Source organism: Kitasatospora sp. NPDC004669 (genome assembly GCF_040609455.1).
GTDB lineage: Bacteria > Actinomycetota > Actinomycetes > Streptomycetales > Streptomycetaceae > Kitasatospora.
Genome location: NZ_JBEXKB010000005.1, coordinates 122,556 through 229,734, shown reverse-complemented (window position 1 = coordinate 229,734; position 107,179 = coordinate 122,556). Strand labels below are relative to the sequence as shown.

96 protein-coding genes and 1 tRNA gene (1 of these 97 running past the window's edge) are annotated in these 107,179 nt (G+C 71.9%); 64 read left to right on the top strand and 33 right to left on the bottom strand.

The features are described 5' to 3' along the window. Positions 1–355: 355 nt before the first annotated feature. Positions 356–964: a hypothetical protein gene (locus ABZW30_RS07025; protein ID WP_355669989.1), complete on the bottom strand. Its 609-nt coding sequence runs from the start codon at positions 962–964 to the stop codon at positions 356–358. Between the two features lie 14 nt (positions 965–978). After that, on the bottom strand, positions 979–2,064 hold the full coding sequence (locus ABZW30_RS07020; protein ID WP_355669988.1) for an NlpC/P60 family protein: 1,086 nt from the start codon (positions 2,062–2,064) through the stop codon (positions 979–981). Positions 2,065–2,526: 462 nt separating this feature from the next. On the opposite strand from ABZW30_RS07020, the gene ABZW30_RS07015 reads away from it, so the two are divergent. Genes ABZW30_RS07015 through ABZW30_RS06980 form a run of 8 tightly spaced genes read left to right on the top strand, consistent with a single transcriptional unit; the run spans position 2,527 to position 11,946 of the window. Further along, complete coding sequence (locus ABZW30_RS07015) at positions 2,527–3,417, top strand: hypothetical protein (protein ID WP_355669987.1); 891 nt, start codon at positions 2,527–2,529, stop codon at positions 3,415–3,417. Next, the gene (locus ABZW30_RS07010) at positions 3,414–3,770 is read left to right on the top strand and encodes a hypothetical protein (RefSeq protein ID WP_355669986.1); all 357 of its coding nucleotides are present in this window, start codon (positions 3,414–3,416) and stop codon (positions 3,768–3,770) included. The genes ABZW30_RS07015 and ABZW30_RS07010 overlap by 4 nt, the downstream gene beginning before the upstream one ends. Then, complete coding sequence (locus tag ABZW30_RS07005; protein ID WP_355669985.1) at positions 3,770–4,552, top strand: hypothetical protein; 783 nt, start codon at positions 3,770–3,772, stop codon at positions 4,550–4,552. The genes ABZW30_RS07010 and ABZW30_RS07005 overlap by 1 nt, the downstream gene beginning before the upstream one ends. 43 nt (positions 4,553–4,595) lie before the next feature. Further along, positions 4,596–6,644, top strand: coding sequence for a hypothetical protein (locus tag ABZW30_RS07000; protein ID WP_355669984.1), 2,049 nt, complete (start codon positions 4,596–4,598; stop codon positions 6,642–6,644). Between the two features lie 3 nt (positions 6,645–6,647). Then, the gene (locus ABZW30_RS06995) at positions 6,648–8,180 is read left to right on the top strand and encodes an SCO6880 family protein (RefSeq protein WP_355669983.1); all 1,533 of its coding nucleotides are present in this window, start codon (positions 6,648–6,650) and stop codon (positions 8,178–8,180) included. Continuing rightward, positions 8,180–9,733 carry a type VI secretion protein gene (locus tag ABZW30_RS06990; protein WP_355669982.1) on the top strand — a complete coding sequence of 518 codons (1,554 nt, stop codon included), beginning with the start codon at positions 8,180–8,182 and terminating at the stop codon, positions 9,731–9,733. Before ABZW30_RS06995 ends, ABZW30_RS06990 begins: the two co-directional genes overlap by 1 nt. 1 nt (position 9,734) lies before the next feature. Then, a complete protein-coding gene (locus tag ABZW30_RS06985; protein ID WP_355669981.1) occupies positions 9,735–11,453 on the top strand; it encodes a type IV secretory system conjugative DNA transfer family protein in 1,719 nt (572 codons plus the stop codon). A 55-nt stretch (positions 11,454–11,508) separates the two neighbouring features. After that, on the top strand, positions 11,509–11,946 hold the full coding sequence (locus tag ABZW30_RS06980; protein ID WP_355669980.1) for a hypothetical protein: 438 nt from the start codon (positions 11,509–11,511) through the stop codon (positions 11,944–11,946). Positions 11,947–12,019: 73 nt separating this feature from the next. Here ABZW30_RS06980 and ABZW30_RS06975 read toward each other — a convergent pair whose 3' ends face one another. From ABZW30_RS06975 to ABZW30_RS06920, 12 genes are all read right to left on the bottom strand, one after another. Next, positions 12,020–14,071 carry a hypothetical protein gene (locus ABZW30_RS06975; protein ID WP_355669979.1) on the bottom strand — a complete coding sequence of 684 codons (2,052 nt, stop codon included), beginning with the start codon at positions 14,069–14,071 and terminating at the stop codon, positions 12,020–12,022. Next, positions 14,068–15,117 (bottom strand): nucleoside hydrolase, encoded by a 1,050-nt coding sequence (locus ABZW30_RS06970; RefSeq protein ID WP_355669978.1) that lies wholly within the window; start codon positions 15,115–15,117, stop codon positions 14,068–14,070. Before ABZW30_RS06970 ends, ABZW30_RS06975 begins: the two co-directional genes overlap by 4 nt. Before the next feature lie 224 nt (positions 15,118–15,341). Continuing rightward, on the bottom strand, positions 15,342–16,004 hold the full coding sequence (locus ABZW30_RS06965; RefSeq protein WP_355669977.1) for a hypothetical protein: 663 nt from the start codon (positions 16,002–16,004) through the stop codon (positions 15,342–15,344). A gap of 256 nt (positions 16,005–16,260) precedes the next feature. Next, positions 16,261–17,205, bottom strand: a complete 945-nt coding sequence (locus ABZW30_RS06960) for a bifunctional lytic transglycosylase/C40 family peptidase (protein WP_355669976.1) — start codon at positions 17,203–17,205, stop codon at positions 16,261–16,263. A gap of 13 nt (positions 17,206–17,218) precedes the next feature. Next, positions 17,219–18,178: a replication-relaxation family protein gene (locus ABZW30_RS06955; RefSeq protein WP_355669975.1), complete on the bottom strand. Its 960-nt coding sequence runs from the start codon at positions 18,176–18,178 to the stop codon at positions 17,219–17,221. A 6-nt stretch (positions 18,179–18,184) separates the two neighbouring features. After that, complete coding sequence (locus ABZW30_RS06950; protein ID WP_355669974.1) at positions 18,185–19,729, bottom strand: type IV secretion system DNA-binding domain-containing protein; 1,545 nt, start codon at positions 19,727–19,729, stop codon at positions 18,185–18,187. Beyond that, on the bottom strand, positions 19,684–20,598 hold the full coding sequence (locus ABZW30_RS06945) for a hypothetical protein (protein ID WP_355669973.1): 915 nt from the start codon (positions 20,596–20,598) through the stop codon (positions 19,684–19,686). The genes ABZW30_RS06950 and ABZW30_RS06945 overlap by 46 nt, the downstream gene beginning before the upstream one ends. Continuing rightward, positions 20,595–22,385 (bottom strand): DUF87 domain-containing protein, encoded by a 1,791-nt coding sequence (locus tag ABZW30_RS06940; RefSeq protein WP_355669972.1) that lies wholly within the window; start codon positions 22,383–22,385, stop codon positions 20,595–20,597. The genes ABZW30_RS06945 and ABZW30_RS06940 overlap by 4 nt, the downstream gene beginning before the upstream one ends. Further along, positions 22,382–23,347 (bottom strand): PrgI family protein, encoded by a 966-nt coding sequence (locus ABZW30_RS06935; protein WP_355669971.1) that lies wholly within the window; start codon positions 23,345–23,347, stop codon positions 22,382–22,384. Before ABZW30_RS06935 ends, ABZW30_RS06940 begins: the two co-directional genes overlap by 4 nt. 9 nt (positions 23,348–23,356) lie before the next feature. Continuing rightward, entirely contained in the window at positions 23,357–24,994 is a 1,638-nt protein-coding gene (locus ABZW30_RS06930) for a hypothetical protein (RefSeq protein WP_355669970.1), read from the bottom strand. 311 nt (positions 24,995–25,305) lie between these two features. After that, complete coding sequence (locus ABZW30_RS06925) at positions 25,306–25,671, bottom strand: pilin (protein ID WP_355669969.1); 366 nt, start codon at positions 25,669–25,671, stop codon at positions 25,306–25,308. A 257-nt stretch (positions 25,672–25,928) separates the two neighbouring features. Then, on the bottom strand, positions 25,929–26,723 hold the full coding sequence (locus tag ABZW30_RS06920) for a hypothetical protein (protein ID WP_355669968.1): 795 nt from the start codon (positions 26,721–26,723) through the stop codon (positions 25,929–25,931). A 414-nt stretch (positions 26,724–27,137) separates the two neighbouring features. Between ABZW30_RS06920 and ABZW30_RS06915 the strand changes: the two genes are divergently transcribed. The 4 genes from ABZW30_RS06915 to ABZW30_RS06900 all read left to right on the top strand — a co-directional run bounded on the left by ABZW30_RS06915 (position 27,138) and on the right by ABZW30_RS06900 (position 31,217). Beyond that, positions 27,138–27,911, top strand: coding sequence for a hypothetical protein (locus tag ABZW30_RS06915; protein WP_355669967.1), 774 nt, complete (start codon positions 27,138–27,140; stop codon positions 27,909–27,911). Between the two features lie 47 nt (positions 27,912–27,958). Then, positions 27,959–28,933, top strand: a complete 975-nt coding sequence (locus ABZW30_RS06910; protein ID WP_355669966.1) for a DNA methyltransferase — start codon at positions 27,959–27,961, stop codon at positions 28,931–28,933. Positions 28,934–29,518: 585 nt separating this feature from the next. Continuing rightward, positions 29,519–29,956 carry a recombinase family protein gene (locus ABZW30_RS06905; RefSeq protein ID WP_355669965.1) on the top strand — a complete coding sequence of 146 codons (438 nt, stop codon included), beginning with the start codon at positions 29,519–29,521 and terminating at the stop codon, positions 29,954–29,956. A gap of 91 nt (positions 29,957–30,047) precedes the next feature. Beyond that, positions 30,048–31,217 carry a recombinase family protein gene (locus tag ABZW30_RS06900; protein ID WP_355669964.1) on the top strand — a complete coding sequence of 390 codons (1,170 nt, stop codon included), beginning with the start codon at positions 30,048–30,050 and terminating at the stop codon, positions 31,215–31,217. Here the strand turns inward: ABZW30_RS06900 and ABZW30_RS06895 are convergent. Then, positions 31,199–31,283: transfer RNA gene (locus tag ABZW30_RS06895), tRNA-Leu, on the bottom strand. The two genes, ABZW30_RS06900 and ABZW30_RS06895, sit on opposite strands and share 19 nt — an antisense overlap. Before the next feature lie 291 nt (positions 31,284–31,574). Between ABZW30_RS06895 and ABZW30_RS06890 the strand changes: the two genes are divergently transcribed. The 3 genes from ABZW30_RS06890 (at position 31,575) to ABZW30_RS06880 (ending at position 34,648) form a co-directional block, all read left to right on the top strand. Beyond that, the gene (locus ABZW30_RS06890; protein ID WP_355669963.1) at positions 31,575–32,906 is read left to right on the top strand and encodes a M20/M25/M40 family metallo-hydrolase; all 1,332 of its coding nucleotides are present in this window, start codon (positions 31,575–31,577) and stop codon (positions 32,904–32,906) included. Between the two features lie 248 nt (positions 32,907–33,154). Next, positions 33,155–33,400, top strand: a complete 246-nt coding sequence (locus ABZW30_RS06885; protein ID WP_355669962.1) for a chaplin — start codon at positions 33,155–33,157, stop codon at positions 33,398–33,400. A gap of 291 nt (positions 33,401–33,691) precedes the next feature. Further along, positions 33,692–34,648 (top strand): chaplin family protein, encoded by a 957-nt coding sequence (locus tag ABZW30_RS06880; protein WP_355669961.1) that lies wholly within the window; start codon positions 33,692–33,694, stop codon positions 34,646–34,648. 131 nt (positions 34,649–34,779) lie between these two features. Here ABZW30_RS06880 and ABZW30_RS06875 read toward each other — a convergent pair whose 3' ends face one another. Next, positions 34,780–34,989 carry a DUF5703 family protein gene (locus ABZW30_RS06875; RefSeq protein ID WP_355669960.1) on the bottom strand — a complete coding sequence of 70 codons (210 nt, stop codon included), beginning with the start codon at positions 34,987–34,989 and terminating at the stop codon, positions 34,780–34,782. A 362-nt stretch (positions 34,990–35,351) separates the two neighbouring features. On the opposite strand from ABZW30_RS06875, the gene ABZW30_RS06870 reads away from it, so the two are divergent. Further along, positions 35,352–35,951 (top strand): hypothetical protein, encoded by a 600-nt coding sequence (locus ABZW30_RS06870; RefSeq protein ID WP_355669959.1) that lies wholly within the window; start codon positions 35,352–35,354, stop codon positions 35,949–35,951. Positions 35,952–36,016: 65 nt separating this feature from the next. Here ABZW30_RS06870 and ABZW30_RS06865 read toward each other — a convergent pair whose 3' ends face one another. Continuing rightward, positions 36,017–38,185, bottom strand: a complete 2,169-nt coding sequence (locus tag ABZW30_RS06865; RefSeq protein ID WP_355669958.1) for a helix-hairpin-helix domain-containing protein — start codon at positions 38,183–38,185, stop codon at positions 36,017–36,019. Between the two features lie 59 nt (positions 38,186–38,244). Then, complete coding sequence (locus ABZW30_RS06860; protein WP_355669957.1) at positions 38,245–39,225, bottom strand: aldo/keto reductase; 981 nt, start codon at positions 39,223–39,225, stop codon at positions 38,245–38,247. Positions 39,226–39,606: 381 nt separating this feature from the next. Between ABZW30_RS06860 and ABZW30_RS06855 the strand changes: the two genes are divergently transcribed. From ABZW30_RS06855 to mshC, 5 genes are all read left to right on the top strand, one after another. Then, positions 39,607–40,653 (top strand): LLM class F420-dependent oxidoreductase, encoded by a 1,047-nt coding sequence (locus tag ABZW30_RS06855; protein WP_355669956.1) that lies wholly within the window; start codon positions 39,607–39,609, stop codon positions 40,651–40,653. 246 nt (positions 40,654–40,899) lie between these two features. Next, the gene (locus ABZW30_RS06850; RefSeq protein WP_355669955.1) at positions 40,900–41,592 is read left to right on the top strand and encodes a histidine phosphatase family protein; all 693 of its coding nucleotides are present in this window, start codon (positions 40,900–40,902) and stop codon (positions 41,590–41,592) included. A 225-nt stretch (positions 41,593–41,817) separates the two neighbouring features. Continuing rightward, positions 41,818–42,384, top strand: coding sequence for a DUF3090 domain-containing protein (locus ABZW30_RS06845; RefSeq protein ID WP_355670002.1), 567 nt, complete (start codon positions 41,818–41,820; stop codon positions 42,382–42,384). Between the two features lie 56 nt (positions 42,385–42,440). Further along, entirely contained in the window at positions 42,441–43,226 is a 786-nt protein-coding gene (locus ABZW30_RS06840) for an SCO1664 family protein (RefSeq protein ID WP_355670001.1), read from the top strand. A gap of 315 nt (positions 43,227–43,541) precedes the next feature. Further along, positions 43,542–44,771 carry a cysteine--1-D-myo-inosityl 2-amino-2-deoxy-alpha-D-glucopyranoside ligase gene (gene mshC, locus ABZW30_RS06835; protein WP_355669954.1) on the top strand — a complete coding sequence of 410 codons (1,230 nt, stop codon included), beginning with the start codon at positions 43,542–43,544 and terminating at the stop codon, positions 44,769–44,771. Positions 44,772–44,851: 80 nt separating this feature from the next. Here the strand turns inward: mshC and ABZW30_RS06830 are convergent, their stop codons facing one another. After that, a complete protein-coding gene (locus ABZW30_RS06830) occupies positions 44,852–45,805 on the bottom strand; it encodes a PAC2 family protein (protein ID WP_355669953.1) in 954 nt (317 codons plus the stop codon). Positions 45,806–46,160: 355 nt separating this feature from the next. On the opposite strand from ABZW30_RS06830, the gene ABZW30_RS06825 reads away from it, so the two are divergent. Next, positions 46,161–46,676, top strand: coding sequence for an SRPBCC family protein (locus tag ABZW30_RS06825; RefSeq protein WP_355669952.1), 516 nt, complete (start codon positions 46,161–46,163; stop codon positions 46,674–46,676). A 14-nt stretch (positions 46,677–46,690) separates the two neighbouring features. Here the strand turns inward: ABZW30_RS06825 and ABZW30_RS06820 are convergent, their stop codons facing one another. Continuing rightward, on the bottom strand, positions 46,691–47,785 hold the full coding sequence (locus ABZW30_RS06820; protein WP_355669951.1) for a hypothetical protein: 1,095 nt from the start codon (positions 47,783–47,785) through the stop codon (positions 46,691–46,693). A 142-nt stretch (positions 47,786–47,927) separates the two neighbouring features. On the opposite strand from ABZW30_RS06820, the gene metH reads away from it, so the two are divergent. The 3 genes from metH (at position 47,928) to ABZW30_RS06805 (ending at position 54,169) form a co-directional block, all read left to right on the top strand. Next, positions 47,928–51,437 carry a methionine synthase gene (gene metH, locus ABZW30_RS06815; RefSeq protein WP_355669950.1) on the top strand — a complete coding sequence of 1,170 codons (3,510 nt, stop codon included), beginning with the start codon at positions 47,928–47,930 and terminating at the stop codon, positions 51,435–51,437. A gap of 154 nt (positions 51,438–51,591) precedes the next feature. After that, positions 51,592–52,296 carry an HAD family phosphatase gene (locus tag ABZW30_RS06810; protein WP_355669949.1) on the top strand — a complete coding sequence of 235 codons (705 nt, stop codon included), beginning with the start codon at positions 51,592–51,594 and terminating at the stop codon, positions 52,294–52,296. A 253-nt stretch (positions 52,297–52,549) separates the two neighbouring features. Further along, a complete protein-coding gene (locus ABZW30_RS06805; RefSeq protein WP_355669948.1) occupies positions 52,550–54,169 on the top strand; it encodes an ABC transporter substrate-binding protein in 1,620 nt (539 codons plus the stop codon). Between the two features lie 81 nt (positions 54,170–54,250). Here the strand turns inward: ABZW30_RS06805 and ABZW30_RS06800 are convergent, their stop codons facing one another. Both ABZW30_RS06800 and ABZW30_RS06795 read right to left on the bottom strand, forming a co-directional pair. Next, positions 54,251–54,922, bottom strand: coding sequence for a response regulator transcription factor (locus ABZW30_RS06800; RefSeq protein ID WP_350523854.1), 672 nt, complete (start codon positions 54,920–54,922; stop codon positions 54,251–54,253). Then, the gene (locus ABZW30_RS06795; protein ID WP_355669947.1) at positions 54,922–55,830 is read right to left on the bottom strand and encodes a RecB family exonuclease; all 909 of its coding nucleotides are present in this window, start codon (positions 55,828–55,830) and stop codon (positions 54,922–54,924) included. The genes ABZW30_RS06800 and ABZW30_RS06795 overlap by 1 nt, the downstream gene beginning before the upstream one ends. A 201-nt stretch (positions 55,831–56,031) precedes the next feature. Here ABZW30_RS06795 and ABZW30_RS06790 point away from each other — a divergent pair, with 201 nt between their 5' ends. From ABZW30_RS06790 to ABZW30_RS06780, 3 genes are all read left to right on the top strand, one after another. After that, the gene (locus ABZW30_RS06790) at positions 56,032–57,243 is read left to right on the top strand and encodes a site-2 protease family protein (protein ID WP_355669946.1); all 1,212 of its coding nucleotides are present in this window, start codon (positions 56,032–56,034) and stop codon (positions 57,241–57,243) included. A gap of 58 nt (positions 57,244–57,301) precedes the next feature. Beyond that, positions 57,302–58,261, top strand: coding sequence for a tRNA (adenine-N1)-methyltransferase (locus ABZW30_RS06785; RefSeq protein ID WP_355669945.1), 960 nt, complete (start codon positions 57,302–57,304; stop codon positions 58,259–58,261). Between the two features lie 116 nt (positions 58,262–58,377). After that, a complete protein-coding gene (locus ABZW30_RS06780; RefSeq protein WP_355669944.1) occupies positions 58,378–59,040 on the top strand; it encodes a hypothetical protein in 663 nt (220 codons plus the stop codon). A 26-nt stretch (positions 59,041–59,066) separates the two neighbouring features. On the opposite strand, the gene ABZW30_RS06775 is transcribed toward ABZW30_RS06780, so the two are convergent. Continuing rightward, the gene (locus ABZW30_RS06775) at positions 59,067–59,369 is read right to left on the bottom strand and encodes a ferredoxin (protein WP_355669943.1); all 303 of its coding nucleotides are present in this window, start codon (positions 59,367–59,369) and stop codon (positions 59,067–59,069) included. 285 nt (positions 59,370–59,654) lie between these two features. Between ABZW30_RS06775 and arc the strand changes: the two genes are divergently transcribed. The 26 genes from arc to ABZW30_RS06645 all read left to right on the top strand — a co-directional run bounded on the left by arc (position 59,655) and on the right by ABZW30_RS06645 (position 84,617). Next, positions 59,655–61,421 carry a proteasome ATPase gene (gene arc, locus ABZW30_RS06770; RefSeq protein ID WP_355669942.1) on the top strand — a complete coding sequence of 589 codons (1,767 nt, stop codon included), beginning with the start codon at positions 59,655–59,657 and terminating at the stop codon, positions 61,419–61,421. Between the two features lie 228 nt (positions 61,422–61,649). Continuing rightward, complete coding sequence (gene dop / locus ABZW30_RS06765) at positions 61,650–63,161, top strand: depupylase/deamidase Dop (protein ID WP_355669941.1); 1,512 nt, start codon at positions 61,650–61,652, stop codon at positions 63,159–63,161. A gap of 183 nt (positions 63,162–63,344) precedes the next feature. Further along, on the top strand, positions 63,345–63,563 hold the full coding sequence (locus ABZW30_RS06760; RefSeq protein WP_355669940.1) for a ubiquitin-like protein Pup: 219 nt from the start codon (positions 63,345–63,347) through the stop codon (positions 63,561–63,563). 161 nt (positions 63,564–63,724) lie between these two features. Then, complete coding sequence (gene prcB, locus ABZW30_RS06755; protein ID WP_355669939.1) at positions 63,725–64,567, top strand: proteasome subunit beta; 843 nt, start codon at positions 63,725–63,727, stop codon at positions 64,565–64,567. A gap of 31 nt (positions 64,568–64,598) precedes the next feature. Further along, complete coding sequence (prcA, locus tag ABZW30_RS06750; protein WP_355669938.1) at positions 64,599–65,360, top strand: proteasome subunit alpha; 762 nt, start codon at positions 64,599–64,601, stop codon at positions 65,358–65,360. 305 nt (positions 65,361–65,665) lie between these two features. Next, positions 65,666–67,027: a Pup--protein ligase gene (gene pafA / locus ABZW30_RS06745; protein WP_355669937.1), complete on the top strand. Its 1,362-nt coding sequence runs from the start codon at positions 65,666–65,668 to the stop codon at positions 67,025–67,027. Between the two features lie 141 nt (positions 67,028–67,168). Next, positions 67,169–68,158, top strand: a complete 990-nt coding sequence (locus tag ABZW30_RS06740; protein WP_355669936.1) for an FKBP-type peptidyl-prolyl cis-trans isomerase — start codon at positions 67,169–67,171, stop codon at positions 68,156–68,158. A 275-nt stretch (positions 68,159–68,433) separates the two neighbouring features. Beyond that, a complete protein-coding gene (locus ABZW30_RS06735; protein WP_355669935.1) occupies positions 68,434–69,750 on the top strand; it encodes an FKBP-type peptidyl-prolyl cis-trans isomerase in 1,317 nt (438 codons plus the stop codon). A gap of 160 nt (positions 69,751–69,910) precedes the next feature. Continuing rightward, positions 69,911–70,294: an FKBP-type peptidyl-prolyl cis-trans isomerase gene (locus tag ABZW30_RS06730; protein WP_355669934.1), complete on the top strand. Its 384-nt coding sequence runs from the start codon at positions 69,911–69,913 to the stop codon at positions 70,292–70,294. A 200-nt stretch (positions 70,295–70,494) separates the two neighbouring features. Further along, a complete protein-coding gene (locus tag ABZW30_RS06725; RefSeq protein WP_355669933.1) occupies positions 70,495–71,475 on the top strand; it encodes a WYL domain-containing protein in 981 nt (326 codons plus the stop codon). Beyond that, the gene (locus tag ABZW30_RS06720; protein ID WP_355669932.1) at positions 71,472–72,428 is read left to right on the top strand and encodes a WYL domain-containing protein; all 957 of its coding nucleotides are present in this window, start codon (positions 71,472–71,474) and stop codon (positions 72,426–72,428) included. The genes ABZW30_RS06725 and ABZW30_RS06720 overlap by 4 nt, the downstream gene beginning before the upstream one ends. A gap of 3 nt (positions 72,429–72,431) precedes the next feature. Then, positions 72,432–72,662: a hypothetical protein gene (locus ABZW30_RS06715; protein WP_355669931.1), complete on the top strand. Its 231-nt coding sequence runs from the start codon at positions 72,432–72,434 to the stop codon at positions 72,660–72,662. 27 nt (positions 72,663–72,689) lie between these two features. Beyond that, positions 72,690–72,866 (top strand): hypothetical protein, encoded by a 177-nt coding sequence (locus tag ABZW30_RS06710; protein ID WP_355669930.1) that lies wholly within the window; start codon positions 72,690–72,692, stop codon positions 72,864–72,866. 191 nt (positions 72,867–73,057) lie between these two features. Further along, positions 73,058–73,348 carry a Sec-independent protein translocase subunit TatA gene (tatA, locus tag ABZW30_RS06705; RefSeq protein WP_355669929.1) on the top strand — a complete coding sequence of 97 codons (291 nt, stop codon included), beginning with the start codon at positions 73,058–73,060 and terminating at the stop codon, positions 73,346–73,348. Between the two features lie 76 nt (positions 73,349–73,424). Further along, a complete protein-coding gene (tatC, locus tag ABZW30_RS06700) occupies positions 73,425–74,366 on the top strand; it encodes a twin-arginine translocase subunit TatC (RefSeq protein WP_355669928.1) in 942 nt (313 codons plus the stop codon). A 125-nt stretch (positions 74,367–74,491) separates the two neighbouring features. Further along, positions 74,492–75,652: an FAD-dependent oxidoreductase gene (locus ABZW30_RS06695; protein WP_355669927.1), complete on the top strand. Its 1,161-nt coding sequence runs from the start codon at positions 74,492–74,494 to the stop codon at positions 75,650–75,652. A 17-nt stretch (positions 75,653–75,669) separates the two neighbouring features. Continuing rightward, positions 75,670–75,993 (top strand): (2Fe-2S)-binding protein, encoded by a 324-nt coding sequence (locus tag ABZW30_RS06690; protein WP_355669926.1) that lies wholly within the window; start codon positions 75,670–75,672, stop codon positions 75,991–75,993. Beyond that, positions 75,974–77,389: an NAD(P)/FAD-dependent oxidoreductase gene (locus tag ABZW30_RS06685; protein WP_355669925.1), complete on the top strand. Its 1,416-nt coding sequence runs from the start codon at positions 75,974–75,976 to the stop codon at positions 77,387–77,389. Before ABZW30_RS06690 ends, ABZW30_RS06685 begins: the two co-directional genes overlap by 20 nt. A gap of 55 nt (positions 77,390–77,444) precedes the next feature. Continuing rightward, complete coding sequence (locus ABZW30_RS06680) at positions 77,445–78,380, top strand: dihydrodipicolinate synthase family protein (protein ID WP_355669924.1); 936 nt, start codon at positions 77,445–77,447, stop codon at positions 78,378–78,380. 71 nt (positions 78,381–78,451) lie between these two features. Continuing rightward, complete coding sequence (locus ABZW30_RS06675) at positions 78,452–79,456, top strand: proline racemase family protein (protein ID WP_355669923.1); 1,005 nt, start codon at positions 78,452–78,454, stop codon at positions 79,454–79,456. Between the two features lie 29 nt (positions 79,457–79,485). After that, positions 79,486–80,844 carry an aldehyde dehydrogenase family protein gene (locus tag ABZW30_RS06670; protein ID WP_355670000.1) on the top strand — a complete coding sequence of 453 codons (1,359 nt, stop codon included), beginning with the start codon at positions 79,486–79,488 and terminating at the stop codon, positions 80,842–80,844. Beyond that, on the top strand, positions 80,844–81,872 hold the full coding sequence (locus ABZW30_RS06665) for a proline racemase family protein (protein ID WP_355669922.1): 1,029 nt from the start codon (positions 80,844–80,846) through the stop codon (positions 81,870–81,872). Before ABZW30_RS06670 ends, ABZW30_RS06665 begins: the two co-directional genes overlap by 1 nt. After that, positions 81,869–82,813, top strand: a complete 945-nt coding sequence (locus ABZW30_RS06660) for an ornithine cyclodeaminase family protein (RefSeq protein WP_355669921.1) — start codon at positions 81,869–81,871, stop codon at positions 82,811–82,813. Before ABZW30_RS06665 ends, ABZW30_RS06660 begins: the two co-directional genes overlap by 4 nt. 198 nt (positions 82,814–83,011) lie before the next feature. Further along, positions 83,012–83,722, top strand: coding sequence for a GntR family transcriptional regulator (locus tag ABZW30_RS06655; protein WP_355669920.1), 711 nt, complete (start codon positions 83,012–83,014; stop codon positions 83,720–83,722). A 100-nt stretch (positions 83,723–83,822) separates the two neighbouring features. Next, positions 83,823–84,419 carry a Uma2 family endonuclease gene (locus tag ABZW30_RS06650; protein WP_355669919.1) on the top strand — a complete coding sequence of 199 codons (597 nt, stop codon included), beginning with the start codon at positions 83,823–83,825 and terminating at the stop codon, positions 84,417–84,419. A 30-nt stretch (positions 84,420–84,449) separates the two neighbouring features. Beyond that, the gene (locus ABZW30_RS06645) at positions 84,450–84,617 is read left to right on the top strand and encodes a hypothetical protein (RefSeq protein ID WP_355669918.1); all 168 of its coding nucleotides are present in this window, start codon (positions 84,450–84,452) and stop codon (positions 84,615–84,617) included. 14 nt (positions 84,618–84,631) lie between these two features. Here the strand turns inward: ABZW30_RS06645 and ABZW30_RS06640 are convergent, their stop codons facing one another. After that, entirely contained in the window at positions 84,632–85,315 is a 684-nt protein-coding gene (locus tag ABZW30_RS06640; RefSeq protein ID WP_355669917.1) for an ABC transporter ATP-binding protein, read from the bottom strand. After that, positions 85,312–86,388, bottom strand: a complete 1,077-nt coding sequence (locus ABZW30_RS06635; RefSeq protein ID WP_355669999.1) for an ABC transporter permease — start codon at positions 86,386–86,388, stop codon at positions 85,312–85,314. The genes ABZW30_RS06640 and ABZW30_RS06635 overlap by 4 nt, the downstream gene beginning before the upstream one ends. A 165-nt stretch (positions 86,389–86,553) precedes the next feature. Between ABZW30_RS06635 and ABZW30_RS06630 the strand changes: the two genes are divergently transcribed. From ABZW30_RS06630 to ABZW30_RS06620, 3 genes are all read left to right on the top strand, one after another. Then, entirely contained in the window at positions 86,554–87,762 is a 1,209-nt protein-coding gene (locus ABZW30_RS06630) for a sensor histidine kinase (protein WP_355669916.1), read from the top strand. Further along, positions 87,759–88,385, top strand: coding sequence for a response regulator transcription factor (locus ABZW30_RS06625; protein ID WP_355669915.1), 627 nt, complete (start codon positions 87,759–87,761; stop codon positions 88,383–88,385). Before ABZW30_RS06630 ends, ABZW30_RS06625 begins: the two co-directional genes overlap by 4 nt. 74 nt (positions 88,386–88,459) lie before the next feature. Then, positions 88,460–89,485 carry a nitronate monooxygenase gene (locus ABZW30_RS06620; protein WP_355669914.1) on the top strand — a complete coding sequence of 342 codons (1,026 nt, stop codon included), beginning with the start codon at positions 88,460–88,462 and terminating at the stop codon, positions 89,483–89,485. Positions 89,486–89,492: 7 nt separating this feature from the next. Here ABZW30_RS06620 and ABZW30_RS06615 read toward each other — a convergent pair whose 3' ends face one another. Continuing rightward, entirely contained in the window at positions 89,493–90,944 is a 1,452-nt protein-coding gene (locus tag ABZW30_RS06615; protein ID WP_355669913.1) for an aminopeptidase P family protein, read from the bottom strand. A 154-nt stretch (positions 90,945–91,098) separates the two neighbouring features. Here ABZW30_RS06615 and ABZW30_RS06610 point away from each other — a divergent pair, with 154 nt between their 5' ends. The 5 genes from ABZW30_RS06610 (at position 91,099) to ABZW30_RS06590 (ending at position 96,925) form a co-directional block, all read left to right on the top strand. Then, positions 91,099–92,850, top strand: a complete 1,752-nt coding sequence (locus ABZW30_RS06610) for an ABC transporter substrate-binding protein (RefSeq protein WP_355669912.1) — start codon at positions 91,099–91,101, stop codon at positions 92,848–92,850. A gap of 220 nt (positions 92,851–93,070) precedes the next feature. Beyond that, positions 93,071–93,949, top strand: coding sequence for an ABC transporter permease (locus ABZW30_RS06605; protein WP_355669998.1), 879 nt, complete (start codon positions 93,071–93,073; stop codon positions 93,947–93,949). After that, positions 93,946–94,932, top strand: coding sequence for an ABC transporter permease (locus ABZW30_RS06600; protein ID WP_355669911.1), 987 nt, complete (start codon positions 93,946–93,948; stop codon positions 94,930–94,932). Before ABZW30_RS06605 ends, ABZW30_RS06600 begins: the two co-directional genes overlap by 4 nt. Then, positions 94,932–95,933, top strand: a complete 1,002-nt coding sequence (locus ABZW30_RS06595; protein ID WP_355669910.1) for an ABC transporter ATP-binding protein — start codon at positions 94,932–94,934, stop codon at positions 95,931–95,933. The genes ABZW30_RS06600 and ABZW30_RS06595 overlap by 1 nt, the downstream gene beginning before the upstream one ends. Next, on the top strand, positions 95,930–96,925 hold the full coding sequence (locus ABZW30_RS06590) for an oligopeptide/dipeptide ABC transporter ATP-binding protein (RefSeq protein WP_355669909.1): 996 nt from the start codon (positions 95,930–95,932) through the stop codon (positions 96,923–96,925). Before ABZW30_RS06595 ends, ABZW30_RS06590 begins: the two co-directional genes overlap by 4 nt. Before the next feature lie 105 nt (positions 96,926–97,030). On the opposite strand, the gene soxR is transcribed toward ABZW30_RS06590, so the two are convergent. From soxR to ABZW30_RS06575, 3 genes are all read right to left on the bottom strand, one after another. Next, on the bottom strand, positions 97,031–97,489 hold the full coding sequence (gene soxR / locus ABZW30_RS06585; protein WP_355669908.1) for a redox-sensitive transcriptional activator SoxR: 459 nt from the start codon (positions 97,487–97,489) through the stop codon (positions 97,031–97,033). A 486-nt stretch (positions 97,490–97,975) separates the two neighbouring features. Then, the gene (locus ABZW30_RS06580) at positions 97,976–98,353 is read right to left on the bottom strand and encodes a YrdB family protein (RefSeq protein ID WP_355669907.1); all 378 of its coding nucleotides are present in this window, start codon (positions 98,351–98,353) and stop codon (positions 97,976–97,978) included. Positions 98,354–98,439: 86 nt separating this feature from the next. Then, positions 98,440–100,506, bottom strand: a complete 2,067-nt coding sequence (locus tag ABZW30_RS06575) for a prolyl oligopeptidase family serine peptidase (protein ID WP_355669906.1) — start codon at positions 100,504–100,506, stop codon at positions 98,440–98,442. A gap of 84 nt (positions 100,507–100,590) precedes the next feature. On the opposite strand from ABZW30_RS06575, the gene ABZW30_RS06570 reads away from it, so the two are divergent. Then, positions 100,591–101,763, top strand: coding sequence for an aminotransferase class V-fold PLP-dependent enzyme (locus ABZW30_RS06570; RefSeq protein ID WP_355669905.1), 1,173 nt, complete (start codon positions 100,591–100,593; stop codon positions 101,761–101,763). Here ABZW30_RS06570 and ABZW30_RS06565 read toward each other — a convergent pair. Then, positions 101,753–102,136 carry a metalloregulator ArsR/SmtB family transcription factor gene (locus tag ABZW30_RS06565; RefSeq protein WP_355669904.1) on the bottom strand — a complete coding sequence of 128 codons (384 nt, stop codon included), beginning with the start codon at positions 102,134–102,136 and terminating at the stop codon, positions 101,753–101,755. The genes ABZW30_RS06570 and ABZW30_RS06565 overlap by 11 nt on opposite strands. Positions 102,137–102,165: 29 nt before the next feature. Next, complete coding sequence (locus tag ABZW30_RS06560) at positions 102,166–102,540, bottom strand: hypothetical protein (RefSeq protein ID WP_355669903.1); 375 nt, start codon at positions 102,538–102,540, stop codon at positions 102,166–102,168. Between the two features lie 256 nt (positions 102,541–102,796). Between ABZW30_RS06560 and ABZW30_RS06555 the strand changes: the two genes are divergently transcribed. Further along, the gene (locus ABZW30_RS06555) at positions 102,797–105,652 is read left to right on the top strand and encodes a DEAD/DEAH box helicase (RefSeq protein ID WP_355669997.1); all 2,856 of its coding nucleotides are present in this window, start codon (positions 102,797–102,799) and stop codon (positions 105,650–105,652) included. 54 nt (positions 105,653–105,706) lie between these two features. Here the strand turns inward: ABZW30_RS06555 and ABZW30_RS06550 are convergent, their stop codons facing one another. Beyond that, complete coding sequence (locus ABZW30_RS06550; protein WP_355669902.1) at positions 105,707–106,648, bottom strand: 5'-3' exonuclease H3TH domain-containing protein; 942 nt, start codon at positions 106,646–106,648, stop codon at positions 105,707–105,709. A 29-nt stretch (positions 106,649–106,677) separates the two neighbouring features. Next, positions 106,678–107,179, bottom strand: the 3' portion of a protein-coding gene (locus ABZW30_RS06545) for a cation diffusion facilitator family transporter (RefSeq protein WP_355669901.1). Its footprint extends 554 nt past the window's final position; 502 of the gene's 1,056 nt are visible here — the last part of the coding sequence; its start codon lies off the right edge, out of view; its stop codon occupies positions 106,678–106,680.

Below are 107,179 nucleotides of genomic sequence, written 5' to 3'. Positions count from 1 at the left end.
GCATGGCCTGTAGGTCCATGGACTGACCATCACCCCAACGGCCATGGTCAGTCAGCTACTTGGCCGAATAGGTCGAGAATCATGACCGAGCCCTGCTCAAGGTGTCAGACATGAGGGGGCCTCCAGGCTCCGAAGAGAACGGACATGGGGTCCCCGGCCGGGGATGGGCAGCGTCGCTGCCCGGCCCGCGCAGTGCGCAGCCGCGTCGTTCGGGCCAGCTCCATGGAGGCTTGGTTGCGCGCCTGAAGTCAAGGACTCCACGATGGTCAAATCACCGAGGATTATGGGCATTTGCCATCGTGCAACTGAACCGCGGACTGTTCTTTGTCCGGTCGGCTGAGGCGGGATGGGGCCATCATTGGGTGTCAATGCAGTGCGCTTCGAGGTAGGCCTGCACTTCCTTGGTGGGTTTGGCCCCGGGCCCGGCAATGGCGGTGAGCATGGGCAGTATCTCGCGGGCGACTGCTGCGCGTTCGGCCGGATCCGGAATGTCCCGCCAGTCGGCCAGCGTGTGCTTGGCGCTGGCTCGGGCTCGGGGGTCGCTCACGCCTGAGGCGACGACGTGGAGGCCTGCCGTGTGGAGGTGCCAGCGGGCGGCCTCCGTGTGGTGTCCCTGGCGGCGGGCGATCAGGCCGCGCAGCTCGCGCACGCTGGCAATATTGGAGTCGGCGGGACCGAGTGCGGCGGTGACGTTCTGGTCGAACAGCCCGGCGTCCTGGGCCGCAAGCGCGAGTTCGGCATCGGTGCACGGGCGGTTGAGGCACGTGGCCAGCTCGGCGAAGCGGCGGGCGAAGTCGTCCGCCGACGAGTTGCCCGGCAGGCTCGCCCGGGCTGCCGCGAACACCGCCGGCTCCTCGTAGCCCAGGGCTTCCTCGTCGTCCGCCCAACCGCTCTCGTCCGCGACGGCCCAGAAGTCAGGCGTCACGGTGCCCCACGGGCGGGCCGGCTGGTCCTCGTGCAGCATCAATACCTCCTGGCTCACCACTGCACCACGCGTACAACATGGGTGATCCGTGTGATCGCCGATGTGCTGTTGCGCCAGCCGCTATAGGCGACCGTGCGGGTCTGGACGCCGGTTCGGGGCGCCTCGACGATCCAGCCATTGCCGACGTACATGGCGACGTGGCCGGGGGAGTCGTCGCTGCCGTCGACGCCGGCATTGAACACCAGATCGCCCGGTTTGACCTCGTCGATGCCCACCCTGGTGCCGATCTTGACCTGCTCGAACGTCGTCCGGGGGATGGTCACTCCGGCGTGTGCGTAGGCCTGCTGCATCAGGCTCGAGCAGTCGCAGCGGCCCTGAGTGTTGTTGCCGAGCGGATCGGTGCAGTCGCCGCCCCACTGGTACCAGCCTCCGCGCTGGGCGAGGGCCCAGGCCACGGCGGTCTTGACCTGCTGGGGGGTGTCGGCGGGCAGTTGGTAGTCCGGGGGAAGCTCGATGGGCACGGTGTCGTCGGCCTGGGTAAACCGGCGGACGTCCGCCATGATCTTTTTGACATAGTCGTACGTCTGGCCCTTCGCAAACGACGCCGGCGGCACCCCTCGGAACTCGTCGACCCTTCCCCAGCCAGCGTTGTAGCCGGCCAGCGCGAGCTCGACCGCGCTGCCGTTGTAGTCCGGGTGCTGCTTGGCGGTCTTGAGTAGGCTGCACATGAAGCGCCCCTGGGCCGCGATGGCATCTCTCGGCTCCCAGACGCTCCCGCCGTTGCCCCATGAAGCCCAGGTCTCCGGGGTGAACTGAGCAATCCCCTGTGCCTGGCCGCTGTTCGCACGGGGGTCGAACGCGGACTCAGCGTTGATCTGGGCGGCCAGTACGCCCGCGCTCAGCCCTTGGTCGCAGTTCGCGGCCGCGTCCTTGATGAACCCCGCGTACTGCTCCGGCACTCCGCCCGGGCCGACGCGCAGGGTGCCGGACGACACCACCGGCGCGACCCCGCCTCCGACAGTGGTGGTGCCCTTGTCGTCCTCAGCGATCGAGATGAACATGACCAGCCCGACCCCCAGCGCGAGCGGGCTCACCGCGACCGCCCCCACGACGGCCACCAGCCCAGCTTTGATGCGCACTCAGACCCCCCTCAGGTCAGAACTCTGCGCGGCGCGGCATGAATGCCCGCCAACAGCCCGGCCGCAAAGCCGGATTCGCCATTCTCACATTGCCGTGCGACACCCCTGTGGCGCGCATCACTGCTGGTGGGAACCCTGCCGCCCATAGGGGTCGTGCCAACTGGCGCATTCCGGCGTCAAACGAATGCACCCTCCCACTGCCCGGGCCGGATGTCACACATGTGATGGATGATCAGGGGATAATCCCCCGGGACATCTGTTCGTCGTCGATATTAGACTGCGCCCGACACGGACGGTGACGGGGGCATGACGGGACCGGCGACCCCCATCCAAGGGGGTGATCACCTGGGCTGTCATGAGTACACGTACTCATGACAGCCCAGGTGGCGGCTCGGGAACCTGGTCACTCGACACGGCGAAACTCGGGGGAACGGTGTGGCACGCAGAACTACTGTCCCGGCGGTGGAACTGCCCCTCCACAGCCGGCTCGTCGTCCCTGTCCTGGCCGCTACGGGCGGCAGCGGGCGGTCCACGGTGGCAGGACTGCTGGGCGCCGCGCTGGCCCGGGCCGCTCCCAGCGTGGTGCTGGACCTCGCCCCGCGCCTGGCCTCACCGTGGCCGGGCTGGACGCGGGAGGCCGGCGCCGGTCTGGCGTCGGTCCCGCCAGACCAGCCGCTGAGCCGCCGCCAGGTCCAGGCCGCGACAGCCCGTATCCCCGGCCTGGGCGGCTCGTCCCTGCAGGTCCTGACCGACCAGCGGGAGTGGAGCGCGCCGCCGCTGCGACTGCCTGACGCCCCGGCTGCCTGGTACCAGCTGGCCGCGATCGGCTGCTGGCAGGCGGTGGTTGCGGACACCTGCCACCCGATGGCGCACGACCTCGTGGCCTCCCGCGCCGCCGGGCGGTCCGGGCTGACCGCCGCCTGGTGCGCGCTGCCGGTGAGCGTGCCGGTGGTGTGCGCCGCCGCCACCGGCTCCGGGATGGCAGCCCTGCAGACCGCGCTGTCAGCGGCCGCCGCCGAGGGGCTGCCGCTGGAACGCATTGTGGTCGCCCTGGTGGCCACCGGGGACGGCCGCGCCCCGGCCCCGGTACGGGCAGGCGAAACGATGCTCGCGCCGCGGGTCGCGGCCGTCGTCCGCGTGCCCTACGACCCGGACCTGCGAGCACACGGCCTGCGCGACGCTTCCCGGCTCAGCACCCGTTCCGTACAGGCCGCCGAGCAGCTCGTCCAGGCCGTCGTCACCTCCGCCCGCGAAAGCTGGGGCGACCCGCTGCCAGCGGCCGCGCAACCTGCCCCGGCCGTCTCTCGAACCCCGTCCCACGTACACCCGACAGAGAAGGTGCTCCTGCCGTGAGCCAGATCCTGCACGTCGTCAACGCCCTGCTGGGCGACCCGCACACCCACATCCTCGCGCAAGACCCGCCGACGCCGAACCCGACGAACCCGATCCCGTCGTTCAAGCCCGAGCTTCCCGCGAACGTCACCAAGCCGACCAGCACGATCCTGGGCTGGGTGGCCGGCGGAGGCCTGGCGCTCGCCGTCCTCGGCGGACTGCTGGGCTGGGCCGCCGTCGCCATCGGCGAGAACAGCGAGCGGGGCGGCATGGCCGCGCGCGGCAAAAAGGCCATCATCATGAGTCTGATCGCGGGCATCGGCATCGCCTGCACCAGCGGGCTCGTGTTCGCCGCGTACTCCATGGCGGGCTGATGCTGGACCGACACGACCGCGCCGCCCGCGGGGCACGCCTGCGCCTGATCGCCATCGGGGTGGTGACCGCTGCCGCCGTCGCCGCCGGCAGCGTCGCGCTCGTCAACGGCCTGTCCGACGACGGCAAGAACACGACGCCGAACGCGGCCCCGGCCTCGACCGCCCCGGTGAGCCCGGGGCCGGTGTCGTCGCCGAGCCCGTCGGCGACCAGGACGCTGACCCCGAACACGGCCAAGCCTGCGCACCTGCCCAAGCCGACCGGACAGAAGGACGGCGCCTCGATCGGGTTCCCGCGCTACGGCTACGGGCCGATGGCTGCCGCGGTCTACCACCTGGACGAGCTGTCGATGCTGGACGACGACATGGTCCGTCGTCAGCTCACCGTCATCACGGCCAAGGGTAGCGAGGACTCCATCGACAAGGCCGTCAGCGAGGTACGCAAGCTCCGCGAACAGGTGGGCCTGCCGCCGTCCGGCGGCACCCCGGCCGGGCTGACGATCACCACGAACGTGGACGCCGCACAGGCCTGGGCACTCAACGACGACGGCTCCGTGATCACCGTGTGGATGCACTACAGCCGCACCGCCACGCTGCCCAAGGGCGGCCCGGACGACAACCCGCTCAAGGACCAGCTGGCCAACATGATCCTGCAGTGGGAAGACGGCGACTGGAAGATCACCGCGGATCCCAAGTGGGTGGCCAAGAAGGGCGATCCGATGCCCTACAACCCCGACTCGCCGGTGTCTGCGAAGGACGGATGGCTGGTGGTGATCCGTGACTAACCGCCAACTCCTCCGCCTGCTCACCGTCCTGCTCGCCGCGCTGATGTCGTTCGGGGTGGCGGCTGTCCCGGCCGCGGTGGGCGACACCCCGACCAGCGAAGAAAAGGCTCACGCCCCCAACGGTCCGCCGGACAAACCCGATCCGGAGTGGCTCAAGCAGTGGAACGACCGCTCCGAGGGCAACTTGGGCAAAGACACGAACGGCCACTGGTGCATGCTGCCCGAGGCCAACAACTGCACCTTTTACAAACAGCCCGAGACCCATGACAAGTGCGAGGAAACCCAGGAAAAGTGTGACGACCCGAAGGTCACTGAGGAACGCAAGAAGCGGGAACTCGCGGCGCTCGCGGAGTGGGAGAAGATCACAGACCACAGCGCGTACGGCTACCAGAAGATGGACGCCGCCCTCAAGAAGTGCATCGAGGGGGGCCAGCTCTTCAACGACTGCAAGCAGCTGAACGCCCAGCTGATGGTGCCGAACGGCGGGCCGGTGGACTGGGTCGAGGGCAAGATCAGCAAGATGGCCTCCGACGCGCTGAAGGAGGCCGCCGGCACCATCGGCGAGGGCGTGGTGTGGCTGTTGCAGAATTTCGCGGACAGCTTCAACGACGCCTCCACGATTGACCTCAGCAAGGTCGGCATCGACAAGGTCACCGGCATCATGACCGCGTTGTCGTTGCTGGTGGCCATGTTCCTCGCCCTCGTTCAGTTCGGGAAAGTGGCAGTGAGCCAGCAGGGCGCCCCGCTGGCGACGGTCCTCAAGGGCCTAGGCAAATACGCGTTGGTGCTGGGCGTCTACGCGGGCGCCGCACAGGTGGCCCTGGACTGGATCGACCAGGTGTCAATCTGGATCATCAACCTCTCGTTCAAGGGCGGCGGAGACGGGAAGGCGGATGCCGCGGCCGCGATGAAGACGCAGCTCGGCACGCTGTTCTCCGGGCTGGTGGCCAGCGGCGGGACCAGTACGGCTCTCATCTCCGGGGGCGGTGTGATGAGCCAGGCAATCGGCGTCATCATCGTGCTCGGCATCCTGTCGATCCTGGTGATCGGCGCGCTGTGGATCGAGATGTTCCTGCGGCAGGCCGGAATCATGGTCCTCATGGCGACCATGCCGATCGCCCTGGCCGGCCAGCTCAGCGACGAGACCCAGGAATGGTGGCCCAAGGCCCGGCGCGCGTTCACGGCCATCGCGTTCTCGAAACTGGCGATCGTGACGTGCTTCGCGATCGGCTTCAACTCCATGGGCGACTCCCAGGGCGTCAAGAACGTCATCGTCGGCCTGATCGTCTTCCTCCTTGCCGCGTTCGCCTGGCCGGTGCTGGCCCGCTTCCTGACGATGGTGGAAGCCGGCGGCGGCAACTCCGTGGCCGCAGGCATGGTCTCCTCGATCGGCTCCAGCGTCGGCGCGATGTTCGGCGGCTTCGCCGGCGGAAGCCTCGCCGCAGCCGGGGCCGGGGCCGTCGGCGGAGGGTCCGGCTACACCAAGGCCCTGGAGCAGGAAACCAGTCCGGCCGCACCCGACGGCGCCTCGGGCGAGATCACCCCGATCGGCGCGGGCGCCGGTAAGCGGTTCTGGAAGGGCGACCCGAACCGCTCCACCAAGTCGAAGCTGGGCGGGGCCATCGGGACAGGCCTGCAGCTCGCCGCTGCCGGTGCCAGCACGCTGGAAGGCGCGGCGGCCAACACGGCCGCGAACGCTGGCCTCGGCGCACCCGGGGGCGGCCACTCCACCGTGATCCCGCCCCGCACAGGCGGCTCCGCGCCGTCCGCCACTGGTTCGAACGGTGAGAGCGGCGACGCGGCCCCCGAGCAGCCGAGCCCAGTCGCGGGCTCGCCGGAGGCCGAGGTACCGGCACAAGCCGCGTCGAGCGGCCCGGTTCCCCACCCCGCTCCGGAGGCCGCCGCCGCGCAGGCGGCCGGCGGCCTGGTCCTCCCCGCCGTCCCCACCCAAGGGGCCGCCGCACCGCCGAGCGCCTCCGGCACCGACACCCCACCCTTTGGAACGCCCGTGTGGATGCCGGAACACGGCGCCCTGCCGTGGCGGGCTCCGCAGAGCCCCGCTCCGCAGCCGCCGACACCCGAGGGGAGCTGACCCATGTCCCTGTCCCACAGTGAGCCGGACACCTACAGCGGGTGGCAGCGTGAGAAGTCCGGATTCATCGGCGAGCTGTCCGGTGTCGGCTTCGCACTGATGGCCGCAGCCTCGGTCGTCGCCCTGGTCCCGGTCTACGCACACAGCTGGTCATCTGCCCTGGTGGCGCTGCCTCTGGCCGGCGTCCTGCTGCTGCTCGCCTACGGCCGGGTGATGGGCCTGGCCGCGGAGGAATGGGTGCTGCTGGCCGTCCGGCACCAGCTGGCGGTCGCCACCAAGCGAAATCTGTTCTACAGCGGGGTGTTCGCCCCCGCCGACAAGGAGGGAAACCAGCCGATGGACCTGCCCGGCGTGCTGGCGCGCCTGCGCATCCTCAACGCGCCCGACGGCCAGGGCGGCACGCTCGGCGTCGTCCACAACCCGATCGACAACACGTACACCCTCATCGCGAGGGTGACGTTCCCGGGCCTGGCCCTGGTCGACACCGATCGGCAGAACGCCCGGGTCCGCCAGTGGGCGGCGTTCCTGCGCGGCCAGTGCAAGGAAGACGGCGCGGTCGTCCGCATCCAGGTGCACCAGCGCTCGCTCCCGGACGACGGCGAGGCGCTGCGGTCGTGGACCGTACGGCACACCGCGCAGGACGCCCCGCAGGCCGCTGTGCAGGCGCTCGGCGAGCTGATGGTCTCCGCCGGTCCGGCCGCCACGATCCGCGAGACGTACCTGTCGGTGACGCTGTCGTCGACCCGCGCGCGCCTGGCCGTGCGTGGGGCCGGCGGCGGCCAGGTCGGCGCGGCCGCCGTCCTGGTGCGCGAGTTCCACGCCATGCACGGCTCGCTCAGCAGCGCCGGCCTGCAGGTGGTGGAGCTCCTCGACCCGCGCCGGGTGGCCGCCACGATCCGCACCGCGTACGACCCGGAGGCGCAGCAGATGCTGGCGGCCCGAGGCGCGGCCGCCGAGGATGCCTCGTACAAGGGCACGCTTCCCGGTGTCGACCCGGCACTGGCCGGTCCGGCTGCCGCCGAGTACACGTGGGGGCTGTACCGGCACGACGGGGCGTGGACGGTCACCTACCAGGTGCGGAACTTCCCGCAGTCCGAGGTGTACGCGACGTTCCTGCAGCCGCTGCTGCGGCCCAGGACGAACGCACGGCGCTCGATGTCGCTGGTGTACGAGCCGATCGGTCCGGCGCGGGCACGCAAGGAGCTGAGCAAGGAGAAGACGAAGCGTCAGGCGGCACGGTCGCTGCGGGCGAAGACGGGCCGGTCGGAGTCGGAGGACGAGCGACGCGAGTCCGAGATCGCCCGGGCGCAGGACATCGCACGCGCCTCCGGCCAGGGCGTCGTACGCATGGTCGCGCTGATCGCCGTCACGGTCACCGACCTGGAGGAGCTGGAGACGGCCTGCGCCGAACTGCAGGCGGACGCGAGCGACGCAGGGCTGGAGCTGCGGCGCTGCTGGGGCGCGCAGGACGAGGCGTTCGCCGCGGCCGCGCTGCCGCTCGGTATGGGCCTGCCGCCGCGAAGGATGGCGATCTGATGGGATTGCCGTTCCTGCGCCGCGAGCGCAGCGACACCTCGCTCGAGTCCACCCGGGTCGCCGACCTGTTCGACCCCTCCGAGCCACTGCCCGCGCAGCGTCAGCCCAGCGCCCGGGAGCTGCGGCGGGCGAGGCTGCTGGAGGACCCTGCGACGGCGATGCGGATCGCCCCGAAGAAGGGGTGGCACCAGCCGTACGCGGGCCGGGCCGCCTCGCGCGCCAAAGCCGAGGTGTTCCGCGCGGACACCGGCCGGGCAAGCGGCATCTACCCGTTCCTGCACGCCGCCTCGCTGCCGCCGGTAGGCGCCTACATCGGCTTCAACACGCTCACGATGCAGGCGTTCTCGGCGCATCCGAGCGTGTGGGTGCAGGAGGGGCTGGCCACCAACCCCAACGTGATCCTCACCGGCATCCCCGGCTCGGGGAAGTCGGCGCACGTCAAGGCGCTGTGCTTCCGGCTGATGGCGTTCGGGCACCGCACGCTCATCGCCGGCGACGTCAAGGGCGAGTACGCGGCCCTGTGCCGGCACCTCGGCACCGAACCCGTGCGGCTCGGCCCCGGGCTGTCCGGCCGCCTCAACCCGCTGGACGCCGGTCCGCTCGGCCAGGACCTGCACCTGATCAAAGACGACGCCGAGCTGACGGCGCGGCTGACCGAGATCCACCGCCGCCGTCTGACGCTGTGCAAGGCCCTGCTGGAGCTCCAGCTCAAGCGGGTGCTGCAACCGCAGGAGGAGGAGTGCCTGGACGTCGCCGTACGAGAGGTCACGGGCGCGCTGGCCGGCGCGGGACACACCCGCCTCGACACCCCGACCCTGCCGCTCGTCTACCAGGTCCTCAAGGACCCCACCGAGGCCATGGCCCGAGAGCTGCGGGTACGCGGGAACGACGTGCAGACCGCACGCGAGCAGATGGCCAGCATCCGCTCCGCCCTCGGCAGCATGATCTCCGGCCACCTGGGCGGCCTGTTCGACGAGAAGACCTCCGTGTCGCTGGACTGGGACGCGCCCATCCAGTCCGTCGACATCTCCGCGCTGCAGCAGTACGGCGACGAGGTGGTCGCGATGGTGCTGACCTGCGTCTCCTCCTGGGCGCAGTCCGCCATCGACCGGCCGGGACGTCCGTGGATCATCGTGCGCGACGAGCTGTGGCGGCAGATGCAGTCCGGCGGGTCGTCGATGGTGCGCAAGATCGACGCCGACCTACGTCTGTCCCGGGCAACCGGCACGATCCAGCTCCTCGCCACCCACCGACTTTCGGACTTCGAGGCGGTCGGCGCGGCGGGCAGCGAGGCGGTGGCGATCGCCAAGGACCTGATCGCCTCGTGCGAGACCCGGATCCAACTCGCCCAGGACACCAAGCCGTTGAACCTCACCCGTGAGGCGATCGGTCTGACCGACGCCGAGTGTGACCTGATCGGCTCCTGGGGCGCCGGGCAGCGCGGGCGGGCGCTGTGGAAGGTCGGCAGGGGCGGCGGCTCGCACGCCGTGCAGCTACTGCTGTCGCGCACCGAGCGGGAGTTGTTCGAGACCGACGAGAAGATGGTGATCTGAGGTGGCCTCCGACAACCGGGTGGACGACAGCACGTTCCTGTTCGGACTCGCCGCCGGGGCGGTCATCTCGCTGGGCGCGGTGTCGCTCGCGGCCGGCGCCCTGGCGGGCCTGCTGTCCGGGGACGGCATGCCGAAGATGACCGCGTCCGTGCCCGAGACGTTGCTGCTGTCCGTCGCGCAGGGGCCGGCCTCCGTCTACCAGCCGACCCCGCCCGCCTGGCTGTTCTACACCGTCTTCGGCCTTCTGGTCGTGCTGCTGGCCGTCCTTGCCGTGATGGTCGTGCGGCGCCTCGGCCGTCGCCGTCGTCGTTCGCTGGCGGGCGGGGCGACGTGGGGCGGGGCCAAGGTCGAGAAGGAGATGGCCCTGCCCGAATCCCCGGCCGAGCGCGCGGACCGCATCACCGCCGGGCGGGGGCGGGAGACCCGGAAGATCGTCGGCGTCATCGAGCGCAGCGCGAGCGCGATCGCGTTCGGTCCGCCCGGATCCGCGAAGACCTCCGGCCTGCTGTCCCCGAACGCGGCCGAGTGGCAGGGCCCGGCGCTGGTGACGACGACCAAGGCCTCCGACCTGGAGGAGATCTACGCGGCCCGCAGCCACATCGGCCCGGTGTGGGTGATCGCCCCGGCGGGGCTGCCGGCCGGGCCGTGGCTGACCGCGCACTGGTCGCCGGTGGACTACGCCGTCGACGACGAGGCGGCGGAGCGCATGGCCGAGTGGATGGCCGACGCGAGCCAGAAGACGTACGACCCGAAGGCCGAGCCGTGGCTGATCCAGGCGCGCGCCATCGTGGCCGGACTGCTGCTGGCCTCCCGGACGTCCAAGGGCGGCATCAAGTCGTTCCGGCGCTGGCTCACCCAGGGCGAGGCGGCGGTCGACCACGTACGCGCGATCCTGGAGGAGGACCACCCGGAAGCGGCACTGGACTATGCCCAGCCCTGGACGACACTGCACGACGACGGCAAGGGGTCCGTGCAGTTCACCCTGAACGTCCTGGCGGCGACGTACCGCAGCACGGGCATCCGCGAGGCCGCCGAACGGACCGACTTCAGCGCCGAGGAACTGCTGGAGCGCAACGGCACGCTCGTACTGATCGCGGCCCCCTCGCAGGCCGACCGGTTCGCGCCGTACTTCACGTCGCTGATCGCCGCGGTCCTCCACGCCGCCGAGGTCCGGTACGAGAAGCTCGGCCGACACCCTGACCGCTCGCTCGGCCTGTTCATCGACGAGGCCGGCAACTTCCTGCGCTACCCGAAGCTGCCCAACGTGCTCACCACCGGCCGCGGCATGGGCATCACCGTTCTGAGCATCTGGCACGACTACTCGCAGCTCGCCGGCCGGATGGGCCGAGAAGGCGCCAAGACCATCATCTCGGCGAGCACGCTGCGGCTGCTGCTGCCAGGCATGGCCGACGACGAGACGATGCGCTACATGTCGTTCCTGTTCGGCCGGGAACTCGTGGAGAGGACCAGCCACACCACCGGCACCGGCCGCGACTCCAGCTCGACCAACGTCGTCGAGTCGGACCTGTTGCCCGTCCACCAGCTGCGCGAGATCCCCGAACACACCGCGATCGCGCTGTACTTCAACCGGCCGCCGATCCGCGTCCGCATGCGCCTGACCTGGCGCGACCCGGACGTCAAGGCGTGGCTGGCCCGGCCCCCCGCGGTGCCGCCTGTCGACGCGTTGTCGTACCAGGTCCGGGAGGCCACCGATGTATGACCCCGCCACCGGAAGCACCGCGCCCCCGCCGCCGAGGCGGTGGGTGTGGTCCGCGATGACGCCCGCAGACCGGCAGCAGCGCCTCGTCGAACTGGCCGCGTGGGTGGACTGGCTGATCTCCAATCACCACCTGCACCGCAAGATCCCCCGCTGCTGGTACCGCGATGGCCACGAGCCCGTCCTGGAAATCCTGACGGGCCTCTACCTCGGCTGGGTCCGCACCTACTGCGGCGACCCCACCCGGACGGGCACCTTCGGCGAACTCGCCTGGATCAAGGAGCTCCACTCCGTCACCCCGTACCTCGCCGCCCCGGCCTGTGAGGAGGGGCATCAGGATCGGCCGCCGCGGAAGAAGCCGACCGGCGAGGCACTGTCCGACTGGCTCGACGACGACCCGGGCTGGATCGCCGCCGCCCTGTACCACCCGGCCGAGGCCGAGGCCAACCGCCTGGCCGCCGCGGACGCGATGAAAGCAGGCGGCTGGCCCTCCTGAGTTCGACAGATGCGCCTCGCCGCCATCGGTGCTTCCGGTGGGGGCGAGGCGCATCCGTGTTCGCGCAACCGTCCTATCGCGACGGCCCGCTCCGGCCCTGGCCGCGGTCCTGCACCGGCCCGAACTGCTGGACCTGCTGCTGCGGAACCGCCGCCCGCTGGGCCGCCTGCACCCGCTGGGCATCCTCGGCGAGGCGCTGAGCTGGAGGTTGGGCAGCGCGCCTGCCCAGCTCCTGCCGGATCTGACCCGTCGCGATATCCAGGCCGGCTGCTCGCTCGTGCGCGGCCTGCGCCTCCGACTGTGCCGCCGCCAGTCCCCGCTCACGCGCCGAGGTGGCACGCGCCAGCACCTCCGCCGGATGGCCGCCGGACTGCTGCCAAGCCGCCAGTACCACGTCATGCTCGGCGGGATCTCCAGCCGCCCGGGCACTCACCTCCAACTGCTCCCGGGCAGCGTCGAGGTGCTGCTCACCGCTCCGCGTGGCCACGCGAAGGTCCGCCAACTGCTGCTCGAGGACGTCACGCTCGGCACCACGAACAGCGGGCCTCCCGAACCCGCCCCGCTCCGCCAATCGCCCCTCCACCACGTCAGCCTGCTGGCGAGTCCGTTCGACGTCACCAGCCAGCCGCTCCACGAGGGCGCCATCCGCCCGGCTCTGCAGGATGGCATCCACCCGCTCGGCCCGGGCAGCTACACGCTGCTCGACCTCGCCGCCTGGCGCGAGGGAGGTCGCGATCTCGTCGGCCCGTCCTTCGGTGTTCGCTGCCTGGCTTCGGGCGGTCTCCGCTTCCCGGGCGGTGTGGGCGAGCAGCGCGGTGAGGTCGGCGTCCGGCACGTCCCCGTAGCGAAGCCGCTGCGCGTCACCCGCCTCCGCCTGCACCGCCGGGCTCGCAGCCGACCTGTTGTCGGCCGACGGTTGGGTGGTCGCGTGGACGAACTCGGCTCGACTCGCCCGGTCGGGGAACTGTTCCATCCGGGACCAGGTGCGGGCGGCCTGCTCCTCCGAAATCCCCTGCCCGGCGAGATGGTCCTGCAGCTTGCTGTAGACCGGGTGATCGACTCGGCGCACCACGCTGTCGAGCACGGTCTTCAGCTGCGGGTCGACGTCAGAGCTTCGCTCGACCCACTGCCGGACGGCTTCGGTGAACCGCAACCTCTCCTGCATCCGCTCGGCCAGCCAGCTTGCATCCGCCGGGCCGAGGGCGGCGCGTTCGGCGGCGGCGTCGTACACGGCCCGCAGCGCCGCAGCCTTGATCGCCTCGCGTGTCAACGGGTCCCTGAACCGTTCCGGGACCAATATCGGATTGAAGCCACGGAGGACGTCCGGAACGTCCCGCTGACGCCGCTGCTGGGGACCGTCGGCCGCCATACTTCGCGGGGTGTCCAGCGGGCTGTTCAGGGTGTGCTCGATGACGTTGACGGGCTCCTTGCTGGCGAAGGTCCATCCTGGGGTGGGGTGGAGGTCGTTAAAGGGATACCCCTTGCCCTCGCCGGTCTGCTCGGCCCTCAGATGGACGACATATCCGATCTTCCGATCGGGGCGTGGATCGTCCGGTGCGGCCCCGAAGAAGGCGTAGCGGCCCTCGAAGTCCGTTTTCGGGTAGGCAGCAGACAGAAGCTCCTGCACCGTCCCTTTGAAGCTGCTGTCAACCAGGGTCAGTCGGCTGCCGGGCTTGTCCACGGGGACGCCTTGGCGCCGGAGGTACGTGGTCAGGTTGCGGTGAGCTCCCGAGATGCTCTCCGACGCGACCCGGTCCCGTGTTCCCCGGAATCCTTCGATCTCGGGGAAGCTTCTTCCGCTGTTGTGCTCGAGATCCTGGAGCGCGGCCTCCGCAACGACGCGCGAGAGCACGACCTCACGGCAGCTTTTGGCGAAGAAGTCCGGGTCAAGGGCCCGTGTTGCGGCGGCGAAGCTGTGTCCATCCCGTCCCAGGAAGACGATGACCCGGCCCTGGTCGGCGTCCGCCCTGAGATCGGGAAGCATCTCGGCTGCGATGGACGTAATGAACGGTCCGTGAAAACGGCGGAAGACGTCATACGCCTCCGTGACGGCTTCTCGTCCAGCAGGCGTTAACTGGTATCCGTCCAGGAGCGCGGAGAGGGTCGGATACTCCTGCTCTATCAACTCCGCTCACTTTCCGGACGAGCGGCTGCCGACGTCGGCTGGCCTGTCAGGGTCCTGGTCAGCCATGCCATGAAGGCGTCATAGTCAGCCTCGAAGCTCCACCGCAGCCGGACGCCGTCGTCGCTGGCGGTGGTCCGTCCGATGTCGTCCATCGCGATGCCGATGTCGTCGGAGTCGACGAAGGGGAGGTTGAGGGCGGCCGAGAGGGTGAGCGCGTCGTGCTGCATGCTGCCGGGGTGGAAACGGCTGAACCACGCGTCCAGGTGTGCCGCGAGGAGCCCGGCCCATCGCGGCGCATCGGAAGAGGCCAGCCACGAGTACAGGGGGCTCTGCTGCGTGACCTCGATCCGGGGCGTGAACGTGACCTCGGATGCGATGAACTCGGGCGTGGTCAGGTGTCCGACGGCGACTGCCGCAAGCACATCGCGGGCAGCCGGCACGTCCAGCCGGACGTTGTGCTCGGCGCGCTCGGGGTTGCGGTAGCGCAGGGCTCCGCCCATCTGGGTCACCCTCAGGCGTGAGGCCGCCTCAGGTGCCGCGGCGAGAACGTGCGCGAGGTTCGACAGCGGTGCCATCCCGACCCACCTCACCGGCCCGTCGGTGGAGGTCAGGACCTCGCGGACGGCGGCGACGATGTCGGCGCTCTGGGCCGGCACGTCCTGCGGAATGAGGTGCTCCACCACGAAGTACGGCGTGTCGGAAAGCTCGGCGCCAGCCACCGTCACCACGTCGGAGCGACCCATCAGGTCCAGGAGATGACGCGCGAAGCGTGCGCGACGGCCCTTGGACTCGTCCCCGGTGATGACGAGCTTCAGATCCGACGTGCACCGTGCGGCAGCAGCGACGGCCAGGGCGTCATCGGCATCCCCGCCGATGTCGGTGTCGATGATGAGCGGCGCGTTGCGAAGATCCTCCGGCCAGGAGGCCGAACGCATGTCATCCGCCATCATCCCGAACACACCGCCGGGATCTGCCTTGCCCAGCGCCATGATGGCTTCCCAGTGCCGGCGCAGGTCGTCCCACGTATCTTCGGAGTTGTCCCCCACGTCATCCCCCTTTGCTCGTTCAGTAACGGTCGTCAGGACCTCTGAAGATCCATCGTAATGGGGCTGTTGACCACGCTTCGAAGGACAGACATCGCGCTCGCGCCCGGCAGGCTCGGGTGTCCCCGGCACCGTCCGTGAAGTCCTGTCTTCGATCCCGATCGTAAAGTAGCGTCGGGGCCTGACAGTTGCAGTCAGAGGGTGTGCAGCGGATGCCGATCACCAGATCAGTGCCTGACCCCCTGGGCGTTTCTCGGGTGTCCAGGGGAATCTGAACCTTTGTCCATTGCAGTCCAGACCTTGCGGACGAATGCGGGGCTGCGGTGGGCCCGCCGGGCAGTCTCCCGCTGACTGAGGCCGTCGAGGCGGCCTTGGACAATGCGGGCCCGGGCTTCCTGTGCATCGCTCGGAGGAACGGTATCGGTAAGGAGGCTCGGGGCGCAGGTGTGCACTTGGCTTCTGGTGTGCATTTCAGGCTGGCCGACGGTATCGGTAACGGAATCGGTCAGGTCGGAGGTGTGCGGGTGTCCGCCAGGCAGGGCTGAGCAACTGTCAGGAAAACTCGGAGGAGTTCGGCTGAGGCTGACGAGTTGACGGCGCCAGGCAGGGCCGGCTTCCCCGAGCACCAGGAGTAGGACAGGGGCGATGAGGTGGACCAGGACGCCGACCGGGTCTCCGGCGAGGGCGGCGTCTCCGATGTTGACGAAGACGGAGAACGCGCCGGTGAGCCAGCGGAAGGCGGTGGGCCAGGCGCCTCCGTCGGAGCCGAAGCGGGCGAGCGTGGCGTCGGCCTGGAGAGCCATGACGAAGGCAGCGTCGATGGCACCCGCAAGCGTCCAGCCCGACCAGGGCCGAGGGGTGTGCGCACCGATGAAGTGGGCGCCGGTCATGGCGGAGAAGGTGCACACCGCACCGATGAGCACCCAGGTACCCGTGGTGAGCACTCTGCCGGTGCGACGAAGTTCGGCGTGGGTGGGCGGGGTGGTCGGGAGGGTGCTGGGCACGAGTCCTGTACTCCTGGGAGTTCGGTCGCAGGTTGAGCGGGTCGGTCTCGTCCGGGTGCGCACCACGGGCGCCCACCGTCTGTGGCCCGATCACAGATGGAGACTGCGGCCGGGCACGGTAAGCGGGTGTGCGCCGTGGTGTTCACCAGGCCGGCCTTGTTGCGCCGACGAAGGTGAGGCCAAGCGGCCTATAGATGGCTTCGCGGACGGGGATGCCTGTGCGGGGTGCTTCGACCATCTGGTCGCCTCCGACATAGAGCCCGACGTGGGTGATGTCCGTGGTGGAGGTGCCGTAGAAGACGAGGTCGCCAGGGAGTAGGGCGCTTCCGGGTGGGAGTTTGGTGGTGGCGTTGTACTGGTCCTGGGCGACGCGGGGGATGGGGATGCTGGCGGCGGCGTAGGCCGCCTGGGTGAGGCCGGAACAGTCGTAGCCGTGGCCATCGGTTCCGGTACCGCCCCATTCGTACGGGGTGCCGATCTTTGAGCGGGCGAAGACGACGGCGGTGGCTGCGGCCCGGTTGGGGGCGGCGAGGATGAGCGGGTCGGCACCGGCGTACTCGCGGGCCTGGGCGAGGACCTTGTCGACGTACCAGTCGGCGTGGTTGTAGGCGAAGACAGCGGCATGGATGTCGCTGCCGTTGCGCGCGCCGTTGGCGCAGAGCAGACGGGCGGCGGCGTGTACGGCGTCGACTGGGTCCCAGGGGGTGGCCGGGACGGCACCTCCGGGCGGGACGGGTTCGGCGTACTGGGCGAAGGTGCTGGGGAGGAACTGCATCGGGCCGACGGCCCCGGCGGTGGACGTCTGGTTCGCCGCGCGGCCGTGGTCGGTCTCGATCTTGCCAATGGCGGCGAGGATGCTCCAGGGCAGTCCGGAGCAGGTGAGCGCGGCTTGCTGGTAGAGGGGCGCCATGCCGGGCGGAATGTCGGCTAGAGCGTTGCTGCTGGGCGGTCCGTCGTCGGTGAGGAGATCGAGGAGGCCGCCGGTGGCGGCGGACAGGGTGGCCCCAACGGCGGCGATGAGGACCATGAACGCGGCAAGGCAGCCCGCGGCAGCTGCGGTGGTCGCGCGGGCCGCCGCGGACTCCATAGGTGCCGTCCGTTCAGGCGCGGGCCGGGTGGCCGGGTGGTAGCGGGTGGGGTGGCGGGACGACCGGACGATTGGTCACGTGGACGGTTCCGGTGGCGGCAAGCGCGGACATAGCGGGTCGGCGGTCGGCAGGCCAGCCGTCGGGCAGCTCGGCGAGGTGCAGGCGGCGCGAGATGGCGCTGACGGGCAGCCAGACCGGTCCGGCCGGGGTGGTGGTCTGGTCGCGGCTGAAGGTGGCGGCGGCCAGGTAGTCGAGGGCGGCGTGGCCGGCGAGGCGTTTGTGGAGGTTGGCCTCGCGGCGCTGGCTGTGGAGCGTGAACAGGACGAGCGGGCGGCTGCGGGTGGCGATGGCGAGTTCGGCGTAGTCGTCGAGCTTCGCGGCGAGGCGGGTGAGGGGCTCCGTGCCGGTGTCGTGTTCGAGGAAGAAGGAGATCTCCCCGCCCGGGGCCGTCCAGGTGGCATAGGCGTCGGGCTGGGCGAGGTCGCCCCACTGCTCGCGGCAGCGGCGCTCGGACCACCAGGCGCTCAAGTACCCGGTGGGGACGGAGCCCTGGACGAGTCGGGAGAGGAACGTGGTGACCCCGAGGTCGTGGGTGAGCGTGGGGGAGAAGGCGGTGCGGGTGCAGCGGTCGGGGTGCCATCCGAGCGCGGCCGGGGTGGTCGCGTGGCGGGCGGCGAGAAGGGCAGCGCCAGTGGGGCCGAGAGTGTGGTGGGCCGGGGAGGAGCCGACGGGCAGCTGGGGGCGGAACGAGGTGAGCAGGCCGAGGCCGGTGAGGGTGGCAAGGCGCCGGTTGGCCGAGCGGCGGGAGGTGTAGGAGAGATCGGTGATGTGGGTGGTGGTCAGAACGGAGTGCTCCAGCAGCAACTCCAGCAGCCACAGGTCGCGGGCCGTCAGACGGGAGGCGAGGGCGTAAAGCGGTGGCTGGCGGCGGGCGGTGCGGGGACGGGTGTCAGGCACAAGGGAGCGGGGCATGGGGCCTCACTTTCGAGTGGCGGGGCCGAACGTGGCGCGGGATGAGCGGCGGACTTCGGTGGCGCGACCAGGGATGCTGGGCGGCAGCGGGGTCGTGCGGAGGGTGAAGGCGGGGGCATCGGCAGAGCGGGCGACGAGGCGGGCGGCGGCCTGGTAGGCAGCGAGGTGGGAGAGGTCATGGGCGGTGAGGTTGGGGCGCATGTGGCGTTCCAGGTCCCGGGCGTCCTCGGGGGAGGCGTTGAAGACGACCTTGGACCGGGCGTTGGCGGAGATGCCTTCGCGCAGGTCGTGCGGGAGCTGGGCGAGATGCTGGTGGGCGAGGACGAAGCCGAGGCGGTAGCCGCGGGCCTCGGCGAGCATGTCCTCCAGCGGGTAGGGCAGAGTGAGGAAGTTGTGGCACTCGTCCATGTAGAGAGCGGCGTCGCGGCGGGTGTCCTCGGGACGGCCGGCGCGGCTGGTCGCGGCCTGCCACGTCTTGGCAACGGTGAAGGAGCCGAGGAGGCGGGCGGTCTCCTCGCCGAGGACGCCCTTCGGCAGCCGGACGAGGGCAATGCCGCCGTTGAGCACGCTGTCGAGGTCGAAGGTGGAGGGCCCTCCGGCAATGGTGTTCTGGACGAACGGGCGGAGCAGGAACGCACGGAGCTTGTTCATGAGCGGTCCGATGGCGGCTGCCCGTGAGGGCTCGGACAACTGCTCGTACCAATGCCAGAAGCCGCGCAGTACCTTGTCGTTGATGCCGTGGGTGACGCGGCGGCGATAGACCGTGTCGGTGAGCAGGGGCGGGATGTCGGCGAGCGTGACCGTGCCTCGGGTGGTCTTGCTGGTCATGAGGGTGAGGCAGGCGGCGCGCATGACGTCGTCGGTGCGCGGGCCCCAGAAGGCGGCGAAGATCCGCCGGAAGATGCCGACGAGGTTGTCGACGACGACATCCGCGTCCGCTCCCTCCAGGACGTTGAGGCGGGGCGGCAGGCCGTGATCACCGGGGTCGATGAGCACGGTGCGGCCGAGCGCCGACTCCGGCAGGCGGTCGAGCAGGTCGAGGACGAGGTCGCCCTTCGGGTCGATCACCAGCGCGCCTCGCCCGGCCTGTGCGTCGTCGAGGATCATGTTCGCCATCAGGGTGGACTTGCCGGAGCCGGTCGCGCCGATGATGTGGACGTGGTGGCGGCCGTCTGCCACGGACAGGCCGACCGGCCGGGTGGGGCCGGTGTCGGCGGTGCCGAGCGGCTTGACCGACGGGCCGGGCACGGGGATCGCGGTGGTGGGCTGCACGGAGTGCGCGCCGGCGCGCTCGACGCCGGGGGCCGCGGGGTCGGTGGGCAGGTGGGCGACTGCGGCGAGTTCGGTGACGGACAGGAGGTCGCCCCGCAGAGGGAAGTGCCGCTCGTCCGTCGTCTCAGCGGGCCGGCGGAGGCGGTGACGGGCGTACCAGTTGCGGCCGGAGTACACCGCGAACGCCGACGCCACAGCATGCGCCCGGCTGCGGGCCCGCGTGCGGGCGGTGTTCAGGGCTGAGCGCTGGGCGGCCTTGTCGCCGTCCGGGGTGTCCATGATGGGCACCGTGACGCAGTAGCGGACGCAGGTCTCCCACTGGGGACCCGCCGCCTTTGCGAGCGCGGTGCGCAGCTCGCCGCTCTGCTCGGGGTCCCGGGGCGGGGTGTGGTGCGCGACGGCTGATGGGTGAGTAGGTCGAAGAGCCGTCCCGTACGGCTGGGGTGTCCGGAACCGGTGCGCAGGCGCTGGAGCCGGCGCTTGGCCCGGCGGATGCGGGCACCAGTGGCGGGCCGGGCGAGAACGCTGACGGTGATCTCGTCGCCGGTCTCCGCGCGGAGGCCTGCGCCGAGCAGGGCGCGCAGCGGGTCGGCGGCGTGGTCGGTCTTCAGCGGGAGGACCTCCGGCCGGGCGAGTCGCAGCCGGCCGCCGGTGGAGTACTGGGTGCCCTTGGCGAGGCGGGGACCGGGGTATTCGAGCCTGGTGTGGGCGCCGGGCCAGGTAGCTTCGACCGCGCGCCGCAGCAGGATCTGCGGCACTGAGGTCGGTGCCCAGAGGCGGATGCGCAGTCCGTCGGTGGTGAACCGGTATTCGAAGGCGAGGTGTGGCTGGCCCTTTCCGACTCTCCGCCACCACGGCCGCAGCAGGCCGACGAGGTGGCTCCACAGCGCGTCGGCTGAAGTCGGCTCGATGGTCGGCGGGACCAGGATCGCCAGCACGGTGCCCCCGGCGGTCAGCCGGCTCTGCCGCGCACGGTGGACCCGCACTCTGGTCGTCTGCCAAGCCACGGCTGCCGCTGCCGCCGTCACGGCGAGCAACGGCCAGCTGGTAGCGATGGTGGACCAGACCGCCTCGGTGGCGTCGTGCCACCAGCTGTACGGATCGATGAGAAACGGGGCCAGTGGGCTGCCCGGTTGCTGGCCGCTCACCGCTGTTCCTGAGTGCCGCGGGCCTGGTGAGGGTCGGGGATTTCGGCGGGGTTGGTGGTGATCAGCCTGTGCTCGGTTGAGGAGGCCGTGGTGGTGAAGGCGGCGCGCTGGCCGGGGCCGGCGCAGAGCAGGGCTTGGCCCTGGAGGGCGGCGAGGAGGTAGGCGGCCTCGCCGGCAGACAGGCGGAAGGCTTCGGCGACTGCGTCGATGGCCTGTGGTGCTTGGCGGAGCAGGATCTGGGTGGCGGCGTTCGCCACGATCGCCTTGCCCAGGTCGGTGGCCAGCAGATCGGCGGTGTCCTGGGTGATGACGGACAGGCCTGCCCAGTGCTTGCGCGAGGATTTGGCCATGCGATAGAGGAACTGGGCGCCGTGCTCGTCGCGCATCAGCAGCCAGGCCTCGTCGACGATGATCAGCCTCGGTCGTCGATCGCCTGGATCCGTGACGACCCGCCAGATGGCGTCGAGCGTGAGCATGGTGGCTGCGGCTTTCAGCTCCTCGGGAACGTCCCGCAGCGAGTACACGGTCAGATGGCTGCGACCGGTGTGCGTGGTGCGGCCGTCGAAGAGCCTGCGGTGGCTGCCAGTCGCGTACGGTGCGAGGCGCTCGGCGAGCCGCTTCGCCGCCGGATCCTCCGTGTCGGCGAGGGTCTGGGCGAGGTCGGACAGCAGCGGTGCCGGGCGCGTGTGCGTTCGCGGATCCGAGGTGATCCCGGCGCGGCGGTACGTCGCGAGGATCGCCGTGTCCATCAGCGCTTTGTCTGCGCTGTCGAGTGCCTCGCCGAGCAGGACGGCGAGGAAGCTGTGCAGGAACAGTGCTCGGCGCGTCAGGCCGTCACCCGTGCCGGGATCCGCGTCGGCGAGGTCGAGTGGGTTGATTCGTACACCGTCGGCACCGAGGCGGACTGTGGTGCCGCCGACGGCTTCGGCGAGGCGGGTGTACTCGTCCTCCGGGTCGATGACGAAGACCTGCACGCCTTGGTAGAGCAGCCGCAGTGCTTCGAGCTTGGCGAGATAGGACTTGCCGGCCCCGGACCGCGCGAGCGTCACCGAGTTGTGGTTGTCCTGCGCGAACCGGTCCCACAGCACCAGACCGGACGCGGCGGCGTTCAGCCCGAACAGAACCGGTCCGACCCCCGACCCCGCAGGCGAGCTGGTCCCGCCGGAGGGAAGATCGGGTGAGGCGAAGGGGAAACACGCCGCGAGGGCAGCCGTGTCGAATGTGCGCTTCGTGGCCAGCTGGTCCACGCAGAGCGGCAGGCAGGTCGTCCAGCCCTCAAGTGCTCGCCAGGTCGCCGTGTGGCAGCGCAGCAGCATCGACTCGGCGATTGCCCGCACCGCGGACAACTCGTCCGCGAGCTGCTCCCGCGTGGTGGCATAGATCGTGAGGTAGAGGCCGAGGCGGAAGAGCTTGCCTTCGCCCCGCGCAACGCGCCAGGCGAGCTCGGCGGCATCCTGCGCAGCGGCCTCCGTCTCCGGGTCCTCCAAGCGTCCCCGCTGGTAGCTGGTCCGGCGCTCGGCCTCCAGCCGAGCACGCTGCTTGCGCAGCCGCTGGCCCGCGATCGCCGGAGGCAAGGGTTCGATGTGCAGGCTGACGTCGAGCCGGCCCGGGTAGGTCAGCAGCGGCTCCAGCCAGCCCGGTCCTACCTCGGCCGGGTAGCCGGTGACGATCAGCGTGGTGGCGAGCAGGTCGCCGACCGCCAGGACGCGGGGCTCAATCTGGATGCTGTCCGGTCCCAGGCCGAGTCCGGTCGGCTCGTCGGCGCGGAGGTCATATCGGCGCTTCACCAGGCACTCCCTTCCTCGGCATAGGTGACGGGCATGTCCGGGAGTGCGGGGTTCGGGTGGAGCGGGGTGTCCGGCGCAGTGGCGGCAGCCAGCTGCGCGAACGCCTCGTTCCCGGTCAGCACCCGTACCGGGATCTCCGCTACGGCCAGCAGGCCGGCGGTCTCCTCGGCGCGGCGCAAGGACCGCAGGGCTGCTGGGCGGTCGAGGCCCGTCTCACGGTGTGCGAGCAGCACCTGGCGGGTCAGCAGATCCTGTTCGGCAGCCAGGTCCGCGAGGAAAGCAGCGTGCTCAAGGCACGCAACCTCCAGGAGCGGGTGCGGAAGTTCCCCGGCAGAACGTTCCAGAGCCGCCACGGCTGCTCCGGTCTCCAGCCGCTGGGTACGGACCAGGATCTGAACCGGCCCGGTGAGCGCGTTCAGCCAGCGGGCGAACGCGGACAGGAGCGCCTGCTGCTCGCCGCCCGTGCGTAGAGCGAAGTTGACGGTGCCTGCCCGGCTGAGCGCAACACGCCCGGCACCGGCAACGTCCAGCACCCCGTTCTCGCCGACTGCAGCGACCGGCAGAGCGAGCCTGGCGGCGCGTGCCGGAGCCTGCTCGCCCAGTACGAGGTCCTGCCAAGGCATCGACGCGGCGTCCGGAGCGGAGTGAGGGGCGAGTCGGCGAGGCGTTCGGCGGTGGCGCCATGCGGCCAGTAGCCACCGGTCCAGCGGAAGATGGTCGCGTCGCGTGAGGACGGTGAGCGTTGCAGCTGTGGCGATAGGCAGGGCGCCAGCGAGGTAGAAGAAGGGCGGCAGCACGTGCCTGAATGCTCGGTAGCCGAGCCACAGCACGATTGCGACTGCAGCCAGCTGAAGGGCCTGGCGCGCGGTGAGCGGGCCAAGGACGGTGTCCTCTCTGTCCACGTCGGCAGGGATCTTGACGAGCGAGGGCCAATCGCCTTCGTCGCGGGAGTACTTGCTCACTCTTGAGGTTCAGCTCCTTCCCGGGCGGCGGCTGTTGCCGCCGTTGTCGTCGAGCGGTGGGCGAAGCGGTGCCGGGCGGGGGATCGGCGGCGGGAGATCGGCTCGGGCGGGTCGCAGGTTGGCCGCCGACGAGGACGGGTGAGTGGATGGCGGGGTGCTGGGAGCCGGAGGAGGAGTGCTGGGTGAAGGGCCGGACTGTTTGCCGTGCGGACCGCCTGATCCCATTGGCGCGCGGCCCCCACCCGCTCCGCCGGTCCCGCTGCCAGGCGCCTGGGGGCCATGAGCCGGCCCGATCGCGGCCCCTGCCGTGCCGGACTGCGCGGTGTTCGGCGGGCGGGAGGCCGTCTTGTACGGGGTGCCCCACTGGTGCTGCGGGACCGAGCCCGAGCCGCCGCTGCCTCCGCCAGTCGGCGATGAGCCGGGAGTAGAGGGCCTGGAAGCAGAGGGGCCGGAGCCCGATCCTGGCGACGAGGGAGCGCCCCCGCCCGGGGCACGTCCGGCGGTGCGACCACCAGGTCCTGCCCCGGGAGGTCCACCTCTCGGTCCGCCAGGGCGACGAGGACCGGTGGGTCCCGTCGGACCGCCGGGCGGCCGACCTCCTGCTGGGCCGCCGCCCGGGCCTCCTGCGCGGGAGCGGCCCGTGCGGGGGACACTGCGGGCCGTGGAAGTGGCTGTCCTGGTGGCGCTTCGAGCAGCGCGGAGCTTGCCGGCTAGCTGGGCACCGAACGCGTACGGACCCATGGGCATCCCGAGGGCGCCAAGAGCGATCTTGCGCACCGTACGCAGGCCCCCGATCCTCAGGCCTCCTCCGCCTGTGACCGTTCGCGTTGGCGTGGTGACGATGCGACGGATCCAACTGGGGATCTTGATCAGGAGGTAGAGCGTGCAGCACAGCAGCATCAGGTTGATCAGCGCGGCGGAGTCCGGGACGGGCACGAGCCCGTAGTTGCCCGGGTCCAGGAGGGCCTTGACGCAGACGAGGAAGACGATCGCCTGCGCGATCTCGGTGCCGAGGCAGCCAAGGTAGGCACGCCACCACAGCCGGGCGATGCCGTCGCTGAGCGGGTGCGCGTGGCAGGCGAGCATCAATGGGGCCGCGACCGTCAGCACAATCGTGGCGGCGGTGCGCACCAGTGCGGTGATCAGCAGCGCCGAGCCGAGTACGGCGACGGCGAGTGTGAACACCAGCAGGTACAGCGGCGAGGTCGGAGAAGAGATCTGGGCGAGGAGCAGCCCGATGAGCGTGCCTGCGACGTCCTCGGCTGTGATGCCTTCGCCGAAGACGGCCGCCGCGACCGCGTTCGCCACGCTGAGGGTGGTGGAGCAGATCGTCAGTGACAGGTTTGAGGCAGCGATGCCCAGCAGCAGTCGTGGGATGACGTCCTGCGCTCCCCAGCGCTGCTGGACACTGCCGTGGGTCATGGTGGTGATCCCGGCGGCGAGGACGAACAGCCCGTACACGCCGAGTGAGATCAGTCGCATGGTCTCCCACAGCTCGCGCACCCGTGGTTGCTCGGCCGGGTTGGGCGTGGTGAGCAGGGCTCGGACCAGGGAGTTGAGCAGCGGGGTGACGAACGGCCGGATCAGGTCGGCCAGCCAGTGCGTGATCGCCTGGCGGATCTGGCCGGGGATGTCCCAGAACGACACCGATTTCCCGCCCTCGCTGCCGTGCTCGGGCGGAGGCGTGGGCGAGGGCCCTGGCGACGGAGCCGGTGTCGGCATCGGCCGAGGCGGTACCTTGGCCGGGGGAGAAGGCATGAGACCGGCGTCCTGGCCCGAAGTCCCCGGGTCCGCCTTCGGCGGCGAGGGAGAAGGCGCGGACGGCCCGGAGCCGGGAGCGGGACTCGGGTCGGCGTGCGCCCGCGGTGACAAGACCAGGACGACGGTGAGCATCCCGATCGTGGCGACGGACATCCCGATCCATGGCCACCACCGCCAGCCCGGTGTCTGAAGCGATGTCACGTCGCTCCGACCAGACCCTTGAGGATGTCGAGGATCACCGGGGCCAGGATGGCGATCATGTAGCCGATCCCGGCGGACTGCAGGGCAGTCTTCGCCTTCTGGACCTCACCCGGATCGCCTCCGGCCAGCAGATATCGCAGGCCCCCGATGGTCAGGAAGGTGGTGGCGACCGCCGCGATCATCCCGGTGATCCACGTGGTGATGTTGCCGAGCACCTGGTCGAGCGTTGGCGGCTTGGCCGGCGGTTCGGCGAAGGCTGATCCGGCGACCAGGATCACCAGCAGCGCGGCGAGGGCGAGCACGGCGGGCAGCGCGTAGGGCGAGGCGGGCGGACGGCGCGACTGGGGCGGACGAGCGGACACGGGGACTCCCGCATGGGTGCGAACATCGGGCAGAAAGACGAATCGGCTGGGCCGCGGAGAGAGGGGATGCGGTGGGCCGGGCACCTGGCCGGGGGCTCCATCAGGCCGTCACCTCCCCTCGCGGGTCGGGCGGCGGGTAGCAGCGGTGTCAGCGTCTGCGGCGGAGTCCTCGGGACTGACGGATGCCGGCCCCGCCTGTGGATTGGCGAGACCGCATCCCCTTCTCACCTGGTCAAAACGCCATCAAATGGCGTTTTCTAACGCTCGATCATCAGATCGACCGTGGCCGTGCAGTCGAGCCTGCCGCTGCGAATGGCCTCGGCGAGCTTCACCTCCGCCCGGCGCCGCTTCATCCCCAGCGACTCCGGCGTGCACCCCCGCTGCTCGGCCAGCACCCGGACCGGCATGCCCTCCAGACGGGTGCGGGCGATCAGCTCGGCAGCGTCCCGCGACAGCACACCCTGGCCGATTGCCAGCTCCAGCACGGCCTCCGGGTTCGGAGCCGCGGCCTGCTGCGTCTCCTGCTCGCCAAGCTCAGCCGTCCTGCGGATGTGGCCCGTCTCCTGGTTCCGGAACGTACGCGCCGCTCGGTCCGCAGACCAGCACAGGGAAGCCGGGATCGTGCCCGGCGCCGTCATCGCGTGCGCCCGCTCCCGCAGCGAGATGAGCGCCTCCCAGAACCCGGCCAGCATCACCTGCTGCACCTCCACCGCCAGCTCCGGCACCTCCCGGCGCATCCGGCCGGCGATCCGCCACAGCCCCGGCAGGGCCATCCCGCACGTCGCCACCCGCCAGTCCTCACCGGCCTGACCGTCGGGGCGGGTCAGGTGCAGCAGTCGCAGCCACACCGCCCCGCGCGCCTGGAATCCGACGGACGGGTGCAGCAGCAGCGCCCGCAGCGCCGCCATGTCCAGCCAGCTGTCCGGCAGGCCCTCGCCCAGGTCGCCGACGTACAAGGCCAGCGGCACCGGCCGCTCGACCAGGCGCTGCATCTCCAGCTCCACGAGCTGCAGCGGCTCGACCGGCCGGTCCGAGATCGTACGGAAGTTCATGCTGGTGCTCCTTCGATCCGTTGTCGTCGGCGGTGATCGCCGAGTGGACCGAGTGCGCCAAGGCCCGTGGAGCCGCTCCGGAGCAGATCTCCAGACGGTCCAGAGACGGCGAGGGGCCAGCACGGGGCCCGCATGGAGGCGAGGCGGAGGGGACAGGCCTCCACCTCACCTCCATTACTGCAGTGACCTGCGAAAACGCTGTCCGTGACCGCATCGAAAGCCCCGAGGCGACGCCCCAGGAAATTCCTCAAAGAAATCTCTCCAGGCCTCTTCCCAAGACCCTCGCGGCAGGCAGACGGACTCAATGCCGGGAAGCGCCAGGCCACCGAAAAGCTCGGGCGGACGTTAGAAAGCTGCCCTCTGCCGCGTTTCTCTGGATGTCAGCGTCCTGCGGCGGCCATCAGGCCGAGACCCATGAACCACCCCGCACCTGAAGCTGCCACCAACTCCCCGGCCAAGATCCCCGACAACAAGGCGAACAAGGCCGTGCCGCTGTCGGTCTGGCTCACCGAACCGCCCGCTGGCTGCTGCCCGACCTGCGAGACCACCACCGGCGCGGCATGCGCCCAGCGGACCCCGCCCGGCCTCGCCAGGCAGATCATCAAGGCGTTCTCGGCCCGCGGCGATCTTGTCTTCATCCCCGATGTCGGCAACGCCGCCGTCCTCGCCGCCGCCGTCCAGGCCGGCCGAAGGGCCCTCGCCCTCGCCCCCAGCCACCAGAGTGCGAACCTCGCCTACGAGACCCTGCACAGCACCGCCCCCACCGTGGCGTCCCTCGCCGTTCTTCGACGCGGCACCCCGGGGCACCCCTCCAGCAGGGCAGACAGCAACCAGCGCCGCGCCCGCCTCGCGATCGCCGCACCCCACGACTCCGCCACCCCCGCACAGCTCACCGCGCTCGCCGAGACCTGCACGCGCGCACTCCAGCCGGACGGCGTCCTCGTCATCTGCACGCGGCAGACCAGCGGCCAGGAGACCGCCGGCCACGTCGTTGCCCACGCCCGGGCCGCAGGCCTCGTCTACCTGCAGCACATCGCCGCCGTCGAAGCCACTGCCGACGAGGCCGGCCTCGTGCCCTTGGCACCCGTCACGCAGCATCGCCCGGGCTGCGCCTGCCGCCACCCCGGGCCCGGATCGGGCCGCCACGCCCTGATCCACAGCGACCTCCTGGTCTTCGCCAAGCCCTGAAAACCCGCCAGCCCGCCGCCCGTCCGAAGCCCACGTGGAGTGCCCGCATGACCACCAGCCCCGACACGAAGCCCGCCGTCACCCCGCCCCGGTCCCCGTCGGCCGCACCCGGCGCGGTGACGCTGGCTCAGCTGCCCACCTCGGTCTGGGTCACCGCACAGAAAGACGCCCGCAACCAGCGCCGTGGCCGCTACAGCCCCGCCTCCGCCGCCCACCCCGCCAAGATGCTCCCGGCCATCGCCTCCCACGCCGTCGCCACCTACACCACCCCTGGCCAGCTCGTTCTCGACCCGATGTGCGGCATCGGCACCACCCTCGTCGAAGCGGTCCACCTCGGCCGCAACGCCCTCGGCGTCGAACTCGAACCCCGCTGGGCCGCCATCGCCCGCGGCAACCTCAACCACGCCCGCGCCCAGGGCGCGAGCGGCCACGCCCGCGTCAAGACCGGCGACGCCCGCCGCACCCACGCCCTCATCGGCTCCGACCAGTACGGCCGGGTGCAGCTCCTGCTCACCTCCCCGCCCTACGGCGCCTCCCTGCACGGCCAGGTCGTCTCCAGCCGCGAGAGCGGCCAGCCCGGAATCGCCAAGTTCGACGGCACCTACGGCGACAACCCCGCCAACCTCGCCCACGCCGCCACCGACGACCTCCTGGAGGCGTTCACCACCGTCCTCACCAGCTGCCTGCCGCTGCTCGCCAACGGCGCGTACGTCGCCGTCACCGCCCGCCCCTGGCGCCACCACGGCGAACTCGTCGACCTGCCCGCCGCCGTCATCGCCGCCGGCCAGGCCGCAGGACTCACCCCCGTCGAGCGCTGCGTCGCCCTACTCGCCGGGATCCGCGACGGACAGCTGGTAGCCCGTCCCTCCTTCTTCCAGCTCAAGAACATCCGCGCCGCCCGCGCGGCCGGGGTCCCGATGCACCTGATCGTCCACGAGGACGTCCTCGTCTTCCGCAAGCGGAAGGCACAGATGACGCGCCGTGAGGAATGGCCGGACGCTGCTCACTGGCAGCCCGCGTAACCATCCTGGACGTCGTCGTCGACGACGGGCCGGGCCGCCCGGCCCGTCGCGCCCCGCGTGGCGGACCGAACTGGCTTCCCCGTGTGACCAGGCTGAGGTCTGGCGGCCCGGAGGCCTCTTGGTGGCCCGGCCCATGCAGCGACCGCTCCTCGATCAGACCAAGGTGTGCATGTATGACTCAACCCGAGCGACATTGCCGGCCCTCTGAGAAGCCGCCGAACCTGAGCGTGCTGCTGCCTGCCGGCGGGCCATCGCTCACACCCGAGGCTGCCGCGCTACTTCTCCGTCTGCTTCGCCGGTACGCCGCCGAGCACGCACCGCCCTTCGTGATGCCGGCCGGACCCGCTTCTCGACACGCTGGATCTCCTCCCTCGTCCGAGTTACGGATGGACGCGTGCGCCGCAGCAGGAATCCCCTGGCGAGCGGCGCCGTGTCACGGTAACGCCGGCCCGCGAAGGAGCACCCACGTTGATGGAGAGCCTGCCTGACAGCATTCCCGTCCCCCGGTGGAAGGTCGGCCTTGCCCGAGCAGTCCCGGTCCGCCAGCGGTCGAGGGACGGACTCAGGTTCGCCTTCTGTGGGCGGGTGTCAACCGAAGACCAGCAGGACCCGGAAGCCTCCCGCGCGTGGCAGCTGACCCGGGCCAGGAACCTCATCGAACCCACCGGCGGTCGGATCACCGCCGAGTACTTCGACGTCGGTCACAGCCGCTCCCTGCCCTGGAAGCGCCGACCCCAGTCCGCCAGCCTGCTGGCCGCCCTCGCCAACCCCGACCGCGGCTTCGACGCCGTCGTCATCGGCGAGCCGCAACGAGCTTTCTACGGCAACCAGTTCGGCAACACCTTCCCACTGTTCACCCACTACGGCGTGCAGTTGTGGGTACCCGAGGTAGGCGGGCCGATCGATCCGGACAACGAGGCCCATGACCTGATCATGTCGGTCTTCGGCGGCATGTCCAAGGGCGAGCGCAACCGCATTCGCGTCCGCGTCCGCTCCTCCATGGGCGCGCAAGGCCCGGCATGAGGGACGCTTCCTCGGCGGTCGCCCCCCGTACGGCTACCGCCTCGTCGACCTCGGCCCGCACCCCAACCCCGCCAAGGCTGCCGACGGCCGCATGCTGCGTGGACTCGAACCAGACCCCGCCGCTGCGCCCGTTGTGCAGCGCATCTACCGCGAATACCTCCTGGGCCTGGGGATCTTCGCGATCGCCGAAGGGCTCACCTCCGACGGCATCCCCTGCCCTTCCGCCCACGACCCGGCCCGCAACTCTCACCGCGGCGGCATCGCCTGGTCCAAGCAGGCGGTCCGGGTCATCCTCACCAACCCGCGCTACACGGGTCATCAGGTCTGGAACAAACAGCGCAAGGACGAGACCCTCATCGACATCGAGGATGTCACCCTCGGCTACGCGACCACCCTGCGGTGGAACACTCGGGACAAGTGGATCGTCTCCGACAAGATCGTTCACCAGCCGCTGGTCGACGACGAGACCTTCGCCCAGGTCCAGGACCTTTTCGCCGCCCGAGTCGGGACCGGAACGGCCCACGTCCAGCACCGCACCCGCCACCTGTATTTGCTACGGGGCGCCCTGCACTGCGGAATCTGTGAGCGGCGTATGCAGGGCCAGCACTCCCGCGAGGACGCCTACTATCGCTGCCGCTTCCCCACCGAGTACGGACTGGCCAACCACGTCCAGCACCCCCGCAACGTCTACCTCCGCGAGTCCTGGATCATCGCGCCGCTCGACCGGTGGATCGGCACCGTTTTCAGCCCCCACCGGCTCTCTGTCACCATCGAAGCCATGGCCAACGCCGTGTCCGGTGATTCCTGCCGAGACCTGGCTCTTGCCGAGCGCGCCCGCGAGGAGATCACCGACTGTGCGGCGAAACTCGCCACCCACCGTGCCGCTCTCGAAGCCGGCGCGGACCCCAAGATCGTCGCTGGCTGGATGGCCGAAACCCAGGCCCGTCAAGCCGCCGCCGAAGCCCGAGTCCGCACTGCGCTGTTTACCGACGCGCAGCCGACCATCGACGAGATCACTGCCCTGGTGCGCCAGTGCTCACAGCTCGCCAGCCTCGTTGCAGACGCCGGACCGGCAGAGAAGAGCGCCATCTACCGGAGCCTGGGGCTTCGGCTGACGTATGACCCGGCGAAAGCCGAAATCCGCGTTGAGGCCCGACCTGGCACCCAGCCCTCGCCTCACCAAGCGCTGGAAACGACAAATCCCCACGGGGCTCTTTCGAGCTCCCGTGGGGATTTGGTCGGTGTCCGAGGGGGGACTTGAACCCCCACGCCCGATAAAGGGCACTAGCACCTCAAGCTAGCGCGTCTGCCATTCCGCCACCCGGACCGGGTGTCGTCCTCGCGGCTTTCGATCTCTCGTCCGTCGCGCTGACAGATGTAACTGTAGCAAAGATCGGCTTGGGCTCCCAAAACGGCTCCGGGCGGGGGAACGGAGCTGGTGGCGGGGGCAAGGGGCGGTCTGTGGCGGCAGCGTGACCAGGGGGTTTCGGGGCCGTGCGGGGGGTGGATCGGGATGGAGGGCTGGGAGAGGATGGGCGGACGTGCTCGTACGGCCCGGGTGCAGGTCCTGGGGGTGGCGCGCTGGTGCGTCGGTGCGGGCCCAAGACGAGGAGTGACCGTGAGCGAGCGGAGCGAGTCGGCGGCGCCGAAGGTGACGGCTGAGTCGGAAGTCGCCGAGATCTGTCGCGATCTGATCCGGATCGACACCAGCAACTACGGGGACGGGTCCGGGCCGGGCGAGCGCAAGGCGGCCGAGTACGTGGCCGAGCAGCTCGCCGAGTTCGGGATCGAGCCGCAGATCTTCGAGTCGGCCAAGGGGCGGGCCTCGACCGTGGTCCGGATCGAGGGCGAGGACCGGTCCCGCCCGGGCCTGCTGATCCACGGCCACACCGACGTGGTGCCGGCCAACGCCGCGGACTGGACGTACGACCCCTTCGGTGGCGAGATCGCGGACGGCTGCGTCTGGGGCCGCGGCGCGGTCGACATGAAGGACATGGACGCGATGACCCTCGCGGTCATCCGCGACCGGCTGCGCACCGGCCGCAAGCCCCCGCGCGACATCGTGCTCGCCTTCCTCGCCGACGAGGAGGCGGGCGGCACCTACGGCGCGCGCTTCCTGGTGGACAAGCACCCGGAGCTGTTCGAGGGCGTGACCGAGGGCATCGGCGAGGTCGGCGGCTTCTCCTTCACGGTCAACGACCAGGTGCGGCTCTACCTGGTGGAGACCGCCGAGAAGGGCATGCACTGGATGCGCCTGACGGTCGAGGGCCGGGCCGGGCACGGTTCGATGGAGAACGACGACAACGCCATCACCGAGCTGTGCGAGGCGGTCGCCCGGCTCGGCCGGCACACGTTCCCGCTGCGGATCACCAAGACCGTCCGCGCCTTCCTGGACGAGCTGTCCGACGCTCTCGGGGTCGAGCTGGATCCGGAGAACATGGACGAGACGCTGCGCGTCCTCGGCGGCATCGCCAAGATGATCGGCACCACGCTGCGCAACACCGCCCAGCCGACCATGCTCGGCGCCGGCTACAAGGTGAACGTGATCCCGGGTCAGGCCACCGCCCACGTGGACGGGCGCTTCCTGCCCGGCTACGAGGAGGAGTTCCTCGCCGAGCTGGACAGTGTGCTCGGCCCGCGCGTGAAGCGGGAGAGCCTGCACTCGGACCGGGCGATCGAGACGAGCTTCGACGGCTCGCTGGTCGACGCGATGCAGACCGCGCTGCGCGCGGAGGACCCGATCGCCCGTGCCGTGCCGTACTGCCTGTCGGGCGGTACGGACGCCAAGTCCTTCCAGGACCTCGGCATCCGCTGCTTCGGTTTCGCGCCGCTGCAGCTGCCGCCGGAGCTGGACTTCGCCGGGATGTTCCACGGCGTGGACGAGCGGGTGCCGGTGGACGGGCTGAAGTTCGGCGTTCGGGTGCTGGACCGCTTCATCGACGCCTGCTGATCAGGCGACTGGGTCGGCCCGCTCCCGGAGTGCCGGGGGCGGGCCGACCGCATTGTCCGAGCGCATGATTGTGGGACGGGCTGATGGAGATCAACAGAAACGGTTCTCCTGTGCAATTCTGCGCCGATTGTCTGTGCGAAGCATCACCGTTGCGAGTGAATGGGAAATCTGTTCCGTACCCCGTTTGCCGCAGTGTCGTTCATTCCTGTGCAGCCCGCCGAACGGGTTGCGTTGTCCATACAGGAGGAATGATGAAGGTCAAGAAGATCGCCGCTGTCGCCGCCGCCACCGGTGGCCTGGTGCTCGCCGCCGCCGGTGTCGCGTCCGCTCACGGCGGTGCCGGCGCCGAGGGTGTGGCCGCGGGCTCTCCGGGTGTCGTCTCGGGCAACCAGGTCCAGATTCCGGTCCACGTCCCGGTGAACCTGTGCGGCAACACCGTCAGCGTGATCGGCGTGCTGAACCCGGCGTTCGGCGACCACTGCGCCAACGTCTGAGTCAACCTCCGGGCCGCCGAGGCCCGTTGAGCCGATTCACCCCGGCCCCCGGGCGGCGGACGCGCCGCATCGGGGGCCTTCGCGCGTCCGGTCGGACGGCGCGGCAAGGCGCTGTGGGCCGTAGTCGCTCGATCGGGTGAAGCCGGTTCGTTCGGCTCAACCTCGCCGTTGGCCTCTCGTTAACTCCTGTGCAGTCGAAGACCTTGCGTGATTTTTGCATGTGCGGAAATTCCGACTTTCACAAGGTTCACGTCAAGATTGCCACGCCGTCTCGAAACGTCAGGGGAAAACATGAGGAATGTAGCCAAGAAGGGGATCCTCACCGCCGTGGCCACCGGCAGCGTGCTGGCCTCCGCCGCCGGCTACGCCTACGCGGGCGCGGAGGCGCAGGGAGGTGCGGCGGGCTCGCCGGGCGTCGCCTCGGGGAACTCGGTACAGGTGCCGGTCGAGGTGCCGATCAACGCGTGCGGCAACACCGTCGACGTGATCGGCCTGCTGAACCCGGCGTACGGCAACCACTGCGCCAATGTCAGCAGCGGCCGCCCCGCGGCCCCGCGGCCCGGCCAGACCGGTCAGCCCGGTGGCGGCACCGGCGGCAACAGCAGCAGCGGCAGTGGCGGCAGCGACAGCTCCAGCAGCGGCGCCGGCCACGGCTCCTCCGCCTCGGGTGCCTCCGCCAGCGGTGTCACGGCCGGCTCGCCCGGTGTGATCTCCGGCAACAGCGTCCAGGCCCCGGTTCACATTCCGATCAACGCCTGCGGCAACTCGGTCGACGCGGCCGGCGTCGGCAACCCCGCCTTCGGCAACTCCTGCGGCAACGTGGCCCAGCCCGCCCCGAAGCCGACCGACCACTGCTCCGAGGGCCACACCCCCTCCACCCCGCCGTCCACCGGCGGCGACACCCCCTGTCCCGGGGGCCACACCCCCTCCACCCCGCCGTCCACCGGCGGCAACACCCCCTCCACCCCGCCGTCCACCGGCGGTGACACCCCCGGTGGCGGGCGCAACGGCGGCCCGGTGACCGGCAGCACTCCGGTCACCCCGGTGAGCAACAACGCCGGCACCCAGGCCGTCCCGGCCGCGGCCCGGACCAGCACTCCGGCCGCCCCCGTCGCCCAGAGCACCGCCGCGGGCGGCCAGCTGGCCTCCACCGGCGCCGGCGGCGTCGAGGTGCTCGGCGCCGCCGGGCTCGCGCTGCTGATCGGCGGCGGTGTGCTCTACCGCCGCGCCCGCGCCGGCGCCCGCTGAGCCCCCCGACCGCTCAGCGGCACCGGTAGTCGAAACGACGTGTCCGCGGCCGCCCGATGAACGGGCGGCCGCGGACACGTGATAGCTGGGCGCGGATCATCCGCGGCTGCGCAGGGCGGAGGCCCCGCCCGTCACCAGTTCCGGACCTGCCGGATGATCCGCCGCTTCAGCCGGACCGTCCGGCTGCCGTCGGGGAACAACCTCAGCCGGTCGAGCTCCCAGTGCCCGTACTCGGCGTGCTCGGTGAGCAGTTGGCGCGCCGCGTTGCGCGTGGTGCCGCGCGGCATACGCAGCGACTGGTACTCGTACTCCGGCTGCCGGACCGGCTTCGGTGGGGTCAAAACGCTCCTCCTGGGGATCACCTGCACGCAAGCCTACGGCCTGCCTCGGACACTCGGCCCGGGTATTTCCGGCCGACCTCCCGTGCGGAAGCGGCGGTTCGACGGCCCGTGACCCGAACGCTCGGCTGACAGTGCATCAGTTCTGTTGCTCCTGTGGAGTGGATACCCCGAACCCGGCGCGCGAAGCGGCACCCGGACGGCCCCGTCGGGCCGGTCGCGCGCCCTCTGCGCTCGGCCCGCGCCGGTCCCGCGGGGGACGGAACGGGATGGATCGGACATCAGGGCGGAAGTTGCGGTGAAATCGCGGGTGTAGGTGACAACCGCTGTGCGTAGCGACACCGTGGGGAGATAGCGTCTGCACCATGTCTGATGCCGCGCAGCCCACCATTGCCGAGGTACGCGCCGCCGCTGAGGCGGTCAAGGCCGCCATCGACCGTCATCTGGAAGCGGTGTCAAGCCCCAACGCAGCTGATGATCCCGCCGTGTCCGCCGCTTACGAGCAGCTCGCCGCGGCGGCCATCGCCTACGACCAACTCCTGTACGAGGTCTACGACGAGGTCACCCCCTTCGAGATCCCCGGGGACGAGGGACCGGGTGGCTACCACGGCCCGGAACAGCCCGAGGCGATCAGCGTGCTGATCCGCCGCGACTACCACGTGGTCGACCCCAAGCGGCTGCGCGCCCAGGCCGAGCGGCTCGACGAGACGCTGACCCCGGGCGGGGCGGGCGGGGTGAACTCCGCGATCGGCGTGCTGTTCGGCGAGTACGAGCCCGACGAGATCGCCGCCCGCAGCGAGGAGTTCGGCCTGGAGGAGGCGGACTCGACGCTCTGGGTCGCGGCGGCCGAGCCGACCGAGCCGGGGGAGTGGCTGCCGGAGCCCTTCGAACACGCCGACCCCCAGCTGCTGATCTGCCGGTTCGACGTGAGCGAGGTCTACGACGACGAGGACCTCGACGACTGACGTGATCCGGTACGGACGAAGGGCGGGCCCGGAAGCACCGGACCCGCCCTTCGTCCGTCGGCCGATCAGTACGCCGACGCCGCGTTCTCCGCGAGGATCGCCCGCAGCCGGGTGGTGCGCGGCTGCGCCGGGCGCTCGGCGACGGCCTGGACGAGCGCCGGGCCCGCCGCGTGCACGACCGAGAGGTGCCGCTCGCCGCGTCCGAAGGCGGTGTAGACCCACTGCCGGGTGAGCGCCGGTCCGGCGTCCTCCGGGAGCACCACCACGGCCCCGGGCCAACGGCGGCCGAGCGCCTGGTGGACCGTCAGCGACCAGCCGTGCCGAAGCCGGGCGGCCTCCGCGGGCGGGACGGTCCGGCGCGAGCCGTCCGGGTACTCCAGGTGCAGACCGGTGGCGTCGCCGTCCAGTACCCGGGCCGAGCGGGTGATCCCGGGCGCGGGGGACTCCACCACCCGGTCGCCCGGGTCGAAGCCGCCGAAGCGGCCGGGGCCGGGGTTCAGCCGGGCCTTGGCAGCGGCGTTCAGCGCACGCGTACCGGCCGGCCCGCCGTGGCCGGGGGTGAGCAGCACCACCTGCTCGGCGGGGATGCCGAGGGCGCGCGGGATGGAGTCGGTGAGCAGCTGGACGGCGCGGTGGACGGCCTCGCCGCCGTCCTTGGCGGTCAGGATGACCACCTCCTTGTCCGGCGCCTCGACCTGCTGCAGCTCGCCGACGCCGACACCGGAGACCAGCTCGCCGATCGGACCGAAGTCCGGGGTGCGGGAGGCGACCGCCGGGCAGACTTTGGCGGCCAGCAGGTCGGCGAAGAACCGGCCGGGGCCGGCGGACCAGAGCTGGCCCGGGTCGCCGCTGAGCACCAGCCGGGTGCCGTCGGCGAGCGACTCCAGCAGGGTGGCGGCGAGTTCGATGTCCAGCAGCGGCGCGTCCAGGACGACCAGGAGGTCCAGGGCGAGCGAGCCGTCGGGGGAGCGGCCGGGGCCGGCCGTACCGGACAGCAGCTCGGCGAGGGTGGCCACCGAGGCCTCCGCCCCGGCGAGCGCGGCGAAGGACTCCCGGCCCTGGTCGGTCCAGGTGGCGGCCCAGGCCCGCAGCCCGAGCCCCCGGGCGGCGGCGAGCAGCGCGGCGGGCTCGGCCCGGGCGGCCTCGCCGCCGGTGTGCAGCACCAGCGCGCTGTCGGCGACGGCCTGGACGAGGGCGGTCGCGGAGGAGGACGGCGCGGCCTCGGCGGCCGCCGCCCAGGCGGTGGGGCCGGGGGCGGCGGGCGCCGCCACGTCCTCGGCTTCGGCGGATTCCGCGGTGTCCGTGTCCGAGCCCGAGCCCGAGCCCGAGTCAGCGTCCGCGTCGGCTTCCTCCCCGGCCTCCGCCTCCCCGGCCTCCGCCTCCCCGGCCTCCGCCTCCTCCGCCTCCCCGGGCTCGACGTCCTCACCCGGTACGAAAGTGGCCATCAGCTGCAGCAGCCCCTCGGCGAGGCTGTCCTCCGCCATCGCCAGCCGCTCCAGCGCGAGCAGCGTCCGGGTCGGTGGCTCGTCGTCCTCGCCGCCCGCCGCCTGCGCCTCGGGCCCGCTCAACTCCTCCTGGAAGGGCAGCACCCGCCCGTCTGCGACGGCGGCCTGGATCGCGGCGGCCGGGTCCGGCATCCGGAGCCGGTCGAGCCCGGCCGTCACCTCGGCCAGCTCCAGCGCCGAGTGCCCGCGCAGCGCCGCCTGCTCCAGCAGCCACGGCACCAGCGCCTGGGCTCGGCGTGGGTCGCCCGGCTCGGCCTCGGGACCGAGCAGCCCGCGGGCGAAGCGGTCCGCGTGCTCGGGGCGGACGCCGGGCAGGCCGAGCACCGCCCACGGGTCCTCGCGCAGCCGTGCGGCGGCCTCGTCGCCGAACTCGGCCACGGCGGCGGCCGCCAACTCGGCCGGGGCACCGCCCGCGGTCAGCACCGCGGCGGCCTCCTGAAGCGCGTCGCCGCGCGGCCCGTCGGGCCCCACGGCCGCCGGAGCGGCGGGAGCTGCCGGAGCGCCCGCGCCCGTAGCCGCTGACGCCTCCACCGGCTTCGAAGCCCCGGGGGCCCCCGGAGCCGAGGGAGCGCCGGAAGCCCGCGGAGCCCCCGAACCCCCGGAGGCCTGCGGCTCCGAGGCCTGCGGCCCGATCCTGCGGATCCGCTCCGCCAGCTCGGCGATCTTCGCCGCCTTGTCGGCCGGCGAGGCCGAGGTCTCCTCCGGAGCGCCGTTCCCCGTGTCACTCATCGTCGTCCGCTCCAAAGGTCACTCCACTGCACGTTCTGCTCGACAACCCGGCCCGGCGGTCACAGCTCGGTCCACCCCTGGTCCGGGTAGCGGTGCACCGGCGACGAGATGTCGTCCAGCGCGCCGCGGATCTCACCCGGAAGCGTAAGCGCCTCCACTGACAGCGCCGCCTGCAGCTGTGCCACCGTCCGCGCCCCGACCAGCGCACTCGCCACCCCGGGCCGGTCCCGGACCCAGGCCAGCGCGACCGCCAGCGGGCTGCTGGCCAGCCCGTCGGCGGCGGTGGCGACGGCGTCCACGATCCGCCGCGAACGCTCCCCGAGGTACGGCTGGACGAACCCGGACAGGTACGCCGAGGCGCCGCGCGAGTCCTGCGGGACGCCGTGCCGGTACTTGCCGGTGAGCACCCCGCGCCCGAGCGGCGAGCCGGCGAGGACGCCGACCCCGGCGTCCAGCGCGGCGGGCAGCGCCTCCCGCTCCATGCCGCGCTGCAGCAGCGAGTACTCCAGCTGCGCCCCGGCCAGCGGCATCCGCCCGTGGTGGGCGCGCTGCCAGGTGGCGGCCTTGGCGAGCTGCCAGCCGCTGAAGTCGCAGACCCCGACGTAGCGGGCGCGGCCGGAGGAGACGGCGATGTCGAGGGCGCTGAGGGTCTCCTCGACCGGGGCCATCGAGTCGAAGGAGTGCACCTGCCACAGGTCCACGTAGTCGGTGCCGAGTCGGTGCAGCGAGGCGTCCAGGGCGGCGAGGAGGTGGCCGCGGGATCCGTCGAAGCGGCGGGTGGACTCGGGGACGCTGCCCGCCTTGGTGGCGATGACGAGTTCGGAGCGGGGGATCAGACTGTCGGTGAGGCGGGAGATCAGGTACTCGGCCCCGCCGTCCGCGTACACGTCGGCGGTGTCGACGAGGTTGCCGCCGGCGTCGACGAACTCCTTGAGCTGCTCGGCGGCCTCGTGCTCGTCGGTGTCGCGGCCCCAGGTCATGGTGCCGAGACCGAGGCGGGAGACCTGCAGGCCAGTGCGGCCGAGGTGACGCTTTTCCATCGGACGGGCCCTCCACTGGCCGATGGCCCCGGTCGCCCCGGAAGCCCTGAAAACGCGCAGGTGGGGAGAGGACTTCCCACGTCGGCTGAGCGTAGCGGCCGGTGTGCGGGCAGGGGCGCCGACCCGCAGAACGATCAGTGACTCGCCCGCTCGCCTCCGGGCCCTCCTGACCCGGCGCCGACGGTGGGCACTCCGTCGCTCCTCCGTCGCTCCTCCGCGTCTCCCTTCCGGTGCCGACAGACCCTTCGTCCCGGACCGGTCCGGTGTGACCCAGGCCACCGCTACCGGCCAGTAGCATGGCCCTCGCGTGCGCGGTTACGCTCGCCGGCGAACCCGCCCGCCCGACTGGCCACCAAGCCCACCGACTGGAAGGTTCGGCACATGCGACTCGGCATCAACCTCGGCTACTGGGGACTCGGCATGGACGCCGACAACATCGAGGTGGCCCAGGAGGCGGACCGGCTCGGCTACTCGGTCTGCTGGGCCGCGGAGGCGTACGGCTCCGACGCCGCGACGGTGCTGAGCTTCGTCGCCGCGAAGACCGAGCGGATCGACGTCGGCTCGGCCATCTTCCAGATCCCGGCCCGTACCCCGGCGATGACCGCGATGACCGCCGCGACCCTGGACACCCTCTCCGGCGGCCGCTTCCGCCTCGGCCTCGGAGTCTCCGGCCCGCAGGTCTCCGAGGGCTGGTACGGCGTGAAGTTCGACAAGCCGCTCGCCCGCACCCGCGAGTACGTGGAGATCATCCGCAAGGCCATGTCCCGCGAGCGCCTGGTGCACGAGGGCGCGCACTGGACGCTGCCGCTGCCCGGCGGCCCGGGCAAGCCGATCAAGCTCACCGTGCACCCGGTGCGCGAGCACATCCCGCTGTACATCGCCGCGATCGGCCCGAAGAACCTGGAGCAGACCGGCGAGATCGCCGACGGCTGGCTCGGCATCTTCTTCGCCCCCGAGCACGCCGCGCTCTCCCTGGACCCGCTGAAGGCCGGGCGCGCCAAGGCCGGCAAGTCCCTGGACGGTTTCGACCTCTGCCCGACCGTCACCATCGCGGTCGGCGAGGACATCAAGGCCGGCGTCGACTCCCAGCGCTCCTACGCCGCGCTCTACATCGGCGGCATGGGCAGCAAGGAGAAGAACTTCTACAACCAGCTCGCCCGGCGGATGGGTTACGAGCGGGAGGCCGACGAGATCCAGGAGAAGTACCTGGCCAAGGACTACGCGGGCGCCGCGGCCGCCGTCCCGCACGACCTGATCGACGCCACCTCGCTGGTCGGCGACACCGCCCGGATCGCCGACCGGATGCAGGCCTACGCCGACGCGGGCGTCACCACGCTCACCCTGGCCCCGTCCGGCTTCACCCTGGACGAGCGGATCCAGGCGCTGCGCACCGGCGTCGAGGCGCTGGAGCGGGCCGGCCTCGCCTGAGCGCGCTCCCGGAGGTTCCGGCGGCACCGCAGCCGGTCGTGCCGCGTCGACCTCTCGGCCATGGGCGGTCGAGCTCGCAGGTAGCGCCCGACCGGCTGTTGGGCGGTCATCCGCCCCTGTCACCGCTACGCCGTGACAGGGGCGCCCGACCGCCGCCCCGCATCCCGTGCAGCAGCGGCCCGGTGGGCGTTGCCCGGTATGCAGCCGCACCCCACGGCGTTGCCCGGAGGCCGTAGGCTAAGCCCCATGCCCACCCTGCTGCTCGTCCGCCACGGCCGTTCGACCGCGAACACCGCTGGAATCCTGGCCGGTTGGACCCCCGGCGTGGACCTGGACGACACCGGGCGCGCGCAAGCCGCCGCGTTGGCCGGGCGTGTGGCCGGGATCCCGCTGGCGCAGGCGGTCAGCAGCCCGCTGGAGCGCTGTCGGCAGACCCTGGAGCCGCTGCTCGCGGCCCGGCCCGAGCTGGCCCCGCCGGCCGAGGACGAGCGGCTGGGGGAGTGCCACTACGGCGAGTGGACCGGCCGCCCGCTGGCCGAGCTGGCCAAGGAGCCGCTCTGGCGCACCGTGCAGGACCACGCGGCCGCCGCCGCCTTCCCCGGCGGTGAGTCGCTGCGCGAGCTGAGCCACCGCACGGTGAGCGCGGTCCGCGAGTGGAACGCGAAGATCGCCGCAGAGCACGGTGAGGACGCGGTCTGGATCGCCTGCTCGCACGGGGACGTGATCAAGGCGGTGGTGGCCGACGCGCTCGGGCTGCACCTGGACCACTTCCAGCGGATCAGTGTCGAGCCCTGCTCCGTCACCGCGATCCGCTACACCCCGCTGCGGCCCTTCGTGCTGAGAATGGGCGACACCGGCGACCTCTCCTCGCTGGCCCCCAAGCCCCACGCCGCCCCGGCCACCCCGGCCGGTGACGCGGTGGTCGGCGGCGCGGCCTGAGCGGCACCCGCCCGAACGCCTGAACAGCGCCCTCACCGGCGGCGGCACCACCCGAACCCACGGGTGCCACCCCGCCGCCGGCCTCCTGCTCGGGTCCCCGGCCGGGGCCCGGAGGTCGTAGGGTGACTGATGAGTGCCTCACAGTCCGACAAGCCCGCCCAGTCCGACAACCCAGCGATCCCCCACGGCGGATCCGCACCGACCGACACGATCCGGAGCGAGAGCGTGCCCCGTCAGGTCTTCTTCTACGACCAGCCCGAACGGTTCGTGGCCGGTACCGTCGGCCAGCCCGGCGCCCGGGCGTTCTACCTGCAGGCCAGCGCCCGGGGCCGGATCACCAGTGTGCTGCTGGAGAAGACCCAGGTCGCCGCACTCGCCGAGCGGATCGAGGAGGTCCTCGACGAGGCCTTGCGGCGCAGCGGCGGAGACACCTCCATCCCGGCCACCGCACCCAAGGACCTGCTCGACACCGCCCCGCTGGACCTGCCGCTGGAGCAGGAGTTCCGGGTCGGCACCATGGCGCTGGCCTGGGACAGCATGGACGGCTGCCTGGTGGTCGAGGCACAGGCGCTGGTCGAGGAGGAGGAAGAGGAGGGCGAGGAGGCCGTCTTCCGCGACGACGAGAACGGCCCGGACATGCTGCGGGTGCGGCTGTCCGGAGCGATGGCCCGGGTGTTCGCCAAGCGCGCGCTGGACCTGGTCGCGGCCGGCCGCAGGCCCTGCCCGTTCTGCAACCTGCCGCTGGACCCGGAGGGTCACCTGTGCCCGCGCGCGAACGGCTACCGGCGCTGAACACCGAGACCCCGCCGCAGGCCGACCCGGCGACGGCCGCCGCCCTCGCCGCCGACGTGCCCACCGCCCTGGCCCTGCTGCGCCAGGGCGAACTGACCGTGCACGGCCGGCTCACCGAGGCCTCCAACGCCGCGCTGTACTGCACGGTCGAGCACGGCTCGCTGAGCGCGCAGGCGGTCTACAAGCCGGTGGCCGGCGAGCGCCCGCTCTGGGACTTCCCGGACGGCACGCTGGCCGGCCGCGAGGTCGCCGCCTACGAGCTGTCCGCCGCGACCGGCTGGGCGCTGATCCCACCCACCGTGCTGCGCGGGGGGCCGCACGGGCCCGGCATGGTGCAGCTGTGGGTCGAGCCGGACCCGCGGGCCGAGCCGTTGCTGGCGCTGCAGGACCCGGACGGCCCGGAGGACGGCTGGCTGCCGATCGTGCGGGCCGAGGTCGAGGGCGGCCGGCTGGCGCTGCTGGTGCACCACGACGACCGGCAGCTGCGCCGGCTGTCCGTGCTGGACGCGGTGCTCAACAACGCCGACCGCAAGGGCGGCCATCTGATCCCCGCCGCCGACGGCCGGGTGTACGGCATCGACCACGGCGTCACCTTCAGCACCGAGGGCAAGCTGCGCACCCTGCTCTGGGGCTGGGCCGGCGACCCGCTGCCCGCCGAGGCGCTGGAGGTGCTGGTCCGGCTGGCCGAGCAGTTGGACGGCGAGCTGGCCGAGCGCCTCGCCCCGCACCTGACCACCGCCGAACTGGACGCCACCCGCGCCCGGGTGGCCGCGCTGCGCAGCTCCGGCACCCACCCGCTGCCCTCCCGGGACTGGCCCGCGATCCCCTGGCCGCCGGTGTAGGAGCGGGACCCGCCGGTGTGGCAGCCCCAACCGCCGGTGGTCTGGACCTGTCGCCGGAATGGGTCGCACACTGCTCCGATGGACGTGCGACGGACCACCCCACCCCCCGATCCACGGGAGGGAGACGGTGCATGCCCACGTCCGGCTCCAGCCGTGTCCCCCGGGCGCCCGCCCGTGCCCGACCCGGAACGTGCTCCATCACCGGAAACGTTGCTTTATCAGTCGGGAAGCGATCAGACAACGACAGGAAGCGAATCCAGTCGATCTTTGTTACTGGTTAGGCTTTCAAATGTTCTCAAGGTTAAAGTCGATCCCATGCATGCCTGGCCCGCCTCCGAGGTTCCCGCCCTGCCTGGTCAGGGGCTTCCCCTTCGTATCTTCGACACCGCAGCGGGCAAGGTCCGCGAGGTCGTGCCGCAGGACGGCACCGCCCGGATCTACGTCTGCGGCATCACTCCCTACGACGCGACCCACATGGGTCACGCCGCCACCTACAACGCGTTCGACCTGGTGCAGCGCGTCTGGAAGGACGCCGGCCACGACGTCCTCTACATCCAGAACGTGACCGACGTGGACGACCCGCTGCTCCAGCGCGCGGTCGAGACCGGCCAGGACTGGGTGGCCCTGGCCGAGCGCGAGACGGCCCTGTTCCGCGAGGACATGACCGCCCTGCGGCTGCTCCCGCCGGCCCACTACATCGGCGCCGTCGAGTCGATCCCGTGGATCGTTCCGATCGTCCAGAAGCTGCTGGCCTCCGGCGCCGCTTACAAGGTGGACGAGGACATCTACTTCTCGGTCGACTCCGACCCGCACTTCGGCGAGGTCTCCGGCCTCACCCGGGAGGCCATGCGCCCGGTGTTCGCCGAGCGCGGCGGCGACCCGGACCGCCCCGGCAAGCGCAACCCGCTGGACGCCCTGCTCTGGCTGGCCGCCCGCCCGGGCGAGCCCGCCTGGGACACCGAGCTCGGCCACGGCCGCCCCGGCTGGCACATCGAGTGCGTGGCGATCGCGCTGCAGTACCTGGGCATGACCTTCGACATCCAGGGGGGCGGCAGCGACCTGTCCTTCCCGCACCACGAGATGGGCGCCGCGCACGCCCAGGTCGCCACCGGCTCCCACCCGTACGCCAGGGCTTACGTGCACGCCGGCATGGTCGCCCTGGACGGCCAGAAGATGTCCAAGTCCCGCGGCAACCTGGTCTTCGTCTCCGCCCTGCGCCGCGAGGGCGTCGACCCGGCGGCGATCCGCCTGGCGCTGCTCTCGCACCACTACCGCGCGGACTGGGAGTGGACCAAGGGCATCCTGGACGAGGCCGTGGAGCGCCTCGCCCGCTGGCGGGCCGCGGTCTCCCGCCCGGACGGCCCGTCGGCCGAGCAGCTGCTCGCCGAGGTCCGCACCGCGCTCGCGAACGACCTGGACGCGCCCGCCGCGCTGGCCGCGGTGGACCGTTGGGCCGCGCAGCAGGAGGGCGAGGGAGGCACCGACGCCGGCGCGCCCGGCCTGGTCACCCGCACCGTGGACGCCCTGCTCGGCGTCGCGCTCTGAGTACCGCGAAGGGGCGTCAGGACCAGGTGTCCTGACGCCCCTTCGGCGTACCGCTGCTCCGGCGGCCCCGAGGAGAAGGGCTACTCCTCCTCGGGCCCGTCCTGGCTCTCCCGGGCCGCGCCCGGCGCCTCCGGCTCGGCCGGCCGCTCGGCCGTCGCGTGTCCGGACACCGGCTTCTCGCCGGTCGGACCGACGTTCTCCCGGCGGCGCAGGTAGCGCTCGAACTCGCGCGCGATGGCGTCCCCGGAGGCCTCCGGCAGCTCCGCGGTGTCCTGCGCCTCCTCCAGCTGCTGGACGTACTCGGCCACCTCGCTGTCCTCGGCGGCCAACTGGTCCACGCCCAGCTGCCAGGCCCGGGCGTCCTCGCCGAGCTCGCCCGGCGGGATGCGCAGGTCCAGCAGGTCCTCCAGCTTGTTGATCAGCGCCAGGGTGGCCTTGGGGTTGGGCGGCTGCGCGACGTAGTGCGGCACCGCCGCCCAGAGCGTCACGGCGGGCACCCCGGCGTGGGTGCAGGCCTCCTGGAGCACCCCGACGATCCCGGTCGGGCCCTCGTACCGGCTCTCCTCCAGGTCCAGTCGGCGGGCCAGCTCGGGATCGGAGGTGACCCCGCTGACCGGAACCGGGCGGCTGTGCGGGGTGTCGCCGAGCAGCGCGCCCAGGATCACCACCAGCTCGACGCCCAGCTCGTGCGCGAAGCCGAGCAGCTCGTTGCAGAACGAGCGCCAGCGCATGCTCGGCTCGATGCCGCGGACCAGCACCACGTCCCGGGTCACCGGCTCGGTCACCCGGATCACCGACAGCCGGGTGGTCGGCCAGGTGATCCGTCGGATGCCGCCGTCCAGCCAGATGGTGGGCCGGTTGACCTGGAAGTCGTAGTAGTCCTCCGCGTCCAGGGCGGCGAACACCTTGCCGCCCCAGGTGTCGTCCAGATGCGCCAGAGCCGTGGAGGCGGCGTCGCCCGCGTCGTTCCACCCCTCGAAGGCGCAGACCATCACCGGGTCGATCAACTCGGGAACATCTTCCAGCTCGATCACCCAGCGTCTCCCTCCGGTCGGCGGTCGGACCGGCACCGCTCCGGCTGGCCTGCCGGGGCGCCGACGGGCCGGCTGCCGCCTGTCGAACCTCTCGTCTCCCATGGAGCGCGTCGCTCCATGGTCCCTACCTGCCCAGCCTACGGGCTTTGATGCGCATGGCGGCCGGGCACCGGGACAGTCTGGGGGAGCGGACGGCCGTGATCCAGCGGATATCCGGGCGCCGTCGGCTGACGGTGCGTCAGGCGACTCGGTGCGGACGGACGGTGCCCGACCTGCGACGCAGCGCGACGTAGTGCCCGCCGGGCGCGGCGGCGCGATGATGAGGAACAGGGGACCGGGCGGAAGAGGCGGACCGATGAACCGATGGCTGTGGATCGGCGCGGGCGCGGCGGCGCTGGCCGGGGCCGCGCTGGTGACGGCGGACCGGGCCGGGCGCCGGCTGCCCGTGGAGCACATCGCCGAGGGCGGTCTGGAGCTCGCCCAGGCGCCCGGCGCGGTCTGGGACGTGCTGACCGACATCGAACTCTTCCCGGCCTGGCGCCCCGGCCTCACCCATGTCGAGCGACTGCCCGCCGGGGCCGGCGGCCGCCCGCGCTGGCGCGAGTACGACCGGCACGGGCACACCACCTACGAGGTGGTGGCCAGCGAGGCCCCGCACCGCCTGGTGACCGGCATCGCCGACCCGGACCTGCCGTACGGCGGCACCTGGACGTACGTGCTGACCCCGGCCGGGCCCGGCTGCTCGCTGACCGTCACCGAGCGCGGCGAAATCCGCAAGCCGCTCCATCGGGCCGTCGGGCACTACCTGACCGGCGAGGACGCCACCGTCCACCGCTACCTGGGTGCCCTGGCCCACCGGCTGGCCGCCTAGGGCACGCCCCGAAACTACGAGACGTCCACCCAGCCGCTCCGGTACGCCGCCCAGTGCTCGGGCGTCGAGGCGAAGTCCACGTAGAGCGCGACGCCGAAGTCGGCCCGCTGCGGGTCCTGGCGGCCCAGGCCGAGTCGGACGCCCCGGACCGCCGCCGGGACGGTCTCCGCGGCACCCCGGTGGCCCCACTTGTCGTCCCAGAAGAACGGCAGGCCCATCAGCAGGTCGACGTTCGAGGGGGTGGCCTTCAGTGCCAGTTCGGTCTGCAGCGCGACGTAGCCGCCGAACAGCGGCTCGGTCGGCATCGAGGTGTCGTAGGTCATCACCGCGATCTGGTCGACCCGGCGGGCGGTCTCCCGGAAGTAGGCCTGGTCCCACCACTTGCCGTGGTCGGTGAGCAGGATGCCGGCGGTGTGCAGGCCGGGGACCGGGTCGATCTGCGGGGCCGCCACCGAGAGCTTGGCGCCGTGCGCCGCCGTCACCGGGTGGACCTCGTCGAGCAGGGCCAGCCAGCCGGCCGTGCCGGGGCGGATCGGCTCCATGTCGAAGTGCACGCCGTCGAAGCCCTGGTCCAGCACCTGGCCGGCCGAGGCGGTGATCCGGTCCCGGGTGGGCGCGTCGTCCAGGTCCAGGCCGTCCTTCTCCGGCTTGACCTCGTCGCCCAGCCAGCCCTGCAGCCGGACGCCCGGCAGCACCCGGTGCGCGGTCTCGGTGAACCAGCGGGCCTTGGGGTGGACGGACGGCGGCAGTGAGCCGTCGTGCTCCAGCGGGCCGGTGTGGACGTAGAGGTCGTGCACGCCGGTTCCGGCCAGCTGTCGGGCCAGTGCCTCGACGTCCGCCTCGGTCTTGCGGCCGTCCACCCAGGCGTGGCCGAGCCAGACGGCGTCCCGGCCGCGGGTGCGGGCCTCGGCGGACGGTTCACCCGAGTAGTGCAGTCGGATCGAGACGAGGACCGTGCCCAGCGCGGCGACCGGTATCGCCACCACCAGCCCCAGCGCCAGCAGGGCCCGGCGCCACCGGGACCAGCGTCTCCACCGGTCGCGCAGTGCCCGCGGTGGGGCCGCCAGGGCCCGGCCGATGTGTCGTGCGGTGGTGCGGAACCTGGTCACGCGCTTGATCCCCCCTCGAGCCGAGCGCTCAGGATACGGAATGGGCCCGCAGGTCTGGCCGACGGCCGGATACGCTGGCCGGGTGCGGGCCCGACCAAGCGGGCTCGCAAAGCCGACAGCCGTCGCACCAGGGAGAAGCCCCATGGCCACTGCAGCCGAACCGTCCATCACTCAGCAGAGCCGCGCGAACGCGCTGCGCGAAGCGCTTGCCACCCGGGTGGTGGTCGCCGACGGTGCGATGGGCACCATGCTCCAGGCACAGGACCCCACGCTGGAGGACTTCCAGAACCTCGAAGGCTGCAACGAGGTCCTCAACATCACCCGGCCCGACATCGTCCGCTCCGTCCACGAGGCCTACTTCGGGGTGGGCGTGGACTGCGTCGAGACCAACACCTTCGGCGCCAACTTCGCCGCGCTGGGCGAGTACGAGATCTCCGACCGCATCTTCGAGCTGTCCGAGGCCGGTGCCCGGATCGCCCGCGAGGTGGCCGACGCCCACGCCACCGACGGCCGCACCCGCTGGGTGCTGGGCTCGATCGGCCCCGGCACCAAGCTGCCGACCCTCGGCCACGCCCCGTACGAGACGCTGCGCGACGGCTTCCAGCAGAACGCGGCCGGCCTGATCGCCGGCGGCGCCGACGCGCTGCTGGTGGAGACCAGCCAGGACCTGCTGCAGACCAAGGCGGCGATCCTCGGCTCCAAGCGCGCCCTGGCCGAGGCCGGACTGGACCTGCCGGTGCTGGTGCAGGTGACCGTGGAGACCACCGGCACCATGCTGCTGGGCTCCGAGATCGGCGCCGCGCTGACCGCGCTGGAGCCGCTCGGCGTCGACTACATCGGCCTGAACTGCGCCACCGGCCCGGCCGAGATGAGCGAGCACCTGCGCTACCTGGCCAAGAACGCCCGGATCGGCCTGTCCTGCATGCCGAACGCGGGTCTGCCGGTGCTCGGCAAGGACGGCGCCCACTACCCGCTCTCCCCGGCCGAGCTGGCCGAGGCGCACGACGTCTTCACCCGCGAGTACGGCCTCTCGCTGGTCGGCGGCTGCTGCGGCACCACCCCCGAGCACCTGCGCCAGGTGGTCGAGCGGGTCCAGGGCCGCCCGATCGCCCCGCGCGATCCGCGGCCGGAGCCCTCGGCCGCCTCGCTCTACCAGGCGGTGCCGTTCCGCCAGGACACCTCGTACCTGGCGATCGGCGAGCGCACCAACGCCAACGGCTCGAAGAAGTTCCGCGAGTCGATGCTGGCCGGTGACTGGCAGGCCTGCGTGGAGATCGCCCGCGACCAGATCCGGGACGGCTCCCACCTGCTGGACCTGTGCGTGGACTACGTCGGCCGCGACGGCGTCGCCGACATGAAGGAGATCGCGGGCCGGCTGGCCACCGCCTCGACCCTGCCGATCGTGCTGGACTCCACCGAGCCGCCCGTGCTGCGGGCCGGCCTGGAGGCGCTCGGCGGCCGCGCGGTGCTCAACTCGGTGAACTACGAGGACGGCAACGCCCCCGACTCGCGCTTCGGCAAGATCGCCTCGCTGGCCCGGGAGCACGGCGCCGGCCTGATCGCGCTGACCATCGACGAGGAGGGCCAGGCCCGCACCGCCGACAAGAAGGTCGAGATCGCCGAGCGGCTGATCGCCGAACTCACCGCCGACTACGGCATCGACGAGGGCTCGATCCTGGTCGACTGCCTCACCTTCACCCTGGCCACCGGCCAGGAGGAGTCCCGCCGGGACGGCATCGAGACCATCGAGGCGATCCGCGAGCTCAAGCGCCGCCGCCCGAAGGTGCAGACCACCCTCGGCCTGTCCAACATCTCCTTCGGCCTCAACCCGGCCGCCCGCGTGGTGCTCAACTCGGTCTTCCTGCACGAGTGCGTGGAGGCCGGCCTGGACTCGGCGATCGTGCACGCCTCCAAGATCCTGCCGATCTCCCGGATCCCCGAGGACCAGCGCGAGGCCGCCCTCGACCTGGTCTACGACCGCCGCCGGGACGGCTACGACCCGCTGCAGCGCCTGCTGGAGCTGTTCGAGGGCGTCTCCGCCGCCTCGGTCAAGGCCTCCAAGGCCGAGGAGCTGGCAGCGCTCCCGCTGGAGGAGCGGCTGCAGCGCCGGATCATCGACGGCGAGCGGGCCGGCCTGGAGGCCGACCTCGACGAGGCGCTGGCCGAGCGCCCGGCGCTGGAGATCATCAACGACACCCTGCTGGCCGGCATGAAGGTGGTCGGTGAGCTCTTCGGCTCCGGCCAGATGCAGCTGCCGTTCGTGCTCCAGTCCGCCGAGGTGATGAAGACCGCGGTGGCCCACCTGGAGCCGCACATGGAGAAGTCCGACAGCGAGGGCAAGGGCACCATCGTGCTGGCCACCGTCAAGGGTGACGTCCACGACATCGGCAAGAACCTGGTCGACATCATCCTGTCGAACAACGGCTACAACGTGATCAACCTGGGCATCAAGCAGCCGGTCTCGGCGATCCTGGACGCCGCGCAGGAGCACAACGCGGACGTGATCGGCATGTCCGGCCTGCTGGTGAAGTCCACCGTGATCATGAAGGAGAACCTGGAGGAGCTGAACCAGCGCAAGCTGGCCTCGTCCTACCCGGTGATCCTCGGCGGCGCCGCCCTCACCCGCGCCTACGTCGAGCAGGACCTCCATGAGGTGTACGAGGGCGAGGTCCGCTACGCCCGGGACGCCTTCGAGGGACTGCGGCTGATGGACGTGCTGATCGCGGTCAAGCGCGGTGTGCCCGGCGCGGCCCTGCCGGAGCTCAAGCAGCGCCGGCACGCCCGGGTCGAGGTGGAGGAGCCGGAGCCCGAGGTCAACCTCGGCCAGATCCGCTCCGACGTCACCGTCGACAACACCGTGCCCACCCCGCCGTTCTGGGGTGACCGGATCGTCAAGGGCATCCCGTTCGCCGACTACGCCTCCTGGCTGGACGAGGACGCGCTGTTCAAGGGCCAGTGGGGGCTGAAGGCCTCGCGCAACGGCGACGGCCCGTCCTACGAGGAACTGGTGGAGACCGAGGGCCGGCCGCGGCTGCGGGCTTGGCTGGACCGGCTGCAGACCGAGGGCTGGCTGGAGGCGGCCGTGGTCTACGGCTACTACCCGGCCAACTCCAAGGGCGACGACCTGATCGTCTTCCACGAGGACGGCACCGAGCGGACCCGCTTCACCTTCCCCCGCCAGCGCCGCGGCCGCCGGCTCTGCCTGGCGGACTTCTTCCGCCCGGAGGAGTCCGGCGTGCGGGACGTGGTCGGCCTGCAGGTGGTCACCATGGGCAACCGGATCTCGGAGGCGGCCAACGAGCTGTTCGCCGGGAACTCCTACCGCGACTACCTGGAGCTGCACGGCCTCTCGGTGCAGCTGGCCGAGGCGCTGGCCGAGTTCTGGCACGCCCGGGTCCGCTACGAGCTGGGCTTCTCCGGTGAGGACCCGCAGGACGTCAAGGACATGTTCGCGCTCAAGTACCGGGGCGCCCGCTTCTCCCTCGGCTACGGGGCCTGCCCCGAGCTGGAGGACCGCGCCAAGATCGCCGAGCTGCTGAAGCCCGAGCGGATCGGCGTGGTGCTCTCCGAGGAGTTCCAGCTGCACCCGGAGCAGTCCACCGACGCGATCGTGATCCACCACCCGGAGGCGAAGTACTTCAACGCGCGGTAGTCCAGACGTCCCTCTCCGTTCGCTCTTTTCCGGCGAACCGGGCGTATCCTTGATGATCCTGAACGGGCCGGTCCGCTCACCAGCGGGCCGGCCTGTGCCATCCCCGCAGGACGTCCAGGGACGCTCCGCGGGGTACCCGACGGAAGGACCCACCATGACCGCCAGCTCTACCGCCGCCCTGGCGCTCGACCACGGGGACGACCGCGGCCTGCAGGCGGTGCTGCTGGACATGGACGGCACGCTGGTGGACACCGAGGACTTCTGGTGGCAGGCCGAGGTCACGCTCTTCGCCGAGCTGGGCCACCAGCTGGACGAGCGGGACCGCGCCCATGTGGTCGGCGGCCCGATGACCCGGGTGATGGACTACCTGGTCGCCCGGACCGGGGTGGACATCGCCCCGGCCGACCTGGGGGTGCTGGTCAACCAGCGCTTCGTCGACCTGCTGGCCGGCGGGGTGCCGCTGATGCCGGGCGCCGAGCGGCTGCTCAACACCCTTGCCGCGCACGGCATCCCGGCCGCCCTGGTGTCCGCCTCGCACCGGCACGTGATCGACATCGTGCTGCGCTCGCTGGGCGCCGAGCGCTTCGCCTTCACCATCGGCGGGGACGAGGTGCCGCGCACCAAGCCGTTCCCCGACCCGTACCTGGAGGCGGCCCGCCGGCTGGGCGCGGAGCCTGCCCGCTGTGTGGTCGTCGAGGACACCCCGACCGGGGTGCGGGCGGGCGAGGCGGCCGGCTGCCCGGTGATCGCGGTGCCCTCGGTGGCGCCGATCGAGTCGGCCCCCGGGCGGCTGGTGCTGCCCTCGCTGGAGCAGGTGGACCTCGAACTGCTGCGCTCGCTGGTCGCCTCGCGGGTGTGACCGGGCCCAGGGGTGAGCCCCAGCCTGATGTGATTGTCATCTCATTGTGGCCAATGGCTACTCGCGGGTAAGGGCTCTGGCGGGTCCGTCGCCGGTGGTCACTCGGGGAGAAAACGGGCATTGACTGACAACTCGTCGAGCGTGCCGTGGTGCCCCGAACCGCCGTGTCCCAAACGTCATCTGCGCGGGTATCGGTCGTACGTGTTCGATATGGCACGCTACTCGGGTTCGTGCCACCGAGAAGGACGCTCCCGTGAAGACTTCAGCTGAACGCCTGGCAGTACTCGGCTGTGCCGGTCTGGTCGCCGTGACGGTGGCCGGCTGCGGATCGGTCACCGACGCCGTTAAGGGGGACAGCGGCGGCAAGTCGATCACCATGGGTACCCGGGGCCTCACCAGCGTCCTGGACCCGGCCGGCGCCTACGACTCCGGCGCTTGGCTGCTGCTGCACAACACCTACCAGTCGCTGCTCGCCTTCCCCGCCGCCGCCAGCAACCCGGCCCCGGACGCCGCGCAGTCCTGCGAGTTCACCAGCGGCGACGCCACCCAGTACCACTGCGTGCTCCGCCCCGGCCAGAAGTTCTCCAACGGCCATCCGCTCACCGCCGCCGACGTCGTGTACTCGATCGAGCGCACCAAGAAGATCAAGGACCCGAACGGCCCGTCCGGCCTGCTGGACACGATCAAGTCGGTTGAGGCCAAGGGCGACAACGAGGTGGTCTTCCAGCTCTCCACGGCCGACGCGACCCTGCCGGCCAAGCTGGCGACCCCGGCCGGCGCCATCGTGGACCACCAGGTCTACCCCGCCGACAAGCTGCTCGACAACGACAAGATCGTCGGTTCCGGGCCGTACAAGTTCGACTCGATCGAGACCATGACCCCCGAAGGCGGCGGCGCCAAGGTCCTCGCCAAGGTCGTCCTGACCCCCAACGACAAGTACACCGGTGACGCCAAGCTGCAGAACAGCAAGTTCACCGTGCGGTACTTCGACAAGCCCGGCGACCTGAAGGACGCGCTGGACAAGGGGGGCGTCGACCTCACCGACAACAGCCTGGAGCCCAACACCGCGGCTCAGCTCCTCTCCGACCAGCAGGGCGGCAAGACCGACCTCAACGTCGTCGAGGGTGAGAGCTCCGACACCACCTCCATCGCCTTCAACACCAAGGACGCGACCACCGGCAACACCGCGGTCCGTCAGGCCGTGGCCCAGCTGATCGACCGCAAGGCGCTCGCCCGCGACGTCTTCGCGCGTACCGTCCAGCCGCTGTACTCGATGGTCCCGACCGGGGTCACCGGCCACAACACCGCCTTCTACGACAAGTACGGCGACCAGGACGTCAACAAGGCCAAGGCGTACCTCACCGCCGCCAAGGTCTCCCTGCCGGTCAAGCTCACCCTGGCCTCGGGGCGTTCGCGCACCGGCAACGCCGAGATCGACACGCTGAAGAAGCAGTTGGAGGCCGGCGGCCTCTTCCAGGTGACGACCCAGGTGGAGTCCGACCCGGCCGCCTACCAGAAGGGCTTCAGCGAGGGCAAGTACCAGGCGTACATCGTCGGCTGGTCCGCGGACTACCCGGACCCGGACAACTACATCGGCCCGCTGGTCACCGACGGCAGCATCTTCCACACCGGCTGGGACGACCAGCGGATCAGCCAGAAGTTGCTCCCGGAGGGGCTCAAGCAGGCCGACCGCAGTGCCGCGGCCGCGACCTACAACCAGGTCCAGACCATCCTCGTCGACAACGTGCCGATGGTCCCGCTGTTCCAGAACAAGGCCTTCTACGCCGCGAAGTCGTACGTCACCGGCGTCGAGTCGACCGTCGACTCCACCGGCGTGTTCCGCTTCTGGGACATCGGGCGTACCACCAAGTAGTGCGCCCCTGACGGTGGCCCGTTCGTTTCCCCCACCGAGGCGGGGGAAACGAACGGGCCACCGTCACGTTTCCGCGTCGGACTACAGGGTGCCGGGCCGCACCAGCCCGCTCTCGTAGGCGTACACCGCCGCCTGCACCCGGTCGCGCAGCTGGAGCTTGGTCAGCACATGGCCGACATGGGTCTTCACCGTCGTCTCGCTGACGAACAGCTCGGCCGCGATCTCCGCGTTCGACAGCCCGCGCGCCACCAGCTTCAACACCTCCAACTCCCGCTCGGTCAGCGCGCTCAGCGCCTGCGGCGGCGCCTCGTCACCCGAGGGCAGCTTGGTGGCGTACATGTCCAGCAGTCGGCGGGTGATGCTCGGCGCCAGCATCGCCGCGCCGTCCGCGACCACCCGGATCGCCTGCACCAGCTCCTCCGCCGGGACGTCCTTCAACAGGAAGCCGCTGGCACCCGCGCGCAGCGCCTCCACCACGTACTCGTCCAGGTCGAAGGTGGTCAGCACCAGCACCTTGGCCGGGCCGTCCCGACCCGGACCGGCGATCCGGCGGGTCGCCTCGACGCCGTCCATCCGCGGCATCCGGATGTCCATCAGCACCACGTCGGGCTGCAACGCCCGCACCTGGTCCAGCGCCTGCTGACCGTCGCCGGCCTCCCCGACCACCACCAGGTCGGACTCGGCCTCCAGGATCATCCGGAAACCGGTGCGCAGCAGCGGCTGGTCGTCGACCAGCAGCACTCGGATCGTCACTAGGACTCCTTGCTCATCGGATCCCCCGTGGGATCGCTCTCATCCGACGTACGTGCCAGCGGCAGCGGGTACGGCGGCGGGGTGCCGCCGAACTCCGGGCAGCTGGCCTGGTGGTCGCACCAGTCACAGAGGCGGTTGCGGGTGGCAGGGAAGTCCCCGGTGGCCACCGCGTGGCTGATCCGCTCCCACAGTGCCTGCAGCTTGCGCTCCACCGCGAGCAGGTCGGCCTGGTCCGGGTCGTAGCTGACCACGTCCCCGCCCCCGCCGAGGTAGACCAGCTGGAGGCGCTTGGGGATCACACCCTTCCAGCGCCACACCACCAGTGCGTAGAACTTCATCTGGAACATCGCCTTGCCCTCGAAGTCCCGCGAGGGCGCCCGGCCGGTCTTGTAGTCCACCAGCCGGACCTCACCGGTCGGGGCGACGTCCACCCGGTCGATGTAGCCGCGCAGCAGCAGCCCCGACTCCAGGGCCGTCTCCACGTAGAGCTCGCGCTCCACCGGGTGCAGCCGGGTCGGGTCCTCCAGCCGGAACCACTGGCCGACCAGCTTCTCGGCGTCCGCCAGCCAGCGGGTGAGCGCCGCGCCGTCCGGGTCCTCCGGGAACAGCGAGCCCAGCTCCGGGCGCTCGCCCAGCAGCCGCTCCCACTGCGGGCGCAGCAGGCCCAACGCCCGCTCCGGCGTCCGCTCGGCCGCCGGACTGTCGAACAGCCGCTCCAGCACCGCGTGCACCAGCGTGCCCCGGGTCGCCGCCGCGCTCGGCGGCTCCGGCAGCCGGTCGATCACCCGCAGCCGGTACAGCAGGGGACAGGTGAGGAAGTCCCCCGCGCGGGACGGGGACAGCCCGGTCGGGGGCGCCGCCGGGCGCGCCGGGACTTCGGCGGCACTGCTGGTGTCGGTCTGCTGCATGGCTACGACCCTATTGCCCTTTGCTGTCATCCCGCTGCCACCGTGCTGCCACACCCACCGACGCGGGCCCGGTCCGGGTTCGGTCCAGGGCCGGTCCAGTGGGTATGAAGGCTGACAGAGGGGCGCGCGGCGCCGGAGGGCCACGATCACGTAGCGTGGGCGCACCGGGGGCACGACGGTGGGACGACCGAAGGGAACACGGTGAGCGACAGCAGGGGGCAGCAGACCTCCGACCAACCACCGCAGGACGGCGGACGCCCGGGCGGGCAGCCGCCGGAGCGCGGCGGCGGTCTCCTGATGGGGCGCCCCTTCGGCGTGCCCATCTACGTCACCCCCTCCTGGTTCGTCATCGCCGCCCTGATCACCTGGGTGTTCGGCGGCCAGCTCGGCGACGTCCTGCCCGAGCTCGGCAGCGGCGTCCGCTACCTGCTCGCCTTCTTCTTCGCGGTCGCCTTCTACGCCTCCGTGCTGGTCCACGAGCTGGCCCACACCCTGGTCGCGCTGCGCTACCGGCTCGGGGTGCGGCGGATCCAGTTGCAGTTCTTCGGGGGCGTCTCCGAGATCGAGAACGAGGCCGAGACTCCCTGGCGGGAGTTCTGGCTGGCCTTCGTCGGTCCGCTGCTCTCGCTGGTCCTCGGCGGGGTCTTCTACCTCGCGCTGCGCGCCGTCGAGCTGTCCACCGTGCCCGGGGTGCTGCTCACCGGCCTGATGGTCTCCAACCTGGTGGTCGCGGCCTTCAACCTGCTGCCCGGGCTGCCGCTGGACGGCGGCCGGATGTTGCGCGCCGTGGTCTGGGCGGTCAGCGGCAAGCCGATGACCGGCACGGTGGCCGCCGCCTGGGTGGGCCGGGTGCTGGCGATCACCGTGCTGGTCGGCCTGCCGCTGGTCAGCGCCTCCCGCGGGGTCGAGCGCACCACCACCGACACCCTGGTGGACGCGGTCCTGGCCGCCGTGCTGGCCGCGATCATCTGGAACGGCGCCACTGGCAGCCTGCGCAACGCCCGGCTCAAGGAGGTGCTGCCCGAGCTGCGGCTGCGCGACTTCGCCCGCCGGGCCGTCGAGGTCACCGCCGACACCCCGCTCGGCGAGGCGATGCGCCGCGCCCGGGAGGCCCAGGCGGGCGCGGTGGTCGTGGTGGACGGCCGGGGCGAGCCGATCGCCATCGTCCGCGAGTCCGCGGTACGGGCCGTACCCGAGCACCGCCGCCCGTGGGTGGCCGTCGGCCCGCTCGCCCGCGACCTCGAACCCGGGCTGCGGCTGGACGCCGACCTGCGCGGCGAGGCGCTGCTGCGGGCCATCCAGGCCACCCCGGCGGGGGAGTACCTGGTGGTCGAGGCGGACGGCCGGGTGTACGGCGTGGCCGCGCTCACGGACATCGAGCAGCGCCTGACCGCCGCCGTCACCGGCCGCTGACTTACCCTGCCCGGGGCCCGGTGAGGCGGGGCGGCCCGCTTCCCTTAGGATTGGGCGCATGTCCGAACCGACCGGTGCCGCCCGCCGACGCGGGCCCTTCCAGGTCGGGGACCAGGTCCAGCTGACCGACCCCAAGGGTCGCCACTACACGTTCACGCTCCAGGCCGGGAACCAGTTCCACACCCACAAGGGTGCGTTCCCCCACGACGAGCTGATCGGCGCCTCCGAGGGCACGGTCGTGCGCACCACGGGGAACGTCCCGTACCTCGCGCTGCGCCCCCTGCTCCCCGACTACGTCCTGTCCATGCCGCGCGGCGCCGCCGTGATCTACCCCAAGGATGCGGGTCAGATCCTGGCGATGGCCGACATCTTCGCCGGCGCCCGCGTCGTCGAGGCCGGCGTCGGCTCCGGCGCGCTCAGCATGTACCTGCTGCGCGCCGTCGGCGAACAGGGAATGCTGGCCTCCTACGAGCGCCGCCAGGACTTCGCGGACATCGCCCAGGGCAATGTCGAGCGCTACTTCGGCGGCCCGCACCCGGCGTGGAAGCTGACCGTCGGCGACCTCCAGGACAACCTGGTCGAGACCGACGTCGACCGCATCATCCTGGACATGCTGGCCCCCTGGGAGTGCCTGGACGTCGCCTCCAAGGCGCTCGTCCCCGGCGGCCTCATCTGCTGCTACGTGGCCACCACCACGCAGATGTCGCGGACCGTCGAGGCGCTGCGCGAGCACGGCACCTTCACCGAGCCGCAGGCCTGGGAGACCATGGTCCGCACCTGGCACCTGGAGGGCCTGGCCGTCCGCCCGGACCACCGGATGATCGGCCACACCGGATTCCTGCTCACCGCCCGCCGCCTCGCGGACGGCGTCGAGCCGCCGCTGCGCCGCCGCCGCCCGGCCAAGGGCGCGTACGGCGAGGACTACGACAACGGGGCGCCCGAGCCGAGCCTGCAGGAGCGCGCCGCGGCCCGCAAGGCCGCCCGCGACGCCGAGTCCGAGCAGCCCGACCTGGGCTGAGTCCGTACCCGAGAGAAGGGGCGGTGTGAGCGTCCGGCTCGCGCCGTCCCTTCCTTTTCTCGGCCGACGCGTCCTCCGACTCCCCGGCCGACGGCCCGTGGGCACCGTGTGGGACGATGCTCGCTCACGCAGACCAGCTCCTGGAGCTCTGGAGGGGACGCCTGGTGAAGACCGCGGTCGGGACGACGGCGACGGCTGGACAGCAGACACCGCAGGGGCGCACCCGGCCCGGGCACGCGCGCACCGCCCCCTGGCACTGGGCCCTCGCCCTGGCCGGCTGCGGCGCGGTGGTGGCCGCAGCCCTCACCGCCTCCCCGGCGACCGGCGCCCCGGTGCCCGCCCGCGGCGGCACGCCCAAGGCCCTCGCCGCGAGTGCCGCCCCCGACCCGGCCAAGGCCCAACTGCCCCTGGACTGCGGGCCGTTCCCGGTCAAGACGGTGCTCAGCGTGCCCGCAGAGCTCGGTGACGGACGGCCGGGCACGGTCGTCGCCGCGCACTGCGCCACCGAGACCGGCACCCCGCCGGACTCCGTCTACCTGCTCGGCTTCGGCGCCGGCGAGCGCCCGGTGGTGGTCGCCACCCTGCTGACCGAGCGCGAGAACCTGACCCTGAGCCGGCTCGCGGTGCGCTCCGACGGCGCCATCACCGGCCACGCACAGGGGTATTCGAGCGATGACGTGCCGCGCTTCCGGCCCGACATCTCACTCGACCTCACCTGGACGCGCAAGGGCGGCGACTGGGAACGCTCCCAGACCGCCGCCCCGGTCAGCCAGGCCTGACGCCCGGCCCGTCGGGCCCTACGACCTCACTCCGCGTCCGGGCCGTACACCTCGACCCGGTCGGCGACCCGGCGCACGTGGATGCAGTCGCCGGGGCACTCCTTCGCCGAGTCCACCACGTCCTGAAGGAGCGTCAGCGGCACCGGGGCGGTCTCCCCCGGCTGCTGGCGCAACTCGTCGTCCGGGCCCTTCACGTACGCCAGCCCATCGATGTCCAGCTCAAAGACCTCGGGCGCGTACTGGGCGCAGATGCCGTCGCCGGTGCACAGATCCTGGTCGATCCACACCTCCAGCTCCTCGGTCGCCGCCGTCTGCTCGGTCACCGACATGGTCCCCTGCCGTTTCTGTCCCGGGTCGCCCCTATTCCTGGAGCAATCCCGCCATTCGTACAACGATCGGACCCCGCACTGCGGTCGCGATCGGATATCGCTTCGCTCGACGATACATCTGGCCTGCTTTGAGAGGTGCGCGCTGGGTATCCCCTTAGCAGAGGGGAAGCACGCTGGGGCGAAGATCGGACACGCCCGTTCCATCTTTCTTGATCTAGGGGTTTACGGACCCCTGGTCCCAGGTAGGGTCTGGAAGCGTCCAGCTCCCCGGAGGAGGTGAGGACCGTGGCAGCCCACGATGACGACTACAACCGCAGCACCGGCAGGCCCGCTCGTGGTTCCGACGAGGCCGCTCAGGTCTCGTACCTTGAGCAGGAAATCGCCGTGCTGCGCCGCAAGCTCGCCGACTCGCCGCGTAATTCGAGAATCCTCGAAGAGCGGATCGTCGAGCTCCAGACCAACCTGGCCGGCGTGACCGCCCAGAACGAACGGCTCGCCTCCACCCTGCGCGAGGCCCGCGACCAGATCGTGGCCCTCAAGGAGGAAGTGGACCGGCTGGCACAGCCCCCGGCCGGCTTCGGCACCTTCCTCGAGGCGAACGAGGACGACACCGCCGACATCTTCACCGGCGGGCGCAAGCTCCGCGTCAACGTCAGCCCGAACGTCGCCCTGGACGAGCTGCGGCGCGGCCAGGAAGTGATGCTCAACGAGGCCCTCAACATCGTGGACGCGATGGCCTTCGAGCGCATCGGTGAGATCGTCACCCTCAAGGAGATCCTGGAGGACGGCGAGCGGGCCCTGGTCCTCGGCCACACCGACGAGGAGCGCGTGGTGCGCCTCGCGGAACCGCTGCGCGGGGCCACCGTTCGGGCGGGGGACGCCCTGCTGCTGGAGCCGCGCTCCGGCTACGTGTACGAGGTCGTGCCGAAGGCCGAGGTCGAGGAGCTGGTCCTCGAGGAGGTCCCGGACATCGACTACCGCCAGATCGGCGGCCTGAGCAACCAGATCGAGCTGATCCGCGACGCGGTCGAGCTGCCCTACCTGCACGCCGACCTGTTCAAGGAGTACGAGCTGCGCCCGCCCAAGGGCGTGTTGCTCTACGGCCCGCCCGGCTGCGGCAAGACGCTGATCGCCAAGGCGGTCGCCAACTCGCTGGCCAAGAAGGTCGCCGAGGTGACCGGCCGCCCCCAGGGGAAGAGCTACTTCCTCAACATCAAGGGCCCCGAGCTGCTCAACAAGTACGTGGGCGAGACCGAGCGGCAGATCCGCCTGGTCTTCCAGCGGGCCCGGGAGAAGGCGGGCGAGGGCACGCCCGTCATCGTCTTCTTCGACGAGATGGAGTCGCTGTTCCGCACCCGCGGTTCGGGTGTCAGCTCGGACGTGGAGAACACCATCGTCCCGCAGCTGCTCGCCGAGATCGACGGCGTGGAGGGGCTCGAGAACGTCATCGTCATCGGCGCCTCGAACCGCGAGGACATGATCGACCCGGCGATCCTGCGGCCCGGCCGGCTGGACGTCAAGATCAAGATCGAGCGCCCGGACGCCGAGGCCGCGAAGGACATCTTCTCCAAGTACCTCAAGGACTCGCTGCCGTTCCACCCGGACGACCTCAAGGAGCACGACGGCTCCGTCGAGGCCACGGTGGCGGCGATGATCCAGTCGGTCGTGGAGCGGATGTACTCCGAGACCGAGGAGAACCGCTTCCTGGAGGTCACCTACGCCAACGGTGACAAGGAGGTCCTCTACTTCAAGGACTTCAACTCCGGTGCGATGATCCAGAACATCGTCGACCGCGCGAAGAAGATGGCCATCAAGGACTTCCTCGACCACGGTCAGCGGGGTCTGCGCGTCTCCCACCTGCTCGCCGCCTGCGTGGACGAGTTCAAGGAGAACGAGGACCTGCCCAACACCACCAACCCGGACGACTGGGCCCGCATCTCCGGCAAGAAGGGCGAGCGGATCGTCTTCATCCGCACGCTGGTCACCGGCAAGCAGGGCGCCGAGTCCGGCCGCTCCATCGACACTGTCGCCAACACGGGGCAGTACCTGTAAACACGCGGTTACCCGGGCCGACAGCGGTCCCCGGAGCTGTACGCACACCGTCCGGCTGTGGCGCCTCGCGGCCCCGCAGCCGGACGGCGCGTCTCGGGGCCCGCCGGTCGGCGCCGGGTTCTAGGCTCGACCCACCGTCCGCGGGCAGATCGCCGGCGTCGGTGTTGTTCAGCGGTACGTCAGCGTGTTCCGTCCGTCGGGGGCGGCGCACCGGGCAAGGAGGGCCGCATGACCGTACGGCGCGTGATGGGCATCGAGACCGAGTACGGGATCTCCGTGCCCGGACACCCCAACGCCAACGCCATGCTCACCTCGTCCCAGATCGTCAACGCGTACGCGGCGGCGATGCACCGGGCGCGGCGGGCCCGCTGGGACTTCGAGGAGGAGAACCCGCTGCGCGACGCGCGGGGCTTCGACCTCGCGCGCGAGGTGGCGGACGCCAGCCAGCTGACCGACGAGGACATCGGCCTCGCCAATGTGATCCTCACCAACGGGGCCCGGTTCTACGTGGACCACGCGCACCCCGAGTACAGCTCGCCCGAGGTGACCAACCCACGCGACGGCGTGCTGTGGGACAAGGCCGGCGAGCGGATCATGGCGGCCGCCGCGCAGCGCGCGCTGGAACTGCCCAACGGCCAGAACATCCACCTGTACAAGAACAACACCGACAACAAGGGTGCCTCCTACGGCACCCACGAGAACTACCTGATGAAGCGGGCGACACCGTTCGCCGACATCGTCCGCCACCTCACCCCGTTCTTCGTCTCCCGCCAGGTGGTCACCGGCGCCGGCCGGGTCGGCATCGGCCAGGACGGTTCGGCGAACGGCTTCCAGATCAGCCAGCGGGCGGACTACTTCGAGGTCGAGGTCGGCCTGGAGACCACCCTCAAGCGGCCGATCATCAACACCCGGGACGAACCGCACGCCGACGCCGAGAAGTACCGCCGGCTACACGTGATCATCGGGGACGCCAACCTCTCCGAGATCTCCACCTACCTCAAGCTGGGCACCACCTCGCTGGTCCTGTCGATGATCGAGGACTCCTTCATCGCCTCCGACCTCGCCGTGGACCAGCCGGTGCGCACCCTGCACCGGGTCTCCCACGACCCGACTCTCAAGCACCTGATCACCCTGCGCAACGGGCGCAAGCTCACCGCCGTCCAGCTCCAGCTCGAGTACTTCGAGCTGGCCCGCAAGTACGTCGAGGACCGCTTCGGCACCGACGCCGACGAGCAGACCGTGGACGTGCTGACGCGCTGGGAGGACGTCCTCGGGCGGCTGGAGCGCGACCCGATGTCGCTGTCCAGGCAGCTGGACTGGATCGCCAAGCGGGAGATCCTGGAGGGCTACCGCAGCCGGGACGCCCTGGAATGGGACAACCCGCGGCTGCACCTGGTCGACCTCCAGTACAGCGACGTACGGGCCGAGAAGGGCCTCTACAACCGTCTGGTGGCCCGTGGCCGGTTCGAGCGGCTGGTTTCCGAGGAGGAGGTCGAGCGGGCCGTCTCCAAGCCCCCGGAGGACACCAGGGCGTACTTCCGCGGCCGTTGCCTGGAGCAGTACGCGGACCACGTCGCGGCGGCCTCCTGGGACTCGGTCATCTTCGACCTGCCGGGCCGGGACTCGCTGCAGCGGGTGCCCACGCTGGAGCCGCTGCGCGGCACCCGCAACCACGTCAAGGAGCTGCTGGACCGCTGCCGCACGGCGGAGGACCTGCTCCGCGTCCTGGCCGGCGGGTAACTTTTCGATCACAACGGGTGAACGTCCGTCGAATGGGAATCATCCGGGGTGGCAGCGGGTGTTGGACAGGAAGCGCCACCGGCAAACCGGGAGCGGTAGTCGCACCTTGTGTATAGGGTCGGTGCCAACCGGCAACGACCGACCGACCAAACCGTGCCAGACGATTCGAGCGGGGTGAGGGAAATGGCGAGCAAGGACACCGGCGGCGGCCAGCAGCGGGCAAACCGTTCCTCCGAGGAGGTCGAGGAACAGGTCGCGGAAGCCGAGAATTCCGATGACCTCAAGGAGCGCCAGGAAAAGCTGAGCGACGACGTCGACGCGGTGCTGGACGAAATCGACGAGGTCCTCGAGTCGAATGCCGAGGATTTCGTCCGGGGATTCGTTCAGAAGGGTGGGCAATAGTCCGCCCCCGGTATTCGGGAATTCACGGTCGCGACCGTCCGTGGCGGTCGGGCGGCGTCGTCCGCCCGGCCGCCCGGCATCGGCCCCTCCACGCGTGGACAGTGATCGTCGGCGGGTAGGGTGCGGGCATCGCGCGCTTCAAGCTACCTGGAAGGAATCGTGTGGAAGCCAACACTCGTGGCACCGGGCGTCTACCGGCTGCCTTCCTGACCCCGGGGTCGTCCTCGTTCCTCGACTTCCTCGCCGAGCACCGGCCGGAGCTGATCCCCGGCCACAACGGGCTCCCCGAGGGCGCCGTGGTCGAGGCCCCGCACGGGACCACGATCGTGGCCGCGGTCTTCGACGGCGGCGTGGTGATCGCCGGTGACCGCAGGGCGACCATGGGCAACGTCATCGCCCAGCGCGACATCGAGAAGGTGTTCCCGGCCGACGAGTACAGCGCGGTCGGCATCGCCGGCACCGCCGGCCTCGCGGTCGAGATGGTCCGGCTGTTCCAGCTGGAGCTGGAGCACTACGAGAAGATCGAGGGCACCACGCTCTCCCTGGAGGGCAAGGCCAACCGGCTCACCAGCATGATCCGGGGCAACCTGGGCATGGCGATGCAGGGCCTCGCGGTCGTGCCGCTCTTCGCGGGCTACGACCTGGACCGCGGCCGCGGCCGGATCTTCAACTACGACGTCACCGGCGGGCGCTCCGAGGAGCGTGGGTTCGCCGCCACCGGCTCGGGCTCGGTCTTCGCCCGCGGCTCGATGAAGAAGCTCTACCGCGACGACCTGACGGCCGACCAGGCCGCCACCCTGGTCGTCCAGGCCCTCTACGACGCGGCGGACGACGACTCCGCCACCGGCGGCCCGGACCTGGCACGGAAGATCTTCCCGATCGTCTCGCTGATCACCGAGGACGGCTTCCGCCGGCTCACCGAGGCGGAGGTCGCCGAGATCGCCGTCGCCATCACCGACGAGCGCCTGGCCCGCCCCAACGGCCCGCAGGCCCCGCTGATCTAGCCACCACCTCACAGGAAAGGGACGACCGCCGGTGTCGACACCGTTCTACGTCTCGCCCCAGCAGGCCATGGCGGACCGCGCGGAGTACGCCCGCAAGGGCATCGCGCGCGGCCGCAGCGTGGTCGTGCTCACCTACGCCGACGGCATCGTCTTCGTCGCGGAGAACACCTCCAGAGCCCTCCACAAGGTCTCCGAGATCTACGACAAGATCGCCTTCGCGGCGGTCGGCCGCTACAACGAGTTCGAGAACCTGCGCATCGGCGGCGTCCGCTACGCCGACCTGCGCGGCTACTCCTACGACCGGGCCGACGTCACCGCCCGCGGGCTGGCCAACGTGTACGCCCAGACCCTGGGCACCATCTTCTCCTCGGTCGGCGAGAAGCCGTACGAGGTCGAGCTGATCGTGGCCGAGGTCGGCCGCACCAGCGACAACGACCAGATCTACCGGCTCACGCCGGACGGCTCGGTCGTCGACGAGAAGAACTACGTGGTGGTCGGCGGCAACGCCGACTCGATCGGCAACTACCTGGGCCAGCGCCACCGCGCCGGCCTGAGCCTCACCGAGGCGGTGAAGGTGGCGGTGGACTCGCTCGCCCGCGACCCCAACGGCGGCAGCCCGCGCGCCCTCACCCCGGAACAGCTGGAGGTCGCGGTCCTCGACCGCCAGCGGTTCCAGCAGCGCAAGTTCAAGCGGATCCTGGGCAACCAGCTCGGCCGGCTGCTCGACGGGGACCAGTCCGCCGAAGCGGACGACGAGGAGAACCCGGCGGACACCACGCCGTCGGACGAGTAGTACGGCGGAGTCCCGTGCGGCGGCGCTGCCCGCCGTCGTACGGGACACCGATGCCCCTGCGGCGGCCTGCGAGACCTCGCGGAGGTCGAGAGAACTCCGGACCGGAATGGAGTGCTCGTGACTCCTTCCCAACGGCTAGAGCCATGGAGCCTCAAGCCCGCCTGACGGCTGGCTCCGGGCGAGCCCTGCCCGCCGCCTGACGAAAGGTGGTCAGGCCACTACGCTGTGTCGCTCCGCGATGCCAGTTTCAGGATTCGATTCGACCACTGGCTGAGGTCGGTGGTCTCCCTCGAAAGAAGGTGCTCATGGACCGCCGGATTTTCGGGCTGGAGAACGAGTACGGCGTGACCTGCACGTTCCGCGGGCAGCGACGGCTGTCGCCGGACGAGGTGGCGCGGTACCTGTTCCGCCGGGTCGTCTCCTGGGGCCGCAGCAGCAACGTCTTCCTGCGCAACGGTGCCCGGCTCTACCTCGACGTCGGCTCCCACCCCGAGTACGCCACCCCCGAGTGCGACGACGTCGTCGAGCTGGTGACGCACGACAAGGCGGGCGAGCGCATCCTCGAAGGACTCCTGGTGGACGCCGAGCGGCGGCTGCACGAGGAGGGCATCGCGGGGGACGTCTACCTCTTCAAGAACAACACCGACTCGGCCGGCAACTCCTACGGCTGCCACGAGAACTACCTCGTGGCCCGGCACGGTGAGTTCTCCCGGCTGGCCGACGTGCTGATCCCGTTCCTGGTCACCCGCCAGCTGATCTGCGGCGCGGGCAAGGTGCTGCAGACCCCGCGCGGCGCGGTGTACTGCGTCAGCCAGCGGGCCGAGCACATCTGGGAGGGCGTCAGCTCGGCGACCACCCGCTCCCGTCCGATCATCAACACCCGGGACGAGCCGCACGCGGACGCCGAGCGCTACCGCCGGCTGCACGTGATCGTCGGCGACTCCAACATGTCGGAGACCACCACGCTGCTCAAGGTCGGCGCCACGGACCTGGTGCTGCGGCTGATCGAGGCCGGCGTGGTGATGCGCGACCTCACCCTGGAGAACCCGATCCGGGCGATCCGCGAGGTCAGCCACGACCTCACCGGCACCCACCAGGTGCGCCTGGCCAACGGCCGCGAGGCCAGCGCGCTGGACATCCAGGAGGAGTACTACTCCAAGGCCCTGGAGTTCGCCGATCGCAAGGGCATCAACACCGGCACCATCGCCCGGGTGCTCGACCTGTGGGGCCGCACCCTGGAGGCCGTGCGCACCGAGCGGCTGGACGGGGTGGCCACCGAGATCGACTGGATCATGAAGTACAAGCTCATCGAGCGCTACCGCGAGAAGCACCAGATGAGCATGTCCAACCCGCGGGTGGCCCAGATCGACCTCGCGTACCACGACATCCACCGCCGCCGCGGCCTGTTCTACCTGCTCCAGGGCAAGGGCCAGGCGCTGCGGGTGACCAACGACCTCAAGACCTTCGAGGCCAAGTCCATCCCGCCGCAGACCACCCGGGCCCGGCTGCGCGGGGACTTCATCCGCCGGGCGCAGGAACAGCGCCGGGACTTCACGGTGGACTGGGTGCACCTGAAGCTGAACGACCAGGCGCAGCGCACGGTGCTGTGCAAGGACCCGTTCCGTTCGGTGGACGAGCGGGTGGAGAAGCTGATCGCGGGGATGTAGTGCCCCTGCCCCCGTTCGATCGAAGCTGTGTGATCAAGGTGTCGGCCGGCCCCGGTGGTGTCTACCGGGGCCGGACGCATGCCGGGCATACGCTGTCCGTCGAGTCAGGAGAGCCGACTTCGACCGACAGTTAGGACCACCGTGCGCCGCACCGCCGGTTTGCTTCTCACCCTGCCGTTGCTGCTCGCGGTCGCCTGCAGCAGCTCGCCCAAGGCGGCCGGCCCGGCGACGCCGTCCACCGCGACCGCCGCTCCGACGGTGCCCGCGCCGGTCTCCGAGGCCTCGCCGATGCCCACTCTTTCGGGTGGCGGTTTCGGCAGCAAGGCCACCGTCACCATCCCCGAGGGGCAGCAGCCCAGCGGCCAGTTCGTGGTGAACACCGTGGTCGAGGGCGACCGGTCGACGGTCAACAAGGGCGACTGGGTCACCGTCAACTACTCGGCGAAGGACTGGACCACGGGCAAGGACCTGCCCAGCTCGTACGACCCGAGCGGCAAGCCGCAGCTCTACCAGGCCGGCAGCGGGCAGCTGGTGCCGGCGCTGGACCAGAGCGTGATCGGCAAGAAGGTGGGCACCCGGCTGCTGGTGGTGGCCCCGCCGGCGGCGGCCTTCGCGGAGAAGGGCTCCGGCCAGCTGGGCGTGGGCCCGGGGGACACGGTGGTGTTCGTGTTGGACATCATGGAGAGCCTGCCGCCGGACTCCACCCTGAGCGGGAACATGACCGAGCCCGCCGCGACGTTGCCACAGGTCAAGGACAACGGCAAGGCCCCGGTGACGATCACCGTCCCGCCCGGGCAGGCCGCGCCCACCGACCTGCAGCAGGCGGTGCTGATCAAGGGCGAGGGCAAGCAGGTCAAGAGCGGGCAGACCCTGGTGGTGCAGTACACCGGGGTGCTGTGGAGCAACGGGCAGCAGTTCGACTCCTCCTGGACGCACGGCGGCGCGCAGGCGGTGCAGATCGGTACCGGCAGCGTGATCGAGGGCTGGGACAAGGGCCTGGTCGGGCAGACCGTGGGCAGCCGGGTCGCGCTGGTGGTGCCGCCGGCGCTCGGCTACAAGGACCAGGCGCAGGGCGCGGTGCCGGCGAACTCCACGCTGGTCTTCGTGATCGACATCCTGGAAGCGGTCTAGCGAGCGGTCCCGGGCCTGTTCGGAGGATTTTGTCGCGGACCCGGCAAGGATCCTCCGGGCAGGCCCTCGAAGTCGCCCGGAGGATTCCGTACGCTTGGGCGGACGCTCGTACAACGAAGCGTCCGCCCTCATCCTGAGCTGTCATACTGCCCTCGCACTGTGGCAGGCGCCGCCCGGCGCCGAGGTCCGGGGCGGGCGGTACGGCGGCAGAGGCCGGCGCTCACCACGCCGGGCGCATACCTGGAAGACCTCGTGGCGAGTATGGATGGGGAGTCATGACTGAGAAGACGCCGAGCCCGGGCGGGGCCGGCACCGCGGCGAACGACAGCTCTGCGGGTGACCCGACCGCCTCCCGTACCGGCGGCCCGGCTGCCGGGGACCGCGAGTCGATCGTCGTTCCCCCGGCGATCCTGGCGCAGCAGGCCGGCTGGGCGCAGCCCGGCGAGACGTCGCGCGCCGCGGGTGGCACCAAGACGGACGACGCCCCGCAGATCTTCGCCAGCAATGTGCGCAAGTCCGACAGCTCGGAAGCCGGGTACGACGAGAACCCGCCGAGCGTGGGCAAGCTGGGCGTGATCCTCGGCACGGTGCTGGCCGTGCTGCTGGTCGGCAGCGGCATCACGCTCTACATGGTGAACAAGGACGACTCCAAGGACAGCGCCTCGGCCGCCAAGCCGGACGCGGCCAAGACCGCGCCGCCCACGCCGAGCGCCGAGCCGGTGCCGCCGATCAAGGACACCGCCAAGGTGCTGCCGACGATCACCGGTGACTTCGGCAAGAAGGCCGACATCCAGGTGCCGGGCGACAAGTCCGACGGCTCGTTCGTGGTGAAGGTGCTGTCCGAGGGCAGCGGCCCCAAGGTGGACAAGAACTCCTGGACCTCGGTGGACTACACCGCCAAGGACTGGAACACCGGCAAGGACATCCCGAGCTCGTACGACAACAACGGCAAGCCGCAGATCTTCCAGGCCGGCACCGACGCGCTGATCCCGGCGCTGGACCAGGCCGTGGTCGGGAAGAAGGCCGGCAGCCGGGTGCTGGTGGTGGCCCCGCCGGCCGCCGCCTTCGGCTCCCAGGGCAAGCCGGACATGTCGATCGGCGCCAAGGACGACCTGATCTTCGTGATCGACATCCGCAACACCAACGCGCCCGACGCGGTGGTGAGCGGCACCGTGACCCCGCCGCCGGCGGACTTCCCGCAGGTCAAGGACAACGGCAAGAAGCCGGCCGAGATCACCCCGGTGGCCGGCGCCAAGGACCCGACCGAGCTGAAGACCCACGTCCTGATCAAGGGCACCGGGCCGGCGGTGGAGAAGGGCGAGAAGGTCGTCGTCCAGTACACCGGCGCGCTGTTCAAGGACGGCAAGATCTTCGACTCCTCGCTCAGCAAGGGCCAGGCGTTCTCCTTCCCGGTCGGCGGCGGCCAGGTCATCCAGGGCTGGGACCAGGGCCTGGTGGGCCAGACCGTCGGCAGCCGGGTCGAGCTGGTGATCCCGGCCGCGCTGGGCTACGGGGACAAGGGCCAGGGCGACATCCCGCCCAGCGCGACCCTGGTCTTCGTGGTGGACATCCTGGACGCCGGTCAGGGCTGATCCACTTTCGGGTGACAATGGTCGACGTGTGACCTTCGGGCCCGGCCGCGTGGCCGGGGCCCAACGGGCGGCGGGCGCCCGTACCGTGGTCCGGGAACGGACCGGGTGCGGGCGCCCGCCGCTTGGTCGTGTAAGCAACGCGAACGTGAGAAGAGGGACTGTGAGCGTCAACCTGAACGAGAAGCCTGAGATCGACTTCCCGATCGGCGATGCCCCGACGGAGCTGCAGATCCGCGACATCGTCGTGGGCGGCGGCGACGAGGCCAAGAAGGGCCAGACGGTCAGCGTCCGCTACGTCGGCGTGACCTTCGAGACCGGCGAGGAGTTCGACGCGAGCTGGAACCGGAGCCCCAACGAGTTCCGCTTCCCGCTGGGTGGCGGCCGCGTCATCAAGGGCTGGGACCAGGGAGTCGTCGGCATGAAGGTCGGCGGCCGCCGCGAGCTGACCATCCCCTCGCACCTGGCGTACGGCAACCAGTCGCCGACCCCGGCCATCCCGCCGGGCTCGACCCTGATCTTCGTGGTCGACCTGCTGGCCGTCTGAGCCGGCCGTGACCGTGGGCCGGACCCCACCGGGGGGCCCGGCCCACGGGCATGTTCGGGCCCGAACGGCAGGCTGCGGCGATCGGGCGTGGGACGCGGCTTTTGCAGTGTGTACCGCTACCGGTACGGTCGGTCCCGCCGGGTGAGGATCGCCCGGTTGGCGCACCCCGCGCGCGGCGCGGCACACCGGAAGGGTCAGCGATGGCGATCGCCAAGGCAGAGCGGCTGATGAATCTCGCCCTGTGCCTGATGAACACCAGACGTCCGCTCTCCAAGAAGGAGCTGCGGGAATCCATCGAGGCGTACCGCGAGGCCTGGCAGAACAGCAGCGAGGACGCCTTCAACCGGATGTTCGAGCGGGACAAGGACGACCTGCGTGAGCTCGGCCTGGTGATCGACGTCGACGAGAGCGCCCTGGACGGCGAGCTCGGCTACCTTGCCCGCGCCGACCGCAACCGGCTGCCCGAGATCGCGCTGGACGCCGAGGAGGCCGCCGCGCTGACCCTGGCCGCCCGGGTCTGGCAGCAGGCCAAGATGTCCGGCGCGGCCAGCGGCGCGCTGCAGAAGCTGCGCGCGGCCGGGGTGCCGTTCAGCGAGGCCGAGGGCCGTACCGCCCTGGAGCCGCGCATCCCGGCCCGGGAGGCCGCGTTCGAGCCGCTGCTCACCGCCGCCCGGGACCGCCGCCCGGTCACCTTCGAGTACCGCAAGGCCGGGGCCGCCGCCGTCGAGCAGCGCAGCGTCGAGCCGTGGGCGCTGGAGTGCTGGCGCGGGCACTGGTACCTGGCCGGCTACGACCGCGACCGGGGCGACGCCCGGGTGTTCCGGCTCAGCCGGATCACCGGCAAGGTGAAGGCGAGGAACGGGGCCTTCCTCGGGACGGTGCCCGAGCACGTCGACGTGCGGGCCACCGTGGCCAAGTTCGCCGGGGAGGGCGCCACCGCCACCGCGACCGTCCGGGTGCGCCGGGGCGCCGGCTTCCCGCTGCGCACCAAGGCGCTGAGCAGCACCCGGGGCGACGAGGGCTGGGACGAGCTGGAGATCCCGTACGGCAACGGGCTGGGCGCCGACCTCGCGGAGTTCGGGCCGGACGTGCTGGTGCTCGGGCCGGAGGAGCTGCGGGCGGATGTGATCGACCGGCTGCGGGCGGTCGCGGGGCTGGACTCGGAGGATGTGCGGGCATGAGCAATGCGATCGACCAGACGCGACGGATGCTGTCGCTGGTCACCTACCTGCGCGAGCGGCCGGGGGCCGAGGTCGCCGAGGTGGCCCGGGCCTTCGGGATCAGCGAACGCGAGCTGATCGGGGACCTCAACGTGCTGCCGATGTGCGGCACCAGCTTCCGCGGCGGCGACCTGCTCGACATCGACACCGACGGCGAGCGGATCTGGTGGCACAACGTCGACGACGTGGCCCAGCCGCTGCGGCTGGCCGCCGACGAGGCCACCGCGCTGCTGGTGGCCGCCCGCGCGGTGGCCGGGCTGCCGGGCCTGCGGGTCGGCGACCGGGAGGCGCTCACCCGGGCCGTCGCCAAGATCGAGAACGCCGCCGGGGAGAGCGCCGAGGGCAGCGCCAGGGTCGGCGTGACCTTCGAGGCGGAGAGCCACGTCTTCGCCGACATCGACCGCGCGCTCAGCGAGGGCCGCCGGCTCTGGCTGCGTTACTACTCGCACGGGCGCGGCGGGATGACCGAGCGCGAGGTCGACCCGATCCGGCTGCTCACCGAGGGCCACACCTACCTCGAGGCCTGGTGCCGCACCTCCGAGGACCACCGGATGTTCCGGCTGGACCGGGTCGCCGAGATCCGCGTCCTGGACGTCCCGGCCGACCCGCCCCGGCGCGAGCCGCGCGACCTGAGCGGCGGGCTGGTCAACCCGGCTGCCGACGACCCCGAGGTCGTGGTGGAGGTCTCCTCCGGCGGGCGCTGGGTGGCCGAGTACTACACCCACGACCGGGCCGAGGAGCTGCCCGACGGTGGGTTGCGGATCACCCTGCGCAGCGCCGACCCCTCCCAGCTGCGCCCGCTGGCGCTGCGGCTGGGCCGGGACGGCCGGATCGTCTCGCCGTCCGAGCTGGCCGAGCAGGCGCGCTCGGCCGCGCGGGAGGCACTGGCCGCCTACGGGGAGGGGCGGGTCTGAGCGGTGGAGCCCGGGACCAGATTCAAGGTGTACTGCTCGGAGTGCCGGGAGAAGGTGGAGCTCCCCGCCGAGGAGTTCCGGCTGACCCTCGGTCGGACCCCGGCGCAGGCGCACTACAGCTTCGGCTGCCCGCTCTGCGGGGCGGCGGTGCGCAAGCCGGCCGGGGAGAAGATCGTCGAGGCGCTCACCGGGGCGGGGGTCCGCACCATGCGGCTCGTCCCGGCGGAGGGGTAGCGCGCACCTGGCGATAGGGTGGGGCGCATGCCCTGGATGCTCGTCGCCGCCGTCCTGCTCGCCACCGCGGGCCTGCTGGTCCTCGGGGTCCTCGCGATCCGGCTCTGGATGGACGTTCGGGCGCTGGCCAAGGGCGCGGACGCGGCCTCGCGGGCGCTGGCCGAGGCGGCGGGGGAGCTGGCGGCGGCGGTGCCGGGGCGCTGAGGGTTCCGTCGTTCGGTCGTACGGGGACTGCAGCCCGGGCGTAGGGGCGGGTTACGCTCTCAGATGGCTCCTGAACCGCGTACCGGGGGCCGCTGTCCTGTTCGGGCGGCCGTCGTCGGGGCGTCATCCGCAGCGGTTACCATCCGCCGCGGGCGGTCCGCCGGTGCCGCGTTGACTGAAGGTGGTCGAGCATGCGCATCTCGATGACCGCGATCGTGGTGGTCGTGGTTTTCGCCATCGTGCTTTTCGGTGCCAAGCGGCTGCCCGATCTGGTGCGCTCGCTCGGCCAGTCGATGCGGATCCTGAAGAGCGAGGTCAAGGCGATGCGCTCGGACGGCGAGGCGGCGGAGCCCGCGTCGGCGCCGCCGGTGGACGGCGGTGCGGCCAGGACCATCCAGGCTGCGCCCGGGGCCACCGCCACGGCCCGGCCGGTGGCCGAGCCCTCCGCCGGGCGGCCCGCCGAGGGCGACCGCCCGCAGTGAGCGCGGCGCACGTGACGCACGCGACCACGGAGGCCCGTCGACCGGCGGGCCTCGACGCACGAGTTGAGGACCGGGGTTGAGCAAGCTCTCCAAGGCGCCGAAGGCGTCAAAGGATCCTGAGGGGCGGATGGCCCTCGCCGACCACCTGCGGGAACTGCGCAACCGCGTGGTCAAGTCGGTCATCGCGATCGTGCTGATCACCATCGTGGCGGCGATCTACCACAAGCAGATCGAGGACTTCCTGCTGAAGCCGCTGCCGCAGTGCACCCCGGAGACGTCCGGCCAGTTCCACGGGAAGTGTGCTCAGGTCTCGACCATCGGTCTGACCTCCGGTTTCACCTGGATGCTCCAGGTGGCGCTGACGGCCGGTGTGGTCGGCGCGGTGCCGGTCTGGCTGTGGCAGGTGTGGGCCTTCGTGGCGCCCGGTCTGCATCGGCACGAGAAGAAGTACACGATCATCTTCATGGCGTGCGGGGCGCCGCTGTTCCTGGCAGGTGTGGGCTGCGCCATCCTGACGCTGCCGACCACGGTCCAGGTGCTGATCTCGTTCACCCCGGACAAGACCACGCCGATCCTGCCGCCCAATGACTACTTCGACATCGCCACCCGCATGGTGCTGGTCTTCGGCGTGGCCTTCGAGTTCCCGCTGCTGCTGGTCATGATGAACATGGTCGGCATGGTCACCGGCAAGCGGCTGCTCGGCTGGTGGCGCGGCATGGTCATGGGCATCACGGTGTTCGCGGCCTTCGCCACGCCGAGCGCCGACCCGCTGAGCATGCTCGCGCTGGCCGCGCCGATCTGGGCGCTGTACTTCCTCGCGGTGGGCATCGCCCTGCTGAACGACAAGCGGAAGCGGCGCAACAACCCGGATGCCGGTCTGGACGACGAGGAGGCCTCGCACCTGGACCTCTCGGTCGAGTCGGTCGCCGGGGTGCAGGCCGTCGAGGCCTCGGCCGCACCGGCGGCGAGCGCTCCGGTGTCGGCCGGCCGCCGGGAACAGATGGACGACATCACCTGAGGTCCCTGATCACCCGGCCCCGGCCCGTCGCACCGTGTGCGGCGGGCCGGGGCTTTTGCGTGGTCCGGCCCAGCGGGGGTCGTGGTGGTCTTGGCACGGTTGATGGCATGTGACATATTACTGGCGTGCTGAAGACCCAGAGACCTCCCCTGGACGTCGTCGTGGTCGGCGCCGGAGTCGTCGGCGCCGCCTGCGCCTACTACGCCGCCCGTGCCGGACTCGCCGTCGCCGTCGTCGACCGCGGGCCGGTCGCCGGAGGCACCACCGGGGCGGGCGAGGGCAACCTCCTGGTCTCCGACAAGGAGCCCGGGCCCGAGCTCGACCTCGCCCTGCTCAGCACCCGGCTCTGGCGCGAGCTCGCCGAGGACCTCGGTCCGGCCGTGGAGTACGAGCCCAAGGGCGGGGTGGTGGTCGCCGCGACGACGGCCGGGCAGCAGGCGCTGCGGGCCTTCGCCACCGGGCAGACGGCGGCCGGGGTGGCCGCCGAGGAGGTCCCGGGCGAGCGGCTGCGCGAGCTGGAGCCGCACCTCGCCCCCGGGCTGGCCGGCGGCTTCCACTACCCGCAGGACGCCCAGGTCCAGCCCGCCCTGGCCGCCGCCCACCTGCTGCGCGAGGCCCGTCGGATGGGCGCCGAGCTGATCACCGGGGAGAGCGTGACGGCGGTGGACCGGGGCCCGGACGGCGCGGTGCGCGGCGTACGGACCGGCCGGCGCCGACTGGCCGCGCCCGCCGTGGTCAACGCGGCCGGCACCTGGGGCGGCGAGCTGGCCGCCCTGGCCGGGGTACAGCTGCCGGTGATGCCCCGGCGCGGCTTCGTCCTGGTCACCGAGCCGTTGCCGCGGATCGTCCGGCACAAGGTCTACGCCGCCGACTACGTGGCCGACGTCGCCAGCGGCTCGGCCGGGCTGCAGACCTCCGCCGTGGTCGAGGGCACCCCCGGCGGGCCGGTGCTGATCGGGGCCAGCCGGGAGCGGGTCGGCTTCGACCGCACCCTCTCCCAGGAGGTGCTGCGTCGACTGGCCGGCCAGGCCGCGGAGCTGTTCCCGGTGCTCGCGGACGTCGCCGTGATGCGCGTCTACCGGGGCTTCCGTCCGTACCTGCCGGACCACCTGCCCGCCGTCGGGGCGGACCCCCGGGTGCCCGGGCTCTACCACGCCTGCGGGCACGAGGGCGCCGGCATCGGGCTGGCGCCGGCCACCGGGCTGCTGATCAGCGAGCAGCTGACCGGAAAACAGCCGGAGCTGGACCTCGCGCCGTTCCGTGCGGACCGGTTCCCGGCCGCGTGAGACTCCTTGGAGAAGCCGTGAACCGTCGTCGCCGCACCCCCGCCGGGCTGGTCGAGGCCGAGCCCGGGCCCGCCCATCACATCGAGTTCGACGGGCGGGCGGTCCGCGCCCTGTCCGGGCAGTCGATCGCCGCCGCGCTCTGGGCCGACGGTGTGCTCGCCTGGCGCACCACCCGGATCGGCGGGCGGCCGCGCGGGGTGTTCTGCGGGATCGGCGCCTGCTTCGACTGCCTGGCCACCGTGAACGGCCGGGCCAACCAGCGCACCTGCCTGCTGCCCGCCGAGCCGGGCGCCGTCGTCACCACCCAGGAGGGCCACGGCCGTGCCGACCTCGCAGTCTGACACCCGCTACGACCTCGCGGTGGTCGGGGCCGGGCCGGCCGGGCTGGCCGCCGCCGTCACCGCCGCCGACCTCGGGCTGCACTGCGTCCTGCTGGACGGCGGGCAGACCAGCGGCGGTCAGTACTACCGGCACCCGGCGCCCGGCCTGGGCGCGGCCCGGCCGGACCGGCTGCACCACGGGTGGTCGGTCTACACCGGGCTGGCCGCGCGGCTCGCCGCCGCCGAGCGGGCCGAGTTCCGGGGCGGCCACCAGGTCTGGGCGCTGGAGCGGACCGCGGACGGCTTCGCGGTGCACGTCACCCGCGGGCCCGAGGCCTGTGGCCGGGACACCGTCCGGGCCCGGTCGGTGCTGCTCGCCACCGGGGCGTACGAGCGGCAGCTGCCCTTCCCCGGCTGGACCCTGCCCGGGGTGGTCACCGCGGGCGGCGCGCAGGCGATGCTCAAGGCCGGGCTGGTACTGCCCGGGCGGCGGATCGTGGTGGCCGGCAGCGGGCCGCTGCTGCTCGCGGCGGCCTCCTCGCTGGTCAGCGCCGGGGCGGAGGTCCCCGCGGTGGTCGAGGCGAGTGACTACCTCGGGTACGCCCGGCGCCCCGGCGTGCTCGCGGCCGTCCCCGCCAAGCTGGTCGAGGGCGCCGGGCACGGCAGCGCGCTGCTCCGGCACCGGGTCCGGCTGCGGCGGCGGAGCGCCGTCGTGGAGGTGCACGGGACGGACCGGGTCACCGGGGTCACGGTGGCCCGGCTGGACGCCGACTGGCGGCCGCGGCCCGGCACCGAGCGGCGGATCGACTGCGACGCGCTCGCCGTCGGGCACGGGCTGCTGCCGCAGATCGACCTCGCCACCGAGCTGGGCGCCGACACCCTGACCGGGCCGGACGGGGCGGTCGCGCTGCGGGTGGACGCCCGGCTGCGCACCTCGGTGCCGGGCCTGTGGTCGGCGGGGGAGACCAACGGCGTCGGCGGCGCGGATCTCGCGCTGGCCGAGGGGGAGTTGGCCGCGCACGCGGTCGCCGGGGTGTTGCCGGAGCCCGCGCTGCTGCGCCGCCGGGCACGGCTGCGGACCTTCGCCGAGCTGATGGCGGGCGCCCACCGGCCGGGGGCCGGCTGGACCGGATGGCTGCGGCCGGACACCGATGTGTGCCGGTGCGAGGAGGTGCCGGTCGCGCGGATCCGGGAGGCGGTGGAGGAGCTGGGCGCGGGCGATCCGCGGACCGTCAAGCTGCTCACCCGGGCGGGGATGGGCTGGTGCCAGGGGCGGATGTGCGGTCCGGCGGTGGCCTGTCTGTCGGGTGCTGCGGGATCGGGCCCTGCGGGATCGGGCCCGGATCGGCGCCCGTTGGCCTGCCCGGTGCCGCTGTCGCAGCTGGCGGCCGGGCCCTCCGGTTCGGTCTCGGAGTAGTCCGTCGAACGTGCGGGGCGGGGACCCTTGTCTCCGACCTGTTTCCGCTTATAAAATGTCACACCTCACCAAGGAGCTCAACGTGTCCATCGCCCAGCACGACACCGCCCGTCCCTGGCGCGGGATCATGGTCGCCACCACGATCCCGCTGCGCCCGGACCTCTCCGTCGACTACGACGCCTACGCCGAGCACGTCCGCTGGCTGATCGAGTCCGGCTGCGACGGCGTCGTCCCCAACGGATCGCTGGGCGAGTACCAGACGCTCACCGTCGAGGAGCGCGCCCGGGTCGTCGAGGTGGCGATCGAGGCGGCCGGCGACGGCTCCCGGGTCATGCCCGGAGTCGCCGCGTACGGCAGCGCCGAGTCCCGCCGCTGGGCCGAGCAGGCCGCCGAGGCCGGGGCGGGCTCCGTCCTGCTGCTGCCGCCGAACTCCTACCGGGCCGACCACGACTCGGTGCGCGCGCACTACGCGGAGGTCGCCAAGGCCGGTCTGCCGATCGTCGCGTACAACAACCCGATCGACACCAAGGTCGACCTGGTGCCCGCGCTGCTCGCCCGACTGCACGGCGAGGGCTCGATCGTGGCGGTCAAGGAGTTCAGTGGGGACGTCCGCCGGGCGTACGAACTCGCCGAGCTGGCCCCCGGGTTGGACCTGCTGGTCGGGGCCGACGACGTGCTGCTGGAGCTGGCGCTGGCCGGTGCGGTCGGCTGGATCGCCGGGTACCCGAACGCGCTGCCGGAGGCCTCGGTGGCGCTCTACGACGCGGCCGTCAAGCGCGACCTGGAGACCGCGCTGCCGCTGTACAAGTCGCTGCACTCGCTGCTGCGTTGGGACTCCAAGACCGAGTTCGTCCAGGCCATCAAGCTGTCCATGGACATCGCCGGGCGCCCCGGTGGTCCGGTCCGGGCGCCGCGCCGGCCGCTGGTGCCGGAGATCGAGGCGGCCGTGCGCGCGGCCACCGAGAAGGCTCTGGCCGAGGGGCTCGCGTAGTCCATCGACCTCCGGCCGGCTGCGGCGGCAGCCGGCCTCCACCGACCGACACCTCATGGGAGTTGTGAGCCATGCGCAGCCGTCACGTGTTCCACGCCGTCGACTCGCACACCGAGGGCATGCCGACCCGGGTGATCACCGGCGGCTTCGGCGTCATCCCCGGCGCCACGATGGCCGAACGCCGGGTGCACTTCCAGCAGCACCTGGACCACTTCCGCACCCTGCTGATGTACGAGCCGCGCGGCCATGCGGCGATGAGCGGCGCCGTCCTGCAGCCGCCGACCCGGCCGGACGCCGACTTCGGGGTGCTCTACATCGAGGTCTCCGGGCTGCTGCCGATGTGCGGGCACGGCACCATCGGGGTGGCCACCGTGCTGGTCGAGACCGGGATGGTGCCGGTGGTCGAGCCGGTCACCACGGTGCGGCTGGACACGCCCGCCGGGCTGGTGATCGCCGAGGTGCGGGTCGAGGACGGCGCCGCCAAGGCGGTGACCATCCGCAACGTGGCCTCGTACTCCGTCGCGCTGGACCGCAAGATCGAGGTGGCCGGCTACGGCACGGTCGGCTACGACCTCGCGTACGGCGGCAACTTCTACGCCATCCTGCCGCTCGCCGAGTTCGGGCTGCCGTTCGAGCGCGAGCGCAAGCAGGACATCCTGGACGCCGGCCTCGCGCTGATGGCCGCGATCAACGCGGGCCCCGACCGGCCGGTGCACCCGGAGGACCCGTCCATCCACGGCTGCCACCACGTTCAGCTGCTCGCCCCCGGCTCCACCGCCGAGCACTCCCGGCACGCGATGGCCATCCACCCCGGCTGGTTCGACCGCTCACCCTGCGGCACCGGCACCTCGGCGCGGATGGCGCAGCTGCACGCGCGCGGCGAACTGCCGCTGGGGCGGGACTTCCGCAACGACTCCTTCATCGGGACGACCTTCACCGGGCGGCTGGTCGAGGAGACCGAGGTGGCCGGGCGGCCCGCGGTGGTGCCCACCGTCACCGGGCGGGCCTGGATCACCGGCACCGCCCAGTACTTCCTCGACCCGGACGACCCGTTCCCGGCGGGCTTCCTGCTCTGATCCGTTCAACTCATGTGGAAGGGCTGCTGATTGTGACCATCACCTCGTACAACCCCGCCGATCCGGGCGACCTGGTGGTCGCCGTCGAGGCCCCCGGCGCCGAGGCCGTGCGATCCGCCGTCGAACGGGCCCGGGCCGCGCAGCGCGGCTGGCTCGGGGCCGGGGCGGGCGCCAGGTCGGCGGCGCTGGGACGGATCGCCGAGGCGGTCGAGGCGCACGCGCAGGAGCTGGCCGCGCTGATCGTGCGCGAGGTCGGCAAGCCGCTCGCCGAGGCGCGCGGCGAGGTCGCCCGGACCGCGGCGATCTGGCGGTACTACGCGCAGGCGCCGTACGCGCCGTCCGGGGCGGTGCACGAGACCGCCGCGGGGCCCGGGCTGCTGCTCACCCGGCGGCGCCCGTACGGGGTGGCCGGGCTGATCGCGCCGTGGAACTTCCCGCTGGCGATCCCGAGTTGGAAGGCCGCGCCGGCACTGGCGGTCGGGAACACGGTGGTGCTCAAGCCCGCGCCGGAGGCGACGGCGTGCGCGCTGCGGCTGGCGGAGCTGGCCGGGCTGCCCGCCGAGGTGTTCACGGTGCTGCCGGGCGGGGCCGAGGAGGGTGCGGCGCTGGTCGACGCGGCGGACGTGGTGTCCTTCACCGGCTCGACCGGGGTCGGGCGGGCCGTGGTGCGGGCGGCCACCGGGCGCGGGGTGCCGGTGCAGGCCGAACTCGGCGGACTGAACGCCGCGTTGGTGCTGCCGGACGCGGATGTGGAGCTGGCCGCGGCCCACATCGCGGCGGCCGTGGCCGGGTACGCCGGGCAGAAGTGCACCGCCACCAGCCGGGTGATCGCGGTCGGCGCGGCCTACGAGCCGCTGCGCGAGGCGCTGGTCAAGGCGCTGGCGACGGTGGACGACGCGGTGTGCGGGCCGGTGATCAACGCCGCCGCGCGGGAGCGGTTGACGGGGGCGGTCTCCTCGGCGGTCGAGGCCGGGGCGACCGTGCTGGCCGGCGGGCGGGTGCCCGAGCGGGCCGGCTGGTACGTCGAGCCGACCCTGCTCACCGACGTACCGGGCGAACACCCCTTGGCGCGCGAGGAGTTCTTCGGACCGGTCGCGGTGCTGCACGCGGTGGCCGACCTGGACGAGGCGATCGCACTCGCCAACGACACCCCGCACAGCCTCGCCACCTCGGTGCACACCCGCAGCCTGGACGTGGCGCTGGCCGCCGCCGACCGGCTGGACGCGGGAATGGTCCGGGTCAACGCCCCCTCCAGCGGCGTCGACTTCCACCTGCCCTTCGGCGGGACCAAGGGTGCGAGCCACGGCGACCGCGAACAGGGCCAGGCGGCACTGGACTTCTACACCGTGAGCCGGACGGTCAGCGTGCTGCCGGGCGGGGGCGCCTGATGGACGTCCGGACCGTCGACTACCACGCGGCCGGCGAGCCGTTCCGGATCGTGCTGGACGGCGCGCCGCTGGTCCCCGGCGGCAGCGTCGCCGAGCGCCGGGCCATCGCGCTCGGCGCCGGCGGCAGCGCCACCGCGCCCCGGCCGAGCGCGCTGGACGCCGTGCGGCAGCTGCTCGTCCGGGAGCCGCGCGGGCACGCCGGGATGTACGGCGGGTTCCTGGTGCCGCCGGACGACGACGAGGCGCACGTGGGCGTGCTGTTCTGGCACAAGGACGGCTACTCGACGGCCTGCGGGCACGGCACCATCGCGCTCGGCGCCTGGGCGGTGGACTCCGGGCTGGTTCCGGCCCCCGCGGACGGCGTGGCGCGGGTGCGGATCGACGTGCCGTCGGGGCGGGTCACGGCGCTGGTGCACCGGGCCGGCGGGCGCACCACCGGGGTCACCTTCCGCAATGTGCCCAGCCGGGTCAGCGCGTCGAAGCTGCCGGTGACCACCTCGCGCGGGGTGGTGGAGGTCGCGGTGGCGCACTCCGGGGCGTGCTACGCCTCGGTGCCGGCGGCGGCGCTCGGGCTCGCGGTGGAGCCCGGTCTGCTGCCCGAACTCACCGCCGCGGGGCGGGAGATCAGGGCGCTGCTGGCCGACTCGGAGGCGGTCACCCATCCGACGGACGCGCGGCTGTCGGGGGTGTACGGGGTGGTGCTGTACGACGAACAGCCCTCTGCTGACGGCGTGTTGAGCCAGCGGAACGTCGTCGTGTTCGCGGACGGGCAGATCGACCGCTCGCCCTGCGGCTCCGGTACCTCCGCCCGGCTCGCCGTGCTCGCCGCCGAGGGGCGGCTCGCGCCGGGGGAGGAGCTGCGGCACGAGTCGATCATCGGCACGGTGTTCACCGGGCGGGTGCTCGCCGGCGGCGACCCGCTGGGGGAGGGCGTGGTCACCGAGGTGACCGGGGCGGCGTACCGCACCGGGGAGCACCGGTTCGTCCTGGAGCCCGGGGATTCGCTGGGCACGGGGTTCCTCCTGTGACCGGCTCCGTACTGCCCGGCACGGCGGCTGAGCCGCTCCAGTACACCGTGCCGGGCACCGGCGGGGTCGGGCCCGCCGGGGCGGTGGGGGCGATCGAGCGGGTGCTGCTGGACGGGTTCGACCCGGAGGCGGCGCCCGCCCGGTCGGCCGTGGCGGTGCCGGCGGGGGAGCTGCTGCTGATGCCGGCCGCCGCCGGGCCGTACGCCGGCGTCAAGATCGCCGGGGTGGCGCCGGGCAACCCGGCGCTCGGACTGCCCCGGATCACCGGCGGCTACCTGCTGCTGGACGGGGCCACCTTGCAGCCGCTGGCCGTGCTGGACGGTGCGGCCCTCACGGCCCTGCGCACGCCCGCCGTGACGGCGGCGGCGCTGGCGCGGCTCGCGGCGCCGGAGGCCGAGCACCTGGTGGTGTTCGGCTCAGGCCCGCAGGCCTACGGGCACCTGGACGCGCTGCTGGCCGTCCGGCCGCTGCGCCGGCTCACCGTGGTGGCGCGCGACCCCGGTCGGGCCGGGGCGCTGGCGGCGTACGGGCGGGGGCTCGGGCTCTCCGCCGGCGTGGGTGGGCCGGAGGTGGTCGGGCGGGCGGATCTGGTGGTCTGCTGCACCACCGCGCGGACGCCCCTGTTCGACGGCGCGCTGGTGCCCGCGCACGCGGCCGTCGCGGCGGTCGGTTCGCACGAGCCGGACGCGCGGGAGGTGGACGAGGTGCTGGTCGGGCGGGCCGAGCTGTACGTGGAGGCGCGGACGGTCGCGGCCAGGGAGGCCGGGGATCTGGTGACGGCGGGTGTGGCCGGGCGGCAGGTGTGGAACCTGGCCGAGCTGGTGCGCGGGGACGCGCCGGTGCCGGGCGGGCGGCCGCGGTTCTTCAAGAGCGTCGGGATGGCGTGGGAGGACCTGGCGGTGGCGGCCGAGGTGTACCGGGCGGCCCGGCAGCAGGGCTGAGGGTCAGGCGTTCTTTCGGCGCGCGCTGTTCGGAGGGTTGTCGCGCAGTGGTAGCAGATCGTGTGCCGTCGGCCGTTGTCACGGTCGGCGGCCGCTGCCACCATGAGGCTCGGCGGGGTATGCGGATCCAGGACTGTTGCATGCTCAACGTAACGTGACATTGTACACTGGTGTTCTGAACCCACCCGGAGGAACACCATGGCCGACCTCAAATCCCGCACCCTGATCTCCGTGCAGGAGCGGCTCCGCGACCAGGTCGCCCACGCGCTCCGGGCGGCCCTGATCTCCGGCGAACTGCGTCCGGGCGTCGTCTACTCCGCCCCCGCCCTCGCCGCCGACTTCGGCGTCTCGGCCACCCCGGTCCGCGAGGCCATGCTCGACCTCGCCCGGGAAGGGCTGGTCGAGGCCGTCCGCAACAAGGGCTTCCGGGTCACCGAACTCACCGAGCGCGACCTGGACGACTACACCGAGATCCGCGCCCTGATCGAGGTTCCGACGGTGGGCCGGGTGACGCGCACGGCGACCAAGGACCAACTGGAGCGGCTGCGCCCCCAGGCGGAGGAGATCGTCGCGGCCGCGCGCAAGCACGACCTGATCGGCTACCTGGAGGCGGACCGGCAGTTCCACCTCGACCTGCTGGGGCTCGCGGGCAACGCCCGGCTGGTGGACGTGGTCGGCGACCTGCGCAAGCGCTCGCGGCTGTACGGGCTGACGCGGCTCGACGAGAAGGGCGAGCTGGTGTCCTCGGCGGAGGAGCACCTGGAGCTGCTGGACCTGATGATCTCCGGCGACGCGGACGCGGCCGAGGCGTGCATGACGCGGCACCTCAGCCATGTGCGGTCCCTGTGGGCGGGCCAGGACGAGGCGGCGGAAGCGGACCGGCCGGCACTGCGGCTGCGGGCTCGGTAGGGGCTAAACCACTCGTTCGGGTGAGAACTGGGGATCGGGCGTCGGAAGGCGTCCGGGCCCTACGATGATGGTCTCGACATCGGCAGTCAGGAGGAATTCCATGTCCGCCGCAGCAGTGGAAGAGCCGTTCGAGCAGATGACGCTGCTCGAAACCGCAGAACTGCTCTCGAAGCGGCTTGTGGGGCACCGGGTCGAGATCCTCGGGGGACAGATCACGGTGACGCCGACCGCAGACGGCCAGCACGGTGACTCCCTTACCAGCATGAGTGTCCCGTTCATTGCGGCGGGTCTCCACGGTAAGGCGACCCGAGTGATCCAGGGGATCGGCCTTTGGTTGCCTGACGGTCCATCGGACTACGCAGTTCCGGACATGTCGATCGTTGATGCTGACTATGCCGATCATTTCATCGAGCTGAATAACTACGATCCCGTGATCTTCAGGCTTGTGGCCGAGGTGACGTCGTCGAACTATCTGACCGATCTGAAGCTCAAGCCAGCGCTGTATGCCGGGGCGGGAGTACCCGTTTACCTCATCGTTGACCGTAAGAATCTGAAGGTCATGGTTCTAACCGAGCCGCGGGATGGCGAATACCGTGTGCACGCCGTGTATCACCCGGGGCAGTCGTTCACGCTGCCGGAGTCGATCGGGGCTGCGGTGACGCTCTCGGTGGACGACGTTCTCATCACCAAGAAGTAGCGATCCCTAGTGCGAACCAGACTGCTCGATATGGCGGAAGTTCTCTTCGAGCGGTTCCCCAAGCATCGGGTGGAGGTGCTCGGCAGCGAGGTGTCCGTCGAGCCTCTGCAGGATGGGCGTCACGCCGAGATCCTCACGGATGTGATGGCCGTGTGCTTCAAGGCCTCACACCGCTCGGCGCGAGGCCAGAACCCCTGATTTTCAGTGAACTTCTAGACCGCCGCCGTCGGCAGCGTCAGGCGGCCGTCGTGGACTTCGGCGATCTGGTCGACGGCCGTCAGGTGGGTGCGGTCGTGGGTGACCAGGACCGTGGCTGTCGCTCGCCGATGGGTGAGGTCGGTGATCAAGTCCAGGACGGCGGCGCCGCGTTCGTGGTCGAGGGCGCTGGTGGGCTCGTCGACCAGCAGGACCGTGGGGTCGTTCATCAGGGCGCGGGCGATGTTGACCCGCTGGCGTTGGCCGCCGGAGAGCTGGTGGGGGCGGCGGGCGGCCTGGTCGCGCAGACCGACGGCGTCCAGTAGTTCCAGGGCGCGGGGGAGGGCCTCGCGGGGGGAGCGGCCGTCGAGGTGGGCCATCACCTGGAGCTGTTCGGCGGCGGTGAGCGAGGGCAGCAGGTTGGCCTGCTGGAAGACGATGCCGATCTTGGTGCGGCGCAGGGAGGCCAGGTCGGAGCGGTCGAGGCCCGCGGTGTCGGTGCCGTCGACGACCACCCGGCCGGAGTCCGGGGTGATCAGGGTGGCCGCGACCGCCAGCAAGCTGGACTTGCCGGAACCCGACGGGCCGACCACAGCCGTGATCGAGCCCTTGGGGACGGCCAGCGACACGTCGTCCAGGGCGGTCAGCCGGCCGTCGCCGTCCGGGTAGGTGAGGGTGATGCGGTCGAGTTCGAGGCTCATCGGGCGCTCCCCAGGGCGGTCAGCGGGTCGACGGAGGTGATCCGGCGGATGGACAGGGCCGCGCCGATCGCGCCGAGGGCGATCATGACGACGGCGGGCAGCAGCAGGGTCGGGGCGTCCAGGACGAAGGGCACGGCGGAGCCGATCAGCGAGCCGGCGCCGAGGGCGATCGCGGTGCCGGCGAGGGTGCCGAGCACCAGCAGCAGGACGGCCTGGCCGAGGGCGTCGCGCAGCAGGTAGCGGGTGGAGGCGCCGAGGGCCTTCAGCACCGCGATGTCGCCGCTGCGCTGGATCGTCCAGACGGTGAAGAAGGCGCCGATGACCAGCGCGGAGATGGCGAACAGGAAGCCGCGCATCAGCTGGAGCGAGCCGTTCTCTGAGGTGTAGGAGCCGATCGCGGCGAGGGCGTCGTCGCGGGTGCGGGTGACGGTGCCGTGGCGGGAGTCCGCGGCGGCGAGGTCGGCGCCCTTGGCGGTGTCGAGGGCGATGACGGTGGCGTGGTCGGCGCCGCCCGGGGCGAACTGCTGCCAGTCGGTGAAGCTGGTCCAGATCACCGGGGTGTGGCTGTACGCGGAGTCGCCCTCGACGGCCGACACGGTGAGGTGGTGCCCGGCGAGCGTGAAGTCGGCGCCGGGGGCGAGGTGCCCCAGCTTCTCGGCGGCGGTCTTGGACAGCACCGCCCGGCCGGGGGCGATCCGGCCGCCCTGCGGTGCCAGGTCGGAACCGTCCGGGACGCCGAAGGCGGAGAGGGCGGCGGTGCGCTGGCCGGCGGCGGCCTTGGTGGTGGTGATGCCGAGCGGCTGGGCGGAGGTGACGCCGGGCTCGCGGGCCCAGGCCTGCCACTGCTCGGGGGTGACCTGGGAGTCGGTGAAGGAGAGTTCCTGCCCGTCGGCCGGCTTGCCGAAGACCAGGTGGTCGGCGGGCAATCCGGTGATCGCGGAGATGTTCTGCCGGCCGAGCCCCGCGGTCAGCCCGGACAGCAGGCCGACCAGCACGGTGATCAGCACGATGACGGTCCCCATCAGGGCGAACCGCCCCTTGGCGAACCTGAGATCCCTCCAGGCGACGAACACGGTGGGCCTTTCCAACGAATGACGGGTGCTTCCTCCACTACGGTCTGCGAGGAGGGGTCTCGCGGGCATCGCGCCGGGGATTGCTTCCTGGGCATCAAAGGGCAGAAGCGGAGTTCAACCTTTTGATTGATGCCGGGCCTCCGGCGTGGAACTTAGGCTGGAGGGATGGCGACCGAACGATCCAGAACCACCCCCGTCGCCCGCGTCCTCCAGGTCTGCCTGCACCTGCTCGTGGCGGGCCTGCTGGCGCTCGCCGTCGCCCGTGCCGCCTTCGTCGGACGGGGCGACGGGGATCCGGCCGCCGTCGCCGCCGCGGCCTCCGCGATGGCCGCGGTGTACGCGGTCGGGCCGCGACTGGCAGCCGTCCGTACCTCCCGGCGGGGCGCCGCGCTCTGGCTGGCGCTGCTCGGCGTGACCTGGGCGGGCCTGCTGGTCGCCACCCAGGACGGGGTGTGGCTGGCGTTCCCGCTGTACTTCCTGGAGCTGCACCTGCTCGGGCGGCGCGGCGGGCCGGTGGCCGTCGGGCTGAGCGCCGCCGCGGCGATCGCCGCGTGGTCCTGGCACCAGCACAGCTTCAGCCTCGCCGCCTCCATCGGACCCGCGCTCGGCGCGGCCGTCGCCACCGCCACCGTGCTCGGCTACCAGGCGCTGTACCGGGAGAGCGAGCAGCGGCGCCGGCTGATCGACGAGCTGACCGCCGCCCGCGCCGACCTCGCCGCCGCCCACCACACCGCCGGGGTGATGGCCGAGCGCGAGCGGCTCGCCCGGGAGATCCACGACACCCTCGCGCAGAGCCTCAGCTCCATCCAGCTGCTGCTGCGGGCGGCCCAGCGGGCGCTGCCGGAGCGCACCGAGGCCGCCGCCGGGTACGTCGAGCAGGCGCGGCAGGCGGCCCAGGACAACCTGGACGAGGCCCGGCGGTTCGTCCGCGCGCTCACCCCGCCCGCACTGGACGGCGATCCGCTGCCGGTCGCCCTGGAGCGGCTGTGCGCGACCACCACGGCGCACAGCGGCCTGCCCGTCCACCTGCACGTCTCGGGGGATCCGGTCCGGCTGCCGGCCGCGCAGGAGGTGGCGCTGCTGCGGATCGCGCAGTCGGCGCTCGGCAACACCGTGCGGCACGCGAAGGCCGGGCGGGCCGAGGTGACACTCAGCTACATGGAGGGAGAGGTGGCGTTGGACGTGTTCGACGACGGGGCCGGGTTCGATCCGGTGGCGGTCGCCGGCCGCACCGGCGGGGACGGCGGCTTCGGGCTGCCCTCGATGCGGGCCCGGGCGCAGGCGCTCGGCGGCAGCTTCACGGTGGAGTCCGCGCCCGGGGAGGGCACCGCGCTGGCGGTGCAGCTGCCGGTCACCCCGGAGGCCGGTCCGTGATCCGGCTGCTGATCGCCGACGACCACCCGGTGGTGCGGGCCGGGCTGCGGGCGGTGCTGGAGAGTGAGCAGGACTTCGCCATCGTGGCGGAGGCGGCCACCGCCGAGCGGGCCGTCGAGCTGGCGGCCGAGCCGGGGGTGGACGTGGTGCTGATGGACCTGCAGTTCGGGCCCGGCTCGACGATGAACGGGGCGCAGGCGACGGCGGCGATCACCGCCCGGGCGGGCGCGCCGCGGGTGCTGGTGGTCACCACCTACGACAGCGACGCGGACACCCTGCCGGCGCTGGAGGCCGGCGCGACCGGCTACCTGCTGAAGGACGCGCCGCCGGAGGAGCTGGCCCAGGCGGTACGGGCGGCCGCGGCGGGGCGCAGCGCGCTGGCGCCGAGCGTGGCGGACCGGCTGCTGGAGCGGATGCGGACGCCCGCGGCGGCGCTCAGTGCGCGGGAGACCGAGGTGCTGGGGCTGGTCGCGGACGGGCTGACCAACCAGCGGATCAGCCAGCACCTGCACCTGAGCCAGGCCACCGTGAAGTCGCATCTGGTGCACATCTACGCCAAGTTGGGGGTCGACTCGCGCACGGCGGCGGTGCGGGAGGCGCGCGGGCGGGGGCTGATCCGCTGAGCGTAGGGTGGGGCCGATCCGCTGCGCGTAGCGTGGGAACGGTCCGTGCCCGTAGCAGTGTGAGGAGCGCCCCGATGACCGTCCGTCTCGACGAGCTCGCCGTACCCGTGATCGGCGCCCCGATGGCGGGCGGGGCCTCGACGCCCGGGTTGGTGGCCGCGGTGAACCGGGCCGGTGGGCTGGGGTTCCTGGCCGTGGGCTACACGTCGGCCGCGGCGATGGCCGAACAGATCGCCGCCGTGCGGAAGTCGACCGACCGGCCGTACGGGGTGAACCTCTTCGTCCCGGCCCCGCCCGGGGATCCGGCGGCGGTCGCCGCCTACCGGGAGCGGCTGCGGCCGGAGGCCGAGCAGTGGGGGGTCGCGCTGCCGGAGCGGATCGGGCCGGACCGGGACGACTGGGAGGCCAAGCTCGCCGCGCTGCTCGCGGACCCGGTGCCGGTGGTCTCGTACACCTTCGGGCTGCCGACGGCGCGGGAGGCGGCGGCGCTGCGGGCGGCGGGCACGCTGCAGATCGGCACCGTCACCACGCCGGAGGAGGCGCGGGCGGCGGAGGCGGTCGGGATGGACGCCCTGTGCGTGCAGGGTCCGGAGGCCGGCGGGCACCGCGGCACCCACCGGGTCTCGGACCGGCCGGGGGAGGTGCCGCTGCTGCAGCTACTGCCCGCCGTAAGGGCGGTGACCTCCCTGCCGCTGATCGCCGCCGGCGGGCTGGGCGACGGCCAGGCGGTCGCGGGGGCGCTGCGGGCCGGGGCGGCCGCGGTGCAGCTGGGGACGGCCCTGCTGCGTTCCGACGAGTCCGGCGCCCCGGCCGCCCACCGGGCCGCGCTCACCGAACTGCCGGAGACCGTCGTCACCCGCGCCTTCACCGGCCGCCCGGCCCGCGGCCTGCGCAACGCCTTCATCGACCGACACGGCCCGTACGCCCCGCCCGCCTACCCCGAGGTTCACCACCTCACCGCCCCGCTTCGGGCCGCCGCCACCCGCCGCGCCGACACCTCGGCCATGCACCTCTGGGCGGGCACGGCCCACCGGCTGGCCCGGTCGGGCCCGGCGGAGGCGGTCGTCGCGGAGCTGTGGCGGGCCGCACGGGGGAGCTGATCGCCACTCAGCCCAGCAGGTCCGCCATCCAGGACTCGACGGCCTGCGCCGTCCTCGGCAGGGCGCCGGACATCAGGTGGGCGCCGTCCGCCGTGATGACCAGGTCGTCCTCGATGCGGATGCCGAGGCCGCGGAGTTCGAGGGGAAGGGTTTCGTCGTCGGGTTGGAGGTAGAGGCCGGGTTCGACGGTGAGGACCATGCCCTCTTCCAGGGTGGCGTCGAGGTAGCGGTCGGCGCGCGCCTGGGCGCAGTCGTGGTAGTCGAGGCCGAGCATGTGGCCGCTGCCGCAGAGGGTGTAGCGGCGGTGGAGGCCGTTGTCCTCGGCCAGGGACTGGTCGGCGGGGACGCGCAGGACCCCCCAGTCGGCGAGGCCTTCGGCGATGACGCGCATGGCGGCGTGGTGGAAGTCGCGGAAGCGGGCGCCGGGGCGCAGGGCTGCGATGCCGGCGCTCTGGGCGGCGAGGACGAGGTCGTAGGCCTGGCGCTGGACGGGGGTGAAGGTGCCGCTGAGGGGGAGGGTGCGGGTGATGTCGGCGGCGTAGAGGGTGTCGGTCTCGACGCCGGCGTCCAGCAGGAGCAGGGAGTTCGGGTCGAGGGCGCCGTCGTTGCGGATCCAGTGCAGGACGCAGGCGTGGGCGCCGGAGGCGGCGATGGTGGTGTAGCTGGTGCCGTTGCCCTCGGCGCGGGCGCGCAGGTCGAAGACGCCCTCGATCCAGCGTTCGCCGCGGTGGTGGCGCAGCGCGGTGGGCAGGGCGCGGACGACGTCCTCGAAGCCGGTGACGGTGTGGTCGACGGCGAGTTGCAGTTGTTCGACCTCCCAGGTGTCCTTGATCAGTCGCAACTCGGCGAGGACGGCGGCGAGTTCGCCGTCACGGTGGTCGGCGCGGGGGCGTCCGGTGGCCGCGTCGACGAGGGCGTCGGTGCCGGCCAGCACCCGGGTGGGCGGCTGCGGTCCGGTGAGCAACTTGCCGAGGTCGTCGAGGTGTTCGGTGCGCAGCCCGGTGAGTCGGGCGGCCTCGTCGAGGTCGGGGCGGCGGCCGACCCAGAACTCGCCGTAGCGGCGGTCGCGGTAGAACTCGCCGCCGCTGCGCGGGGAGCGCGGGCGCAGGTAGAGGACCGGTTCGTGGCCCTCGGGCCCGGCGGGTTCGAGGACGAGGACGTGGTCGGCCTGGTCCTCACCGGTGAGCCCGGTGAGCCAGACGTACGCGCTGTGCGGTCGGAAGCGGTGGTCGAGGTCGTTGCAGCGGACCTTGAGGCGTCCGGCCGGGACGATCAGCCGTTCGCCGGGGAACGCCACGGAGAGCCGGGCGCGGCGGCCGGGGAAGCGGTCGTAGCCGGGGACGCGCTGGTCGGCGGGGAGTGGGGTGGCGGTCCAGCGGGTGCCCATGAAGGCGTCCAGGGCGGGGGAGACCGGGAGGTCGTGGCTCCCGGTGTTGAGGCCGGTCTGCGAGTGGGTCACCGGTGAACTCCTAGGCGGGGCTGGGGAGCTGAGGGCGCACGGACACAGCTGGGTAACGGACGGCGCCACCCCTTGTGCAGTGCAATTTCACATTACTATGTTACGGGTCACACAGCGGAGCGGCCAGAGCAGGCCCCCCACAGCGGAGTTGCACATGACCAGGCGCACCCATGCCCTCCTCGCGGCGGCCCTCGCGGCGACCCTCACCCTCGGCCTCGGGGCCTGCAAGAACGACAAGAGCGACAGCGGCGGCGACGCGGCCCCGTCCAGCACCAAGGGGCCGGGCGCGGAGAGCGGCTCGATCATCGGCGGGACCCCGGCCAAGGGCGGCACTCTCACCGTCCTGACCAACCAGGACTTCGCCCACCTCGACCCGGCCCGCAACTGGACCGTTCCGCACATGGATTTCGGCACCCGGCTGCTCTATCGCACCCTGACCACCTTCAAGGCCGAACCGGGGGCCGCAGGCAGCGAGATCGTCCCGGACCTCGCCACCGACCTGGGCAAGTCCTCCGAGGGCGGCAAGGTGTGGACCTTCACCCTGAAGGACGGCCTCAAGTACGAGGACGGCAGCCCGATCAAGTCCGCCGACATCAAGTACAACGTCGAGCGCTCCTTCTCCCCGGACCTCACCGGCGGCCCCGACTACGCGGTCCAGTACCTGGCGGGAGGCGAGAACTACAAGGGCCCGCTCACCGGCGAGCACCTGGCGAGCATCGAGACCCCGGACGACAAGACGATCGTCTTCCACCTGAAGCGCCCGGTCGCCGAGTTCTCCGACACCGTCACCCTGCCGACCTTCTCCCCGGTGCCGCAGAGCCAGGAGAAGGGCACCCAGTACGACTCCCGGCCGTTCTCCTCCGGCCCGTACAAGATCGAGACCTACGACCGCGGCAAGCAGCTGGTGCTGGTCCGCAACACCAACTGGGACCAGGCCACCGACGCCGTGCGCAAGGCCTACCCGGACAAGATCGTGGTCACCCAGGGCATCAAGGGCGGCCAGGCCGACGACCGGATCATCGCGAGCGAGGGCGCCGACGCCAACGCCATCAACATGCCCTGGATGCAGCACGAGTCGGTCGCCAAGGTGCTGCCCAAGGCGGACGTCAAGTCCCGTATGGCGGCAGAGCGGACCGGCTGTACGGACATGCTGTACCTGAACACCGCCAAGGCACCGTTCGACGACCCGAAGGTGCGCGAGGCGATGATGTGGGCGGTGGACCGCGAGGCCCAGGTGACCGCGTTCGGCGGTCCGGCGATGGCCGACGTGGCGACCTCCTACCTGCCGCCGTCGCTGACCGGCGGTGCCAAGGCGGACCCGCTGAAGATCCCGGCGGCCGGCGACCCGGAGAAGGCCAAGGCGCTGCTCAAGGAGGCGGGCAAGACCGACCTCAAGGTCGCGCTCACCGTCTCGCTCGGCGACAAGACCCGCGCCGAGGCGATCCAGCAGTCGCTGGCCAAGGTCGGCGTCCAGGTCACCATCAACACAGTGGACCCGTCCGCCTTCACCGACACCCTCGGCGACACCAAGAACGCTCCCGAACTGACCATCAACGGCTGGTGCCCGGACTACCCGTCCGCCGCGACCTTCTTCCCGTTCCTGTTCGACGGCCGCACCATCAAGGAGAAGGGCAACCAGGGCAACTACAGCCAGTTCCGGGACCAGGCCACGATGGACCGGATGGACCAGATCGCGGCCATGACGGACGTGGGCGAGGCCAACAAGGCCTGGCAGCAGCTGGACGAGGACCTGTTGAAGAAGGCCCCGGCCGTCCCGCTGATGTGGCAGCGGCGCCCGCTGCTGGCGGGCACCAACGTGGCCGGCGCGTTCGGCAACTCCGGCTACGCCGGCATGATCGACCTCGCCGTGGTCGGCCTCAAGGACCCCGCCAAGGGCAAGGGCTGAGGGGCCGGCGGAGATGAGTACCACCACCCCATCGGGAGCCGAAGGCCGCGCCGGTGTCGAGAACGACGAGCGACAAGCGAGCGCAGCGAGTGCCGGAGCGAGGAGCGTCGACACCGGGTCAGGAGCGGCCGGAGGCGAACGAGGAGTCGCTGAGCCCGTCGCCACGGCCGATGCCGTGGCGGCGGGCCCCGCGAAGAAGGCCGGGCGAGGACCGTGGCGGCTGGTCTGGGACCAGCTGTGGGCCAAGGGCTCGGCCCGGTTCGGCCTGATCACGGTCGGCGTACTGGTCCTGGCGGCCGCCCTGGCCGGCCCGCTGAGCTCGCTCGGCGGCTGGTCCCCCGAGGAGTTCGACAAGCGCGCCGTGGACCCGTACCTGGGCGGCATGCCCCGGGGCGACTTCGGCGGCATCAGTACCCGGCACTGGTTGGGCGTCGAGCCGACCACCGGACGCGACCTGTTCGCCCGGGTGCTGCACGGCGGCCAGGTCTCGCTGCTGATCGCGTTCACCGCGACCGCGGTCGTCGTGGTCACCGGCACCCTGGCCGGCATCGCGGCGGGCTACTTCGGCGGCCGGACCGACACCGTGCTGTCCCGGCTGATGGACCTCACGATGTCCTTCCCCTCGCTGATCTTCATGATCGCGATGATGTCGGTGGCCAAGGACGTCAACCGGATCCTGCTGATCACCCTGGTCATCGGCCTGTTCACCTGGCCCGGCATCGCCCGCGTGGTCCGCGGCCAGACGCTGTCGCTCAAGCACCGCGAGTACGTCGAGGCCGCGAAGGTCGGCGGCGCCCGTTCCTGGCGCATCCTCACCCGGGAGATCCTGCCGAACGTCTCCGGCCCGGTCATCGCCTACACCACACTGCTGATCCCCGGCATGATCGCGACCGAGGCCGCGCTCAGCTACCTCGGCGTGGGTGTCCGCCCGCCGACCGCGTCCTGGGGGCAGATGATCGCCGAGAGCATCGTCCACTACGAGACGGACCCGACGTACTTCCTCATCCCGACGGTCTTCCTCTTCCTCGCCGTGCTCGCCTTCACCCTGCTCGGGGACGCGCTGCGCGACATCCTGGACCCCCGGGGAGGCCGGTCGTGATCCTCTACCTCGGCCGCCGGCTGCTCGGCGTGGCGGGCATCCTGCTCGCCATCTGCGCCATCACCTTCACCATCTTCTACCTGCTGCCGAACGACCCGGCCGCGGCGGCCTGCGGCAAGACCTGCAGCCCCGAGCGGCTCGCCGACGTCAAGGCGGCGATGGGGCTGGACAAGCCGGTCTGGGACCAGTTCCTCGCCTACCTCGGCGGCATCTTCGCCGGCCGCGACTACGGCAGCGGCCCGAGCGCCGTGCACTGCGGCTTCCCCTGCCTCGGCTACTCCTACGAGTACGGGCTGCCGGTCTGGAACCTGCTCACCGACCGGCTGCCGGTCTCCGTCTCGCTGGCCCTCGGCGCGGCCGTGCTCTGGCTGCTCCTCGGCCTCGGAGCGGGCGTCGCCTCGGCGTTGCGCAAGGGCCGGCCCGTCGACAGGGCGCTGATGGTGCTCTCGGTCGGCACCGCCTCGCTGCCGGTCTACTTCACCTCGATCATGCTGATCTGGGGTGTCGTCAGAACGGCCGGACTGCTGCCCTACCCGGCGTACCACGCGTTCACCGAGAACCCGATCGAGTGGGCCTCCAACCTGCTGCTGCCCTGGATCGCCCTGGCCCTGCTGTACGCGGCCATGTACGCGCGGCAGAGCCGCAACTCGATGATCGAGGCGATGGCCGAGCCGTACATCCGCACCGCCCGGGCGAAGGGGCTGCCGCCGCGCACGGTGACCGTCAAGCACGGGCTGCGCTCCGCGATGACGCCGATCCTCACCATCTTCGGGATGGACCTCGGCGGGCTGCTGGCCGGGGCCGTCATCACCGAGTCGATCTTCGGCCTGCCCGGCGTCGGCCGGCTGTTCTACGACGGCCTGGCCCGCTCCGACCAGCCCGTCATCCTCGGCGTCACCCTGCTCGCGGCCTTCTTCATCGTCGCCGCGAACCTGCTGGTCGACCTGCTCTACGCCTACGTCGACCCGAGAGTGAGGTACTGATGTCCCCACTACTGTTGGAGGTCGAGGACCTCAGGGTCTCCTTCGACACCCCGCGCGGCACCGTCCGGGCCGTCGACGGCATCTCCTTCACCGTCGAGGCCGGGCGCACCCTCGGCCTGGTCGGCGAGTCCGGCAGCGGCAAGTCCGTCACCTCGCTCGCCGTCATGGGCCTGCACCGCGGCGCGGCCGTCACCGGCTCGATCCGGCTCGGCGGGCAGGAGCTGAACGGGCTGGGGGAGCGGGAGTTGGGCACCGTCCGGGGTCGGCGGATCGCGATGATCTTCCAGGACCCGCTGTCCAGCCTGCACCCCTTCTACACCGTCGGCGAGCAGATCGCCGAGCACTACCGGGTGCACTTCAAGGCGGGCCGAAAGGCCGGTCGGACCAGGGCGGTCGAGATGCTGGCCGAGGTCGGCATCCCGGAGCCGTCCCGTCGGGTCGACGAGTACCCGCACCAGTTCTCCGGCGGCATGCGCCAACGCGTCATGATCGCGATGGCGCTCGCCTGCGAACCCGAGCTGCTGATCGCCGACGAGCCCACCACGGCGCTCGACGTCACCGTCCAGGCGCAGATCCTCGATCTGATCGCCCGGATCCAGCAGGAGCGCGGCCTCGGCGTCGTGATGATCACCCACGACCTCGGCGTGGTCGCCCGGGTCGCCCACGAGGTACTGGTCATGTACGGCGGCCGGGCGGCCGAACAGGCCCCGGTGGAGCGGCTGTTCGCGCAGCCTGCGCACCCGTACACCCGCGGCCTGCTGGACTCGCTGCCGCGCTTGGACGACACCGACGACGCCCCGCTGCGGGCCATCCCCGGCAGCCCGCCGTCGTTGATCGCCCCCGCCCCCGGCTGCTCCTTCGCCCCGCGCTGCGCCCGCACCACCGCCGCGTCCGCCGAGGAGCACGCCCGCTGCCTGGCCGAACGCCCGACGCTCGGTCCGCTCGCCCCCGGCCACCAGGCCGCCTGCCATCTGCCGCTGGTGACGGAGGGAGTGCTGTGACCGGCCAACCACTGTTGTCCGTACGGGACCTGGTGAAGACCTTCCCCGGGCGGCGCGGCCGCACCGGCCGGGCCGGTGCGCCGATCCGGGCCGTGGACGGGGTCAGCTTCGACCTCGGCGCGGGCGAGACGCTCGGCCTGGTCGGCGAGTCCGGCTGCGGCAAGTCCACCACCGGGCGGATGATCGTCCGGCTGCTCGACCCGACCTCAGGCACCGTCACCCTCGACGGCATCGGGATCGGCGGGCTCTCCCAAACCCAACTGCGCCCGTACCGACGGCACCTGCAGATGGTCTTCCAGGACCCGTACTCCTCGCTCAACCCCCGGCAGACGGTGGCCCGGATCATCTCCGAACCGCTGCTGGTCCAGGGCGCGGGCGCCGCCGAGGCGCGCAAGCGGGCCGCCGAGCTGATGGAACTGGTCGGGCTGATCCCCGAGCACCTGGACCGATACCCGCACGAGTTCTCCGGCGGCCAGGCGCAGCGCATCGGCATCGCCCGTTCGCTGGCCACCTCGCCCAAGCTGGTGATCGCCGACGAGCCGGTGTCCGCGCTGGACGTCTCCATCCAGGCCCAAGTGGTCAACCTGATGGAGCAGTTGCAGCGCGAGCTGGGCCTGGCGTACGTGTTCATCGCGCACGACCTCTCGGTGGTCAAGCGGGTCTGCGACCGGATCGCGGTGATGTACCTGGGCCGGATCGTCGAGATCGGCGACAAGGCCGAGGTGTACGGCAACCCGGCGCACCCGTACACCAGGGCACTGCTGTCCGCGGTGCCCCTGCCGGACCCGGTGGCGGAGCGGGCCCGGGAGCGGATCGTGCTGCTCGGCGACCCGCCGAGCCCGGCCAACCCGCCGGCGGGGTGCGGCTTCCACCCGCGCTGCCCGAAGGCGCAGGAGGTGTGCCGGACGGATCGACCGCTGCTGCAGGTCGTCGGCACCGGCGGCGCGCGTGCCGGCCACCGCGAGGCGGCCTGCCACTTCCCGGAGGCCTGAGGGTCGCCGCAGACCCCCGGTCGGGCGCGGCGGGGAACCTCACGAGGGCCGCGTCCGACCGGGTTCCACCGTTTGGTACCTGCTCGGTGCCCGCTCGGCGCCCGGCTAGTGCTCGTCGCCCGGCAGTAGCAGGCGGGGGCCGGGACCCTCGGTGGCGAGTTCGTCGCCCGGGTTGAGGACCCGGCAGCGGCGCAGCGACACGCAGCCGCAGCCGATGCAGCCGGTCAGCTCGGCCTCCAGCCGCTCCAGCTCGGTCCGGCGGGCGCGCAGCTGCTCGGTCCAGCGCCGGGAGATCCGCTCCCAGTCGTGCTTGCCGGGCATCCGGTCCTCGGGCAGGGCGGTGAAGACCTCGGCGACCTCGGCGAGCGGGATGCCGAGCCGCTTGGCGACCAGGATGAGTGAGAGCCGGCGCAGCACGTGCCGCCGGTAGCGGCGCTGGTTGCCGGCCGAGCGCTCGGAGGAGATCAGCCCCTGGTCCTCGTAGAAGCGCACCGCCGAGGTGGCGATCCCGGCCCGCCGGGCCACCTCGCCCACGCTCAGCAGGTCCACGGGAGCGGTACTCATGCGCCCGCCTCGCTGCGCTCGGCAGGGGCATTCGCCCATACGCGCCTTCTGATGATTCGCTCGCTTCGCTCACTCATGCGCCCGCCTCGCTGCGCTCGGCAGGGGCATTCGCGCATACGCGCCTTCTGGTGATTCGCTCGCTTCGCTCGCTCATGCGTTCACCTCGCAGTTCTCCCTCACGGCTGGCACCTTGACTTCAAGTCCTGTTGAAGTCCTAGCGTACCTGACGTGACCGGGAATTCCGCCGTAGAGAGCGCCACAGCCCTTGCTGAACAGGCTAGTTGCGCTACGGAGTCACCGTCCGAAGGTGGCTCCGGGCGGTGGCGCGAACTGTTCTCCCGTCGGTTCGCCGCCGCCGCGTCGATCCTGGCCGGGGGAGAGGGGTCGCATGGGCGCATGCCTCCGCCGAGCGCGGCGAGGTGGGTGCGTGCGGCCCCGGATCCCTTTCGTCGGGGGGATCCGGGGCCTATTCCATGCCCCGTGCGGTCAGCGGGTGGTGTACTCCACGGCGACGCTGATGACCACGAGCAGGGCGTACACCACTGCGAGGGTGGTCCGCCCGGTCGCGTGCAGGGCGAGCGCGGCGGTGAGCAGGACCAGCAGCTTGAGCGCGATCTCCACGCCGAGCGGCTGGCGGAACTTCGGCCCGCCCGCGGCCAGGAACAGGCCCCAGACGGTGGCCGCCAGCGCCGGGGCGCCGAGCCCCAGCAACAGCCGGGTGGCCAGGTTGGAACCGGTTTTGAACCCCCAGTAGCAGAGCGCCGCCAGCATGGCGAGCTCCAGCCCGAAGGCGAGTCCTGCGTTGGTGGCCGTCAACGGGGTCCACTGCCGCCGGCCGACCGGGCCCGGTCTCTCGAATCTCATCCGCGTTCTCCCCGTCTCGCCGCGCCGCCCGGGCCGGGCGGCGGTCGTGCGGAGTGTCCCAGCCCGACCGGGCCGGACTCAATGGATCACCCCAAAGAGATACGCAGAAAGGCGAGTTCGGCCATGGCGAGCTGCTCGTTCGTCCCGCCCGGGGTCATGTGGGTGACGCCCGGCAGCGGCAGCACGCTGTGCGGGCGCCCGGCGCGGGTGAGCGCCTGGGAGAGCAGCAGGGTGTGCGCGGGGTGGACGTTGTCGTCGGCCAGCCCGTGGATCAGCAGGAGCGGCCTGGTCAGGCCGGGGGCGTCGGGGAGCAGGCAGTCGTCGGCGTAGCCCTCGGGGTTGTCCTGCGGCAGGCCGAGGTGGCGCTCGGTGTACGCGGTGTCGTACAGCCGGAAGTCGGTGGGCGGGGCGCCCGCGCAGGCGGCGTGGAAGACGTCCGGGCGGCGCAGTACGGCGAGTGCGGCGAGGTAACCGCCGTAGGACCAGCCGCGCACGGCGACCCGGCCGAGGTCGAGGTCGGGGTGGTGTGCGGCGAGTGCGTGCAGGGCGTCGACCTGGTCGTCCAGGGCGACCCGGGAGAAGCGCCGGAAGATCGCCCGGGTGAAGTCGGGGGAGATGAAGGGGGTGCCGCGGTTGTCGGTGGTGACCACGGCGAAGCCCTGGTCGGCCCACCACTGACGGAGCTGCCAACGGTGCGGCTCGGCGGCCACGGCCTGGAAGCCGGGCCCGCCGTAGACGTCCAGCAGGACGGGCAGCCGGCGACCGGGGACGTGCCCGCGCGGGTACACCACGGCGGTGGGCAGGGCACGTTCGGTCACCCGGGCGAGCCGGGGGCGGACGGTGTACGGCAGGGAGGCGCTCCGGTCGGTGAGTGTCAGCTCGCGGCCCGCGCGCCGGACCACCCGCCGGACGCCGTCGGCGGTGGCGGTGGTGAGCAGCAGGGTGTCGGCGGCGGCGAGCGCGGAGTGCACGCCCGGTCCGGTGCTGAGGAGTTCGGGCGGGCCGCCGTCCGGGTCGACCAGGTGGAGGTACTGGTCGGCCGGGTCGCCCTGGCCGGTCTCGCAGAGCAGTCGGCCGTTGTACCGCCCGACCACCCGGCGGATCTGCAGCCCGGTGCTGTCCAGCGGCTTGCCGTCCAGGGCGAGGCCGCGGGCCTGCGGGCTGTCGTGGGCGGTGAGCAGGCGGCCGTCGGGCAGCCGGGCGGGGGTGCCGGGCAGGTCGTCCACCCAGAACTCGTCGGTGGTGTGGGAGAGTTCGGAGGTTGCGCCGGTGGCCGGGTCGGCGCTGAGCAGCAGTACCCGCTGCTGGAGGCGGTCGGCGACGGTGAGCAGCACCTCGCCGTCCGAAACCCAGGAGGCGTCGCAGAGGTACGGGAACGCGGCGGCGTCCCAGCGGAGTCGGACCCGGCCGCCCTCCAGGCCGAGCACCCAGAGCTGGACGTCGGCGTTGGGCCCGCCGGCCTGCGGGTAGGCGAAGTCCTCGGCGGGCTCGCCGGGTCGGGCGGGGTCGGCGAAGTACCGGCGGGGGAGGGCGGATTCGTCCACCCGGGCGGCCAGCAGCGCGCCGCCGTCCGGGCGCCACCAATGGCCCCGGGATCGGCCGAGCTCCTCGGCGGCGGCGAATTCGGCGACGCCCCAGCGGGCGCCGTCGGCGGGGGAGATCGGCGTCAACTCCGGTGTGACGTACAGGGCGTCGTCGGCGACGTAGGCGACCCGCCGGCCGTTGGCGTCCGGGCGGGGGTCGAACGCGGGCCCGGCGGTGGGGAGTTCGACGGCGGTGCCGGTGGCGGTGTCGATGCGGAACAGCCGGCCGTCCAGGGTGAGGGCGGCGGTGGCGAGGTCGGTGGTGGCCGCGTAGCCGCCGATCCCGGCGGCGACCAGCCGGGTGCGCTCGCGCAACCGCCGCTCGACGGCGGGCAGTTCGTCGCGCCGGCCGCTACGGCCCGGGGCGAGCACGGCCGGGTCGGCGACCAGGCGCTCCTCGCCGGTGGTGAGGTCGAGCAGCTGGAGGCGGTCGACCGGGTCCTCGGAGCCGGTCGAGCGGAGCAGCAGGAGCCGGGTACCGTCCTCGGCGAGGGTGTACGCGCGTGGGGCGCCGTAGGTGAACCGACCGGTACGGGCGCTGAGGGAGAGGAAGGCGTCGGTGATGGTCACGGCCCGATGGTGGTCGTGCGATGCTTGCCCCGACCAGTAGTCTGTCATGTGAAATGTCACACATCACGACTGGGGAGGACCACCGTGATCGACGACCTGAGTACCGTCGAGCCCCCGGCCCCGCTGCCCGCCGCCGAAGGCCTTTTCAGCGTGTCGCCGGGGGCCGCACACCTGAACCACGGCTCGTACGGCGCCGTGCCCGTCCCGGTGCAGCGGGTGCAGGAACGGCTGCGGACCGAGCACGAGTCGGACCCGGACGGCTTCTTCGCCGACCTGCCGGACCGGATCGCCGGGGCTCGGGTGCGGATCGCCGCCGAGCTGACCACCGACCCGGACCGGCTGGCACTGGTCGCCAACGTCACCGAGGCGGTCGCTATCGCCCTGGACAGCATCCCCCTCGCCCCCGGCGACCGGATCCTGGTCACCGACCACGGCTACGGCGCGGTCAACCAGGCCGCGGCGCGCAAGGCCGCCGAGACCGGTGCCGAGCTGGTGGTGGCCGAAGTCCCACTGGACGCCCCGGACGAGGAGGCCGTCCGGGAGGCGGTGCTCGCCGCCGTGGACGACCGCACCACCGTGGCGGTCCTGGACCGGATCACCTCACTCACCGCCCGTACGGTGGCCTCCCCGGAGCTCGTCGCCGAGTTGCGCGGGCGCGGGGTGACCACCGTGGTGGACGGCGCCCACGCGCCCGGCATGCTGCCCGCCCCGGTCGACCCGAACGCCGACTTCTGGTTCGGCAACCTGCACAAGTGGGCCTTCGCCCCGCGCGCCACCGGCGTGCTGGCCGTCCGCCCCGAGTGGACCGCCCGGGTGCGCCCGCTCGCACTGTCCTGGGAGCACCACCGGGGCTTCCCGGCCAACGTCGAGTGGCGCGGCACCTGCGACTACACACCCTGGCTGGCCGCCCCGGCAGGCTTCGAGCTGCTGGGCGAACTCGGCCGCCGGGCGGTGGCCGAGCACAACACCGCCCTCGCCGCGTACGGTCGGCGGGTGCTGGTCGAACGGGCGGGCCTGCGGCCGCTGCCCGCGACGCCCGAGGTGTGGATGCGCACCGTACGAATGCCGCAGGGCCGGTTCGACACCGAGGCGGAGGTCCGGGCGCTGTTGGCCGAGCTGTGGCGCCGGCACGGCATCCGGGTCGCCGTCCGGCCGGGGCCCGACGGCGGAGTGCTGCGGGTCAGTGCTCAGCTGTACAACCGTGCCGCGGAGTACGAGCGGCTCGCGGACGCCCTGGTGGAGCTGTTCAAGGAGTAGCCGGTCGCGGCGCGGCGTGGCCGGCCGCCTCGGGGAACGGCTGCTCGCCGGCCGCCCGCAGCTCGGCGAGCAGCATGGTGCGGTCGGCGAGCAGCCCGGTGAGGATCCGCCGGGCTGCCCGCAGCAGGTCGGCGACGTCGCCGCCGGCCAACGCGTAGACCACCGTGCCGCCTTCGCGGGTGGCGGTGACGATGCCCGACCGGCGCAGCACCGCGAGCTGCTGCGACAGGCTGGAGGGTTCGACCTCCAGCTCGGCGAGCAGGCCGCGGACGGGCGTCGGTCCGTCCTGGAGCAGCTCCAGCACCCGGATCCGGACGGGATGGCCGAGCATCCGGAAGAACTCGGCCTTGGCCTGGTAGAGCGCTACCGTCACGAGGCCCCCCTTCCCTGGTGTCGGTGGGCTCAGATCTCCAACGCGAGTTCGATCCGCCTGAGCTGGTGGCGGGCCATCGCCAGGTTGCCGCGGCTGCGGTTGAGCGCGAGGAAGAGGAACAGGCCCCGGCCGCTGGGCGTCGTGATCGGCCGGACCATGTGGTACTGGTGGGTCAGCGTGATCAGGATGTCCTCGATCTCGTTGTCGTGCAGGTTGAGCAGCTCCATCGCCCGCATCTTGGCGCGGACCACGTCGGTGTTCCCGGCGGCGGCGACGTTGAGGTCCAGCTCGCCGCCGTCGCCGAGGCTGCCGAGGGCCATGCCGCTGCCGTAGTCGACCAGGGCGACGCCGATCGCGCCGTCGATGCCCATGGCCTCCTTGAGGGACGTCTCCAGGTTCGCCATCTTCGCTGTCCTCCGGTGAGTTGGTGGCTGTGGCACACGAAGGTAGGGAGCAATCGCCGGACTCCACCGGGAATGACCGGAGACGTTCGAACCTGGCCACACTTCGATCACTTGAAGACATTTGCAACTATGGATCTGAGAGGGAAGTGATCCCGGGAGTGATCTCGTCGCACGAAAAAACGGTGCTATTGATGTCAGCCCTCCCGGGTAACCTCTCGCTGAGATGCGAGATCACACCAACCACACCCGGACGGCGATGAACACCCCCGATCCAGAGCCCCAGGACGACCGGGAGCTCAGCCCCGCCGAGGCGTACGCGGCCAGCCGTCGCCGGGCCAAGGAGCAGGCCACCGCCCTGTACGGCTTCCAGCAGCTGTACGACTTCCCGCTGGACGACTTCCAACTGGAGGCCTGCGAGACGCTGGAGGCCGGATCGGGCGTCCTGGTCGCCGCCCCCACCGGCTCCGGGAAGACCATCGTCGGCGAGTTCGCCGTGCACCTGGCCCTCCAGGCGGGCCGCAAGTGCTTCTACACCACGCCGATCAAGGCGCTCTCCAACCAGAAGTACGGCGACCTGGTCAAGCGCTACGGCGCCGCCAAGGTCGGCCTGCTCACCGGCGACAACACCGTCAACGGCGACGCCCCCGTGGTGGTCATGACCACCGAGGTGCTGCGCAACATGCTCTACGCGGGCTCCAGCACCCTCGACGGCCTCGGCTACGTCGTGATGGACGAGGTGCACTACCTCGCCGACCGCTTCCGCGGCGCCGTCTGGGAGGAGGTCATCATCCACCTCCCCGAGTCGGTCACCCTCGTCTCGCTCTCCGCGACCGTCTCCAACGCCGAGGAGTTCGGCGACTGGCTGGACACCGTCCGCGGCGGCACCAAGGTGATCGTCTCCGAGACCCGCCCGGTGCCGCTGTGGCAGCACGTGATGGCCGGCAACCGGATGTACGACCTGTTCGCCGACCCCGACCGGGACGGCCGCCCCAAGAACAACCTGAAGAACCCCGGCAAGGCCGTCAACCCCGAGCTGGTCCGGCTCGCCCGCTCCGAGCCGGACCGTGGGCCCCGCGACCGCTTCGGCCGCGGCCGGGGCCGTTCCATGCCCAACGGCCGCCCCGGTCGGGTCTGGACCCCGGGCCGGGTCGACGTCATCGACCGGCTCGACGCCGAGGGCCTGCTGCCCGCGATCACCTTCATCTTCAGCCGGGCCGGCTGCGAGGCCGCCGTCCAGCAGTGCCTCAGCTCCGGCCTGCGGCTCAACAAGGACTCCGAGCGCGCCCAGGTCCGGGCCGTCGTCGAGGAGCGCTGCGCCGACATCCCCGACGAGGACCTGCACGTCCTCGGCTACTTCGAGTGGCTGGACGGGCTGGAGCGCGGCATCGCCGCCCACCACGCCGGGATGCTGCCCCGGTTCAAGGAGGTCGTCGAGGAGCTCTTCGTGAAGGGCCTGGTCAAGGCCGTCTTCGCGACCGAGACCCTGGCGCTCGGCATCAACATGCCCGCCCGCTCGGTGGTCATGGAGAAGCTGGTCAAGTGGAACGGCGAGACCCACGCCGACATCACCCCCGGCGAGTACACCCAGCTCACCGGCCGGGCCGGGCGGCGCGGCATCGACGTCGAGGGCCACGCCGTGGTGCTCTGGCAGCGCGGTCTCGACCCGGAGGCGCTGGCCGGCCTGGCGGGCACCCGCACCTACCCGCTCAAGTCCTCGTTCCGGCCGTCGTACAACATGGCCGTCAACCTGGTCTCCCAGTTCGGCCGGCACCGCTCGCGCGAGCTGCTGGAGACCTCCTTCGCCCAGTTCCAGGCCGACCGCTCGGTGGTCGGCATCGCCCGCCAGGTGCAGCGCAACGAGGAGGGCCTGGAGGGCTACCGCGAGTCGATGACCTGCCACCTCGGCGACTTCGACGAGTACATGGAGCTGCGCCGCCGGCTCAAGGACCGCGAGAACGAGCTCGCCCGCGAGGGCAGCAGCCAGCGCCGTGCGGCCGCCGTCGAGTCCATCGAGCAGCTCAAGCCCGGCGACGTCATCCACGTCCCCACCGGCAAGTTCGCCGGCCTCGCCCTGGTCCTCGACCCGGGCCTGCCGCCGGTCAACCGCTCCGGTCGGGGCGGCCCGCGCCACCCCGACTTCCAGGACGGCCCGCGCCCGGTGGTGCTCACCGCCGAGCGGCAGGTCAAGCGGCTCGCGATGATCGACTTCCCGCACCCGGTCGTCGCGATCGAGCGCCTCCGCATCCCCAAGTCCTTCAACCCGCGCAGCCCGCAGTCCCGGCGCGACCTCGCCTCGGCGCTGCGCACCAAGGCCGGCCACCTGGAGCCCGAGCGGTTCCGGCGCGGCCGCGCGGCCGCCGCCGACGACCCGGAGATCACCCGGCTGCGCGCCGAACTGCGCCGGCACCCCTGTCACGGCTGCTCCGACCGCGAGGACCACGCCCGCTGGGCCGAGCGCTACCACCGGCTGCACCGCGACACCGAACTGCTGGAACGCCGGATGCGCTCGCGCACCCACACCATCGCCCGCACCTTCGACCGGGTCTGCGGGCTGCTCACCGACCTCGGCTACCTGAGCGGCGACAGCGTCACCGGCGATGGCAAGCGGCTCGGCCGGCTCTACGGCGAACTCGACCTGCTCGCCTCCGAGTGCATCCGCGAGGGCGTCTGGAGCGGCCTGGCCGCCGCCGAACTCGCCGCCTGCGCCTCGGCGTTGGTGTACGAGTCGCGTCAGGCCGACGACGCCGGCGCCCCCCGGGTGCCGGAGGGCGCCGCCAAGGACGCGCTCGGCAAGATGGTCCGGATCTGGGGCCACCTGGACGCCCTGGAGGAGCAGCACCGGATCAACACCGCCGAGGGCGTCGGCCAACGCGAGCCCGACCTCGGCTTCGCCTGGGCCGCCTACCGCTGGGCGCTCGGCCACAGCCTGGACCAAGTGCTGCGCGACGCCGACATGCCGGCCGGCGACTTCGTCCGCTGGACCAAGCAACTGATCGACGTCCTCGGCCAGATCCAGGACGCGGCCGGCGAGGACGCCGAACTGCGCAGGACCGCCCGCAAGGCCGTCGACGGCCTGCGGCGCGGCATCATCGCCTACTCCTCGGTGGGTTAGTAGAGCAGGAGGGGCCCGCACGAGATCGCTCGTGCGGGCCCCGTCGCGTACGGCTCAGCGGGTGGCCAGGGCCTCCAGGACGCGGTCCAGGGAGGTGCCGAGGCCCCAGCGGGCGGAGAGGTGTTCGAGGGTCATCGGGTCCAACGGCTCGTGGGGGAGGGCCGGGTCGAAGTCGGGGAGCGGGGCGTCCGGGGCGACGCGGACCACGGTGGGGGCCACGTCCAGGTAGCCGGAGCCCTCGACGATGTTGCGGCGGCGGGCCGGGGTGAGCTTGGAGCCGACGTCGAGGGCGGCGGCGCGGATGGCCGCGAGATCGCCGTACTCGTTGATCAGCTGGGCGGCGGTCTTCTCGCCGATGCCCTTGACCCCGGGCAGACCGTCGGACGGGTCGCCGCGCAGCGCCGCCATATCGGCGTACTGCGCGCCGCGGACGCCGTACTTCTCCAGCAGCACGGCGTCGTCGGTGACCTGCAGGTTGCCCATGCCCTTGACGGGGTAGAGCACGGTGATCTGCCGGGCGTCGTCCACGAGTTGGAACAGGTCGCGGTCTCCGGTGACGATCTGTACCGGGCCCTTGGCTCGGGCGGTGAGGGTGCCGATCACGTCGTCCGCCTCGTAGCCGGGCGAGCCGACCCGGGCGATGCCCAGCGCGTCGAGCACCTGCTCGATCACCGGGACCTGCGGGGCCAGCGTGTCCGGCACCTCCTCCTCGCCGTCCTCGCCGTCCTCGGCGGCCTCGGCGACCCGGTGGGTCTTGTACGAGGGGACGAGGTCCACCCGCCACTGGGGGCGCCAGTCGGCGTCCATGCAGGCGACGAGTTCGTCGGGGCGGTGGTCCTGGACCAGCCGGGCGATGAAGTCCAGCAGGCCGCGGACGGCGTTGACCGGCTCACCCTGCGGCGAGCGCAGGGTGTCCGGTACGCCGAAGTAGGCCCGGAAGTACAGGCTGGCGGAGTCGAGCAGCATCAGTCGCGGTGCGGTCACGCCTCCGATCATGCCGTACGGGGGTGACGGACGGCTGGTTCTCAGTGCTCGTGCGGGCCGGCGCGGTGCACCGGGCCGTGGGCGTCGGCGCAGTGTTCGGCGGCCGAATCGCCCGGGGCGGTGATCTGCAGCAGCGCGCCCGCCTCGTCCTCGCCGACATGGTCGACCTGGAGCGTGCTGTGGGTGATGCCGTACTCCTCGGCCAGCCGGCGCTGCAGTGAGCGCCGGACGGCGTGGCAGTCGCCGCCGGGGGTGACCAGGATGTGGGCGGACAGGGCCGGCTGGTTGGAGGTGATCTCCCAGATGTGCAGGTCATGGATCTCCTCGACCAGCGATTCGGCGACCAGCCGGTCGGCCACCGTGTCCGGGTCGATCCCGGCCGGGGCGGCCTCCAGGAAGATCCGCCCGGAGTCCCGGACCAGCCCGATGCCCGCCTTGAGCATCAGCGCGACCACGATCAGCGAGGCGATCGCGTCGGCCCGGGCGAAGCCGGTGGTCAGCATGACCGCGCCGGCGACGGCGGTGGCGATGAAGGCGTAGAGG

Bases quoted from the DNA above. Each gene is read 5' to 3' on its own strand.
- ABZW30_RS07025 (WP_355669989.1), bottom strand. From the start codon at position 964: ATGCTGCACGAGGACCAGCCGGCCCGCCCGTGGGGCACCGTGACGCCT.
- ABZW30_RS07005 (WP_355669985.1), top strand. From the start codon at position 3,770: ATGCTGGACCGACACGACCGCGCCGCCCGCGGGGCACGCCTGCGCCTG.
- ABZW30_RS07000 (WP_355669984.1), top strand. From the start codon at position 4,596: ATGTCGTTCGGGGTGGCGGCTGTCCCGGCCGCGGTGGGCGACACCCCG.
- ABZW30_RS06995 (WP_355669983.1), top strand. From the start codon at position 6,648: ATGTCCCTGTCCCACAGTGAGCCGGACACCTACAGCGGGTGGCAGCGT.
- ABZW30_RS06990 (WP_355669982.1), top strand. From the start codon at position 8,180: ATGGGATTGCCGTTCCTGCGCCGCGAGCGCAGCGACACCTCGCTCGAG.
- ABZW30_RS06980 (WP_355669980.1), top strand. From the start codon at position 11,509: ATGACGCCCGCAGACCGGCAGCAGCGCCTCGTCGAACTGGCCGCGTGG.
- ABZW30_RS06965 (WP_355669977.1), bottom strand. From the start codon at position 16,004: ATGACCGGCGCCCACTTCATCGGTGCGCACACCCCTCGGCCCTGGTCG.
- ABZW30_RS06960 (WP_355669976.1), bottom strand. From the start codon at position 17,205: ATGGAGTCCGCGGCGGCCCGCGCGACCACCGCAGCTGCCGCGGGCTGC.
- ABZW30_RS06955 (WP_355669975.1), bottom strand. From the start codon at position 18,178: ATGCCCCGCTCCCTTGTGCCTGACACCCGTCCCCGCACCGCCCGCCGC.
- ABZW30_RS06950 (WP_355669974.1), bottom strand. From the start codon at position 19,729: ATGGACACCCCGGACGGCGACAAGGCCGCCCAGCGCTCAGCCCTGAAC.
- ABZW30_RS06920 (WP_355669968.1), bottom strand. From the start codon at position 26,723: ATGAACTTCCGTACGATCTCGGACCGGCCGGTCGAGCCGCTGCAGCTC.
- ABZW30_RS06915 (WP_355669967.1), top strand. From the start codon at position 27,138: ATGAACCACCCCGCACCTGAAGCTGCCACCAACTCCCCGGCCAAGATC.
- ABZW30_RS06910 (WP_355669966.1), top strand. From the start codon at position 27,959: ATGACCACCAGCCCCGACACGAAGCCCGCCGTCACCCCGCCCCGGTCC.
- ABZW30_RS06900 (WP_355669964.1), top strand. From the start codon at position 30,048: ATGCTGCGTGGACTCGAACCAGACCCCGCCGCTGCGCCCGTTGTGCAG.
- ABZW30_RS06885 (WP_355669962.1), top strand. From the start codon at position 33,155: ATGATGAAGGTCAAGAAGATCGCCGCTGTCGCCGCCGCCACCGGTGGC.
- ABZW30_RS06880 (WP_355669961.1), top strand. From the start codon at position 33,692: ATGAGGAATGTAGCCAAGAAGGGGATCCTCACCGCCGTGGCCACCGGC.
- ABZW30_RS06870 (WP_355669959.1), top strand. From the start codon at position 35,352: ATGTCTGATGCCGCGCAGCCCACCATTGCCGAGGTACGCGCCGCCGCT.
- ABZW30_RS06865 (WP_355669958.1), bottom strand. From the start codon at position 38,185: ATGAGTGACACGGGGAACGGCGCTCCGGAGGAGACCTCGGCCTCGCCG.
- ABZW30_RS06860 (WP_355669957.1), bottom strand. From the start codon at position 39,225: ATGGAAAAGCGTCACCTCGGCCGCACTGGCCTGCAGGTCTCCCGCCTC.
- ABZW30_RS06855 (WP_355669956.1), top strand. From the start codon at position 39,607: ATGCGACTCGGCATCAACCTCGGCTACTGGGGACTCGGCATGGACGCC.
- ABZW30_RS06850 (WP_355669955.1), top strand. From the start codon at position 40,900: ATGCCCACCCTGCTGCTCGTCCGCCACGGCCGTTCGACCGCGAACACC.
- mshC (WP_355669954.1), top strand. From the start codon at position 43,542: ATGCATGCCTGGCCCGCCTCCGAGGTTCCCGCCCTGCCTGGTCAGGGG.
- ABZW30_RS06825 (WP_355669952.1), top strand. From the start codon at position 46,161: ATGAACCGATGGCTGTGGATCGGCGCGGGCGCGGCGGCGCTGGCCGGG.
- metH (WP_355669950.1), top strand. From the start codon at position 47,928: ATGGCCACTGCAGCCGAACCGTCCATCACTCAGCAGAGCCGCGCGAAC.
- ABZW30_RS06810 (WP_355669949.1), top strand. From the start codon at position 51,592: ATGACCGCCAGCTCTACCGCCGCCCTGGCGCTCGACCACGGGGACGAC.
- ABZW30_RS06795 (WP_355669947.1), bottom strand. From the start codon at position 55,830: ATGCAGCAGACCGACACCAGCAGTGCCGCCGAAGTCCCGGCGCGCCCG.
- ABZW30_RS06785 (WP_355669945.1), top strand. From the start codon at position 57,302: ATGTCCGAACCGACCGGTGCCGCCCGCCGACGCGGGCCCTTCCAGGTC.
- ABZW30_RS06780 (WP_355669944.1), top strand. From the start codon at position 58,378: ATGCTCGCTCACGCAGACCAGCTCCTGGAGCTCTGGAGGGGACGCCTG.
- ABZW30_RS06775 (WP_355669943.1), bottom strand. From the start codon at position 59,369: ATGTCGGTGACCGAGCAGACGGCGGCGACCGAGGAGCTGGAGGTGTGG.
- dop (WP_355669941.1), top strand. From the start codon at position 61,650: ATGACCGTACGGCGCGTGATGGGCATCGAGACCGAGTACGGGATCTCC.
- ABZW30_RS06760 (WP_355669940.1), top strand. From the start codon at position 63,345: ATGGCGAGCAAGGACACCGGCGGCGGCCAGCAGCGGGCAAACCGTTCC.
- pafA (WP_355669937.1), top strand. From the start codon at position 65,666: ATGGACCGCCGGATTTTCGGGCTGGAGAACGAGTACGGCGTGACCTGC.
- ABZW30_RS06735 (WP_355669935.1), top strand. From the start codon at position 68,434: ATGACTGAGAAGACGCCGAGCCCGGGCGGGGCCGGCACCGCGGCGAAC.
- ABZW30_RS06725 (WP_355669933.1), top strand. From the start codon at position 70,495: ATGGCGATCGCCAAGGCAGAGCGGCTGATGAATCTCGCCCTGTGCCTG.
- ABZW30_RS06720 (WP_355669932.1), top strand. From the start codon at position 71,472: ATGAGCAATGCGATCGACCAGACGCGACGGATGCTGTCGCTGGTCACC.
- ABZW30_RS06710 (WP_355669930.1), top strand. From the start codon at position 72,690: ATGCCCTGGATGCTCGTCGCCGCCGTCCTGCTCGCCACCGCGGGCCTG.
- tatA (WP_355669929.1), top strand. From the start codon at position 73,058: ATGCGCATCTCGATGACCGCGATCGTGGTGGTCGTGGTTTTCGCCATC.
- ABZW30_RS06680 (WP_355669924.1), top strand. From the start codon at position 77,445: ATGTCACACCTCACCAAGGAGCTCAACGTGTCCATCGCCCAGCACGAC.
- ABZW30_RS06675 (WP_355669923.1), top strand. From the start codon at position 78,452: ATGCGCAGCCGTCACGTGTTCCACGCCGTCGACTCGCACACCGAGGGC.
- ABZW30_RS06665 (WP_355669922.1), top strand. From the start codon at position 80,844: ATGGACGTCCGGACCGTCGACTACCACGCGGCCGGCGAGCCGTTCCGG.
- ABZW30_RS06655 (WP_355669920.1), top strand. From the start codon at position 83,012: ATGGCCGACCTCAAATCCCGCACCCTGATCTCCGTGCAGGAGCGGCTC.
- ABZW30_RS06650 (WP_355669919.1), top strand. From the start codon at position 83,823: ATGTCCGCCGCAGCAGTGGAAGAGCCGTTCGAGCAGATGACGCTGCTC.
- ABZW30_RS06645 (WP_355669918.1), top strand. From the start codon at position 84,450: ATGGCGGAAGTTCTCTTCGAGCGGTTCCCCAAGCATCGGGTGGAGGTG.
- ABZW30_RS06640 (WP_355669917.1), bottom strand. From the start codon at position 85,315: ATGAGCCTCGAACTCGACCGCATCACCCTCACCTACCCGGACGGCGAC.
- ABZW30_RS06630 (WP_355669916.1), top strand. From the start codon at position 86,554: ATGGCGACCGAACGATCCAGAACCACCCCCGTCGCCCGCGTCCTCCAG.
- ABZW30_RS06620 (WP_355669914.1), top strand. From the start codon at position 88,460: ATGACCGTCCGTCTCGACGAGCTCGCCGTACCCGTGATCGGCGCCCCG.
- ABZW30_RS06610 (WP_355669912.1), top strand. From the start codon at position 91,099: ATGACCAGGCGCACCCATGCCCTCCTCGCGGCGGCCCTCGCGGCGACC.
- ABZW30_RS06595 (WP_355669910.1), top strand. From the start codon at position 94,932: ATGTCCCCACTACTGTTGGAGGTCGAGGACCTCAGGGTCTCCTTCGAC.
- soxR (WP_355669908.1), bottom strand. From the start codon at position 97,489: ATGAGTACCGCTCCCGTGGACCTGCTGAGCGTGGGCGAGGTGGCCCGG.
- ABZW30_RS06580 (WP_355669907.1), bottom strand. From the start codon at position 98,353: ATGAGATTCGAGAGACCGGGCCCGGTCGGCCGGCGGCAGTGGACCCCG.
- ABZW30_RS06560 (WP_355669903.1), bottom strand. From the start codon at position 102,540: ATGGCGAACCTGGAGACGTCCCTCAAGGAGGCCATGGGCATCGACGGC.
- ABZW30_RS06555 (WP_355669997.1), top strand. From the start codon at position 102,797: ATGAACACCCCCGATCCAGAGCCCCAGGACGACCGGGAGCTCAGCCCC.
- ABZW30_RS06550 (WP_355669902.1), bottom strand. From the start codon at position 106,648: ATGATCGGAGGCGTGACCGCACCGCGACTGATGCTGCTCGACTCCGCC.